This window comes from Pseudomonas fluorescens (assembly GCF_001648775.1).
Classification (GTDB): domain Bacteria; phylum Pseudomonadota; class Gammaproteobacteria; order Pseudomonadales; family Pseudomonadaceae; genus Aquipseudomonas; species Aquipseudomonas fluorescens_M.
This window is the reverse complement of the sequence record NZ_LVEJ01000036.1, coordinates 1-113,366: the sequence shown is the minus strand read 5'-3', so window position 1 is coordinate 113,366 and position 113,366 is coordinate 1. Positions and strand designations below refer to the sequence as shown.

The window sequence follows — 113,366 nt, the reverse complement described above, 5'->3', positions numbered from 1 at the left end:
GCCGGGTCGTCGCCTGACGTTCCTGCAACTGATCATTACCGCGCTCGACGTCGCTGCTGCTGCCACCGTTCTTTACCTATTGCTGCCGGAAGCGCCGCCCTTCGGTGCTTTCCTGTTGGTGTACCTGCTGGCACTGGCGGCTGGCGTGCTCAGCCATGTACCCGGCGGCGTGGGTGTGTTCGAAGCGATCCTGCTGGCCGCTTTCGCCGACAAGCTCGGTGCCGCACCGCTAGCCGCTGCATTGCTGCTATATCGCCTGATCTATGTGGTACTGCCACTGCTGGTCGCTTGCGTATTCCTGCTGATCAACGAAGGTCAACGCCTGTTCCAGACCCAGACCATGCGCGCGGCGTCCGGTCTGGCCGCGCCGATTCTGGCGGTGCTGGTGTTTCTGTCCGGTGTGGTGCTGCTGTTTTCCGGCGCTACCCCCGAGATTGATACGCGCCTTGAACACATCGGTTTTCTGATTCCGCATCGTCTGGTCGACGCCTCGCACTTCGGTGCCAGCCTGATCGGCGTCCTCTGCCTGATGCTCGCTCAAGGCCTGCGCCGGCGCCTGTCCGCCGCGTGGATGCTCACCACCATTCTGTTGCTGGTCGGCGCCCTGCTCTCGCTGCTTAAAGGCTTCGACTGGGAAGAAGCGACACTGATGACACTCACCGCAGCATTGCTCGGTGTGTTCCGCCGCTCGTTCTATCGCCCGAGTCGCCTGACCGAACTGCCCTTCTCGCCGCTGTACCTGGTGGCCAGCCTATGTGTGCTGGGCGCTTCGACGTGGCTGCTGCTGTTCGCCTATCAAGACGTGCCTTATAGCCATCAACTGTGGTGGCAGTTCACCCTCGACGCTGACGCGCCACGTGGCCTGCGCTCGCTGCTCGGCGCCGCAGTCCTGCTGCTGGTGATCGCGCTGACCTGGCTGCTGCGCACCGCACGCCCGGTCATTCACCTGCCGACGCCTGATGAGCTCGATCGCGCGGCGAAGATTCTGATGGCCTCGTCACAACCCGACGGTGGCCTCGCGCTGACCGGTGACAAGGCGTTGCTGTTTCACCAGAACGACGAAGCGTTCCTGATGTACGCGCGCCGTGGCCGCAGCCTGGTGGCGCTGTACGACCCGATCGGCCCTGGCCAGCAACGCGCCGAGATGATCTGGCAGTTCCGCGACCTTTGTGACATCCACCACGCCCGCCCGGTTTTCTATCAGGTGCGCGCGGAAAACCTGCCGTACTACATGGACATCGGCCTGACCGCGATCAAACTGGGCGAAGAAGCCCGGGTCGACCTGCTGCGCTTTGACCTGGAAGCCAAGGGCAAAGAGATGAAGGACCTGCGTTACACCTGGAACCGTGGCACCCGCGACGGCTTGTCGCTGGAGATTCACGAGCCGGGGCAGGCGCCGATGGACGAGCTGAAAGTGATTTCCGATGCGTGGCTGACCGGCAAGAACGTGCGTGAGAAAGGCTTCTCCCTCGGCCGTTTCAGCGACGATTACCTGAAGCATTTCCGCATCGCGGTGATTCGCTTCGAAGGCCGCCCGGTGGCGTTCGCCAATCTGCTCGAGACTTACAGCCATGATCTGGCCAGTCTCGACCTGATGCGCGCGCACCCGGACGCCCCCAAGCTGACCATGGAATTCATGATGGTCGGCCTGATTCAACATTATAAGAGTCACGGATACGCGCGCTTCAGCCTGGGCATGGTGCCGTTGTCGGGGTTGCAACCCCGGCGTGGTGCACCGCTGACCCAGCGTCTGGGCTCGATGGTTTTCCGCCGTGGTGAGCAGCTGTACAACTTCCAAGGCTTGCGCCGCTTCAAAGACAAGTTCCAGCCTGACTGGGAACCCCGTTATATGGCCGTGCCCGCCGGACTCGATCCGCTGGTGGCGCTGGCCGACACTGCTGCCCTGATCGCGGGCGGCTTGACTGGATTGGTGAAACGCTGATGATTCAACGCTCCCTGAAGTACATCCTGGCCGCACTGATCGTGCTGGCCGTGATTGCCGGCGGCGGTTACTGGTACCTCAAACGCCCGGCACCGGAACCGACCGTCGAACAACTGACCCCGGCCGACGGCGCCGCCATGACCCGCGTCATTCCCGGCACCAAGCCCAAGGCGCAGGTGCTGGTCGCGGTCAACGACGACCAGAAGCTTTCTGAAAAACAACTGACCACCCTGAGCCGCAGCGCTTCGGCGCAGATCGTTCAGGTGATTCTGCCCAAGGACTGCCTGCTGCAAAGCCGCGCCCTGCAATCGGGTCTGCGTGAACTGAATGGCCCGGCCACTCTGGTCAGCGGCATCGGTCCAGGCGCTGTGCTGGCCTGGCGCTGGTTGTCGGAACAGAAAGACGACAAGGCCCAGGCCGTCTCCGTCGACCTCGCTCTGGAAAAAGGTGGCTGCACCCACCTGCTGCCGAAATCCGCCGCCCACGGCCACTGGCTGGTGGCGTGGAACGACAACCCGGACGACGCCAGCGCAGGTTTCGTGCGCGATCAACCGAACGCCGAAACCAGCATCAGCGACTACGATATCAACCTGCCGCAAGTGCTCAACAACGAACTGCGCAAGATCCTCGTCGGAGGCGACAAGGCCAACGGCGGTCTGGCGATCCCGGTGGTTGAAGTGCCGGCCGGTCAGGCCAAGGACACCGTGACCCTGTTCCTTTCCGGTGACGGCGGCTGGCGCGACCTCGACCGCGACGTGGCGGGCGAGATGGCCAAGATCGGCTACCCGGTGGTCGGCATCGACACGCTGCGCTACTACTGGCAGCACAAGAGCCCGGAGCAAAGCGCACTGGACCTGACCGAACTGATGCAACACTACCGGCAGAAATGGGGCACCAAGCGCTTCATCCTCACCGGTTACTCGTTCGGTGCTGACGTTCTGCCTGCGATCTACAACCGCCTGCCGGACACCGAGCAGCAACGCGTAGACGCAATCATCCTGCTCGCCTTCGCCCGCACCGGCAGCTTCGAAATCGAAGTCGAAGGCTGGCTGGGTAACGCCGGCAAAGAAGCCGCCACCGGCCCGGAAATGGCCAAGCTGCCAGCGGCGAAGGTTGTGTGCATCTACGGTGAGGAAGAGACCGATGAAAGCGGCTGCACGGACAAGACTGCCGTGGGCGAAGCCGTGAAACTGCCCGGCGGCCACCACTTCGACGAGAACTACCCGGCGCTGGCCAAGCGCTTGGTGGACTTGATCGAGAAGCGCCAGAGCAAGGACTCGGTCGCCGAAGAGTGATCTGAGCCACGCCCATAAAAAGCCCCCGCAACTTCGCAGTTGCGGGGGCTTTTTACATTCCAGCCGCCACTTAAATCCCCTGTGGGAGCGAGCCTGCTCGCGAATGCGGCGGGTCAGTCAACAGATTCGCCGACTGACACTAAGCCTTCGCGAGCAGGCTCGCTCCCACAGGGAAATTGCGCTGGACTCAGGGGGTTTGTGCCGATACTCGTAAATCTCTTGACTCTTCAGGAAGCTAAAAACGCGAAGTGTCCACATTCCATAAAACGTGGACACCTGCTTGATTGGCATTATCGAATCGTCAACTCCACACTCAAATCTTCCGCCGAACCAATACCCGCAAAACCACCAGCAACGTTTAGTTTCGTTTACGTCTGGTCTCGCAATATCAGATGACGCCCACAGACCTTGTAGGCAAACTCCGAAACTCGTGTTTGGACGCTCTGCCGCTCTATTGCGCTGTTTTTTGGCGGGATACTCTCCGGACGTCGCTGACCCATTCAGCGATCGGGTGTGGTAACCCGGTTAGGCAAAGTGCAACAGTGCCTCCATCACGACATCAGGCGTTCTTTTACGCCTGTAATTCGCTGTCATGGCAGCTGTACGTGGGAGACCTTCGGGTCTGCCGGTTTCTTTGCTCTCCCGGTTTACCACCCTGCGTACAGCTGCCACCCATTCGTGTGGTAACGAATGCGGCAGCTCCTCGTTTTAGGGAGCAAAACAATGAGCAAAGAAAGTCCGTCAACGCCATCAGATCTTAAAACCATCGGCTTCACCCCTTTTCTCTACAACTCGGATCAAGCGTTCTTCAATGTCCGCGCCGGCATCCCGATCATCGATGCCTTGTCGCAATCCTCCGACCTGTTGTCCCTCGCCAAATCCTTCGCCGAGGACGCTGCCTTCATCAAAGACACCGACCGCCATGCCTGGGCCGCGCATTACCTGACGGTGATGGGCAAAGCCTTGATTGATGATGTGATCCAAGCGCTGATCCCACGACCTGCGCGGACGAAGACTGAATCTGAAGCTGATCTACCTGAACGCACCTCTTGATTCCATCCAATACCCTGTGGGAGCGAGCTTGCTCGCGAAAGCGGTGGGTCAGTTAAAAGATTCGTCGACTGACACTACGCCTTCGCGAGCAAGCTCGCTCCCACAGGGGATTTGCGGTGGGTTTGAAGTTAATGTGCGGGCACAAAAAAGCCCCCGCCAGCCACAAGGCTGACGGGGGCTTTTCAGTTGAGGCCAAGCTTACATCTCGACCTGCGTACCCAACTCAATCACCCGGTTCAACGGCAGATTGAAGAAGCGCAAATTGCCGTTGGCATTTTTCAACATGAACGCAAACAGCGCCTCACGCCAACGCGCCATCCCCTCAAGTTTCGAGGCAATCACCGTTTCGCGGCTGAGGAAGTAGGTCGTGCGCATCGGGCTGAAATCCAGATCATCCAGATGACACAGCTTCAGCGCTTGCGGCACGTCCGGCTCGTCGGTGAAGCCGAAGTGCAGGATCACCCGGAAGAAGCCCTCGCCGTGCGCTTCCACTTCGAAACGCCGTGATGGCGGTACGCGCGGGATGTCTTCGTAGACCACCGTCAGCAACACCACTTGCTCATGCAGTACCTGGTTGTGCAGCAGGTTGTGCAACAGCGCGTGCGGCACGGCGTCGGAACGCGCGGTGAGGAACACCGCGGTGCCCTGCACCCGATGCGGCGGTTGCACGCGGATGCTGCTGATGAAGATCGGCAGCGGCAGCGCGCCTTCGTCGAGGCGTTCGACCAGCAGTTGCTTGCCGCGCTTCCAGGTGGTCATCAGCACGAACAGCGCGATACCGGCGATCACCGGGAAGGCGCCGCCCTGAACGATCTTCGGCACGTTGGCAGCGAAGTACAGACCGTCCACCAGCAGGAAGCCGATCAACACCGGCACCGCAAGGATCGGTGGCCATTTCCACAGCAGCAACATCACCGCCGACACCAGAATGGTGGTCATCAGCATGGTGCCAGTCACCGCCACGCCGTAGGCCGAGGCCAGTGCGCCGGAGGACTCGAAGCCGAGCACCAACAGGACCACGCCGACCATCAGCGCCCAGTTCACCGCGCCAATGTAGATCTGGCCCTGCTCATCGCTGGAGGTGTGCTGGATGTACATGCGCGGGATGTAACCGAGCTGAATCGCCTGACGGGTCAGGGAGAATGCACCGGAAATCACCGCTTGCGAGGCAATCACCGTGGCCAGCGTCGACAGACCGACCAGTGGAATCAGCGCCCAGCTCGGTGCCAGCAGATAGAACGGGTTACGCGCCGCTTCCGGGTTTTCCAGCAACAAAGCGCCCTGCCCGAAGTAATTGAGCACCAGCGCCGGCAACACCAGGATGAACCACGCACGGGCAATCGGCTTGCGACCGAAGTGGCCCATGTCGGCGTACAGCGCTTCGGCACCGGTCAGCGCCAGCACCACAGCGCCGAGGATCGCCACGCCCATGCCTGGGTGCACCGTGAAGAAACGCACGGCCCATAGCGGGTTCATCGCATGCAGCACTTCTGGCGCGTGGCTGATGCCATACACACCGAGGGCGCCGAGGACGAGGAACCAGGTGACCATGATCGGCCCGAACAGAATGCCGATCCGCGCCGTACCGTGGCTCTGGATCAGGAACAACCCGACCAGCACCACCAGCGACAGCGGCACCACCCAATGGTCGATGCCATCGAATGCCAGCCCCAGACCTTCAATCGCCGACAACACGGAAATCGCCGGGGTGATCATGCTGTCGCCATAAAACAGCGCCGCGCCGATCAGTCCGCACACCACCAGCAACGAGCGCAGTTTCTTGCGATGCCCTGCCGCGCGACGGGCCAGTGCGGTGAGCGCCATGATGCCGCCCTCGCCCTGGTTATCGGCGCGCAGCACGAACATCATGTATTTGATCGACACGACCCAGATCAGCGACCAGAAGATCAACGACAGTATGCCCAGCACGCCATCGTGGTTGACCGGTACGCCGTAACCGCCGGAAAACACTTCTTTGAGGGTGTACAACGGGCTCGTGCCGATGTCGCCGTAAACTACCCCGACCGCCGCGACCAGCATACTCAGCGGCCTGGAGGCCGAACCCTCGGCGCCTGCCGCATGACTACTTGCCTGACCCATCCAACACTCCTACTTCTCAGAACCGGCTTCTTTGAATGAAGCACTATGCTTTGTGGTGCAGCATGCGCTGTTTTACCTGTTGTTACAGACGTTTTGTTGACTGTAAAAAATTGGTAAAGCTCAACGGCGCGAAGCATAGCGCAGCACTCGTCGTATTTCCCTGCATAAAGCTGGTCAAGTGCGTTGCCCGCCGCTAGAATTGCGCACTTTTTGATCAGAGGCGCACCTTAAGCGCCCGTCCGTCGGCTTTCGCATCAAGAAAGCGATGTCACAAAATACCGAGGTTAGACATGTCCACCACTCCTGCGCCGGCCAATCCAAAGGTTGGCTTTGTATCTCTGGGTTGCCCGAAAGCACTGGTCGACTCCGAGCGCATCCTGACCCAGCTGCGCATGGAAGGCTATGACGTGGTGTCCACCTATCAGGACGCCGACGTGGTCGTGGTCAACACCTGCGGTTTCATCGATTCGGCCAAGGCTGAGTCGCTGGAAGTGATCGGCGAGGCGATCAAGGAAAACGGCAAGGTGATCGTCACCGGTTGCATGGGCGTGGAAGAAGGCAACATCCGCAACGTGCACCCGAGCGTGCTGGCCGTGACCGGTCCGCAGCAGTACGAGCAAGTGGTCAACGCCGTGCACGAAGTGGTGCCGCCGCGTAAAGATCACAACCCGCTGATCGACTTGGTGCCGCCGCAAGGCATCAAGCTGACACCGCGCCACTACGCGTACCTGAAGATTTCCGAAGGCTGCAACCACAGCTGCTCGTTCTGCATCATCCCGTCGATGCGCGGCAAACTGGTCAGCCGTCCGGTCGGTGACGTATTGGACGAAGCTCAGCGTCTGGTCAAATCCGGCGTTAAAGAGTTGCTGGTGATTTCGCAAGACACCAGCGCCTATGGCGTTGACGTGAAATACCGCACCGGCTTCTGGAACGGCGCGCCGGTGAAAACCCGCATGACCGAACTGTGTGAAGCGCTGAGCACCCTCGGCGTCTGGGTCCGTCTGCACTACGTTTACCCGTACCCGCACGTTGACGAGCTGATTCCGTTGATGGCCGCCGGCAAGATCCTGCCGTACCTGGACATCCCGTTCCAGCACGCCAGCCCGAAAGTGTTGAAGTCGATGAAACGCCCGGCCTTCGAAGACAAGACCCTGGCGCGGATCAAGAACTGGCGCGAAATCTGCCCGGATCTGATCATCCGTTCGACCTTCATCGTCGGCTTCCCGGGCGAAACCGAAGAAGACTTCCAGTACCTGCTCAACTGGCTGACCGAAGCGCAGCTCGACCGCGTGGGCTGCTTCCAGTACTCGCCAGTTGAAGGCGCTCCGGCCAATGATCTGGATCTGGAGATCGTACCGGACGACGTCAAGCAGGATCGTTGGGATCGCTTTATGGCGCACCAGCAAGCAATCAGCTCGGCACGTCTGCAAATGCGCATTGGCCGTGAGATCGAAGTGCTGGTGGACGAAGTTGATGAGCAAGGGGCGGTCGGCCGCTGCTTCTTCGATGCCCCGGAAATCGATGGCAATGTGTTTATTGATAACGGCAGCAATTTGAAGCCGGGTGACAAGGTCTGGTGCAAGGTGACTGACGCTGACGAATACGACCTGTGGGCTGAGCAGATCTGATCTGAAGGTCAAAAGCCCCTCACCCCAGCCCTCTCCCAGAGGGAGAGGGAGCTGACCGTGTTGTTCTTTCGAGGTACATCGACCTGAGCTATCCGGTTGAACTCAGGTTTGAACAGCATGAAGATCTGCTCCCTCCCCCCTCGCCCCCTTGGGAGAGAGGGACTGATCGAGGTGTTTTCGCCTGCTGCACCGACCTGAACGATTCGAGTCGGGCTCAGGTTTTGAACGGCACGAAGATCTGCTCCCTTCCCCCTCGCCCCCTTGGGGGAGAGGGTTGGGGTGAGGGGGAGCGTTCTTGCTGGCGACAGAAATAGCCAGCCAGACACCGCAAAAAAATACAGAAAAGCCCCGCTCTTTTTACGAGATGCGGGGCTTTTTTACGGCTATCGTTTAGCGGGGGACGGACTCCCTTGAAACGGACAAGAGGCAGACGGGCATGCGTCACCATTCGGTCATCCACACACCGAAACTCAGCGATTATCAGGAACTGACCCGGGTCTGGGAGGCCTCGGTCCGCGCGACCCATGATTTTCTGCCGGAGAGCTACATCGAACTGCTGCGCAATCTGGTGCTCACCCGCTATCTGGATGCGGTGATGTTGATCTGCACCAAGGACGCCGACCAGCGCATCACCGGGTTTGCCGGGGTTGCGGCGGGCAAGATTGAAATGCTGTTCATCGATCCTGACCATCGCGGCCAAGGGTTGGGCAAGAAGCTGCTGAACTACGCGATGCAGCATCTGAATGCTGATGAACTCGACGTCAACGAACAGAACCCGCAGGCGCTAGGGTTTTACTTCAAGCAGGGTTTTGAAGTGATCGGCCGCTCGGAGGTCGATGGCATGGGCCAGCCGTATCCGTTGCTGCACATGCGCCTGCGACAAAATCAGCAACGCTCAGGCAACGGCTGACACACCATGGAACTCCTGTGGGAGCGAGCTTGCTCGCGAATGCGGTGTACCCGTCACTGCACATATAGACTGACAGGACGCCTTCGCGAGCAAGCTCGCTCCCACATTGAATTCAGCGCCTGTAAATGGAACCGGGCTTAACCGGCGCCACACAGGTACAATGCCCACCCCTTTTTTGTTACGGCCCTGTCATGACTGACCCGATTCGCCTCTCCAAACGCCTCATCGAACTGGTCGGTTGCTCCCGCCGGGAGGCCGAGCTGTTCATCGAGGGCGGCTGGGTCACCGTGGACGGCGAAGTGATTGACGAGCCGCAATTCAAGGTCGGCGAGCAGAAGGTCGAGCTCGACAAGGACGCCAAGGCCACTGCGCCGGAGCCGGTGACCATCCTGCTGAACGCGCCTGCCGGTATGGACGTCGAGACCGCCATGCAGTCGCTCAGCGCCGAAACCCTCAGCGAAGAACACCGCTACAGCAAGCGCCCGTTGCGCGGGCACTTCCTGCGCCTGACCGCCAGCGCAGACCTGCAAGCCAAGGCCAGCGGTCTGCTGGTGTTTACCCAGGACTGGAAAATCCTGCGCAAGCTCACCGCCGACGCCGCGAAGATCGAGCAGGAATACGTGGTCGAAGTCGAAGGTGACATGGTCGCCCACGGCCTCAACCGTTTGCAGCACGGCCTGACGCACAAGGGCAAGGAGCTGCCGCCGGTCAAGGCCAGCTGGCAGAACGAAAACCGTCTGCGCTTCGCCATGAAAAACCCGCAGCCGGGGATCATCGCCCAGTTCTGCGAAGCGGTCGGCCTGAAGGTCATCGGCATCCGCCGCATCCGCATCGGCGGCGTCTCGATCGGCAAAGTCCCGGTCGGCCAATGGCGCTACCTGTCCGGCAAAGAGAAGTTCTAAGACTTCCACTGCCGCCACACATTCCGGCAGCACGCCCGCGTGCTGCCCACAACGCTTATCAGGATGACTCACATGATTCATAACGACGTATTGCGCAGCGTGCGCTACATGCTCGACATCAGCGACAAGAAGGTTGTCGAGATCATCAAGCTCGGCGGCATGGAAGTCGCACTCGCCGACGTGTTGACCTGGCTCGACAAGAAAGAAGAAGACGAAGAAGGTTTCGTGCGCTGCCCGGACGAAGTCATCGCGCATTTCCTCGACGGCCTGGTGATCTTCAAGCGCGGCAAGGACGAAAGCCGTCCGCCGCAGCCGATCGAAGTGCCGGTGACCAACAACATCGTCCTGAAAAAACTGCGCGTGGCCTTCGAACTGAAAGAAGACGACATGCACGCGATCCTCAAGGCCGCCGAGTTCCCGGTGTCCAAGCCTGAGCTGAGCGCATTGTTCCGCAAGGTCGGCCACACCAACTATCGCCCGTGCGGCGACCAGTTGCTGCGCAACTTCCTCAAGGGCCTGACCCTGCGCGTTCGCCCGACCTGATCCCCTCTGCGGTGGCGACCGATGGTCGCCACCGTAGCGCATGACCGTTCATTCCCTCCGAAAATAGTGGCTCCGCTTTTCGCGGCTGACGACTAGGGTGTATTGATCCCTAGCACTCAGGACTCGCCATGCACCCGTACTTTTCCCTGCAAGGCCGCACCGCTCTGGTGACCGGCGGCACCCGTGGTATCGGCAAAATGATCGCCAAAGCCTTTGTCGAGGCTGGCGCCCGTGTCTACGTCTGCTCGCGCGACGCCGAAGCGTGTCATCAAACGGCTGAAGAACTCAGCGCTTTGGGCAAATGCCACGGCGTGGCGGCGAATCTGGCGACGGAAGAAGGCGTGCAGGAACTGGCCGCGCGCCTGGGCGAACAGCTCACGCATCTGGATATTCTGGTGAACAACGCCGGTACCACCTGGGGCGCGCCGCTGGAGAGCTACCCGGTGAAGGGCTGGGAAAAGGTCATGCAGCTCAACGTGACCTCGGTGTTCACCTGCATTCAGCAATTTCTGCCGTTGCTACGCAAGGCCGGCTCGGCGGCGAATCCGGCGCGGATAATCAACATTGGCTCGGTGGCGGGGATTTCTTCGTTTGGTGAGCAGGCGTATGCCTATGGGCCGAGTAAGGCCGCCCTGCATCAGTTGTCGCGGATTCTTGCGCGGGAGCTGGTGAGCCAGCACATCAATGTCAACGTAATCGCGCCGGGACGCTTTCCGAGCAAGATGACGCAGCATATTGGTAATGATCAGCAGGCGCTGGCTGAGGATACGGCGTTGATTCCGATGAAGCGTTGGGGGCGAGAGGAAGAGATGGCGGCGCTGGCGATCAGTCTGGCGAGTACGGCTGGGGCGTATATGACCGGGAATATTATTCCGCTGGATGGTGGATTCAGTCTGTAGATCGGCGGCGCGGCCTTCGCGAGCAAGCTCGCTCCCACATTGGATCTATGGCGTGCACAAGATCCCTGTGGGAGCGAGCTTGCTCGCGAATAGGCCAGCCCTGCCACCACCAGACTTGAGGTTGGACGGGTTATCATGCCCACCCCGCCCCCGCTTCGAATGCAAACCATGACTTACAGCGTCTCCCCCATCGGCTTCGTGCGCTCCTGCTTCAAGGAGAAATTCGCCATCCCCCGCCAGCCACAACTGGCCCCCGCCGCCCGTGGCGTGCTGGAACTGGTGGCACCGTTCGATCAGGGTGACGCCGTACAAGGCCTGGAGCAGGTCAGTCATGTCTGGCTGCTGTTCCTGTTTCATCAGGCACTGGAAGAAAAACCGCGCCTGAAGGTCCGTCCACCACGCCTGGGCGGCAACAGGTCCATGGGCGTGTTCGCCACCCGCGCGACTCATCGACCGAACGGTATCGGCCAATCCGTGGTGAAACTGGACAAGGTCGAAGCCAATCAGCTGTTCATCTCCGGTATCGACTTGCTCGACGGCACGCCGGTTCTCGACATCAAACCCTACGTGCCTTACGCCGATATCATTCCCGACGCCGCCAACAGCATCGCCAGCGCGGCGCCGCAGCTGATTGACGTGCAGTGGACGGACTCGGCGTTGAAACAAGCGCACACACACGCTCAGCGCCTTGGCGAACCGTTGGTGGCGTTGATTGAACAGTGTTTGGCCCAGGATCCGCGTCCGGCGTATCAAACCCCGGCGCCCGAGCGCGAATACGGCGCGCAGTTCTGGGATCTGGACGTGCGCTGGCATTACCCGACGCCTGAGCGGATCCGCGTGCTCGAAGTGATTCCTGCCGAAGCGTAAACCCGGAAACGAAAAAGCCCGCGCTGCCTTCTCAGGCAACGCGGGCTTTTTCATGCAATACAAACCAATGTGGGAGCGAGCTTGCTCCGGGCGGCGTTCCGACGAAGGCCTCGTGTCAGCCAACATTAACGTTGATGACAGACCGCTTTCGCGAGCAAGCTCGCTCCCACAGGTATTGCAGTTACTTCTCGACGAACGCACGCTCGATCAGGTAATCACCCGGCTCGCGCATCCGCGCCGAGATCTTCAGGCCGAAGCTGTCGAGCACTTCGCTGGTCTCGTCGAGCATGCTCGGGCTGCCGCAGATCATCGCGCGGTCGTCCTGCGGGTTGATCGGTGGCAGACCGATGTCGCTGAACAGCTTGCCGCTGCGCATCAGGTCGGTCAGACGGCCCTGATTCTCGAAAGGCTCGCGGGTCACGGTCGGGTAGTAGATCAGCTTGTCACGCAGCGCTTCACCGAAGAACTCGTTCTGCGGCAGGTGCTCGGTGATGAATTCGCGGTAGGCGACTTCGTTGACGTAGCGTACGCCGTGCACCAGGATCACTTTTTCAAAGCGCTCGTAGGTTTCCGGGTCCTGGATCACGCTCATGAACGGCGCCAGACCGGTGCCGGTGCTCAGCAGGTACAAGTGCTTGCCCGGGTTCAGGTCATCGAGAACCAATGTGCCGGTAGGCTTCTTCGAGATGATGATCTCGTCGCCTTCCTTCAAATGCTGCAGCTGCGAGGTCAGCGGGCCGTCCTGCACCTTGATGCTGAAGAATTCCAGATGCTCTTCCCAGTTCGGGCTGGCGATCGAGTAAGCGCGCATAAGCGGGCGGCCGTTGGGCTGTTGCAGGCCGATCATCACGAACTGACCGTTCTCGAAGCGCAGGCCCGGATCGCGGGTGCACTTGAAGCTGAACAGAGTGTCGTTCCAGTGATGAACACTGAGGACACGCTCGTGGTTCATGTTGCTCATGTACGTTTGACTCCTGGATATTGGGTCTGCGCTGGCTTTTGAAGCGGGCTGTTGAAGCTGATGGCGCGCAATTGCATCGCATTCTAATAGCGACGACAATATCTGTTAACTGGATTATTAAGATAAGGGTTATCGGTTATATCGATATGCGATTTACTCTCCGTCAACTGCAAGTCTTCGTCGCCGTCGCCCAGCAGGAAAGCGTATCCCGTGCTGCGGGTCTGCTCAACCTCTCGCAATCGGCCGCCAGCACCTCGATCACCGAACTCGAGCGCCAATCCAGCTGCCAGCTGTTCGACCGCGCCGGCAAGCGGCTGAGCCTCAACGCCCTCGGCAAACAGCTGTTGCCGCAAGCGGTGGCGCTGCTCGATCAGGCCAAGGAAATCGAAGATCTGCTCAACGGCAAATCCGGTTTCGGCTCGTTGTCTGTCGGCGCCACGCTGACCATCGGCAACTACCTGGCGACCCTGTTGATCGGCAGCTTCATGCAGCGCCACCCGGAAAGTCAGGTGAAGCTGCATGTGCAGAACACTGCCAATATCGTGCAACAAGTCGCCCACTACGAAATTGATCTGGGTCTAATCGAAGGCGATTGCAGCCACCCCGACATCGAAGTGCAGAGCTGGGTTGAAGATGAACTGGTGGTGTTCTGCGCGCCGCAGCATCCGCTGGCGCAACGCGGTAGCGCGACCATGGAAGAGTTGACCCACGAGGCGTGGATTCTGCGCGAGCAGGGTTCCGGCACGCGACTGACCTTCGATCAGGCCATGCGTCACCATCGTAGCTCGCTGAATATCCGCCTGGAGCTGGAACACACCGAAGCGATCAAACGCGCGGTGGAATCGGGGCTGGGGATTGGCTGCATCTCGCGGCTGGCGCTGCGCGATGCGTTCCGACGCGGCAGTCTGGTGCCGGTGGAAACGCCGGATCTGGATCTGGCGCGGCAGTTCTACTTCATCTGGCACAAGCAGAAGTACCAGACCTCCGCCATGCGCGAGTTTCTCGATCTGTGCCGCGCTTTCACCGCCGGGGTGCAGCGCAGCGACGAGATCGTTTTGCCGACCATCGCTTAAAGCAGAATCACCGCCCACACCAGCGCGATCATGCTCAATGCGACGAATTGCGCGGCGCTGCCCATGTCCTTGGCGTTTTTCGACAGCGGGTGCAGTTCCAGCGAGATGCGGTCGATGGCCGCTTCGACCGCCGAATTCAGCAGCTCGACGATCAGCGCCAGCAGGCACACCGCGATCAGCAGTGCTTGTTCGACCCGGCTGACATTCAAGAAGAACGTCAGCGGAACCAGCACCACATTGAGCAGTACCAGTTGGCGGAAGGCTGCTTCGCCGGTGAAAGCCGCGCGCAGGCCGTCCAGCGAATAACCGGAGGCGTTGAGAATACGTTTCAGGCCGGTCTGGCCCTTGAAAGGTGACATAAAGTAGAAACCAACCAAAAAGGAGTGGGAAAGCTAGAGCAACAAAAGTCAAAAAAGCGTGAAGACGCCAGCCTTTATTGGCTTGGAATTGACTCAAGTTGTTGCAGCAGTAAAGCCGCTTGCGTGCGAGTGCGCACATTCAGCTTGCGAAAGATCGCCGTGACGTGGGCTTTGATCGTCGCTTCCGAGACACTCAGTTCATAGGCAATCTGCTTGTTCAGCAGGCCTTCGCAGACCATGGTCAACACGCGGAACTGCTGCGGCGTCAGGCTGGCGAGGCCGTCGCTGGCAGCTTTGGCTTCGTCCGAAACAGCAACCGCTTCGAACGCCTGCGGTGGCCAGAACACATCGCCGTCGAGCACTTTGCGCACCGCTTCCTGAATCACGCTGAGGTCGCTGGACTTGGGAATGAAGCCACTGGCGCCGAACTCACGGGATTTGACCATCACCGAAGCTTCTTCCTGCGCCGACACCATCACCACCGGAATCTGCGGGTACTGTCCGCGCAGCATGACCAACCCGGAAAACCCGAAAGCGCCGGGCATGTTCAGGTCCAGCAGGACCAGATCCCAATCAGCCTTTTCAGTCAGGCGGGTTTCCAGTTCGGCGATGCTCGCCACTTCTACCAGCCGGACATCCGGGCCAAGGCCCAGCGTCACCGCTTGATGCAGGGCGCTACGAAACAGGGGGTGATCATCGGCAATCAGGATGTCGTATGTGGCCATTTTTCAAATGATCCTGTTTTTGATGGCAGACCCGGTGCATTCCGGTCTGGCCAAAGCAACTCAAGATGCCGCTTTCAAGCGATATCCACAGGGGCACGTTCAACGCCAATCAACAGCAAACACGGCGTTTCAAACCTTGGCCGCACCCTAATCGGCGCCAAGCATGCCCAGCGAAGACGGGGTGGTCAAGCAGCACGGCCGCCGACGTCTACAGTATGGGCCACTATTGGGCCAACTCCGGCTGCGGCTTTCGTATATAGGGCAGCAACTCGGCATGAGCGGGGGTGGCTTCATTCATGTCCACCTGTTGTTTGGCGCCGAGGTAATGCTGGCTGAACACGTCAAAATAGGCGTCCAGCGCCGAGGCGGCATCGCTGTCACCGGCCAGTTCCAGGCACAACGCCGCGACTTCGGCAGTGCACAAGTGTTCGCTGCGGGTCGAGCGGCGCAAGCGATAACGCGAGAGTTTGTCGGGCAGCAGGCTGAGGATCGGCAAACGGTCGAAATACGGGCTCTTGCGGAAAATCTTCCGCGCTTCGGTCCAGGTTGCATCGAGCAAAATGAACAGCGGACGCTTGCTGCTATCGGCAGCAACCGTGTTGGTCACTCGCGACGGCTCGACGTATTCGCCGGGAAACACCAGGTACGGCTGCCATTGCGGGTCGCTGAGCAGTGCGAGCATCTGCGGATCGGGCTCGGTGCGTGACCAGATAAACGCATGGTTATCGCGCACCACGTCGGCAATCAGCCAACCGGTATTGCTCGGTTTGAACACTTCCTTGCCGGTCATGATCAGGCATACGCCCGAACGGGTGTCGACACTCGGACGCCAGGCGCACAGACAATGGCTGATGATCACCCGACAATCGCGGCAGCGCTCGGAGCGAAAGCCACGGGCCTGAATCGGCTTGATGCCTTCATCTTCGCGTTGGTCGCGCAGACGGGCGACGGCATTGGGGGCATGGTTCATCGCGGGCAACGCCGGCAGACAGGGAAACTCGACACGAACAACACTCGGCAGGGCAATAAAGGCCGGCAGTTTACCAGAGCGAGGGGCACAAGCCTGTACCCTCCCGACCGGCTCCCCTATAATTCGCCGCCACTGAACGCACAGTCACGTGGCTGGTCGAACCACCAGTCACTGAACCAGGAGAGTTTCATGCTGCGCCTTATCGTTCCCACCGCTGCCATTCTGCTGGCGTCGTCCTTCACCGCTCAGGCTGCCTCCCTGAGTGAGCAGAATCTGAACCGCGAGCTGCGCAACGTCGCCGCCCAAAGCAGCGTCGGCACGCCACGCGCCATCAATGAAGACATTCTTGATCAGGGCTACACCGTTGAAGGTACTCAGTTGATCAACCACCTGAGCGTACAAAAGAGCCACGCCGACAAAATGCGCGCTGACCCTAAAGCCGTGTATTTCCAGTTGGGCGCCTCGGTGTGTAACAACCCGTCGTATCGCAAGCTGATGGCCAAAGGCGCGATCATGCGTTACGACTTCACGGAAGTGAAAACCAACAAAGCCATTGGTTCCGCCAGCTACCAGGAGTCGGATTGCCCGAAAGCCGGCCCGGCGAAGAAGAAGTAATTATCGCGAATTGGCGCGCCGCTGTTCATCCTCGGCGCGCAGTTCGGCCAGCAAGGCCTGTAGATAGTGCGAACGGCGTTCACCGCCCGCCAACCGCCGGCAGCACTCCTCTTCGAGACTGAGATGATTGGTCTCGGCTGATGCCTTCAACATTCGATACAGCTGCGTATCGATCTCCAGAATCACTCTGGCCATGTGTCCCGCCTCCTTGCCACCCGCAAATCCTTGAATCGCGTGCACCGTGACGCAAAGCTGTCGTACGACGCCTGTACGTTAGTTAATCAGAGGGATTGCCGCTCGGCGCACGTTCGGACGAGCGGTGACGGAACGGGCGGAAAATCAATAAACGGTTGCCAGCCAAAACCTTGCAGCGCAATGATCAAGTCAGCGCGATTGCGCGCAAGGGTCTAGATTCAGAGTATTCCCGATCATTTTTCAGCGGCAGGCAAGGAACTGCTGATCGTGTGTTTTTTGCAGCGCGGCACTGACGCCGCTCGTCAGGGCCATCCGCTCTGTGCAGAAGGAGACGTTGAATGCCTTACCAACCGAATGACCTCTTGAGCCGTCATTTTCAGGAAAGCGGTCCCGACCTCATCAGCCAGGTCGAAGCACAACTCACCCGTGTTTCCCCCAACAGCCCGAACATTCCCATCTACCGCGACATGATCCTCACCGTGCTACGCATGGCGCAGGAAGACCACAACCGCTGGAACGCCAAGATCACCCTGCAAGCCCTGCGCGAACTGGAGCAGGCGTTTCGCGTGCTGGAACAATTCAAGGGGCGACGCAAAGTCACGGTGTTCGGCTCTGCGCGCACGCCGGTCGAGCATCCGTTGTATGCCATGGCCCGCGAACTCGGCGCGGCACTGACACGTTCGGACATGATGGTCATCACCGGTGCCGGAGGCGGCATCATGGCCGCCGCGCACGAAGGTGCCGGGCGTGATCACAGCCTCGGGTTCAACATCACCCTGCCCTTCGAACAACATGCCAACCCCACGGTCGACGGCACCGGCAATCTGCTGCCGTTCCACTTTTTCTTTACCCGCAAGTTGTTCTTCGTCAAAGAGGCCGACGCACTGGTTTTATGCCCCGGCGGGTTCGGCACGCTGGATGAAGCGCTGGAAGTGCTCACGCTGATCCAGACCGGTAAAAGTCCGTTGGTGCCGGTGGTATTACTTGATGCGCCAGGCGGCACATTCTGGCAAGGCGCGATGGATTTCATCCGCCAACAACTGGAGGAAAACCATTACATCCTGCCGACCGACATGAAACTGATGCGACTGGTTTATACCGTTGAGGAGGCGGTGGAACAGATCAACCAGTTCTACAGCAACTTCCACTCCAGTCGCTGGCTCAAGCGCCAGTTCGTGATTCGCATGCATCACAAGCTCAGCGATCAGGCACTGGAACACATGCAGGAAGCCTTCGCGGATCTGTGCCTGAGCGACCAGTTTCATCAACACGCCTACGCCGGCGAGGAGCACGATGAAGCGCAGTTCAGCCATCTGGCGCGCCTGGCCTTCGCGTTCAACGCGCGCACTCACGGGCGTCTGCGGGAGTTGATCGATTACATCAATCTGCCGGAAAACTGGGCTGACTCAAAACCACAAACAACGCAACGCTCGCGCGAACCGTCAAAGGCAATTTGAAGGCAAAAAAAACGGCCCGCTATTTTCATAGCGGGCCGTTTTTATTGAAGCGGTTCAATCGTCCATCCCTCGACCGCTGAACAAGCGGTTGATCATCTCCATCGAGAACCCCCGATACGCCAGAAACCGGCCTTGCTTGGCCCGCTCTCTCGCATCGATCGGTAAATGCCCGGAGAACTTCCGACGCCAGGTGTCCTGAAGTTGTTCCTGCCAACTGATACCGCTTTCGCGCAGTGCCAGTTCGATATCGGCGCGTTGCAAACCTCGCTGGCTCAGCTCTTCGCGAATCCGCAGAGGGCCGTAGCCGGAACGAGCACGGTAGGAAACAAAGCTTTCAAGGTAGCGGGCTTCGGAAAGCAGTCCCTCTTCCGTCAAACGGTCGAGGGCTGTTTCGATCATCTCCGCCTCGGCGCCGCGCTGACGCAGTTTGCGTGTCAGCTCGACTCGACCGTGCTCGCGGCGTGCGAGCAGGTCCATGGCGGTTCGTCGCACCGCGACGAGGGTATCGAGTACGGCGGTGGTCATCGCTGCAATCAGATGTCAGCGTCGGCCAGGTCGTCCTCAGTCTCTTTGACTGCAGAAGCCTTGGAGTCGATCACTGTCGGCGTCAGCAGTTTGTCACGCAGTTGTTTCTCGAGCTTCGCGGCGATTTCCGGGTTGTCCGCCAGGAACTTGGCCGAGTTGGCCTTGCCCTGACCGATCTTGGTGCCTTCGTAGGCATACCAGGCGCCGGATTTTTCAACGAAACCGTGCAGCACGCCCAGGTCGATCATCTCGCCATTGAGGTAGATGCCTTTGCCGTAAAGAATCTGGAACTCGGCCTGACGGAATGGCGAAGCGACCTTGTTCTTCACAACCTTGACGCGGGTTTCGCTGCCGACCACTTCGTCGCCTTCCTTCACCGCACCGGTACGGCGGATGTCGAGACGAACCGAAGCGTAGAACTTCAGCGCGTTACCACCGGTGGTGGTTTCCGGGCTGCCGAACATCACACCGATCTTCATACGGATCTGGTTGATGAAGATCACCAGGCAGTTGGCGTTCTTGATGTTACCGGTGATTTTACGCAGCGCCTGGGACATCAGACGGGCTTGCAGGCCCACGTGCATGTCACCCATTTCGCCTTCGATTTCAGCCTTCGGTACCAGTGCTGCCACGGAGTCGACGATGATCACGTCAACCGCGTTGGAGCGCACCAGCATGTCGGTGATTTCCAGCGCCTGTTCGCCGGTGTCTGGCTGCGACACCAGCAGGTCGTCGACGTTGACGCCCAGTTTGCCGGCGTACTCAGGGTCGAGGGCGTGTTCGGCGTCGACGAATGCGCAGGTCGCGCCGGCTTTTTGCGCCTGAGCGATCACGGACAAGGTCAGTGTGGTTTTACCGGAAGATTCAGGACCGTAGATTTCAACGATACGGCCTTTTGGCAGGCCGCCAATGCCGAGCGCGATGTCCAGACCCAGAGAGCCAGTGGAGATAGCCGGGATCGCCTGACGGTCTTGATCGCCCATACGCATCACGGCACCCTTGCCGAATTGACGTTCGATCTGACCCAGGGCCGCAGCCAAGGCTTTCTTCTTGTTGTCGTCCATTAAAGTCCTCACGTAATCAATAAGGCCTGACGGCCAACACCTGTATAAGTAGCCAGTATTATTCCACAGCGTTCGCGGATCGCCTACCCCTGATTTTCGATTTCTCGTGCCGCTAGTCGCAGGAGCCCCTCTAGCGCGGCCTTCACCGTTTGTCGGCGGACTTCGTCGCGGTTGCCGGGGAAGTGCTGAACCTCGCTGGTCACCGTCTCGCCGACACCCCACGCCAGCCACACAGTGCCAACCGGTTTGTTCGGCGAGCCGCCGTCCGGCCCCGCTACACCACTGACCGCCACGGCAAATCGCGCCAGACTTTTGTCCTGAGCGCCACGCACCATCGCTTCAACCACCTCGCGGCTGACCGCACCCACCGTTTCGAAGAACTCGGTCGGCACATTCAATTGCTGGGTTTTCTGCCGGTTGGAGTACGTCACGTAACCGGCCTCGAACCATGCCGAACTGCCCGGAATACGGGTGATCGCTTCGGCAATCCCGCCACCGGTACAAGATTCAGCAGTGGTGACGTGGGCATTGAGCAGTTGCAGACGTCGGCCCAGTTCGGCGGCCAGTTGAGTGATCTCTTTCACGGCATGCTCCGGATCGTGTGGAATGCCTCCACCGTACACGACCCGGTTGCGCTTTCAATACACAGACTCATTCAAAATGTTCAGGCGCGAGCGCTCTGACATAGGCCTGACACGCCTGCAGGGCGATCAATCCGCGGTCACCGGTGTCGGTGATGGCGATAATTCGTTGAGCATGCGCCGGGTCAAGTCGGGCACGTACGGCTGCATGATCCACGCCGCCGGCGCTGGCGGCGGCTGGCAGGTTGCAGCCTTGGGCAACGTCGCTGGCGTCGAGAAGGACTGACAGGCGCACATCAGCAGTAGCAAGACGATCGCGCAGGCGATCCTGATCACGTTGGGCATCGCTCAGCGCTCGGTAATGGGTTTGTTCACTGGCGGTGAGCCGTTGCTCCAGCGCCAGCCGTTTATCCTGTTCAGCCTGTTGCGCGCTGGCGGCGGTCTGGGTCAGTTGATTGAGGGTTTCGGCGTGTATCCGCGCCTGTTCCGCCAACCGCCCTTGGTAGCGCCAGTCCTGTAACTGCCACGCCGCTGCAAACGCAGCGGCAGCCAGCAACACAACCGCGATCATTCGCCCGGGGATTGGCATAGCACCGCCCTCGCCCGCGCCCAGATATCCAGGCGATCCTGCAAGCCGTTCAACCCGCCGTTTATGCGTCGGGTAATGGTGTTGAACTCGTCGCGGTCGGCCAGTGCGTTCAAACCTTTCTGTTCCCAGAACCATGCGGCAGATTCGGCGGCCCACTGCGGTTGTTCGAGCAATTCAGGCAAGGACAGCAAACGCTCATCGCCAAACAGTCCGAGGCTGCACTGACGGTAATTGTCGCGGCCGGTGATCTGGATCAGCCCGCGACCGCGATACTTTTGCCCGTCGCCATCGGCCTCCGGCGTGTTGCCCAAGCGCAAGGCCAAGGCACCGGTGTCGTATTTGCTCAGGTATTGGTTGTTGCCCAACTCCCGCACGTAGCGCAACTGCCCCGACTCGTGGCCGACCTGCGCAAGAAACGCCGCGATGCGTTTGGGCGTATTGATGAACCTGCGCGCCATCGCGGTGTTGAGCGCAGAAACAAAAACGCCCGCTTGGGTGCGGGCGTTGGGCATGATGTTCAAAAGGTTGTCTTGAGTTATTTGCATAATGCGTAGTCCTCCCTGGATGCTCCGAGTGAACCATGGCTGACGGCGAATGCCTGCCAGCCATTTTTTGCCGGAGTTTTCAGAGTGCTGTCTCGGCAAGGGCTCGATCAGTACTTGATGACATACAACAGAGCGGTGTTCATTGGTCGAGCCTCATTACCACCCGACGCCGCGACCGACATCGTATGGCTATGTTGCCCGGCAGCGTCGACGCCGACGTTGTGCGCATGGTTACCATCAGCAACGATACCGTGGGAGTGCGCCGGTGCGTTGGTCGTAAAATTGCGATTGACCGCTGGCGCCGAGCTGGAGCCCATGATGGAACCCGCTGTACTCCCACCGTTGATGACGCCCTGCCCACCCATGACGGTGTCAATGTTGAAGGCGCCACCGCCGACGACGGCACCACCGTGGGCGTGCACCCCGGCGGCATCCGTGCGTGCCGTGTGGGCATGATTCCCCGCAGCAGCGGCCGACACATCGTGAACGTGCGAGGCGTTCTGCCCCGCCTGCTTGCTGCCCAGTACGCGACCCGGATCGACCCCACGACCATCGTCCAGACCGCGGACAAACTCACCGCGCAGATCCGGCAGATTGAAGGTGTTGGCGCCGTCGCCGACACCAAACCGCGTACCGATGGCAGCAAACAGATTGGCGTATTGCGTCCTCAACACCGGCTGACCATTGCACTTGAGCCAGCCGCTCGGCGCATCGACGGTTGCAACGGTTTTCACATCGCCCACATCGGCACCCAGTTGCCTCGCCACCCCCGTGCTCGCGATCAGAATCCAGGCACCACTGCCCAAGGAGCTGTTCCATTGCACCCAGGCATCCCCGGTCGCGACGATCTCGCCGGAGCGCAGCGGCGTGTGGTCAATGCCGACCAGGGGCTTGGCGACTGAACCGGCGACAGAGAAAGTACTGGCACCGGTGTTGGTATTCAGCGCCTTGAAACGCAAGACCATGCCATCGACCAACGCGCCCGGCGCCGGCGAATAGGTCGCAGCGTAGGCATTGGCGGTGCCGGTATCCAGAGCGAAATCGATGAGGCCGGCCTGATTTATTTTGCGCACGGCGGTCAACAACTGCCCGACGTTGGCTTCATCGGGAACCAGCGCGCCGCCCTTGATCACGCTGAGTATCTCCTCGGTAACGGAGTTGCCCCACACCGCCGGGATCAGCGATCCCGGTGTCCCGGCAATCGGGTTTTCATCGACAAACTTGCCATTGACCAGACCTACGCTGGGTACACTTTTCGGGTAATCCATTGGTTTTATTCCTTAGTCAAAATTGATGTACACCTGGGTATGAGCCGGTGCACTGCGGTGAATGAGGCATTCCAGGGCCGAGCCCGGATTCATGCCGAAGCGCTCGCCCCAATAACTGGCGCCAAAGCGACGTCCGGTGGCCAGACGCCCGCCGGTGTTGAGGATCCACATGAACTGCGCCTTCCAGGTGCCAAAATGGGCACGACCAAACCGCGAGCGGCCCATGCGCGGGACGCGCAGTTCAGTGACGGTGGCGTCCGGATAACCCTGGCTGCGGGCGACTTCAATGAAGTACGCGGCGTTCTGATTGCCGACCGCCAGCAACCGCCGGCGTACGGCCAGACGCCGGTCGTCATACAGCGGCGTCGCGCCCAGACAGGGATCTGGCAGGTTCATCACCTGCTCCCAGTCCGGCACCAGTTCGCTGACGCCCGCCGGGTCCATTTCATTGAGCAGATCAACGGCGCGTGCATCCAGACGCGCCAGTTCCGCGGCGACGCCTTCCAGCACTTGATTGAGTTCGGGCAGGCGCTCCAGCTCCCAGGCCGGACCGCTGGGCAGGAGGCTGCGCAATTGGTTGCGGTACTGCGCGATACCTCTCAAGACAGCCATTCGATACCCCCAAAAGTCAGCAACTGATTCTCGGCAGCCGTGACGTCGGCCGAAGGTGTATCGAGCCGGTGATCCGTCTCGCCGGTGGCACTGCTGATGGCTTCGTCGATATGGCTCAGCAACAGGGTCTCCCCAAGGCCGGCCTCACGGTTGTGCAGATCGCGCAGTTGGCTTTCGATGGCCGCGCGCACTGCACTGGTGTCGGGAGTGATCCGCAGTTTGTAATTGACCAGCACCTGCACCGGCGCCAAAACCCTCACGTCGGCAGTCACCGGGCGCAACGGCTCGATGTAGGCCAGGACATCGGCCAACTGCTGTTCATTGGGAATCGGTTGCAGATCGTCGTCATGCATGACGAAGACACCCACGGTGCCGGGCCCGAGGAAATTGCCCCGGCACCAGGCGCGAGTGATGCCCGGGCATTCCAGCGCCCAGGTTTCATAGTCTTGCGCCGAACCGCCATGAGGTATCAGGCGGTATGAACGAATCACCCGGGCACGCAGCGACTCAAGGCTTTCCTCGGCGACACCGCCGGTGAGCCCGGGTGCCAGGACCACAAAGGTATTGCTGAGGATGCCGGCGACCGGCTGCACCAGGCTGAGCGTCAGACCGGTATCGGCATTGCCCAGGCTGCCGGCCTCCAGCGCAGCGACGGTCGTGGTGTTGATGCCATTGCGCGCCGTGCGGGCAGCCGTGACTTTGTAGGTACGCCCGTCAGTCGATTGCAACAGCGTATCGACATCCAGCACGGCGCCGAGGGTGGCGGTGAATCTGACACTGCCTTTGGCCGCCTGGGCGGGTTTTCGCGGCTGATTAAGCCGCAGTGCGGCGATACGCTCCAGGGTCGATTCGTCGGCTTTGTCGGGCAGGATCTGCTGGGCAATCCAGTCGAGATAGCCATACAGACCGTACACCGCGCCGCCGAGAGTACGGGCCAGCACTTGCGCATCGGACTGGCGCAGCGCATCGCTGGCCAGGTCGCTTTGGGTGCGCTTGATCAGCACCGGCAGCGAAGGGGTTTCAAACGGCATAGATCACCTGCCAACTGTTATCGGGGTTGATGTCCAGACGTTCACCGTCAGCCAGGGTCAAGACCGTGCGCAGGTTCAGGCGCTGTGCGTCGAGGCGATCGCTGATGATGTCGATGCCGCTGCAGTGGCCGTCGTCGATCAGCCATTGCAGGGCTTCGCGGGCATAGAACTCGGCGTCCATCTGGGTCTGCCGGGTCAGCTTGACCCGGCGTAACAGCCATAGCCGCGAGCCGATGCGGTCGTCGGCGACGGTGGGAAAGGTGTCGCCCCACCAGCCATAACGCTCCTCGTCGTCGAGGGCGTCGTCATCGGCAGCGCGGCGCCAGGTGAACAGGCTGATGAGCACCGCGCGGGTCAATGCGGCGTGGAGGTTCTGACTGATGAGCATCATTTGCCTCCTGCCGGTGCACCGGTCTGACCGCTGCCCGGTTGCACGCCGACATGCGCATGGTTTTGCTGGCTGACGGCACCGGCAATTTGATCGCCGGTGGACACGATCTTGCCGGTCTGATTGAGCACCGGCGTGTCAAAGTTCACCGCCGTACTGGCGCGGATGTTCAGCGTGGACGTCTCGATGTCGATGATTCGCCCACGCTTGAAATGGAGCTTGTCGCCCTCGTCGGTGTAGATCGCCACTTCGCCGTTGTTCAGCGATTGCAGGCGATAACGCCGATCGGCGATCACCAGAGCGATGGCGTGGGAACGGTCACCGCCAAGGAAGGTGACGACCCCCTCGGCGCCAGCCAGGGGGCGACTGGTGAAGCCGTAGGGTTCGAAATGCTCGATGTCGTCGTTCAGCTCACCGGCGGTGAGGCGCATTTGCAGCGATTGCAGTTTGGATGCCGAGTTGGCGAGCACGACGGTGCCGCGCGCCAGGAGGCGTGTCAGTAGGCTCATGAATTGTCCTCAAGACTTTGCCAACACAAAACCTGTCAGGTGATGCCCGTCAGGTTCGGTGTCAGGCCGAAGGTTTTTTCGGCGGCGTCGGATTGGCGTCGAAGGTGTGCGGCGGTGCCACTTGCAGCGTGGTCACCGAACCTTGCGCCGAGAGTGAATAGGTCACTTTGGAAATCAGCATGTCGTCATCAAACCCGAGCACCGGATCCTTGACCCGGACCAACGTGTTGTGACGCCACAAATCACCATTGGACTGGCGCCAGCCCTGCACCTGATAGGTGGTGGTCTGTGCCCGCCCGACACGCGTCGAGCTTTCCCACAGCGCGCGTTGCAACGAAAAATCGGGGCTGATCTGCAGCCCTTCGTTGATGACCGTGACGCGGCGGCGCTTGTAACCCAGATCGGTGGCCACCGATTCAATCTCGCTGACGGCCGCCCCGCTCTTTTGATCGTTGCCCTTTTGCTGGCCGATCACCCGGTATTCGGAGAACACCTGGCTGTAATCCATCGGCGCGTTGGCCGAAAGAATATTTTTGCCAAGCTCCAGCACATCACTGGCCCGGCCACTGCTGCCGGGCCTGGCCAGCAACAGCCGGCCTTGAGCGTCATCGGTGGAAAACACTCGAAACAAAGAGAGCAATCGGTCGATGGCTTGAAACACCGTCTCACCCGGCACGATGGTGTAACTGCCCAGTCGCGCCGTCTCGGTAATCTCGCTGACCACCTTTACCTTGTAGGAAGAGGCCAGCGCTTCGACGATGCTCAGCATCGGCTGATCTTTCCATTGGTTCGGGCGATTGATCGCGGCGCAATCCACCAGATCCTGCGTACAGGAACTGCCTTCGATGCTCAGACTGATCTGCCGCCCGTCATAGCGGATCGGTGCCTTGAAAACATACCCGGTCAACACCAGATCCTTGCCGATCCGCACCTCACAGGCATCCCCGGCGGCTATCCGTTGATCGACCGTCTGGCCTGGCCATTGCCAGGTGATATCGAGTTTGAAGGTGCGAAACTGACGCTCCAGATCCGCGCTGATTTCAACACTTTTCCAGCCGCCATATTCCATATCACCCACGGTGAGCGTGACGCGATTATCCATTTCGCTCATGGCTCACTCCCTGGCGACTTTCACGTCATTGGGCGACATGAACCCGGGATGGGCAGCCGCGTTGCGTTGGCTTACTTCGTCGACTCGCGTGGCATCGGTGAACTGTTTGTAGGCCACCACCAGCGCCGGCAGACTTTCCTGGAATGACTTGCTGACCAGTCGCACGCCCGACGAAGCCACGGCCTTGAGGTGCGCATTCAAGGCATCCTTGAGATCGTTGATCGCTTGAAAGTGCACCGGGCCAGCCTTGTCCAGCATCGGATTGACGGCCACCGCCACCGCATCACGCAGCGCCTGCATGTCGTCGGTCACCGGCACTTCCTGGCGAGTGACTGGCTGGTGCACCTGCTGTCCCACCGACGGTGTCGACTGCAGCTTCACCGGGGCTGTTGCCACTGGCATCGATGCGACCCATTGCGCGACTTTGACCAACATTGTGTCCTGCACCAGATCAGCCATCGCCTGCGCCGCCGCACTGGTGTCTTTGCCCGTGGTGAGTTTCGGCGCATCAGCCTTGCGAATCGCTTCGAGTTGCTGCGACACGTCGGCAATCACGCCACGGTAGCCCTCCTTGGCGAATTCTTTCAGTTCCTTGATATCGCCGAGCAAACCCTTGAACTCCGCGGCCACTTCCTTGGGCAATTCCTTGACCGCTTTGACCAGTTCGGTGATCTCTTTGTACTGTTCGATCAGCGGCTTGAGTTGTTCCTTGATCACCTCATAGACGCCGGTGAGGCTGTTGCGCAGATTGGCAATGCCGATCCGCGCGGCCTTGATCAGCGTCATTGCCTGTTCAAACCGTGCGACGGCCGAGCCCAGTAGCGTATCGGCCTTGGCCAGCAACACTTTCTGTGTGCTGACGGTAGCGGTCGGAAACGGCACTGGCTGGTCGGGATAGAACTTCAGCGCAAAGGTCACCAACCCGCCGTCCTGGCGGGTGTGAGTCATGTCGCATTCGCCGACCTTGACTTGCAATCGCCCCAGCCACGGATGCATCAGTTCACCACTGCCCGCCTCCAATGCCTTGAGCAGCTTGTCGCGCTGCTCCAGGCAATCGGCGCCGATGATGAATGCCGTGATGTCGTGAGTCCTGGCCTGTTGGCCAAGGTCTTCGAAAAACGGCAAGTCACGTTGCGGATACTCGTGCAACTGCCCCTTGCGACCGACCGGGGTTTTCGCCTGATCGATCCAGAAACCAACACCACGGAAGGATGCCGGCAATAAACGGTCACGCCAGTTCATTGGAACCTCCCATGGACAGCGAGCGATAGCCGATGCGCGACGACAGTGCCAGGCCCGGTTGATTGGTTTGCGGTTGATCGGTGCGCAGCCCCGCCGGCGCATTTTCGAAGCGCACGGTCAAGCCGCCTTCGAGTTGCGTACGGTTGTTGAGTGCGCTTTGCTGGATCAGGGTGTTAGAGGTTTGCGACAGCGAGCCGGCCTGCAAGACTGGCTTTTCCGGCGAGGTTCCCGGTGTCGGTAACTCGCTGGCTGACGACGCGCTGTTGCTTTTGAAAAACACCGGGGCCAGTTCGCCCTTGCCTTCGGCGTTGGTGCTCAGTTGAGCTTGGGTAAAGACATCCACCCGCGCCTTGGCGTCGGCAATCAGCTCACCGAAACCACCGTTGAAAAAGGCCTTGATCGGCGCGATGGCATCCTGGAATTTCTGCGACCACTTTTCAATCCACGCCGTGACCGGTTCCCAGTTTTCGATGATTTTTTCCAGTGGCGACCACCCCAACTGCTCGCGAATAACGGCATACATGGCCACGAACGGCAGTTTGATGTAATCCCAGATCGTGGTGAATGCCGTGACGACACCGCCCCAGATCGCTTGAATCACTTCAAGCGGCGACCAGTCAAAAAATTGCTGGAGGAAAGCCTTTACGGGCACCGACACCGCTCTGAGTAAATCCCAGATCGATGAGAACAAGCCCACCAATGGCCCCCAGTTATTCACAATCAGCCCTTGCGGCGAATAGTTGAACAAGGTCTTGTAGAACTCGATCACCGGCGCGGTAACAGCCTTGAGGCCCTCCCACAATGCCGAGAAAAATGCCGTGACCGGCCCCCAATTGCTGATCAACAGCCCCAGTGGCGTGTAGCTGAACATCGCCTTGAAGAACTCGGCCATCGGGATCACTACCGGGGCGATTTTCTGCCAGAGTCCAATGAAAAACGTCGAGATCGGTTTCCAGTAAGCCACGATCAGTCCGGCGGCCAAGGCAATGCCGGTGGCAATCAGCATGACCGGATTGGCTTTCATCACCATGCTCATCACATCGAACACCTGGGTCGCACCCGTCACGGCGGTTTGCATCGCCGAGAAGGCAATGGCCCCCGCCGCCAGACCTTGTACCAACTCAGGATTGTCATTGAGCAGGCTGCCAACCCCGGTCATCAACGGCTCAAGTCCGACGACCACGGCACCCACCGCTGGCACCAGCGCGGCGTTCACCGCGTTGGAAACCTTCTCCATCGACGCACTGAACACGTTCATGTTCTGTGCAGCGACTTTCGGTGCGGCGGGCAAGTCGACGGTTTTTGCCGTGTCGCTGACTTCGGTCAATTTGCCCTGAAACGCTGCCGCCGACTTGATCCCGTCCACGAATGGCGTGATCACGCTGCCGCCCTTGAACAGACCGCTGATGTCCAGTTTGCCCAGACCGGTCTGTTCGAGGTTTTTCTTGAAGCTCTCGACCTTCGCTCGCAACGCGCCGAGTTTGGGCGACAGTTCATCGATGCCCGTGATCAGCACCGGTGTTTTCACTTTGCTTTCTTCGTCTGCCATCACTGCACCTGCTGCATCGCATTGATCCGTTGCGCGTGCTCCAGCGATTCGCGGAGCACATCCAGTGGCCTGGCCATCATCTGTTCGGGGTCAACCTTCCAGAACCAGGCCAGGTCATAGGCGACGGCGATCAGGTCGGTGATGGCGCCGACGCCGCACTCATGAAAAAACTCGCAACGGCCCAGCTCAGCGCATTGAGGTCAGCCAGATCGAGCTGGTTGACCGACGACGGCGGAATGCCGGCGCACACGGCGATGTATTTGGCCGCCACGTCCATGTCGAGGCTGACTTCTTCGCTCTTGTCGATCTTGTACGGCAGCGCCTTGATCGCTCGCACTTCCTGCACCGTCGGACGGCGCAGGACGAGTTCGGTCAGGGGCTCGCCGTGAGCTTCGATGGCAACTTGAAGCTTCACGGCGCCGCTCATTGCCAGGTCCCCTTGATGCCTTCGAATTTCAGTTCGATGGTGGCGTCGTCGCCTTTGGAGACTGGCTCCTCAACCAGATAGGCGCCGGCCAGCACGTAGACTTTGCCGTTGCTGAATTCGCAGGTAACGGTGATGTCGGTGCCTTCGATCAGCTTCTTCAGCGGGAAGTCGGCGGTGTGCAACGCGGTCACTTTGAACGACGGCGCGATGTCGGTTTCCTTGTAGAAGCCCGGTACGACGGTCTCACGTTTAACGGCCATCAGCGGGGCTTCGCAGCCGCCATTGATAGTCAGTTGCGCGCCGTCGACTTTGACGTAGCAGGTGCCTGCAATCAGTTGACCCATGGTGTTACTCCCTTGAATAAAAAAGCCCACGCGAGGTGGGCTGAATGCTTGACGTCAAACACGCTGATCAAGCCGCGTCGTCGTACTGCAGACGGAATTGGTTGAGCAGTGCAAACACGCGCAGACCATTGATGTAATCCGGCGGGAACAGCACGTTCACGCGGCTCGGATCCTGCACGTCGCGCTCGACGATCAGGTGCTCGGCGAACAGCTCGGCATTTTCGACGTGACCTTCCAGTTCGAGCTTGGCGTACTGCGCGATCAGCTCACCGCGAATGGTCGCTGGCGTCACGATCGGTTGGCCGGCGCCGAAACGGGTGCCGTCCGACGCCAGTTTGTGCCGGCCGTATTTGCTGGTGATCACGCTTTGCAGACGACGCACGATGAACGCCGACTGGTGCATGGTTTCGCTGTCCAGATAGGAGTTGTCGGCCTGGCCAAAAGCGTTCTTCTGGTAGGTGGTGATCGAGCGCTGAATGCGCACGTAGCCGCCTTCGTAGTAGGCGGTGGCGATGCCGTAGTTGAGCAGCGACTGACGCTCGGTCAGGGTGAAGCGCTCGCTCGCGGGTGCTGGGTCAACGCCCGGCAGACTGCCGCTTTGCGTTGGACGGCTGGCATCGGCGGAGATGAACACCGCGGTGCGTGCAGCCAATGCCGCGGCCTGAACCCAGACCGGCTGCGGAACGCCCGGCTCCAGCGCCTGAATCGTCGTGTGCTGGTCGTTGCGCGCCTGGCCTGCAGCGACCAATGTGCCGACGGTACCGCGCTTGGCGCTGTAGACGTGACCGAACAATTGCTTGGCCCACGACCAGCGACCGGTGCTGTCATCCATGACCGCTTGCCAAGTGTTGAGGGTGGCCAGATCCGACCATGGCAGGCAGATGAATTCGAACGGTTCATCACCCAGTGCAGCGATAGCCGCGACCTGATCCGGAACACCGACACCGCCGGTCATCGGCGTAATGGCGGTGACCAGCCCAGCCGGAGTCTCTTCACCGTTGCTCTTGCCGAGGCGATTGAATTGCAGACTGATGTCGTTAGCGCTTTCGCCGGTCCATTTGGCGCTCAGAGTCACCACGCCTTCGGCAGCGACAGCGCTGACGGGCAAATCGGCAGTCGCATTGATTTTCAGCGCCAGCGCAGTGGCCGCCTGGGCTGCCGTGGCGCCGGTGACGATGGTGGCTTGCACCCGCACACCACCGACATACAGGTTAAGTACGCCGGCCTGAGTGGCGGCACCGGTCAGGGTCAGGACACCTTTGGCGATGCTGCCTTCAGCATTGTGCAGCGGCAGGCACCAGATCTCACCGATCGGGTCGGCTTTGCGGAAGGTCTCGTACATCGAAGCGAGCATCGAGCCCTGTCCGCCGATGCTCTTGGCCAACGCCACACTGGACACCAGCATCAGTTTGCCGGCATCGGCCGGCGCGATGTTGTCGTTGACCTGAGCGACGATCAAACGACGCATGGCCGAGCTCGCGCTATTGGCGGCCGAGTTGTCCATCTCGGCATAAAACAGCGGTACACGAATGTCCGCAGGAATGTTGCTGAATCCGATCGCCATTATTTGGCTCCCTTTTGTTTGGCTGTTGCGGTTTTGAGGGTGATATCGCCGTCGGTCAGACGCCGGCGCCACCAGGCGCTGTCCAGCACTTCACGGCCTTCCAGCGGCAGCAGATCGCCTGCTTCCGGGTCAGGTACGGCACGGCCAACAGCCGGCTGCACGGTGATGCGTTTGCTCATGGGGTTACGTCTCCAGAGAAAGTCATTTCCACCCGCCCATCGGGGCCCGGGCGTTTCAGGTTGGGATCGGCCGGATCGATCGCATCGACCCGTACGGTGGCCCCGGTAAAGGACGACAAACCGTCCAGTTCGCGTTCGTGCCAACTCTCCGCAGGCTGACTCGGCAGATTGCGGCCGAGCTGGAACTCGGCAAAAAAGCGCAGCCGATAGAAGGCGCGGCTGCTGTTGATCGAGACCAGTTCGCCGCCGTCGTAGACGATGGCGCTGTAGGTGGCATCAAGCTTGAATCCCACCAGCGCACGCCACAGTTCGGCGCGCAGGTCGTGCAACAGATCCAGCGCTTTTGTAGCGTCGGCGGCATCAAGCACGAGGACGATTTCGAAGCGCTCGCGAATCGGTTGGCGGATGAGGTTTTGCGCGATGCTGTCGCTGGCCAGATCGGCCAGCGGCAGCACGTGAGCCGAAGGTGTTGGCAGATCGGGGTTGCCTTGCAGCAACGCCAGATCGACACCCACCGAAATGTGATTGGCAAGCCCAGGGCATTGCCCACGCAATTGCGTGAGGATCGGGGTGATCTTCATGGTGGTGTTCCGGAATTAGGGGAGTGACCGCAGGACTCACGCCTACAGGGATATCTGTCGCGGTGAAGTCGCGCAGGATCAGGCTTTGGCGTCCGCCTTGGGGCCGAGGCCGGTTGCTTCGATCAGGCAGCGATAGCTTTCCTCGCGTTTGCCGCTGGCGGTGACCTTTTCGATCGACCAGCGGCCGCGCATGAAATCAGGCCAGGTGTCATCGAGTACCAACAGGCCTTCGGCAGCCAGTAACGGATCGCCCGGGCAGGTGACCTTCAGCTTGTATTTCTCGCGCAGCATCTTGCGCACTTCGGCTTCGCCGATGGCTTTGGCCTCTTCTTCACTGGACTGTTTCTGGCGAATGACCTTGTAGGGCCCGGAACCGGTTATCACCTCGCGCAGTTTGCCGGCTGCGACGTCCCAGAAGCAGGTCTTGCAACCCTGGTTCTGGGTGCGAGCGGTCTCTTCCAGTGTGGCGCTGATGAAGGCGTGATCACCCGGTCGATTGTTGCTGGTCACCGACAGCCTGACGTCCGGTATCACCTGGCCCGAGAGGTTTTTCAGCTGCGCCGGTTTCGCCAGCACGTAGAGGTCGTTGAACGGTTTGGCCACCGCGTCATATTTCTTTGCCAGTCGCGTGATGAAGCTCATGTCGGTTTCGTTCGACTGGTCGACATGAGCAACCCGGATCAGCGCCAGTTCGGGATCGACGCGCGGCGAAAAACCGTGCCGCTCAACCAGTTTCCTAAACAGCCCGCCAAGCGTCGTGGGTCCATGACTGGCCGTACGCCGTTCCTTGAATCCGGTTTCGTCCTTGCCGCTGAAAGGCGCGGCCGTAGCGACCAGCGTCAGGCGCAGCGGGAACAGCGTGGGTGTCAGTCTAGTCACCTTGAACTGACCCTTTTCGACCAGCCCGGACTCCAGATAACCCACCCGCAGGCCGATGGTTACGCCCAGGGTCGGCAAGCCTTCGAGGCCTTCCAGGTCGATCACCAGCGTCAGTTGATCGGACTCCATACCGGCAGCATCAATGTGTTCCCAACTGATCAGACGCTGATTCAGCAGGTCTTTGTTGGCCCCGTAGATTTCGATCGCCGGAGTAAATCCCTGTGTCATGCAGCCTCCTAATCCCAGGCCAGAACCGGTTTGATCGCGGCGGGTTTGCTGTCGAGTTCCGGCAGTGCCACCCAGACACCTGCCGGCAGAATCGGACCCCGTTCGGCCAGGGTCGGGTTGAGTTTCCACAGGGATTCTTCGGCGCTGTCATCGCTGCGACCGGTTTCGCGGTACAGCAACAGATTCACCGAATCGCCAGCCATGCTTCGTACCTTACGCATTGTTGAACTCCGCCAGTTCAAGGGTCCAGTCGACCACCATCGCCGTACCATCATCGATGATGCAGGTCTGGGTTTCCTGAACCATGGTGATTCGCCACAGGCCCCAATTACGGCCGATACCATCAATCAGCGGCAGCGGCACACGAAGGGCTTGCAGCGCCCGCAGCTCATCCAGCCGATCCATGGCCACCGCGTACATTGATTTACCGGTGATGGTCAGGGTTTCGGGTTTCTGGCCAATTTGATGGGACTTGGGTTTGCTGGTGAGAATCTGCAGTTCCGTCCAGCCGCCGTCGGACTTGCGCAGAAAACTGCTGTAGGCAAAGCCGCGTGACAGGCCAAAGATGAAACTGCCCAGGGCCATTTGTTGTTTCATGTGGCGACTCCATCGGTCAGGGCTGCGTCACGTCGTGTGGCGAGGGGATTGGTCGGCATGATCTGGCCCAACTGCCCCATGGTTGTTTGCACCACCAGATTGGCCAGTGCCTGGGCGCTGGTCTGGTCCTGACCATTGATGTTAATGGTTGAGTTGAACGTGACCGGCTGGCTGGCGGCGGTGGTGGCAGGTGCCCCGGGGATCGTAGAGGTGGCCGCGGTCGCGATGAGGTTTTCACTGACCTGTGCAGGTGAGCCGAGACGATCGACTTGTGTCCCTAGCTTGTCGCCCAGGGAATCCCCGATGGCGCCCCCCGCCATGCTTCCGAGCCACCCGCCAATTGCCGTGCCCACACCGGGAAAAATCAACGTGCCAAGCGCTGCACCGACGGCGGCCCCGGCAGAAGACCCGGCCAACGAGGCACCGGACGATACGACGGCACGCTTATCGCCGTTCATGACGCCGGTGACCATTTCATATCCGGCACTGAGCAACCGCAGCGGCGGTGCCCGTTTGGCAAGCAGTCTGCCTGTCCTGGCGTAAGAACCGGACAGTGAAGCGGCCGGTGCAGGACTGACGGCTGATGACCCTGCAAATGCCGTCATGCTTGCCGGCCAGGACGTGCCGGACATGCGCGGCAGAACGGTTTGTGCCGGCGACACCGGCGGCGCACTGATCCGTGGTGGCCGAGGGGTCACCGTACGGGGGCTTTTCCCGCCTCGACCGGTTTGTTCACGTCGGACTCGAGGCTTGATGCTTGACCGGCGAGGCTTGAGTTTGTCGCCCGCCCCACCGCCCAGCGGTTGACAGCAGCAGTCATGGCCCGCGCCGTTTCCGGCAGACGTTTTCTTGGCTTTCGGGTCTTCAATATCGGCAATCAAACCGCCAAGACCGAGCGGCAATTTTGAAGCGACGCCCTTGAGCAGTTTGTCGGTGAAATTGCCGAATGCCTTGGCCATCACCGCCACCACGATGGCCGACAGTCCAGCGCCCGCAAGGGCCAATGCCGTCGAGGTCTTGGGATGGGCTTCAGCCATATCGGCCACGCCATTGGTCATATTCGTCAGCGAGTCCAGCGTGCCGGTCGCATCCGGCGCCAACGCCGTGATCAGACGATTGAGACTGGCATCGAACGCGTTCCAGCTTCGCTGAGGGTCTTTGCCCGCAGGCTCGGCGCTGCGTTCAATCGCGCCGCTGTAAGCCGGTGTCAGTGGATCGTTGGGCTTGAGCAATGAAAGCGGCGTATGCGCCTCCCCGGCTGTGCCCATCCACTGTCGCACGCCCCTCTCACCCTTGAATGGCGATGCGAGGGTGCTCTGGGTCGCTTGCGAGGGCACAAGCGTCGACGTTCCTTCCAGCTTGGCCGGAGAAACCCGCGAAAACGCCTTTTGCAGGTCTTCGGGTTTCGCCAGCAGTTTGCGTACACCGTCGTCGCCACTGAAAAGTGTCTTGATCAGCTCCGTTTGCTGCTCTGCCGGTTGTTGCTTCAATGCCGCCAACGCTTTGACAAGGTTGTCCGGTGCGTTTTCGGTCAACTTGCCGGGATCAAGTCCCAACGCCTTCCACGCCGACTGCTCGGCCGCCGAGCCTTGGCTGCCTTTGCCCAAGGCTGCGCTGATACTTTTCACCGCCGCGCCGGCACCGGCCTTGTCGACATCAGCGTTGAGCAACGCGGCTGACAGCGCCGCCAACTGCTCGGGCAGGATCCCCACTGCAACGGCCGACTCGCCGGATTGCTGCACGACCGAGCCAATGTCGGCAGCCGTCGCACTCAGTCCGCTGTTGCCCAAATGCTGAGTCGCATCGGCCAGCAACTGACCTTGAGTGCGATCCAGTTTCATCGAGACTTGCCAGGCCGACAGCATTTCACCGGCCGACTTCAGGCTGATGCCGAACGCCGACGCATTGACCGCTGCATCCTGGGCAAAGTCCAGCAGCACCTGTTCCTTGTCGGCGCCCTTGAGACCCGCGCCTATCCCGGACCTGCCAGCCGCGACTTCGACCTGCACCAGATCCACGACCGTCGCCCCACTGCCGGAAACCCGTTTGTCGGTGGCCAGTTTGAGGTTGGCTTTCGACAGCGTGTCGAGGTCGCCACTCAGGCCTTGAACCTGCTTGAGCTGGGCCATGGCGGTTTCCAGGGCCATGTCCGATTGCAGGTAGGCAGGAGGCGAGCGTTGTTCAATCTCAGCCTTGAGCTTTGACTTGCTTTCGCCGCCTGCCGCCGGTGCGGCAGTTCCCACTGGCACCTTGAATGATGCCAGGGCCGTGTTCAGCCCCAGGACAACAGCGCCGAGTTTGATCTGTTCACGCACCAGACTGCGGATGTCCAGGCTGGCCGTAAGCAGCGCCTCTTTCAGTTCGGACAGTGGTTTGACCAGGCTGTCTGTGGCCGATCCCCCTGCCGACAAGCCGGAACCCGCGCCTGCGGTTTGCGCGGCGTACATCAGCGAAAACGATGTGTCTGCCATTGCCGCTCTACTCCTGTTTGACGCCAAGGCGAGTGATCGCTATGTCGTAGCGGCGCAACGCCTTTTCGGCGTCCCATTCCAGAATCTCCGCTTCACTTACCGGGTAAATGAGCGGGACGATATCGAGGATTACTTCGATGTCGCGTTCCGAAAGTAGGCCGCCGGCTGGTTTAAAAAATCGTCTATGCGCACCTGCAGCTGGGTCCAGTCCGGAACAGTCATCAGGGCCAGATCGGGGATCATCAGACCGGTGCAATGGGCGGTGATGAACTCGGCGCGTTCCTTGGCCGTTTTCAGTTTCTTCATCACCTTAGTGGCGCGCAGTGCCGGCATTTCCAGGCTCAGCGAGGTCACGGTGCGGCCGGTCACGGCAAGCGGTTGCAACAGCTGGATCTGATCGGGATCGTCGGACTTTTCTGCGTCTTCGACCTGATCGAGAAAATGCGACGCCGGGCGAGTCGACATTTCGTGCACGTACTGCGCGATGCTCACGTAGTCCGGGCGTTTGAGCTGGTCGAGCTCCTTGACCGACAGGCCGGTGGCGAGCAGCGCCAGTTCGAAGAACTGATCGTCTTCGTCATCGCCAGCGCGCTCCAGCGCTTCCTTCTGTGCGGCGTAGAGCAGTGGCTTGAGCTGGATCTGGTTGATCTGCGAACCGTCATCGCCGGTGATCGGCGACAGCAGGTCATGTTGGGGTGGCATCCACGACATGTATGAATTCCTTGGTGATTCGTTTAGATCCAATGTGGGAGCGAGCTTGCTCGCGAAGGCGTCGGGTCAGTCAACATCGATGTTGAACATCAGACCGCTTTCGCGAGCAAGCTCGCTCCCACAGGGTTTTGTGATTGCCTGTAAGCCCTGAGCTACGGCATCAGCACCGCACGCCGGGCATCACCGAGGATGTCGACGCCGTTGAGCACGAACTTCTGGGTGCGCACGTCGATGTCGATCACCGGTACGCCGTTTTCCAGGCGGTTGTAGGTGCGGCAGGACAGCTCCAGTGTGGTGATGGCTTTGCTACCCATTTTCAGGGCATCCTCACCCAGGGATTTCAGCTTGCCGCCGACGGTGTGGTAGGTGAACCAGGTGTTGCCATCCTGATCCTGGCCGGCTTCGCGCACGTTCAGCAGGATGTCGTCGCCCAGCTTCACACCCAGCGCAAGCATGACTTCAGCGCCCATGCCTTGAAGCTTCAGCGTGGCATTCAGCGGCTTGGCGCTCTTGGCCATTTCTTCAACGATGAAGCGCCCGCCCGCCATGCTTTCCATGTCGAAATCAATTTTCGGCGGGGTGAATTCCTCAACGGTCGCCGACAACGGCAGGCCTTGCAGGGTGGCCGCGATGGCCTGTCTTACGCGGTTGGTAAACATTAGAGAACGTCCTCCAGGAACTGCTCGATGATTTCATCGCGGGCGTTGAGTTGATAAACCATGTGTTCGTTCGGCGCGTAGCGGCCGTAGTCGATGACCACGTACCAGGTGCCGTTCTTGTACTTCTCGACGCTGTTCAGTTCCGGGTGCAGATAGACGCTGCCGCCAGGAATGGTTTCGTCGGCGACCAGGGTTTGCAGCCAGTCGTTGATGCGCTTGACCTCTTGATCCATGAAGGATTTGGTAAGGTTTTTCGCCATGGCTTTCTGGCCGGCCTTGACCAGCTTGCGGCTGATCGCATCTTCCAGACCGACGTAGCTGATGAACTTGCCGGTGATCGAGCGGTTACCCAGCAACGAGAAGCCGCCAAGCACGGTACGGGCGTAGTAGCTGACGCCGTAGCGATTGAGCAGATCGCCTTCGGTGGAGGTGTCGAGGATGTTGTATTCGACGACGCGGGACACGTCCTCGGCGTAGGTCACCTGGTTGCCCGGGCTCTCCCACTGCTTGACCTTGGCCAGCGCGGCAATCGCCAGGCTGGAAGGCGACAGGAAGACGTTTTTCTTCGCCGCTTTCGAGTACACGGCGGGCATGTTGTGCACCACCAGGCAACGGTCGAAACCGAGATCCGCACCGCCCAGTTCCTGGCTGTACAGCACTTGATCGGCGACCGAGGCGTCCTTGCCGTCCAGCACCACACGGGCCTTGATGCGCTTGCCGAACGAGGCGAACTCGCTGGCCACCGCTTTGGTGCCGGTGAAGCCCGGCGCGCCGATGATGGTCAGGTCTTCCGGGACACTGCCCAGCGCGGCCAGACCAAGCTTGCGACCGGTCAGCGGATCGACGCCGCCGATCACTGCGTTAACGGTGTCGGCCGGGGTCGCGCCCGCTTCGACGATCACTACGTAGACCGGCACCTTGACCACTTTGAGGATCTGGTAGACGGCATGGTACAGAGTGCCCTCTTCCGAACCGGTCGGATCGAGCAGCGCGTGGGTGGTGAAGCTGTTGATGCGGAACGGCGCGTTACGCGGAATCAGCGGATCGGCTTTCGGCGCAGTGCCGACCAGACCGATGACGTTGTCACCCAGGCCACCCATGGCCTCGGGGGATTCGGTGGCATTGACGGTAATGCCGTTGTGCTCGAAGTTCAAAACCTCAGCCATGTTCAGTCAGCCTTCTTGGCAGCGGCCTTTTTGGCCTGGGTGGTAGGTGTTTTCAGCTCCAGTCGACCGGCGAAGTGCAAGGCACTGGCTTCGACGTCGAGCAGATCAAGGTCTTGACCGATGCTCGACCAATGCCCACCGCCGGTGGGGAATGGGACGAGCACGGTGTAGGTTTGGCGGGTTGCCATTTTTCGTTTCTCCATAAACGGGAAAGCCCCTCGTGGGGAGGGGCTTGGCGGGTGTTGAGTGTTATTGGGTGGACAAGAAAACGCCCCGGGGTTCGGGGCGTTCAACGTACTTGCAGAGCGATCCAATCAGGTTGTTCAGGCCGAGCCTGCTCCTTCGGAAATTGCTCTGACTGTGGCCAATCGCGCAAGTCCTTCAAATAAGCCAGCAACGCCTGATATTGATCGACGGTCAGTGTTGTATCGCTGGACATTTCGAGTTCATCGCGATGACGCTCACGCAACCACTTCACGTTTTCAATCTTGCCGTCACGCCAAATGCGCTCCCGATCAGCCTCGGATTCACGGTCCAGTTCAGGCGTCCTCAGGACAGGCCTTCCATGCTCATCTGCACCGATCACCAGCGATTGCGCTTCTCCCGCTAAAAGCTCAGAGCGCAGCTGTGGGGTGATTTCCACTGCATCGTCAGGCATTGCAACGTGAACGGCATCGTCGTAAAAGCCACCAGTCGAGGCGGCATAAAAAAGTGACATGAATAATTCTCCCTGTTACCAGCCGATCGAAATCCACGGCCCATTCGGTTGACCACTGCTACCGATGGCAGAAACAGTGAACTTCGTAAGACCGCCGTACATGACACATAGGGTGGAAGTGATCGAGGTAGAGCCCGCCGAGGAACTGTTGCCGACCAGCGTCATGATTTCGGCAGTCGGATAGGCTATCGGGTACGTAACGCTCACTTGGGCTCCTGCCGCAATCGCATTGATCGTCCCCCACTGGATGATCACTCCACCCAGCCAGCTCGGCAGCATGAGGTAACCAACGCGCTCCTTGGACATAGAAAAGCCCCAGCGCAACTTCTTCGGCGTGACAATGGTTTTGTCATCCACGCCGGCATCGGTCTGTGCCTGAGAGGCCAGTTTTGCCGTGCCTTGATTGGGTTCAGTCGCTTGTTGCGCGAAAGCGGTCAGCGCACTGATGTCAATGTTTCCCTGATTGATCGGCGCGTTCCAGGCCTTGATGCACCACATGACGGCGAGGTTGCGCGGACGCATGACTCCCAATGCCCCAGCACTGACCGGCGTATTGCCAGCGGTGAATACCGCATTGGAAACGCTGTAATCCGTCGTGTTATGAGGATCAAGCCCATGTGCGTCCTGAAGTCCGGCATCTGATGCCGTGTTATGCCAGAGGCCCGAAACAGCCGGAGAGACATTGGAGGGGTCGAAAGACTGGAGGCTACCTTTCTGCCAACTACCAATCGGGCGTCCGCCATCTACACCGCGCCCATGATCCCAACCGCGCAGGAATTCACCGCGCGACTCGGGTAAGCGGAAGTTGCCTGCGCCCTCGTTGCCTTTGTTGTAACTGGTACCGAGATAAGCGGCCAGATCCGGATAAGTCGCAATGCTCTGCACACTGCCATCCAGCTCCAGAAAACCCGGCGGAACGATACCTGTCGGGAAGGCCAATACTGCACCGACAGGAACGGCAGATCCGAGCCGCGACACTTCCTTGACCAGTGCTGCTACGTCGATGTTTCCCTGATTGACCGGGGCGTTCCAGGCTTTGATGCACCACATGACAGTGATGTTTCGTGGACGAGCCTCATTACCACCGGAGGCTTTAGTGACAACGTCGTCGGTTCCGTTGTACTGCTGCAAATAATTTCGTCTGACGTCCCCCGCCATAAAAATATCAGCGATGACATCGTAGGTTGTCCCGTGAATGTGGGATTTGTTGTCGTCAGCCTGCCAACTGCCAAGACCACGTCCAGCATCCACACCACGCCCATGATCCCAACCGCGCAAAAATTCCCCGCGAGTTTCCGGCAAGCGGAAATTACCAACACCCTCATTCCCCTTATTGAACTTGCCACCCAGATAGGCGCTAAGGTCAGGGTAAAGTGCGCTGCTCTGGACGCTGTTATCCAGTTCAAGAAAACCCGGCGGCGGTGCATCAACCGGGAACGCGACAATCGAGCCCACCGGCAATGCTGACGCCTTGGCAATCAGCGCTTCAACTTCCGCTTTGGTGTACGAATCCTTGATTCCAAACCCTGCGAGCGTCTCGGGATTTGCCCCGGCAGTCGCTCGGCCATATTCATCAACCGTCAGACTCTTGTAAGTCCCGGCAGCAATCCCGGTACGCCCCGCCAGCATCTTGAACGTCAGCGCCGTGGTGCCGAGGGTAATCGGTGCATTGGTGGTCAGGTGCCACAACGAATCTCCATTTGCTGTGCCCTCCTCGACCATGACCGTCAGGCCCGGCGTAACCTTGGCGCTGCTGTTGGCATCGGTCGCCCGCCCCCAGTCGCCATTGGTGACGATCCACAGGCCGTTATCCTTGGCCAGCGTCTGGTTCGCAACAAGCACGCGGTCGCCAGCAATCACTGCAACACCGTCGATTTGCTGCGCACCGTTCAGCACCACATTGGTGGTAGCCGCAACACGCACCGACTGCTTGCCATCAAGCTTGCCGAGTTCTTCGGCGAGGTAACTCATGACCCAGGCACGCGTGGCCTTGACGACGGTGTCATCAATCAACAACGTCACCAGCGATGCATTGCTGGTCTCGAAAATCGAACGAATGTAAAACTCTTTGCCCGAACCGGAAGTGGCCAGAACCGGTTTGAACGACTCCGGATATTTGACGATGGCGTAGAGAACGCCAGTGTCAGTCCACAGCCCGGCCTCTCGTACATACCAGCCGCCAACATCCGGCGGAATGGTCACTTCGGCGAGCAGCCAGCTCGGATTTTTTTCGTCCTGGAACAGCGCATTGAGCGGCCCGCGCCAGACTTCGCGTTTCAGCGCGGTGGCGGTTGCGGCCGGGTTGTAGACCGTGCCGCCGCCATCGCCGACGGAAATCTGCGTCAACTTGATCGGCGTGCCCGCGGCCTTGCACGCCGTTTCGTAGGCAATCCCTGCGTTGGTGAGCAGGGTGTAATAGTCAGCCATTCAGGCCCCCTGAGGATAAATAGTGGATGTTTCGACGGTGTACAACGCAGCGGCCATGAACGCCTCGCCAGAGGTTTCAAGGCCTTCGATGAACACCGGATAAACCGTGGTCAGCTCACCGCAGAACGTTGCGGCGCCGATGACATGATTGCCGAACGCGCTGAGACCCACCGAGACCGTCAGCACATCGCGTTCGCTTTTGGCATCAGCCAGGCGTCGGTCGAGACGTGAATCGATTTCTTCGCTGTAGGGTTGCTCGCTGAAGGCTCGTACCGAAAAGCTGTAAGGCGCGCCGGGCGGTGCCTGTTCGTACCAGGCGCGGATTTCGGGACGCAGTTGCAACCCCTTGGCGGCGTTTTCCAGCGCCTTGCGGGTGCCGGCCTGACGCGCGGTGGGCCAGGCGAGTTCGACGGTCAGGCGCTTTTCCGCCTCCGGCGCAGCGGTGCTCCATTCAGCCACGCCGCGATCCGCAGCCAGATACGGCAGAAAGGCAACCGGTGTTTCTGCGGGATTCATCAGTTCCGGGAACGGCGGCGCGATGCGATCAAGCAGTGCGCCGAAACCCAGATCCAGACCTCGTTCAAGTGCCGAACTGTTGGCCGGCAACAGCGTGGGGCGCTGAGTCTTTTCACTCATAGCGTCAGCACCTCAACTTCGACCGCTGTGCAGTACGGCGCTTGAAACGCTGTGGTCACGATCGGCGTCAGCGGTTCGAGAATCTGCAGTTGCACGGCGCCGGCGCTGTGCAGCGTAAAGTCGATCCAGCTCGGATCGACCCGGCCTTCAAGACGATGACAACTGTCGGCGTAAGCCTGCAGTTGCTGTTGCGCGGCGACTTTGGTCAGGCCTGAATCTGGGCCGGAATTGATCTTGGCGACGACACGAATTTTGTACCGCTGAATGTCGGCAGCCTTGACGGTGACGAGGTCGGTTTCCGGGCACACATCCGGCCGCGCGAAGTGCTGACGAACGCCCTCAAGCAATGCGGCAGAAGGTGTGCCATCGCCCTCGCGGGACAGCACCGTGACCTGCACTTCACCGGGGGCAGTGCGTCGGCCATTGCCATCCTTGACCTGCGCGGCGAGACCATCGGGGTTGAAGGTGTAAGTGACATTCACCACACCGGCATCGGTGGATTCGACCTGCACCGTTGGCCGCTCGCCGAGGGTGAAGACTTCGCGGCGATATTGCATCCGTGAGCCCGCTGCCGGGGCATGCGGCGCCAGGTAATAACGCAGGCGTGCATCGTCATCGCTTTCATAAATCGCCGGCACCGGCGGGAACGCCGCCGGATCGCCCGGATCGAGCAACTGTCGCTCCAGGCCCATGTCGGCCAGCCGCGCATCGAGGTTGCTGCCGGTCGCCCACCACGCCAGCATCTGCTTGATGCGAGCGTTGTATTTGCGTTCGTGCGTTTGCAGCCGGACGCAGAAAGCCTCCAGCGCCATAGTCAGCAGTTCACTTTCGTTGTCGAGGCTGGTCTTGAGTTTCGCGGCGCTGTCCGGCGAACGCGCCCCGACGTACTCGACGACGAACGTCTTGAACTCGGCGAGCAAGTCTTCGAAGGCTTCAACGGTGATCAGTGCGGGTTCGGCCAATTGGTTCTGGCCGGGGATCAACATGCTCATGTCACGACCTCGAAGGTTTGTTGACGGTTTTTCCAGGTGCCGGCGAAACGCAGCAGCAGGCCGGCGCCTCGACGGCTGGCGACGATCACTTGCGGTTGAAAATCGCTGATCCCGTTATGCGCGTTGTAGAACGCTTGCGCGGCGTGGCTCTGCGCCAGGAGCAGCACGTCGTCACCGAGGTTCTGCCCCAACAGCGTGGGGATCAGCGAGCCATAAAGGGGCCTTTTTTGCCGGGTGCCCAGCGGCGTGGTCAGGGCCCGGGTCGCGCGCTGCACAAACTGCAGCCAGTCGTCGACCGTGGCCCCACTGTCTCTATCGATTCCGATCATGGGAAGCTCTTGAATCAGGGGCTGATGACACGGCCCTGGTGATCGACCAAGGGGCCGCTGAAGTGCACGCCCGAGGCGTCGATGCTCAGGCCGACGGCACCCAGTTGCAGGGTGATCAGCTGCGGCGTCATTGCCAGTCGAGCCGGGCCGATGCTCAGTTGCAGCGCCTCACGAGAGCCGGTGAAGGCCGCCGGGCCGTTTTGCCAGTGCAACGTGTGCGAGGCGTCGTCGTACCCGCTTTCGCTGCCGTCCTGATGCACACGACGGGTCAGCGTCGGTACCGTCGAGGCCGGTGGAAAGCGATCACTGTTCAAGCCGAACAGGGCGACACTTTGTGCGCCGCTTTCGCCGCTGCCGTAGTTGAACAGCAGACACTGCTCACCCACGGTCGGAATCCGCGACTCACTCTGCGCACCGGCGCTGGGGTTGAAAAACTTGATGGCCGGCGTGAGCAAGCCGCCGTGGCTGACCTGACAGGTGTTGCTCGCGGCATCGACGGTCTGGCAAGTGCCGATGCGACAGAAGCTTTCGGCGCGGCGGTGCAGGTCGTCGATTTCCGCTTCCATCTCGGCCAGTCGCTCAATGATCGGGCCGAGTTGCATGCGCAAAAGTGCATCGAACATCAGTCAGCCTCCAGCGCGGTGTATTGGTCGGGGTCGTCGATATTGCTGACTTCCCAGGTGCGGGCGAATTTCGGGATGCCAAGCGGGTCGTCAAGCAGGGTCGGGCCAAGGTAGAGGATCTGATCGAACGTCAGGGTCCAGGCCTTGTATTGCTGGCCGAGCAATGATGGCAAGCCATCGATGTTCATCGGCAGATCACACTGATCGCCGGACAGCCCCCAACGGTTGTCGGTGATCAGATTTTTCAACACGGCGATCAGATCGCACGCTGCGAACGCGGTCGCAGCGTGCGCCGGGATAACTTGCAATGACAACGTCATCGCATGTGCGATACGCCCATCGGCACCGCGCAATCCTGATGCGTTGCGGTCAAAGTCGATCAGTACCCAGGCCTGATCGCCAGGCGCAGTGAAATCGTCGAGATTGCCGACAATGATGTTGAACCCGGCGGTGTTGCGCAGCGTCGTCGCAATAGCTGTGAACAGTTGCGACGGCTGCTGGATCGGTGTGGGCATACATGACCTCCTTTTCAATCGTCCACGCGCAGCCCTGCCGCCCAAAGGGCGGCACGAATAACATTTGAGGTTAAGGCTGGTCGCGGGGTGGGACTTCGCAGACGCCAATACGCTTGGCGGCCCAGCGCTCGTACAGACCAATGGCCACGTCGGCCCCGGCCATGGCGGTCAGGCAACCGAAAGCGCCAGCCGCCCAGATCGATAATCCCGCGGCATACAGCAGCATGATCGCCGACACGCCGCAGATCATGCAGGCGCCAGAACGCAAGGCCAGGCGCCGCAGCAGTGACCAGCCGCGGGCGCCCTCCTTGTCCGCGCGCCACATTTCGCCGGACACCCCGCCCACCACGGCGAGCAGGATGACCAGCCAGATCGGCATGTCCGCCAACGCTTGTTGCTCGTTTGTCATGTCACGCCTCCGGGAATGTTGGATGAATGGTGTGTGTTGGGTTCAATCGTTTTCTCTTGAGGCAGGCATTCCAAAAAGCCCGGCACAGGGCCGGGCTTTTCAGTAATGCGCTCTCGATAGAGGTCATGACAGGGATGACCGAATCAGAAGGGAGCCACCGGCCAGTTGACGGTGGACGGATAGCCGGATTGTTGCTTCATGTCGCTGAGACCCACGCAGTACTGTTTGTAGGCGAGCAACAGCGCTTGTTCTTCAGGCGTGGCGACACCAATGTCCACTTTGTAATGCAGAGAATTGAGCATCAACCATTGCCCCGCTGCAGACAAAAGCTCCAGAGCCTCCTGCGCCACATCCTTTTCGAGTTCTTGATAGGTTGGTTCACTGAATTCCCAATCGACGTAATTGGTCGTGGTGCCCTTCCATCCCACCTGGACTGCCGGGTTTGTGCTGATATCCACCCAATAACCATTCGACAACTTCGCTTCCACTGGCATGGCCGTGGGTTTCTCCACAGCGTCCACGATCACCAGAACTTTGTTGAAGGGTTTCGAGTAATTGAATCGAACAAAGGCATAGCGGTTCATTGTTTCTCCTGCTGGCACTCATCGCGACTGTTGGCTTTAGGCGCTGAGTAAATATCGGGCACGCATCGTTGAAGAGGCCCGGTTATCCACCGAGCTTTTCAGCGATGCACTGCGAATGTCGGTATCGGCGCAGCAAACGCTGTTTACGGAACTTCAGGCCAGGTAACAGTCAGCGGGTAGCCCGGCTGTTTGTTGACGTTGCTCAGTGCGATGAAGAACTGCTTGTATTCCAGTAGCGCAGTTTCCTCAGCCGGCGTGGCCAGCCCCAGCTCAACCTTTTGCACCAGGGCCGACGTCGCCAGAGTGGTGTTGGCCTTATCGAGACGATTTGTTCTTGCGTTACGCAACTGGATAGCCAGCAAGGACGGCTGGCCCCACATATCGCTGTCGGTAAATGTCCAGACGCCGTCGGTGTTTACCGCGTTCCAGGAGTAGTCGATCTTGGGCAGCGCGCTGACATCCACCCAGACTTGATCCGCTGGAAACTCATCGGTGATCGGGTTAGCGGTTTCAAAAATGTTGTCGACTTTGCCCGCAACAACACGTGCGTACTTTTTCATGCTCATCATCCTTATTGATTGCCGGTATCCCGGCCTTTCAGTTCCTGCCCAGGTAGGCATTCCAAAAAGCCCGGCAGCAAGCCGGGCTTTTCAGTAATGCGCTCCTTCGCCTTCCTTCAAATCCTGTGTTCAAGAAGGAAGCTGACCTTTCGGCGCTACTGGCGCGGTACGAGTCCATTCAAATTGTTTTTCCGACCGCGGTCCCTGCCCGCCGGATAACTGCTTCTGGTGCTTTACGCTGCACACCCGGGTCAGTTGCCAACCCTCTGAACCGTTGAGGCCGGTTCATCGCTGCCTGTTCTTGTCGAACTAAAGAGCTGTCTTGCCAGCCGCTTTGTCGAGCGGCTTGGTGGCAAGGATATGCATTCATGCATATGCAGTCAATGCGTAAATGCATTTATTTATGCGCGAGAAATGCATGGACGCATAGGAGCCCCGTCAGACAAGGGTTCTACGGTTTCTCAAAGGCAAAAAAAAACCCGCCGATGGGCGGGTTTTGTCTGAGCGGGTGGCTTTATCGGGCGTACATGCCCCACCAGAAGACGTGACCGAGGATGACGATTTGCTCCTCCTGCATATCCTGGAAGCTGTAGTCCTCGTCCGGATGCTCATCACGGTTGAAGCTGCGCAGGCGAATACCGGTGGGCAGACGGTAGAGTTGCTTCACGCGTAATTGCCCGTTGTGATTGATTGCATAGAGGTCGCCATCGACGATGTCGCCGATGCCGCACTTGCCCGCATTAACGCCGACGGTGGCACCGTCGCGCAGTACCGGCAGCATACTGTTACCCCGGACCGTCACGCATTTGGCCTGGTCGAACTGCACACCGTTATGGCGCAGGCTACGCTTTCCAAAGCGCAGGCTAGAGCGCTCGCTCTCTTCGATGACGAATCTTCCTGATCCAGCAGCCAATTCAACCTCGCGAAGGAACGGCACCGATACTTCGTCATCATCGACAGGCGTATCGTCGTCCCACAGCATTATGTCCTTGAGTTCCGCGTGCACGTCGTCACGCACGGCACCGGCCGACGCCGCGACATCCGCACGTCCGCGCAACTGATCAGTGCTCACGTTGAAGTATTCGGCAATCTTCGAAATGTGTTTATCCGAGGGATCGACGATCTTCCCGCTGAGAATCCGCGAGAGAGTGGATTGAGGCACGCCGGTGCGACGGTGGAGCTCCGTGGGGGAGATCCCGTGCTGGTCGAGCAGTGCTCTTAAGACGGAGGCTACGTTGCGTTTTTGCATAACGCGCATAGTGCTTGAAGTTATTCGCGAAGACAAATGCTGATTTGCATAATTAACGCATAAATATGAATTCAGCCTCAAGATGATATTGCCGAGCCATCATTTTGAATTGAATAAAGGCCCGGTTGTAACATGTTGTCAGCCTCTGACGCGTCGCGCGGCAGCATTGGCTTTTTTAAGCCGATCGGTTCTGGCCTTCCTGTCGTAATCGTCTTTGGCGCCCATGATTCCACCAGCAGCATGCACCCAGTCGGTGGCGGTGCAGCCAGAGATCAGCACAGCAGAAGTAAAGACTGAAGCAAAGATAAGGATGTTTTTCATATTCAATTTTCCGGTGTCGCTGATGAGCAGGTTCAATTGCAGAGTTGAAAAAGAACACCTGCTGCGGTTCGTTGGTGGTGGTTGCCCCTTTACTCATCCATGAGCTTTTGCAGTTTTGTCTGAGCCCGTTCGAGCCTGGCTTCCTGTTTTTTGATGACTTTCACATCACCGTACCGACGCGCGGCCTGCAGATAGCTCTGTCTGCGTCGCACTTCGGCTGCGGCCTTTTGGAGGGCGCTTGAACGGTCATCTTGCGCGGAGGGTTCTTGGCAATAACGCTCGACATTGGCAAGTGCCTGCTTCAGACCGGACGTGCGATAAACATTGTCCGCCGCCTCAGCGCGCTCAATCTGCAACACAAGTTCGGCGCGGCGCTGTGCGCAACTTTCCCGCGCGCCAGCCCATGAACTATCGATGATCAAAACGCTACCCGTCAGCAGAGACAGATGCCAAAACAGACTCGGTCTCATTAGACAAATCCCATATAATTTTTTTCTCCAGCGCGTCCACGGAAGTGGCTCACCCGAGACCATGCCTTACGACAACCTAAAGTTTCTCGCACACCCAAAAGTGCCGCCATCATCATGTCGCGACAGCGAGTTCTGCACATCGGAAAGTGTTCGACCATCCACGCCACTGGTACGTAAACATGATCGAAGCAAAGCAAAACCGGAGTGTGATCGGACAACGTAGAAAAACTGACGTCCTTTTCTGTTCCAGCAATAACCGCTGGTACAAACACAACACCTTCCCGATTTATTGCAATCGATCGTTTCCAGGCGGGAAACTTGGCCCCGTGAGAACTGCGCACGCAAAACCAGAGCATTTATAACCTTCCTCTACAGCTTAAACATCATCATGTCATTCAAGGCAACTAAACAGCCGCACTGCGGCTGAATCTCCGGTCGTCGCAGGGGCTGTTGGCTTGACTCGAATCACATTAACAACGCAGGACCGTCGAGGCCTTACTGGCATCTTACTCAGTCTTACTTACTCGCCCAGAGGCCTTGCACCTCAAGGGTTTGCGCTAGCGAGGGACATGACATACGCCATTGATCAGGTTATTGATGTTGTAGTAATACTCGGCATCGGAGAAGTAATTGAACGTCACCATACCGCCTTGAAAACCTCTTTCCATAAAAGGAAGTTCATCGCCTGCAGTGTCCGCATCAAACTTTACAATCGAACGCGTCTTGAACAGAAACCTGGAAGTGTCCAGATACGTCAACGCAATCTCGAACTTTCGATCATAGGTATAAATTTTGCCTTCAGGGGTTTTGACGACGTAGTACACATAGAGAGCGCCCTCCTTTGGATCGATCGTCATATCACCAACGCCATGCCAACGGACTTTGTGATCTTGAGTATGCACAAAATCGATGGATGCAAAACAGGGTGCGCGTGGAATATCGCGATTAATAAAATAGAAATACTTGATAATCAGAGCACCAAAGATGCCTACAGACAGGACGCCAAACAGTGCGATTACTTTTTTCCAACGAGTTGGTAGTTCACGCATATGGCCTCCCCCTTACTTTCCGGCTTGATACACTTGACCAGTAATTGGGAGAGCGGTTTTCGCACATAGTAGTTAATATCGGACAATACAATGGGTGGTTCGAACTCGCTGAGCGCTTTGACAATATCCTCTTTGGACATTCTTTCACTTTCTTCTACATACAACTTCGCTTCGCCTTCTTGCCAGATGAGTTTCCACTCCTCCAGATCAGCAGGTTTTTTAAACACCAGATAAGCGTAAAAGACCGGAAGAGCAATCGCCGGCACCAGGATTGCTGGTAAAAGGAAGCGCCAGTAACGACTGAATGGCTTTTTCACCGAGGGAGCGTCGACGATGAATGGTTCAGCATCGTTTACCACCGCAGGCGACGACTCAGAGGCTTGAGTCTGTGCGCTGACCAACCGGATTTCACACAACAGCACTACGCCACGGCGAGGCAAGGTCTTGAGACTGTCCCGAGGTAACCCGACGTCAGCGAAATGCGTGCGAAGCATGTGCAGGGTCTTGTAATAACTGCTGTCGGAAATCACCAGCCCACGCTCCCCCCAGACCCTGGAGATGAGCTGTTCCTTATCGGTCACGCCGGCTATCAGCGCCAGCAGCAGGTCGCTTTCATTGCTGCCCAGCAAGGCTGACCGCCGCGCCCGGCTGAGGGTCATTTTTCCTGAATCGTAGTAACAATCGCTCGCTGACGCTTGTGAGCCGATGCCCTCTGACTGTTCCAAGCTGCTTCCTCGACTTGCCTTGCACCCACGCGTTCTGATCATTCGATAGCTTTTCGGCACTATAGGACACAATGCCAACCCGAGCGGCCGCGCGTTGCTGCATCCACCTCAAAAAAACTTCATACTCCGTCCCACTGAATCAACCCACGGGCCGCATCGCTGGCAAACACTCGCTATTTCGTAGATGCAAACGACCCCGTTTTTGCCTTGTCACTTTTCCCGGTAAAGCTAAACCCCTGATGAATAAAGCTATTTCAGACCTGTCCTCCCACACCCCGATGATGCAGCAGTACTGGCGCCTGAAGAATCAGCACCCGGACCAGCTGATGTTCTACCGCATGGGCGACTTCTACGAGATCTTCTACGAAGACGCGAAGAAGGCGGCCAAGCTGCTCGACATCACCCTGACCGCCCGTGGGCAGTCGGCAGGACAGGCGATTCCGATGTGTGGGATTCCTTACCACGCGGCGGAAGGCTATCTAGCGAAACTGGTCAAGCTCGGCGAGTCGGTGGTGATTTGCGAACAGGTCGGCGACCCGGCGACCAGCAAAGGCCCGGTCGAACGTCAGGTGGTGCGCATCCTCACGCCGGGGACGGTCAGTGATGAGGCGCTGCTCGATGAGCGTCGCGACAACCTGATTGCAGCGCTGCTGGGTGACGAGCGTCTGTTCGGCCTCGCCGTGCTGGACATCACCAGCGGCAGTTTCAGCGTCTCGGAAATCAAGGGCTGGGAGAACCTGCTGGCGGAACTGGAGCGGATCAACCCGGTTGAGTTGCTGATTCCAGATGACTGGCCACGAGACCTGCCCGCGGAAAAACGCCGTGGCGTCAGTCGTCGTGCACCGTGGGATTTCGAGCGCGACTCGGCGCTGAAAAGTCTCTGCCAACAGTTTTCCACCCAGGACCTGAAAGGCTTCGGCTGCGAAAATCTGACCCTGGCCATCGGCGCCGCCGGTTGCCTGCTGGCCTACGCCAAGGAAACCCAGCGCACCGCCCTGCCGCACCTGCGCAGCCTGCGTCACGAACGTCTCGACGACACTGTGGTGCTCGATGGTGCCAGCCGGCGCAACCTGGAACTTGATACCAACCTGGCCGGCGGCCGCGACAATACTTTGCAGTCGGTGGTCGATCGCTGCCAGACCGCCATGGGCAGCCGTTTGCTAACCCGCTGGCTGAACCGTCCGTTGCGCGACTTGACCGTGTTGCTGGCGCGCCAGACCTCGATCACCTGCCTCCTCGACGGTTACCGTTTCGAAAAGCTGCAACCGCAGCTCAAGGAAATCGGCGACATCGAGCGGATTCTCGCGCGGATCGGCCTGCGTAATGCCCGTCCTCGTGACCTCGCACGCCTGCGCGACGCCCTTGGCGCCCTGCCTGAACTGCAAGTGGCAATGACCGATCTGGAAGCGCCACACCTGCAGAGTCTGGCGACTATCACCAGCACCTATCCGGAACTGGCGGCACTGCTGGAAAAAGCCATCATCGACAACCCACCCGCGGTGATTCGCGACGGCGGCGTGTTGAAAACCGGGTACGACAGCGAACTCGATGAACTGCAATCGCTGAGTGAAAACGCCGGCCAATTCCTCATCGACCTGGAGGCACGGGAAAAGGCGCGCACCGGCCTGAGCCACCTGAAAGTCGGCTACAACCGCATTCACGGCTACTTCATCGAATTGCCGAGCAAGCAGGCCGAATCTGCCCCAGCGGATTACATCCGGCGCCAGACGTTGAAAGGCGCCGAGCGTTTCATCACACCAGAACTGAAAGAATTCGAAGACAAGGCGTTGTCGGCCAAGAGCCGTGCCCTCGCCCGCGAGAAGATGCTTTACGAAGCGCTGCTGGAAGACTTGATCAGCCAGCTGCCACCGTTGCAGGACACCGCTGGCGCGCTGGCCGAACTCGACGTGCTGAGCAACCTCGCCGAACGTGCGCTGAACCTCGACCTGAACTGCCCGCGTTTCGTCAGCGAGCCGTGCATGCGCATTACTCAGGGTCGTCACCCGGTGGTCGAGCAAGTACTGACCACGCCGTTCGTGGCCAACGACCTGAACCTGGATGACAACACCCGCATGCTGGTGATTACCGGTCCGAACATGGGCGGTAAATCCACCTACATGCGCCAAACCGCGCTGATTGTGCTGCTGGCGCACATTGGCAGCTTTGTGCCGGCGGCGAGCTGCGAACTGTCACTGGTTGACCGGATCTTCACCCGAATCGGTTCCAGCGATGACCTCGCCGGCGGCCGTTCGACCTTCATGGTCGAAATGAGCGAAACCGCCAACATCTTGCACAACGCCACCGAGCGCAGCCTGGTGTTGATGGACGAAGTCGGTCGCGGCACCAGCACGTTCGACGGTCTCTCGTTGGCGTGGGCCGCGGCCGAGCGTCTGGCGCATCTGCGCGCCTATACTCTGTTTGCGACTCACTACTTTGAACTGACGGTGTTGCCCGAAGCCGAGCCTCTAGTGGCCAACGTGCACCTCAACGCCACCGAGCACAACGAACGCATCGTGTTCCTGCACCACGTGCTGCCCGGCCCGGCCAGCCAGAGTTATGGTTTGGCAGTGGCGCAACTGGCGGGCGTGCCCAGCGAAGTGATCGTGCGGGCCCGCGAGCACTTGAGCCGACTGGAAGACACCGCATTGCCGCATGAAGTACCGAAACCGGCCGCCAAAGGCAAACCGGCAGCGCCACAGCAGAGCGACATGTTCGCCAGCCTGCCGCATCCGGTGCTGGATGAACTGGCCAAGCTGGACATCGACGACCTGACGCCACGCCGCGCGCTCGAAATGCTCTATGCACTGAAGAACCGGATATAAGCACTGAAGAAGCGGATATAACGCAAACGGCTTCAAGCTGTTAGAATCTCGCGCGGTTTGGGATGCTGCTGGCTAATAGCCTGGCCAGCAGGTATCGCTCCCGAACCTGGCGACCCCAACCGTGAAGGGGCAACGCTGCCGCCGCCTGAGGAGAAAATTAGAAATGACCTTCGTCGTCACCGACAACTGCATCAAGTGCAAGTACACCGACTGCGTAGAAGTCTGTCCGGTGGACTGCTTTTACGAAGGCCCGAACTTCCTGGTGATTCACCCGGATGAGTGCATCGACTGCGCCCTGTGCGAACCAGAATGCCCGGCCGTGGCGATTTTCTCCGAGGACGAAGTTCCAGAGGAAATGCAGGAATTCATCCAGCTGAACGTCGAGCTGGCGGAAATCTGGCCGAACATCACCGAGAAGAAAGAATCGCTGCCGGATGCCGAAGAGTGGGATGGCGTCAAAGGCAAGATCAAAGACCTCGAACGCTGATCTGCCCCGCGCTCGAATAAAAGGCCCTTTCGGGCCTTTTTGCTTTTCTGCGTTTTACTTTTCTGCGGGCAAAAAAAGGGGCGGTATGACCCGCCCACATTTTTTCCCTATTCCCTGTATTCCTTTTCATCGTCCTGATGAATCGCGTCCTGCGATGTCCATTCCCCTCTTCCGTGAAGGGCGTGTCTGTCCGTCGACACAACCCAGATACTAGAGAGTTCGCCGACAAGAGCAATTGGCGCTGAGGGCAAAAAATCGTTGTCATAAGCACTTCACATTAAAAAATAAATATACAAATCAATAAGTTAAATACGGCTACCAGTCAGAACAGACGTCTACCACGATGTAAAAATTGCGAACACTTACGAAACAGTAAGCAAAGGCTTACACCGCAAGACTACATCAAGCCCACTCATACTCGTGGCGAGGGAACTTGCTCCCTCGCCACAGGATCCGTCAGCCAATATCCCGGCAACAAAAAGCCCCGAACCAGTCGGGGCTTTTTGCTAGCGGTCGTGTGGGGCGCTTACTGAAACAGCGACTCGCTCGACAGGCCATTCTTCTCGAGGATCTCACGAAGGCGCTTGAGGCCTTCCACCTGGATCTGCCGCACCCGTTCCCGGGTCAGGCCGATCTCCAGGCCTACATCTTCCAGCGTGCTGCTTTCATGACCGCGCAGGCCAAAGCGACGTACCACCACTTCGCGCTGCTTGTCGGTCAGCTCCGACAGCCATTGATCGATGCTCTGCGACAGGTCGTCATCCTGCAGCAGTTCGCATGGATCGGTCGGACGATCATCAGTGAGGGTGTCCAGCAGGGTTTTATCCGAATCCGGACCCAGCGAGACGTCGACCGAAGAAACCCGTTCGTTCAGGCCAAGCATGCGCTTGACCTCACCCACTGGTTTTTCCAGCAGGTTGGCGATTTCTTCGGGTGAAGGTTCGTGGTCGAGCTTTTGCGTCAGCTCCCGTGCAGCCCGCAGGTACACGTTGAGCTCCTTGACCACATGGATCGGCAACCGGATGGTCCGGGTCTGATTCATGATCGCGCGCTCGATGGTCTGACGAATCCACCAGGTTGCGTAGGTCGAGAAGCGGAAGCCGCGCTCGGGATCGAACTTTTCCACCGCCCGGATCAGTCCGAGGTTGCCCTCTTCGATCAGATCCAGCAGCGACAGCCCCCGATTGACGTAACGCCGGGCGATTTTGACCACCAGCCGCAGGTTACTTTCAATCATGCGCTTGCGCCCCGCCGGATCGCCACTTTGCGACAAGCGCGCAAAATGAACTTCTTCCTCGGGGGAGAGCAATGGGGAAAAGCCGATTTCGTTGAGATACAACTGCGTGGCATCAAGTGCCCGCGTGTAATCGATGTACTTATGTTGTTTAAGTGAAGCGGAGTGTTTGGATTTGGAACGAACGGAAGGTGGAGCAGCCCCTTCATCATTCGACATCGAAGATTCCGAATCGATGCCGGTCTCCATAAGGAGAACCTCATCGTCGATGTCAAACTCCGGCACTTCTTTACTGAGAGCCATTGTTATAGTCCTTTGGTGAGTTCGACCCCAAGCTCAAGCGACGCCTTTATCCTTGGCAGCGCTGGAGCCTGTCCCCTCTACGTGACGGAACAGGCTGGCTTACAAATCAACGTCTTGGCAGGAACTGCAACGGATCCACAGGTTTACCTTGGCGGCGAATCTCAAAATGCAGTTTCACCCGGTCTGTACCCGTTGACCCCATTTCGGCAATTGTCTGTCCGACCTTGACCTGCTGTCCCTCCCGAACCAACAGCCTGCGGTTGTGGCCGTAGGCACTGACGTAGGTTTCGCTGTGTTTGATGATGACTAATTCGCCGTAGCCCCTTAAGCCACTCCCGGCGTAAACCACCGTCCCATCAGACGCAGCTAAAACAGGCTGTCCCAAATCTCCGGCGATATCAATTCCTTTATTCAAACTACCGTTTGAAGAGAATTTTCCAATCAGAATGCCATTAGATGGCCATCCCCAGCCGGTCGGGGCCGGGCCTGCAGGAGGCAGTGGAGCGGGGGCTTGCTTGTTGGCGACGGACGGTGCAACGCCCGCAGAACTGCCACCAGAACCGGTGGTTGTGGTGGTCGTCGTGCCATTTGCCTGACGCCGGATTACCGTGGTTTTACTCGACGACGAGGGCGAGGAACCGCTGTTGCTGACCACCGCTGTGGGAGTTGAACCGGTGCGGCCGTCGAAGCGAATTGTCTGACCCGGATGGATCGTGTATGGCGTAGGAATATTGTTCCGGGCCGCGAGGGCTTTGTAATCCCAGCCGTAGCGAAATGCGATCGAAAACATCGTATCGCCCGGACGGACTACATACTGCCCGGTCGTCACAGCAGGACGTTGGGCCACCGCGTTGTTGCGATCGACCACGCGCACGTTGTTCGATTTGGTGCTGGAACAACCGACCAGCAAGGTGCTCAAGACAAGGCCAGTCACCAGGCGCTGAAAGCTCGTGTTACCCATACGCTGCGCAATGACTGTGAGACTCACCCGCCGCTCCCTTTGTGGTGGCTGAAAAATTCGCAATGCCGGATTTCGGCATGAAGTGTCGCAAGTATAACGGGCCGAATCGGCTTTACCCTTAATGAAGCGAAATCGCTTCGCGCACACGTTTGCAAGTGCACACTCTGCTGCGTTTAAACCCTCGCTGCCGGTGTAAGACCGAGGCGAACGAAAGGAATTCAGTGCTGGTAAATAATTGCTCAGGCCAGCGGCCCGTTGAGCAGAGGCACGAAACGCACAGCGCCCAATACGTGTCGGGAGAAGCCGTTTTCTTCACGCACGATCAGCATCAGTTGCTGCACTTCCCCCGAGCCGACCGGAATGACCATGCGCCCGCCAGGTGCCAGTTGATCAAGCAGAGCTTGCGGCACATCGGTGGCCACGGCAGTGACAATAATGCCGTTATAAGGTGCCAGCGCAGGCCAGCCTTCCCAGCCATCGCCCCAACGGAATACCACGTTGCGTAGGTTCAGCTCGACCAGGCGTTCCTTGGCGCGATCCTGCAGAACCTTGATGCGCTCAACCGAGAACACGCGCTCGACCAGTTGCGATAACACCGCTGTCTGGTAACCGGAACCGGTACCGATCTCCAGCACTTTATCCAGTGGCCCGGCCTCCAGCAGCAGCTCGCTCATGCGCGCCACCATATAAGGCTGGGAAATGGTCTGGTTGTTGCCGATCGGCAGCGCCGTGTCCTCGTAAGCGCGGTGTGCCAGCGCCTCGTCGACGAACAGATGACGCGGTGTGCGCCGGATCACTTCGAGGACCTTGGCGTTGGACACGCCTTCTTCATACAGGCGCTGAATCAGACGCTCACGGGTACGCTGGGAAGTCATGCCGATGCCGCTACGCAGTCGGTCTTCGTGTTCACGGGCCATCAGCGCAGCCCCTCCAGCCAACCATCGAGGCTTCTAAAGGCATCGTTGAACGTCCGATCGAGCTGCAACGGGGTGATGGAAACGTAGCCCTGCATTACCGCGTGGAAGTCCGTGCCCGGGCCGCCGTCTTCGGCGTCGCCGGCAGCGGCAATCCAGTAACCGGCCTTGCCGCGCGGATCGACCACTTTCATCGGCGCCGCCGCCCGGGCACGGTGGCCGAGACGGGTCAACTGGATACCGCGAATGTGGTCGATCGGCAGATTCGGAATATTCACGTTGAGCACCGTGCGCGGCGGCAGATCGAGCCCGGCATGGGCCTCGACCAGTTTGCGCGCAAAGTAAGCCGCCGTCGGCAGATTATCCACCTGGCGCGACACCAGCGAAAAAGCGAATGACGGACGCTCGAGGAAACGTCCCTCAAGGGCAGCCGCCACCGTCCCGGAATACAGCACGTCATCGCCAAGGTTGGCGCCGAGATTGATACCGGACACCACCATGTCCGCCTCGCGCTCCAGCAAGCCGTTCAGGCCCAGGTGCACGCAATCGGTCGGAGTGCCATTGAGGCTGATAAAGCCATTGGCCAGGTATTGCGGGTGCAGCGGACGGTCGAGCGTCAGCGAACTGCTGGCGCCGCTTTTGTCCTGCTCCGGGGCGATAACCACGCATTCGGTGTAATCCGCCAGCGCAGCATAAAGCGCGGCGAGACCGGGTGCGGTTACCCCATCGTCGTTAGAAATCAGAATACGCATGGGCTGTCCGTCTGCCCCACCGGCACCAGATCAACGAGCTCGCGCACCAATACGGTGGCGAAGCATCCGGCCGGGAGGACGAATTCCAGTTGCAGAATGTCAGGCTGGGGATAATGCCACGTCAACCCGGCAATGGGCAGTCGCAGGATGCGACGTTCGTGGCTCATGCCGGCGTGAATCAACCAATCGCGCAGCTGCGCTTCATCGGCGGCGATCCCCTGCTCCAGATCATGGACAGCGCCTGTGGTCGGCGAGTCACCTTCGCCCCACTGCGGACCAGTCGGATGCAGATCAAGAATGGCCAGACGCGGGTCACTGCACTCGGCTTCACCGGCTGGGAAAAAGCTGCGGCTGTCGGTGAACGCGAGCAGATCGCCGACTTGTGCTTTTTGCCAGGTGCCATCGGCAACACGCGCCGCCAGCACCTTATTGAAGAGGAAACTGCGCGCCGTCGAGAGCAGGCGCGAACGCACATTGCGTTGTTCCGGCAAAGCCTTGCGCGCCGCCCACGAACGCGCATCAACGACGTTGCCGCCGTCGTGGCCAAAACGCTGGGCGCCGAAATAATTGGGGATGCCTTGTTGGGCGATCAGTTGCAGACGTTGTTCGATCGCTATTTTGTCGCCATCGAACTGCGTCAAACGCAAGGTGAAACCGTTGGCCGAGTGCGCGCCACGTTGCAGTTTGCGTTTGTGGCGAGTGGTCTTGAGGACTTTCAGCGTGTCGTTTTCAGCCGCCGACAGATCCGGATCGGCCTTGCCCGGCAGTTGCACGCTGAACCACTGGCGGGTCAACGCCTGACGATCCTTGAGACCGGCATAGCTGACAGTGCGCAACGGCACGCCGGCAGCCTTGGCGATACGCCGTGCGGCTTCCTCAGTGTTCAGGCCACGTTTTTCGACCCAGATCCACAGGTGTTCGCCGTCGCCGCTGAACGGGATGTCGAGCACTTCATCGACCTGGAAATCTTCAGCGATGGCTTTCAGTACTGCGCTGCCAAGGGGTTCGCCATAGGCACGCGGGCCGAGCAATTGCAGTTCGTTCATGCGCGCAGCAACAAGGCAACGGAGTGCACGGCGATGCCTTCTTCGCGACCGACAAAGCCGAGCTTTTCGGTGGTGGTAGCTTTCACGTTCACTTGATCCAACTCAACTTGAAGATCCGCCGCGATCAGCGCGCGCATCGATTCGATATGCGGCGCCATTTTTGGCGCCTGGGCAACGATGGTGTTGTCGACGTTGCCGACTTTCCAGCCTTTGGCGTGAATCAGCGCGACGACATGACGCAGCAGCGCGCGGCTGTCGGCGCCCTTGAATTGCGGGTCGGTGTCCGGGAAGTGTTTGCCGATATCACCCAGCGCCGCAGCGCCGAGCAAGGCATCGCTCAAGGCGTGCAGCAGGACGTCACCGTCGGAATGAGCGAGCAGCCCGAAGCTGTGTGCGATACGCACGCCGCCCAGAGTAATGAAATCGCCTTCAGCGAAACGGTGCACATCATAGCCGTGGCCAATACGCATAAAAAAAACGCCCCGATTTTTGTCAGGGCGTGATTCTACCTGCATTAGGCCTTGAGGGCGCGTGCGTGATGCTGCAAGTGGTCGTCTATGAAGCTTGAGATGAAGAAATAGCTGTGGTCGTAGCCCGGTTGCAGGCGCAACGTCAGCGGATGGCCCGCTTGTTTTGCCGCTTGTTGCAGGGCTTCGGGTTTGAGTTGGGTGGCGAGGAAGTCGTCGCGGTCACCTTGATCAACCAGCAGCGGCAGTTTTTCGTCCGCCTCGGCAATCAGTGCACAGGCATCCCACTCCTTCCATTTCGAACGGTCTTCGCCGAGGAAACGGGAAAACGCTTTTTGGCCCCATGGGCAATCCATCGGGTTGTTGATTGGCGAAAACGCCGACACCGATTGATAGCGCCCCGGGTTTCGCAACGCACAAATCAACGCACCATGGCCGCCCATGGAGTGGCCACTGATGCTGCGTTTGTCCGATGCCGGGAAATGCGCTTCAACCAGTGAAGGCAATTCCTGCACGACATAGTCATGCATCCGATAGTGGCGCGACCACGGTTCCTGCGTGGCATTCAGATAGAAGCCGGCACCGAGACCGAAATCCCACGCGCCATCCGGATCGCCCGGCACATCCGGGCCACGTGGGCTGGTATCCGGCGCAACGATGATCAACCCAAGCTCGGCAGCCATGCGCATCGCGCCGGCCTTCTGCATGAAGTTCTCGTCGGTGCAGGTCAGGCCGGACAACCAATACAGCACCGGCAGCTTGCCGCCCTGCTCTGCCTGTGGTGGCAGGTACACGGCGAACACCATGTCGCAACCGAGCACGTCGGAGCGATGGCGATAGCGCTTGTGCCAACCGCCGAAACTCTTCTGACAGGAGATGTTTTCCAGATTCATGGGATTCTCCCAGCTGCAAGTGGCAAGCTTCGAGCGTCAAGAAAAGGCAAAAGCGCCCTGACCTGGAGCTTGAAGCTTGCCGCTTGGGCTGCGTTTAGAAATGAATGACGGTACGGATGCTTTTGCCTTCGTGCATCAGGTCGAACGCTTTGTTGATGTCTTCCAGGCCCATGGTGTGGGTGATGAACGTATCCAGCGGGATCTCGCCGCTTTGCGCCATGTCGACATAGCTTGGCAACTCGGTACGACCGCGTACGCCGCCGAATGCCGAACCGCGCCAGACGCGACCGGTGACCAACTGGAATGGACGGGTGGCGATTTCCTGACCAGCACCGGCGACGCCGATGATTACCGACTCGCCCCAACCTTTGTGGCAGCACTCAAGTGCGGCGCGCATCAGTTGCACGTTGCCGATGCATTCGAAGGAGAAGTCGACGCCGCCATCGGTCATGTCGACGATCACTTCCTGGATCGGACGATCGAAGTCTTTCGGGTTCACGCAGTCGGTGGCGCCGAGTTGTTTGGCGATCTCGAACTTGGCCGGGTTGATGTCGATGGCGATGATGCGCGCAGCCTTGGCCTTAACAGCGCCGATCACCGCCGACAGACCGATGCCGCCCAGACCGAAGATGGCAACGGTGTCACCCGGCTTGACTTTGGCGGTGTTGAGCACGGCACCGATGCCGGTGGTGACGCCGCAACCGAGCAGGCAGACCTTTTCCAGTGGCGCATCCTTGGAGATCTTGGCCACGGAAATTTCCGGCAGCACGGTGTATTCCGAGAACGTCGACGTGCCCATGTAGTGGAAAATCGTTTCGCCCTTGTAGGAAAAACGCGAAGTGCCGTCCGGCATCAAACCTTTACCCTGAGTGGCGCGAATCGCCTGACACAGGTTGGTCTTGCCCGACTTGCAGAATTTGCACTGGCCGCATTCCGGGGTGTACAGCGGAATCACGTGATCGCCAACGGCAACCGAAGTCACGCCCTCGCCGATCGCTTCAACGATGGCGCCGCCTTCATGGCCGAGGATCGACGGAAAGATGCCTTCCGGATCAGCGCCGGACAGGGTGTAGGCGTCCGTGTGGCAAACCCCGGAAGCCACCACGCGCAGCAATACTTCACCGGCCTTGGGCATGGCGACATCGACTTCTACGATTTCCAGCGGCTTCTTGGCCTCGAAGGCAACGGCGGCGCGCGACTTGATCATGCTGACTCTCCAGTGAATCCATTGAATAAAAAAACCAGACGGCCAGTGTAGTTCAACGCCAACTGATGAATAATCCGGACAAAAGCAAAACATTATTGCCGTACAGGGATAATCCTGATGTCCGAAAATCGCTGGGAAGGCATCGACGAGTTCGTCGCCGTCGCCGAGTGCAGTCAATTTACCGCTGCGGCCGAACGCCTTGGCGTCTCTTCCTCCCACGTCAGTCGACAAATCGTACGACTGGAAGAGCGTTTGCAGACGCGCCTGCTCTATCGCAGTACTCGCCGAGTGACGCTGACCGAGGCTGGTCAGACTTTCCTCCAGCATTGCCAACGTTTGCAGGATGGTCGCGAGGAAGCGCTGCGTGCAGTTGGCGATCTGACCAGCGAACCCAAAGGCATGCTGCGCATGACCTGCGCTGTGGCATATGGCGAACGTTTTATCGTGCCGCTGGTGACGCGATTCATGGGGCTGTATCCACAATTGCGCATTGATATCGAGCTGAGCAATCGCCAACTCGATCTGGTGCATGAAGGGTTGGATCTGGCGATTCGACTGGGCCGCTTGCAGGATTCGCGACTGGTCGCAACCCGCTTGGCGCCGCGACGAATGTTTCTCTGCGCGTCACCTTCCTACCTTGAGCGGTATGGTCGCCCACACAGTTTGTCGGAACTGAGCCGACACAATTGCCTGATCGGCAGCTCGGACATCTGGCAGCTTGAGCAAAACGGGCGGGAGTTTTCCCAGCGAGTGCAGGGAAACTGGCGCTGCAACAGTGGGCAAGCGGTACTGGACGCGGCTTTGCAAGGGGTCGGGTTGTGTCAGTTGCCGGATTATTACGTGCTCGAGCATTTGCACAGTGGCGCGCTGATTTCGCTGTTGGAGGCGCATCAGCCGCCGAATACGGCGGTGTGGGCGTTGTATCCGCAGCAGCGGCATTTGTCGCCGAAGGTGCGCAAGTTGGTGGATTTTTTGAAGGAAGGGTTGGCTGAGCGGCCGGAGTATCGCGGGTAACTCACGCGGTGTCTGAGTAGCCGCTTTCGCGAGCAAGCTCGCTCCCACAGGGGCCCGCAGTGAATGCACATTGGGTGTCAGGCGCAAATCAAATGTGGGAGCGAGCTTGCTCGCGAAGGCGGCGGAATAGGCAACACAGCACTCAGCGGCGATTAGCCCAACGCTGACGCAACCATTCCAAATCTTCCGGTCGCGTGACCTTGAGATTATCCGCTCGCCCTTCAATCAGGCGCGGCGCCAACCCGGCCCACTCCATCGCCGAAGCTTCATCAGTAATCAGCGCCTCAGCGACCAGACTGTCCGCCAACGCCCGGTGCAACGCACCGAGGCGGAACATCTGCGGCGTGTACGCCTGCCAGATCACACTGCGATCCACGGTTTCAACCACACGCCCGTGCTTGTCGACCCGCTTCAACGTGTCGCGCGCCGGCACTGCGAGCAAACCACCGACCGGATCATCCGCCAGTTCATCCAGTAACCTGTCGAGATCATCGCGACTCAGATTCGGCCGTGCCGCATCGTGCACCAGCACCCAGTCGTCATCATCGGCACCCTGTGCATGCAAGTGCAGCAAGGCATTGAGCACCGAGCCAGAACGCTCGGTCCCGCCTTCAACCCGCTGAATGCGCGAGTCGCCCGCGCAGGCCAGGTTCGGCCAGTAAGGATCATCAACCGCAAGACTGACCACCAAACCCTTGAGGCTTGGGTGATCGAGGAAACAGCCGAGGCTGTGTTCGAGAATTGTGCGCCCGCCCAGTTGCAAGTATTGCTTGGGACGGTCCGCGGCCATTCGGGCACCGACGCCCGCGGCAGGAATCACGGCCCAGAAGGCCGGCAGGGAATTGATCATTGGGCCAACTGGTAAAGGGTTTCGCCGTCCTTGACCATGCCCAGTTCGTGACGAGCCCGCTCTTCAACGGTCTCCATACCCTTCTTCAACTCACTGACTTCAGCGTCCATCACCCGGTTGCGCTCCAGCAAACCTTCGTTCTCGGCGTGTTGATCAGCAATCTGCTGATTCAGCTCGGCGACCTGCGCCAGACTGCCATTGCCCACCCACAGGCGGTACTGCAGACCGGCCAGCAGCAAGAGCAAAACGAGAAACAACCAGTAAGGACTGCGCATCGAATATCAGGTATCCAGTGAAAAAAGACAGCCACGCCAAAACTTTGAAGCATCTGATAGCACGAAGCCTGGAAGACCCAGGCTTGTGCTGTTAAGGCATCAGATTAGTGGCAAATCCATCGCTGTCACGACTTTTTCGACACAATCCGGTGTCCTTCCATCAGTTTGTACTTAGCCGCGGAACTCGCTGCGACCGTTGTACTTGGCCTTGCCATTCAACTGCTCTTCGATACGCAGCAGTTGGTTGTACTTGGAAACGCGGTCGGAACGGCACAGCGAACCGGTCTTGATCTGGCCAGCCGAAGTACCCACCGCCAGGTCGGCAATGGTCGAATCTTCGGTTTCGCCCGAACGGTGCGAGATCACTGCAGTGTAACCGGCAGCCTTGGCCATCTGGATGGCTTCCAGGGTTTCGGTCAGGGTGCCGATCTGGTTGAACTTGATCAGGATCGAGTTGGCGATATTTTTATCGATGCCCTCTTTCAGGATCTTGGTGTTGGTCACGAACAGGTCGTCGCCGACCAGTTGAACCTTCTCGCCGATCTTGTCGGTGAGGATCTTCCAGCCAGCCCAGTCGGACTCGTCCAGACCGTCTTCGATCGAGATGATCGGATAACGTTCTGTCAGGCCTTTCAGGTAGTCAGCAAAACCTTCAGCAGTGAACACCTGGCCTTCGCCGGACAGGTTGTACTTGCCGTCTTCGTAGAATTCGCTGGCCGCGCAGTCCAGCGCCAGGGTCACGTCGGTGCCCAGCTTGTAACCGGCATTGGCCACAGCTTCGGAGATCACTTTCAGTGCGTCTTCGTTGGACGCCAGGTTCGGTGCGAAACCGCCTTCGTCGCCAACGGCAGTGCTCAGGCCACGGGCCTTCAGCACAGCTTTCAAGTGATGGAAAATCTCGGTGCCCATGCGCAGACCTTCCGAGAACGACTTGGCGCCAACCGGCTGCACCATGAATTCCTGGATGTCGACGTTGTTATCGGCATGCTCGCCACCGTTGATGATGTTCATCATCGGCACCGGCATCGAGTAAACACCCGGCGTGCCGTTGAGGTTGGCGATGTGTGCGTACAGCGGCAGGTCCTGGTCCTGTGCAGCAGCCTTGGCCGCAGCCAGGGACACAGCGAGGATGGCGTTGGCGCCCAGGGTCGCTTTGTTTTCAGTACCGTCGAGCTTGATCATCGCGTGATCCAGGGCTTTCTGGTCGCTTGGGTCGGAGCCCAGCAGCAGATCGCGGATCGGACCGTTGATGTTGGCTACCGCTTTGAGCACGCCCTTGCCCAGGTAACGGCTCTTGTCGCCATCACGCAGCTCGAGCGCTTCACGCGAGCCAGTGGATGCACCGGACGGCGCGCACGCGCTGCCGATGATGCCGTTGTCGAGAAGCACGTCCGCTTCCACGGTGGGATTGCCACGGGAGTCGAGAACTTCACGACCTTTGATGTCGACGATTTTTGCCATTGTTGTAAACACTCCAAAGTTGACGAAAACGACGCAGCTAGAGGAAATCTTTTTACCGTCGGCAAGGGGTGTGCAGCGGGCAGACTTGCAGACGATAACGCTCATGCCCGAGGGCATGAGCGACAAATCGTGCGGTACTTTACCGGAGAATTGAGGTTTACGCGGTTTCTACCGTCGGAAAACTCTTAACCAGTTCGTCCAACGCTTTGAGCTGGGCCAGGAAAGGCTCCAGTTTGTCCAGACGCAAGGCGCAAGGGCCGTCGCATTTAGCGTTGTCCGGATCCGGGTGCGCTTCGAGGAACAGACCCGCCAGCGCCTGGCTCATGCCGGCCTTGGCCAGATCCAGAACCTGGGCACGGCGACCGCCAGCGGAGTCGGCGCGCCCCCCCGGCATTTGCAGCGCGTGGGTCACGTCGAAGAATACCGGGTACTCGAACTGCTTCATGATGCCGAAGCCGAGCATGTCGACCACGAGGTTGTTGTAGCCGAAGCTCGAACCACGCTCACAGAGGATCAGTTGATCGTTACCCGCTTCCACGCACTTGTTCAGGATGTGTTTCATTTCCTGAGGCGCGAGGAACTGGGCTTTCTTGATATTGATCACTGCGTTGGTCTTGGCCATCGCGACGACCAGATCGGTCTGGCGCGACAGGAAGGCCGGCAGTTGAATGATGTCGCAGACCTCAGCGACGACCGCGGCCTGATCAGGCTCGTGGACGTCGGTGATGATCGGTACGCCGAAGGCTTGTTTGATGTCCTGGAAGATGCGCATGCCCTCTTCCAGGCCAGGACCGCGATAAGAGGTCACAGAAGAACGGTTGGCCTTGTCGAAACTGGCCTTGAACACGTAAGGGATACCGAGTTTTTCGGTGACCTTCACGTACTCTTCGCAAACCTGCATGGCCATGTCACGGCTTTCCAGCACGTTCATGCCGCCGAACAGCACCATGGGTTTGTCGTTGGCAATCTCGATGTCGCCGACGCGGATGATCTTCTGTGCCATCGGGGTTACGCCTTCTTCTGGTGTTGAGCCAATGCTGCTTTGACAAAACCGCTGAACAGCGGATGGCCATCACGTGGTGTCGAGGTGAACTCTGGGTGGAACTGGCAAGCGACGAACCATGGATGATCCGCGGCTTCAACCACTTCAACCAGCGCTGCGTCAGCGGAGCGACCGGAGATTTTCAGGCCGGCTTCGATGATTTGCGGCAGCAGGTTGTTGTTCACTTCGTAACGGTGACGGTGACGCTCGACGATCACGTCCTTGCCGTAGCAGTCGTGCACCTTGGAGCCAGCTTCAAGCAGGCATTCCTGAGCGCCGAGGCGCATGGTGCCGCCCAGATCGGACGATTCGGTACGCACTTCAACGGCACCGGTCGCGTCTTCCCACTCGGTGATCAGACCCACAACCGGATGGCCGCTGGCGCGATCGAATTCGGTGGAGTTGGCGTCTTTCCAGCCCATCACGTTACGGGCGAACTCGATGACCGCCACTTGCATACCGAGGCAGATACCCAGGTAAGGCACCTTGTTTTCGCGAGCGTATTGAACGGCAGTGATCTTGCCTTCCACGCCGCGCAGACCGAAGCCGCCCGGTACGAGGATCGCGTCGACACCTTCGAGCAGCGCAGTGCCCTGGTTCTCGATGTCTTCGGAATCGATATAGCGCAGGTTGACCTTGGTGCGGTTGCTGATGCCGGCATGGCTCATCGCTTCGATCAGCGACTTGTAGGCGTCCAGCAGCTCCATGTACTTGCCGACCATGGCGATGGTCACTTCGTGCTCCGGGTTCAGCTTGGCGTCAACCACCGCTTCCCACTCGGACAGATCAGCGCTACCGCATTGCAGACCGAAACGCTCAACGACGAAATCGTCCAGACCCTGCGAGTGCAGGATGCCCGGGATCTTGTAGATGGTGTCGGCGTCTTCCAGCGCAATCACTGCACGCTCTTCAACGTTGGTGAACTGGGCGATCTTGCGACGCGACGAGATGTCGATCGGGTGATCGGAACGGCACACCAGCACGTCTGGCTGCAAGCCGATCGAACGCAGTTCCTTGACGGAGTGCTGAGTCGGTTTGGTTTTGGTTTCGCCGGCAGTGGCGATGTACGGCACCAGCGTCAGGTGCATCAGCATCGCGCGCTTGGCGCCGACTTCGAAACGCAGTTGACGGATGGCTTCGAGGAACGGTTGCGACTCGATGTCACCGACGGTGCCACCGATCTCGACCATTGCCACGTCAGCGTCACCGGCACCCTTGATGATGCGGCGCTTGATTTCGTCGGTGATGTGCGGGATCACCTGGATGGTTGCACCCAGGTAGTCACCACGGCGCTCTTTGCGCAGCACGTGCTCGTAGACACGGCCGGTGGTGAAGTTGTTGTTCTGGGTCATGGTCGTGCGGATGAACCGCTCGTAGTGGCCCAGGTCCAGGTCGGTTTCGGCGCCGTCGTGGGTGACGAACACTTCACCGTGCTGGAACGGGCTCATCGTGCCCGGGTCGACGTTGATGTACGGGTCCAGCTTCAGCATGGTGACCTTAAGTCCCCGCGCCTCCAGGATGGCCGCCAATGAAGCCGATGCAATGCCTTTCCCCAATGAAGAAACAACACCGCCCGTGACGAATATGTAGCGCGTCATGAAAAACCCTAGAAGTCTGCGTTAAAGCGGTACGAGCCGCCGGGGAAAGCGAAGGAAGGCCGAAGCCCCCGATCACCTGCATTAATCACAGTGCACCTTTCAAAAAAACCGCCGCGTTGGGACAGACCGGCAGATGAAACACCGGTACGTTGCTCGCTACACATTTTTTGGAATCGCCCAGCAAAGACTGCTTGGTAATCGGCAACTCCTGCAATTCAGGCGAATCCACAGAAGTTGTATCAAGAAGGGAGCGTAGTCTACCGGAATGCTCCTTTCAGCTCAAACCTTGATCTTCGTCTGTTGGCAGCCAATGCAATTTCCAGCCATCGTGCACATCGCCATCCAGACCCGGCAGGTTGGCCACCGCGAGCAATTCGTCGCCGCGAAACAGCAGCGGCAATCTGCCACGCACGAAACCCGGCACCGCGCGCTCATTGAGCAGGCGCTTGAGGTCGCGGTGACCGCGATCGGCCAGATGCATGACCTCGCCGCCCCGACGATAGGCAATGCGCAGCGGTCCGCAAGGCGTCTGCCCGCTAAACCTGACGCATCCATTATTGGCCAAGCGTAGCGCTGACGACGGGCTCTGCCACTCGCCGCCGATCATCGGCGCGCGCAACCAGTCGCCACTGAGCCACCAAAGCCGACCGGCGCTGCGGTGCAACTCGCCATTGGCCAGACGCCAGATTGGCGAGGCATCTTGGCCGGCGTCGCATAGATCCTTCCAACCCGACCAATGGTCGCTATCGGGTAGTTGAGTGAAGGGTTCCAGCCAATGACTGATCGCATTGCGTTGGCGCGCGGCAGACAGGGCGGCGATTGGCGCCAGTTCCAGCGACGGTAAACCCAGCCATTTGAAATCGTGAGAGGTGTTCGCCTGTGCGAGATCGATCTGCGCCAACTCATCGAGCAGCCCCTGCGCCTCACGCAGATGCGCGGCACTGCGAGCCATGCTCGCCTGCGCTTGCGGCCAGCGCCCGGTCAGCAGCGGCATGACTTGATGGCGCAGATAATTGCGCGAGAATTGTCGATCTTGGTTGGACGGGTCTTCGATCCAGTTCAATTGATGAGCCTGCGCATACGCCTCCAGTTCGGCGCGGGAGATGTCCAGCATCGGACGAATCAGCATGCCCTGCCCCACTGATCGCTGCGCCGGCATCCCGGACAATCCGCGCACACCGGCGCCACGCAACAAGCGAAACAACAGCGTTTCCGCCTGATCATCGCGATGCTGCCCCGTCAGCAACACATCATTGGTTTGCGTCAGCGCACTAAACACCACGTACCGCGCCTCCCGCGCCGCCCGTTCCAGACTTGCACCTTGCTGCACCGTCACCCGCTCGATCAGCAGCGGCACGCCCAGTGCATCGCAAACTGATTGGCAATGCTGCGGCCACGCATCAGCCGCAGCCTGGAGGCCGTGATGGATATGGATGGCGGTTAACGGCGGGAGGGATTCAGATTTCGCCAGAGAGGCAAGCAAGTGCAGGAGGACAGTGGAGTCGAGACCACCAGAGAATGCGATGCGCCAATGAGCGGCGTTGCGCCAAGGCTCAAGTTTTAGCAACAGCTGCGAAGGCAAATCAATCGAGAACTGACTCATTTTTTCACCTTCACCGAAAACCAATGTGAGAGCGAGCTTGCTCGCGAAAGCGGTTCAACATTCAACATTTTCGTTGTCTGTTATAACGCCTTCGCGAGCAAGCTCGCTCCCACAGTGTTTTGCATTGTCAGCCGAATCGGCGTTCGATCAAAGACCGTAGCTCATCAGTCGATCATAACGGCGCTTCAACAGCGCTTCGTTATCGAACTTCTTCAGCATCGCCAGTTGCGAGCTCAGCTCGGCACGGATCGACGCAGCAGCGGCGGCCGGATCACGGTGGGCGCCGCCCAGAGGCTCGCCAATCACCTTGTCGACAATGCCCAGGCCTTTCAGACGCTCAGCGGTGATGCCCATCGCTTCAGCAGCATCCGGCGCTTTTTCAGCGGTTTTCCACAGAATCGAAGCGCAACCTTCCGGCGAGATCACCGCGTAGGTCGAATATTGCAGCATGTTCAACTGATCGCAGACGCCGATCGCCAGTGCACCACCGGAACCACCCTCACCGATAACGGTGGCGATGATCGGGGTTTTCAGGCGCGACATCACGCGCAGGTTCCAGGCGATCGCTTCGCTCTGGTTGCGCTCTTCAGCGTCGATGCCAGGGTAGGCGCCCGGGGTGTCGATGAAGGTCAGGATCGGCATTTTGAAACGCTCGGCCATTTCCATCAGGCGGCAAGCCTTGCGGTAGCCTTCCGGACGCGGCATGCCGAAGTTGCGGCGCACCTTCTCGCGCACTTCACGGCCCTTCTGGTGACCGATGATCATCACCGGCTGGTCTTCCAGGCGGGCGATACCGCCAACGATCGCGGCGTCGTCGGAGAAGTGACGGTCGCCGTGCAGTTCGTCGAACTCGGTGAAAATGTGCTCGATGTAGTCGAGGGTGTACGGGCGTTTCGGGTGACGCGCCAGGCGTGCGATCTGCCAGCTGGTCAGCTTGCCGAAGATGTCTTCGGTCAGCGTTTTGCTCTTGTCCTGCAGGCGGGAGATCTCATCGCCGATATTCAGCGAATTGTCATTACCGACCAAGCGCAACTCTTCGATCTTGGCTTGCAGGTCGGCGATCGGCTGTTCGAAATCTAGAAAATTCGGGTTCATAGGCGTCCGTCTTGGGTCGTGTCCCAAATGAGCTTGGGCCGGCCGGTTGTCTATTCGCGCCCTACCTTAAGGGAGAGGCGCGCTGAGGTCGAGATTAAAAATTCAGGTTGCGGGCAAGCGCCATGATGGCACTCACCGGTCAACGGTATTGGAGGAAGACGTTGTCTCGCCCGAACTGGTCACGCAGAGCCTGAATCAAGGCATCTGCCGGGTCGATCCGCCACGTCTCGCCGAACTGCAGCAAGGTCTTCGCATCCGGGCTGGTGTACTCCATGGTGATCGGGCACGCGCCGCGATGACGCTTGAGCAAATCACCCAACCAGCGTAGCTGATCGCCTTTCAGGTCCCGGGTTTGCAGCTTCAGGCGCAGGCTCTCGGCCAGGTTGGTGCGCGCATCCTCCATGCTCATCACCCGCTTGACCCGCAGGCGCAGGCCACCGGAGAAGTCGTCGTTGCTGACTTCGCCTTCGACCACCACCATCGCGTCGGTCTGCAGCAGCGATTGCGCAGAGTGGAATGCATCGGCAAACAACGACGCCTCGATCCGCCCCGAGCGGTCGTCGAGGGTGATGAAGCCCATCTTGTCGCCCTTCTTGTTCTTCATCACGCGCAGGGCAATGATCATCCCCGCCACGGTTTGCGTATCGCGCGCCGGTTTCAGGTCGATGATGCGCTGGCGGGCGAAACGGCGGATTTCACCTTCGTATTCATCGATCGGGTGACCGGTCAGGTACAGGCCCAGGGTGTCTTTCTCACCTTTGAGGCGTTCCTTGAGGGTCAGCTCTTTGGCCTTGCGATGGGACGCGTAAACATCGGCGTCTTCCTCGACAAACAGCCCGCCGAACAGGTCGGCGTGACCGCTGTCGTGGGTGCGCGCGGTTTGTTCGGCCGCCTTGATCGCCTCTTCCATCGCCGCCAGCAACACGGCGCGGTTGCGGTCGATGTTGGCTTGATAAGCCTTTTGCTCGTCATGGAAGTACGGGCCCAGACGATCCAGCGCACCGCTGCGGATCAGGCCGTCCAGCGTACGTTTGTTGATGCGCTTGAGGTCGACACGGGCGCAGAAGTCGAACAGATCCTTGAACGGACCGGCCTGACGCGCTTCGGTGATGGCCTCAACCGGGCCTTCGCCAACGCCTTTGATCGCGCCGAGGCCGTAAACAATGCGACCGTCGTCGTTCACCGTGAACTTGAATTCCGAAGTATTCACATCCGGCGCGTCGAGACGCAGCTTCATCGTGCGAATTTCTTCGATCAAGGTCACGACCTTGTCGGTGTTGTGCATGTCCGCCGACAGTACCGCGGCCATGAACGGCGCCGGGTAGTGGGTTTTCAGCCAGGCGGTCTGGTACGACACCAGGCCGTAAGCGGCGGAGTGAGACTTGTTGAAGCCGTAACCGGCGAATTTTTCCACCAGGTCGAAAATGTTACCGGCGAGATCGGCGTCGATATTGTTGGTCTTGCAACCTTCAATGAAACCGCCGCGCTGCTTGGCCATCTCTTCGGGCTTTTTCTTACCCATCGCCCGACGCAGCATGTCCGCACCACCGAGGGTGTAACCGGCCATGACCTGGGCAATCTGCATCACCTGTTCCTGATACAGGATGATGCCGTACGTCGGCGCCAATACCGGCTTGAGGCCTTCGTACTGGTAGTCGGAATGCGGATACGCCAGCTCGGCACGACCGTGCTTACGGTTGATAAAGTCATCAACCATGCCCGATTGCAGCGGGCCCGGACGGAACAGGGCCACCAGTGCGATCAAGTCTTCCAGGCAGTCGGGCTTGAGCTTTTTGATCAGCTCTTTCATGCCGCGTGATTCAAGCTGGAACACCGCGGTGGTTTCAGCTTTTTGCAGCAGCGTGTACGTCGGCTTGTCGTCGAGCGGGATGAACGCGATGTCCAGCGGCGGCTCGTCGACCTTGGCGCGGTCGCGGTTGATCGTCTTCAGCGCCCAGTCGATCACCGTCAGGGTGCGCAGACCGAGGAAGTCGAACTTCACCAGACCGGCCGCTTCAACGTCGTCCTTGTCGAACTGGGTTACCAGACCGTCACCGGCCTCGTCGCAATAGATCGGCGAAAAGTCGGTCAGCTTGGTCGGGGCGATAACCACACCACCGGCGTGTTTACCGACGTTACGCACGACGCCTTCGAGCTTGCGCGCCATCTCCCAGATTTCCGCCGCTTCTTCATCGACCTTGATGAAGTCACGCAGGATTTCTTCCTGCTCGTAGGCTTTTTCCAGGGTCATGCCGACTTCGAACGGAATCATCTTCGACAGACGATCCGCCAAGCCGTAGGATTTGCCCTGTACCCGCGCCACGTCGCGCACCACAGCCTTGGCGGCCATGGAACCGAAGGTGATGATCTGGCTTACCGCGTTGCGCCCGTATTTCTCGGCCACGTAGTCGATCACGCGGTCACGACCGTCCATGCAGAAGTCGACGTCGAAGTCGGGCATCGAGACCCGTTCCGGGTTAAGGAAACGTTCGAACAGCAGGTCGTATTCCAGCGGGTCGAGGTCGGTGATCTTCTGCACGTAGGCCACCAGCGACCCGGCACCCGAACCACGGCCCGGACCTACCGGTACGCCGTTGCTCTTGGCCCATTGGATAAAGTCCATAACGATCAGGAAGTAACCGGGGAAACCCATCTGGATGATGATATCCAGCTCGAAATTCAAGCGGTCGACGTAGACCTGACGCTTGGTTTCGTAGTCTTCGGTGGTGTCTTTGGGCAGCAGCACCGCCAGGCGCTCTTCGAGACCGTCGAAAGACACCTTGCGGAAATACTCGTCGATGGTCATGCCATCGGGGATCGGGAAGTTGGGCAGGAAGTGCGTGCCCAGTTTCACTTCGATGTTGCAGCGCTTGGCGATCTCGACGGTGTTTTCAATCGCGTCGGGAATATCGCTGAACAGCTCGATCATTTCCTCGGCGCTTTTCAGGTATTGCTGATCGCTGTAATTCTTCGAACGCCGCGGATCGTCGAGGGCGCGGCCCTCACCGATGCAGACACGGGTTTCGTGCGCAGCAAAATCTTCCTGCTTGATGAAGCGCACATCGTTGCTCGCCACCAGTGGCGCACCGAGCTTGTCGGCCAGGGCGACGGCGCCGTGCAGTTGCTCTTCGTCGTTGGGGCGATTGGTGCGCTGAATCTCCAGATAGAAACGATCCGGGAACACCGCCATCCACTCGCGCGCCAAGGCTTCGGCTTCGCCCGGGTTGCCGCTGATCATGGCCATGCCGATCTCGCCTTCTTTGGCGGCGGACAGCATGATCAGGCCTTCATTGGCTTCGGCCACCCATTCGCGCTCGACAATGATCATGCCGTTGCGCTGGCCTTCGATGAAGCCGCGCGAGATCAATTCAGTGAGGTTGCGATAGCCCTTGGCGTTCATCACCAACAGGCTGAGCCGGCTCAGCGGTGCGTCCGGGTCTTTGTTCGACAGCCACAGGTCGGCGCCGCAAATCGGCTTGATGCCGGCGCCCATGGTGTTTTTATAGAATTTGACCAGAGAACACATGTTGTTCTGGTCAGTGACCGCGACCGCCGGCATGTTCATGGCCGTCAGCGCCTTGACCAGCGGCTTGATCCGCACCAGCCCGTCGACCAGGGAGTATTCAGTGTGCAGGCGTAGATGAACGAATGAAGCCGGCATAGTGATCCTGTCCAGTTACATAGAGACAACAAGGCCCGGATTGTACCGGGCCTCGAACAAAACATCAGCCTTGCGACTAAACCTGTGTCAGGCCTTCGAGCGCTTCATAAGCCTGACGCACCGGGGCGAAAGAGCGCCGGTGAATCGGCGTCGGGCCAAGACGGACCAACGCTTCCAGATGAACGGGCGTCGGGTAGCCTTTATGACCGCCAATGCCGTAACCCGGGTAAATCAATTCGAACGCGGCCATTTCGCGATCGCGGCTGACCTTGGCCAGAATCGACGCGGCGGCAATGGCCGGCACCTTGCCGTCACCCTGCACGACCGCTTCGGCGCGCATCGGCAGTTGCGGGCAGCGGTTGCCGTCGATCATCGCCAGTTTCGGCTGGATGTGCAGGCCGGCTACCGCGCGCTGCATGGCCAGCATGGTCGCGTGGAGAATGTTCAACTCGTCGATTTCTTCGACTTCGGCGCGGGCGATGCACCAGCTCAGGGACTTCTCGATGATTTCGTCGTAAAGCTTTTCGCGCTTGGCTTCGGTGAGTTTCTTCGAGTCGTTGAGGCCGAGGATCGGCCGGTTCGGATCGAGGATCACCGCCGCCGTCACCACCGCGCCGCACAACGGGCCACGACCGACTTCATCGACACCGGCGACCAGTTCTTCAACTTCGGCGACCAGGGTGAAATCCAGGCCCATCTGCATGCTTGTCTTGCTCATCGTGTCTGACCGATCAGGTTGAGGACGGCGTCCGCCGCCTGATTAGAGGCATCCAGGCGCAGCGTGCGGTGGATCTCGTCGAAGCCGCGCGTCTGCTCTTCACCACCGTCGATCAGTGGCGACAAGGTCTGGGCCAGCGCTTCGACCGTCGCATCATCCTGCAACAGTTCCGGTACCAGAAGACGCTGAGCCAGCAGGTTGGGCAACGACACGTACGGGCTCTTGACCATGCGCTTGAGAATCCAGAACGTCAGCGGTGCCAAACGGTACGCCACCACCATCGGCCGCTTGTACAGCAGCGCTTCGAGGGTGGCGGTGCCAGAGGCGATCAGCACGGCGTTGCACGCAGCCAGTGCCAGATGGGATTTGCCGTCGAGCAAGGTTACCGGCAGATCACGGCCGGCGAGCAACTCTTCAAGCTGCGCGCGGCGCTCAGCGTTGGCGCACGGGATGACGAAACGCAGCCCCGGACGCATGGCGCGCAAGCGCTCGGCGGTGTCGAGAAACAGCGCCCCCAGACGACCGACTTCGCCGCCACGGCTGCCCGGCATCAACGCCACCAGCGGACCGTCGGGCAGCCCCAACTCGGCACGCGCCGCAGCACGATCAGCTTCCAGTGGAATGGTATCGGCCAGCGTGTGACCGACGAACCGCACCGGCACGCCTTTTTCTTCGTAGAATTTTGCTTCGAACGGCAGCAGCGTCAACATCAGATCGCAGCCTTCGCGGATCTTCAGCACGCGCTTCTGGCGCCATGCCCACACCGAAGGGCTGACGTAGTGCACGGTTTTGATCCCGGCCTGACGCAGCTTGAGTTCGATATTGAGGTTGAAGTCCGGGGCGTCGATGCCGATGAACACGTCTGGCTTCTCGGCGATCAGCGTGGCGATCAGCTCTTTGCGGCGCTTGAGCAGCTCACGCAAACGGCCGAGGACTTCCACCAGGCCCATGACCGACAAGCGCTCCATGGGAAAGTAGGAAGTCAGGCCTTCAGCCTGCATCAACGGCCCACCGACGCCGATGAACTCGACCGCCGGATGCTGCGCCTTGAGCGCGCGCATCAGACCGGCGCCGAGAATGTCACCGGAAGCTTCACCCGCCACCAGCGCAATACGCAGATTGGCCATGATCAGCGAGTGATGCCGCGAGTCGACGACTGGATGGAGTCACGGAATATCGCGACTTCCGGGAACTGCGCAGCGGGTTCGGCCAACTCAGCCAGAGCCTGCTCGACCGTCAGCCCTTGGCGGTACACGGTTTTGTAGGCGCGACGCAGGGTGTGGATCGCGTCTTCGCTGAAACCGCGGCGGCGCATGCCTTCGAAGTTCATGCTGCGTGCTTCGGCCGGGTTGCCGAACACGGTGACGAACGCCGGAACGTCCTTGCCGATCGCGGTACCCATGCCGGAAAAGCTGTGGGCGCCAATGTGGCAATACTGGTGCACCAGGGTGAACCCGGAGAGGATCGCCCAGTCATCAACGTGCACGTGGCCAGCCAACGCCGTGTTGTTGACCAGAATGCAGTTGTTGCCAATGACGCTGTCGTGGCCGATGTGCGCGTAGGCCATGATCAGATTGTGATCACCCAGGGTGGTTTCCGAGCGGTCCTGCACGGTGCCACGGTGAATCGTCACGCCTTCACGGATGACGTTATGGTCACCGATCACCAGACGGGTTTCTTCACCCTTGTATTTCAGATCGGGCGTGTCTTCGCCTACCGAGGAAAACTGGTAGATGCGATTGTGCTTGCCGATGCGGGTCGGGCCTTTGAGGATCACATGCGGCCCGATCACGGTACCCTCGCCGATTTCCACACCTGCGCCGATGATCGACCACGGGCCGACCTCGACGCCATCAGCCAGAACGGCCGACGGATCGATGATTGCGCGAGGGTCAATCAAACTCATAGCTTGCGTTCCGCACAGATGATTTCAGCGGAACAGACCGGCTTGCCATCGACCGAAGCCTGGCATTCGAACTTCCAGATCTGACGCTTGCAGCTGATGAACTTGGCTTCCAGGATCAACTGGTCGCCCGGCAACACCGGCTGACGGAAACGCAGCTTGTCGGAGCCGACGAAGTAGTAAAGCGTGCCATCGGCTGGCTTCACGTCGAGCATTTTGAAACCGAGGATCCCGGCAGCCTGAGCCATCGCTTCGATGATCAGCACGCCCGGCATGATTGGATGCGCAGGGAAGTGACCATTGAAGAACGGTTCATTGATGCTGACATTCTTGTAGGCGCGAATGCGCTTGCCTTCAGTGTCCAGTTCCACCACCCGGTCCACCAGCAGGAACGGGTAACGGTGAGGCAGGTATTCGCGAATCTCGTTGATGTCCATCATTTCGGGGGGAAGCCTATGTAAAGATTGGGAGCGCGACTGACGCGCACTCCTCTAGCAAATCAAGGAGGCAGTCTAGAGGCTGTGCACACTTGATATGGAAATGGTATCAGCCATCTGATGAAGCATTGCCGTCAGGGGTCACTTCCCCTACGCGCTTTTCCAGCTGTTTCAAACGTCGCGCGATGTCATCGAGCTGACGAATGCGGGCCGCGCTTTTGCGCCATTCGGCCGCCGGTTGCATGGCTGTGCCGGAAGAATAGGCGCCCGGCTCGGTAATCGAGTGAGTCACCATGGTCATCCCGGTCAGGAAAACGTTGTCGCAAATATCAATGTGGCCAACCAGACCGACACCGCCAGCGAGCATGCAATGCTTGCCGATTTTGGTGCTGCCGGAAATGCCGACACAGGCGGCCATGGCGGTGTGATCACCGACCTGAACGTTGTGGGCGATCTGGATCTGGTTGTCGAGCTTCACGCCATTGCCGATCACGGTATCGGCCAACGCACCGCGGTCGATGGCGGTATTCACGCCAATCTCGACATCGTCGCCGATGGTCACGCCACCGATCTGGGCGATTTTCTGCCAGATGCCTTTTTCGTTGGCGAAGCCGAAGCCCTCGCCACCGAGCACGGCGCCGGACTGAATCACCACGCGCTTACCGATGCGCACATCGTGGTACAGCGTCACGCGCGGAGCAAGCCAGCCGCCTTCGCCGATTTCGCTGCGGGCACCAATGACGCAATGCGCGCCCAATGTCACTTGCGCACCAATTCGCGCGCCGGCCTCGATCACCACAAAAGGACCAACGCAGGCAGTCGGGTCAACCACCGCATCCGCCGCAATCACCGCTGAAGGATGGATACCCGCAGTGGCTTTTGGCTTGGGATCGAATAAATGCGAGATGCGCGCGTAAGCCAGATAAGGATCCGGCACCACCAATGCATGACCGGCAAAACCTTCGGCATCAGCTTCCTTGAGCAACAGTGCTGCTGCCTGCGAGCCTGCCAGGTATTTGCGATATTGAGGGTTTGCCAGAAAGCTCAACTGAGCTGGGCCAGCCTCTTGCAAAGTGGCTAGCCCAGTAATTTGCGTCTCAGGGTCGCCACGCAGGGTGGCGCCGAGGAACTCGGCCAACTGGCCGAGCTTTATAGTCACGGTCATGGGTTACTTCAGCTGATTCATGCGCTCGATAACCTGGCGCGTGATGTCGTACTGAGGCTTGACATCGATGACTGCGCCACGCTCGAACACCAGGTCAAAACCACCTTTCTTGATGACTTCTTCCACTGCGCTATCCAGTTTCGGCTTCAGTTGCTTGAGCATTTCGCGGTCGGCAACAGCTTTGGCTTCGTTCAGCTCTTTGGACTGGAACTGGAAGTCACGGGCCTTTTGCTTGAATTCCAGCTCCAGACGCTCACGCTCGCCTTGCTGCATCTTGTCGCCACCGGCCATCAGACGATCCTGAATACCTTTGGCGCTGCTTTCCAGCGTCTTCAGTTTGGTCAGCTGTGGACCGAACTTCTTCTCGGCATCCACGGCGTATTTCTTCGCCGCGTCGGATTCCAGCAGGGCCATCTGATAGTTCAGAACGGCAATTTTCATGTCGGCAAATGCCGGGCCTGCCACCATCAAGGAGGCCAGGAGAACCAATTGAGTCAACTTACGCACGATGCACTCCTACAAAATCCATTGTCGTTATCTTGGGTCAGACGCTTAGAACGTCTGGCCGAGGGAGAATTGGAACACTTGAGTTTCAGCGTCATCCGGTTTCTTGATCGGCATGGCCAACGCGAAGCTCAGAGGACCCAGTGCGGTGACCCAGGTCACACCCACACCGACGGAACTGGCCATGTTGCTCAGGCTGATATCGTTGCACTGTGTGTTGGACTTCGAACCATCAGAGTTCGTGGTGTTTTTGCACTGCGAATCAAACACGTTACCCACATCCCAGAATACCGAAGTACGCAGGGAGCGTTGATCTTTGACGAACGGCAGCGGGAACAACACTTCAACACCGCCTTGGATCAGAACGTTACCACCGAACGGCAGTGGGTCCTGATCCGGATCGCGCAGAGTACCGTTTTTACCCGTACTTGGTGTGCTGCGAGGACCCAGGGTGCTGTCCTTGAAGCCACGAACCGAGTTGAAACCACCAGCATAGTAGTTTTCATAGAACGGCAAGCCGTCGGTCGAACCGTAACCGTCGCCATAACCCAGCTCGGTGTGCAGACGCAGGGTGTAGTTTTCGCTGATCGGCTGGAACAGCTGACCGCGGTAATCAAGTTTGTAGAACGACAGATCGCTGCCTGGAATGGTGGTTTCCAGGGTCAGGCTCTGGGAACGACCGCGAGTCGGCAATACGCCCTTGTTCAGGGTCGACTCAGACCAGCCGGCCGAAGCCTTGAAGTTCAGGTACTGATCGCCTTCCTTGTTAACGAAGTCAAAAATCTCGTCAACGGTGTAAGTACCGGTCTTGATCTTGTCCTGCTGGGCAGACAGACCGAAGGTCAGACGCGAAGTCTCGCTGATTGGATAACCAACGTTTACGCCGGCACCCAGGCTGTCTACCGCATAGCTTGCTACGTCGACGTCGAGGTCTTTGTAGTCAGTGGTGCGATAGAACGCGTTGTAACCCAGGCTCACGCCATCGGCGGTCCAGTACGGGTCAACGTAGCCGAAGTTATAGCGGCTCTGGTATTCGCTTCGGGTCAGGCCGATGCTGACGCGGTTACCGGTACCGAGGAAGTTGTTCTGGGTAATCGAACCACCGAGGATCAGACCGGCGCTCTGAGCGAAACCGACGCTGGCGGTGATGGAGCCGGAAGCCTGTTCTTCAACGCTGTAGTTCACGTCCACCTGGTCGTCGACACCTGGCACAGCCGGGGTTTCAACGTTGACTTCTTTAAAGAAGCCCAGACGCTCCAGACGGGTCTTGGATTGGTCGATCAGGTAGGTCGAAGCCCAGCCACCTTCCATCTGACGCATTTCACGACGCAGCACTTCGTCTTCCGACTTGGTGTTGCCACGGAAGTTGATGCGGTTGACGTAGGCACGCTTGCCCGGATCGACAGCAAACAGGATGTCGACGGTGTGGTCATCATCGTGCGGCTGAGGAATGCCGTTGACGTTGGCGAAGGTGTAACCCTCGTTACCCAGACGACGAGTGATCAGTTCCGAGGTGGTGGTCATCAGCTTGCGCGAGAACACTTGGCCTTTCTGCACCAGCAGCAGGGACTTGACCTGGTCTTCAGGGACTTTCAGGTCACCGCTGAGCTTGACGTCACGAACGGTGTACTTCTCGCCTTCGGTCACGTTGACGGTGATGTAGACGTGTTTCTTGTCCGGGGTGATCGACACCTGGGTCGAGGCAATATCCATGTTGATATAGCCACGGTCCAAGTAGTAGGAACGCAGACGCTCCAGGTCACCGGACAGCTTTTCACGGGCGTACTTGTCATCGTTCTTGAAGAACGACAGCCAGTTGGTGGTTTTCAGCTCGAACAGGTCAGTCAGGTCTTCCTCAGGGAACACCGTGTTGCCGACCACGTTGATGTGCTGAATGGCGGCAACGGTGCCTTCGTTGATCTTGACTTTCAGACCCACGCGGTTACGCGGCTGCGAAACCACTTCGGTATCGACCGTTGCCGAGTAGCGACCTTGCGCGACGTACTGGCGTTGCAGTTCGTTACGTACACCTTCGAGGGTGGCACGCTGGAAGATCTCGCCTTCGGACAGACCGGATTGCTTGAGGCCCTTCATCAGGTCTTCAGTGGAGATCGCCTTGTTACCTTCGATCTCGATACTGGCGACGGATGGACGCTCGACAACCGTGATTACCAGAACGTTGCCTTCGCGGCCCAGCTGGATATCTTGAAAGAAACCGGTTTTGAACAACGCACGAGTGGATTCCACCAGGCGACGATCATCCGCCTGCTCGCCGACGTTCAACGGCAAGGCACCAAAGACACTACCCGCGGAGACCCGCTGGAGGCCATTGACGCGAATATCAGAGATAGTGAAGGACTCGGCGTGAACTTCGGCGATCATCAATACGGTGAGAACCGCAGTTAGCAGCAGACGTTTCATGAAGTCCTTTCTTATTCCAACTGGCAATAAACAAACTGCCGCAAAATGCGGCAGATTCGCAATTCAGCGAAGCGTTACAGTCGACCCAGATCGTTGACCAGAGCAAGCAACATCACCCCGACCACCAAACTGATACCGATCTGTATCCCCCAACCTTGCACCCGATCCGACAAGGGACGACCACGCGCCCACTCGATCAGATAAAACAACAAATGCCCCCCATCCAGTACAGGAATGGGCAGCAAATTCAGAACGCCCAGGCTAATACTCAGATAAGCAAGGAAATTCAGGAAATCAGCGACGCCCGACTGGGCAGAAGCGCCCGCCACTTTAGCAATGGTTATCGGTCCACTCAAGTTTTTTACCGAGAGCTCGCCGAAGAGCATTTTCTTCAGCGAATCGAGCGTCAGAATGCTCATGGTCCAAGTGCGACGGGCACCCTCGCCAATTGCGGCCAACGGCCCGTAACTGACCTCGCGAATCATCTCCGGCGGCCAGTCGACAGCTTTTACACCCGCGCCCAGATAACCACTCGGCGCCTTGCTTTCTCCGCGCGCCGCCAAGGTCACCGGGACGTCGATTTGAGCATTGTCACGCTCGATGCGCAGCATGATTTTGGTATCAGGACGCGTACGAACGGTATCAACGACTTGTTGCCAGTCATTCAGCGCCTGCCCATCGAGGGCCAACAGACGATCGCCGGTTTTCAGGCCAGCGGCCTGGGCCGGACCTTTAGGATCGAGTTCGGCAAGCACCGGCGGCAGGGCCGGGCGCCATGGTCGAATACCCAGGGAGCGAATCGGATCCGGCTCATCGGCGCCTTTGAGCCAGTGATCCAGTGCCAGCTCACGCGGTGAATCCGCCGTAGAGCCTTGTTCACGGACCATCAACTGCAAGGCACCGCTCTCACCGAGTCGACGCACCAACTGCAAATTGACCGCCGCCCACCCAGTGGTCGGCTCACCATCAATGGCGACGATTTCCTGACCGGCATTCAAACCGGCCTTGGCCGCAATACTGCCGGACTCTACAGCGCCGATGACCGGACGCACCTGCTCGCTGCCGAGCATGGCCAGCACCCAGAAAAACACCAGCGCCAAGAGAAAATTGGCGATCGGGCCGGCGGCGACGATGGCGATGCGCTGACGAACGGACTTGCGATTGAAAGATTGATCAAGCTGATCGACCGGAACTTCGCCCTCACGCTCGTCGAGCATTTTGACGTAGCCGCCCAGCGGAATCGCGGCCACCACAAACTCGGTGCCCTGCTTGTCGTGCCAGCGCAACAACGGCATGCCAAAGCCCACGGAAAAACGCAGAACCTTGACGCCACAGCGCCGCGCGACCCAGAAGTGGCCGAATTCGTGAAAGGTGACCAGCACACCCAAGGCGATCAGGGTGCCGGCAATCATATAGAGCGCGCTCATCTACTTTCTCCGCAATCCTGTTCAGTGCCGCGTGAAGCCATTGTGTTGCAAAACTTATCGGCCGTGACGACTCAACCATTGTTCAGCCAAAACTCGCGCCTTGGCGTCGGCGGTGAACACCGCATCGAGATCAACCAACGCGACAACCGGCTCGAGATTCAGAACTTCCTCGATGATACTCGCGATTTCCAGGTAGCGAACCCGCCCGTCGAGAAACGCGGCTACCGCGACTTCGTTGGCCGCATTGAGCATGGCCGGAGCGCTATCGCCCGCCTCTGCCGCCTGGCGCGCCAGACGCAGGCACGGAAAACGCTGTTCATCAGGCGCTTCGAAATCCAGACGCGCGATCGCAAACAGATCCAGTGGTGCCACGCCAGAGTCGATACGTTCCGGCCAGGCCAGCGCATTGGCGATCGGCGTGCGCATATCAGGATTGCCCAATTGCGCCAGTACCGAACCATCCACATAGTCGACCAGCGAATGGATCACACTCTGTGGATGGATCACCACCTCGACTTGCGACGGCTTGGCGTCGAACAACCAGCAGGCTTCGATCAACTCGAGGCCCTTGTTCATCATGCTCGCCGAGTCCACGGAGATCTTGCGCCCCATCGACCAGTTCGGATGCGCGCAAGCCTGATCGGGTGAAACATGCGCCAGTTCAGCCATCGACGTCTGCCGGAAGGGGCCGCCAGAGGCTGTCAGCAAAATCCGACGCACACCTACCGAACTCAATCCGCGAGCAAAGTCCTGCGGCATGCACTGGAAGATCGCATTGTGTTCGCTATCGATCGGCAACAGCACCGAACCGCTCTTGCGCACCGCCTGCATGAACAGGGCGCCGGACATGACCAGCGCCTCTTTATTGGCCAAGAGGATTTTCTTGCCCGCCTCGACGGCTGCCAAGGTCGGACGCAGCCCTGCTGCACCCACGATCGCCGCCATTACCGCGTCGACTTCCGGAGCGGAGGCAACCTGACACAGGCCCTCCTCCCCCACCAGTACGCGGGTCGACAAACCGGCGGCACGCAAATCGTCCTGCAGACCACGCGCCGCCGCGACTTCCGGCACCACCGCAAATTGCGGCACATGGCGCACGCACAGGGCGAACAGCTCACTCAGGCGAGTAAAGCCACTCAAGGCGAAAACCTGATAACGCTCGGGGTGGCGAGCGATGACATCGAGGGTACTCAGACCGATCGAACCGGTCGCCCCCAGAACCGTAATCTGCTGTGGGCGACTCACGGTGCAGCCATCCACAACAACACTGCAAACACCGGGATCGCCGCGGTGAGGCTGTCGATACGATCAAGCACGCCGCCGTGACCGGGCAGCAGATTGCTGCTGTCCTTGATGCCGGACTGGCGCTTGAACATGCTTTCAGTGAGGTCGCCGACCACCGAAATGAACACGATCAGCGCAGCACCGATCAAGCCTTTGAGCAATTCGGCAACCGTCCAGTCACGCACCAGCCCGACGATTGCAGTAATCACCAGACTCAACGCGAGACCGCCGTAAACACCTTCCCAGCTCTTGCCCGGACTGACCTGCGGCGCGAGTTTGCGCTTGCCGAAAGCACGGCCAGAGAAGTAGGCACCGATATCGGCCCCCCACACCAGCACCATGACCGCCATGATCAACCAGTTACCCAACGGATACTGTTTGATCTGCACCAGACCTTGCCAGGCCGGCAACAGGATCAGCAGACCGATGACCAGCTTGGTTGCGGCACTCGACCAGTGTTCACTGGAGCGCGGATAGGTCAGCACCAGATATGTTGCCACCGCCCACCACAGCACCGCAGCACCCAGCACCCACGGTGCAAGGCCGGGCAGGATGTACATGACGAACAGCATCAGAGCGACGACGACGGCATAACCGACACGGAACGCCTGGCCGGTGAAGCCGGCAAGCCGCGCCCATTCCCACGCGCCCAGACTGACAACCAGCCCGATGAACAGCGCAAAACCGGAACCTTCGAGCAGGAAAAAACCGCACAAGGCGATCGGCAGCAGGATCAGCGCAGTGATGATTCGTTGTTTAAGCATTAAACCCGGGCTCCAGCTTCGATCTGCTCGCTCGTTTTACCGAAGCGACGCTGACGCGAAGCGAAATCGGCCAGCGCATTGCGCATGGCATCGTGTTTGAAGTCCGGCCAGAACAGGTCGGAGAAGTACAACTCGGCATAGGCGAGCTGCCACAGCAGGAAGTTGCTGATGCGATGCTCCCCGCCGGTGCGAATGCACAGATCAGGCAACGGTAGATCGCCAGTGGCCAGACAGGTCTGCAGCAGATCCGGCGTGATGTCCTCCGGGCGCAGGTGCCCGGCCTGAACTTCACGCGCCAGACGCTGCGCAGCCTGAGCAATATCCCACTGACCGCCGTAATTGGCGGCGATCTGCAGAATGAAACGATTGGCGCCCGCCGTCATCGCCTCGGCTTCACGCATGGCGGCCTGAAGCTCGGGATGGAAGCGCGAGCGATCGCCAATGATGCGCAGGCTGATGTTGTTGTCGTTGAGACGCTTGGCCTCACGACGCAATGCCTTGAAGAACAGATCCATCAAGGCGCTGACTTCATCGGCCGGACGCTGCCAGTTTTCACTGGAAAACGCGAACAGGGTGAGCACTTCGACCTTGGCCTCAGCGCACACCTCGATCACCGCCCGCACAGCGTCCACGCCCGCTTTATGCCCGGCGACACCTGGCATAAAGCGTTTCTTCGCCCAGCGATTGTTGCCATCCATGATGATCGCGACATGGCGCGGCACCGCGGACGGCGCAGTCTGCTTGGTCTTGTCCATTAAAAGCTCGAACCTTATACGGCCATCAGATCCGCTTCTTTTTGCTTGGTAGCCGTGTCGATATCAGCCTCGGCCTTGTCGGTGAGCTTCTGAATATCGGCAGCGGCACGACGCTCTTCGTCTTCGCTGATTTCTTTGTCCTTGACCAGTTTCTTCAGCTCGCCCAAGGCGTCACGACGGATGTTGCGCACGGCAACACGCGCGTCTTCGGCAGCGCTGCGCGCCTGCTTGGTGAAGCCCTTGCGGGTTTCTTCAGTCAGGGCAGGCATGGAGATCAGCAGCAACTCGCCCAGGTTGGTCGGGTTGAGGTTCAGACCAGCGCTCTGGATTGCCTTGTCGACTGCCGCGAGCATGTTGCGCTCGAATGCCACGACTTGCAGGGTGCGCGAGTCTTTTACAGTGATGTTGGCCACTTGGGTGATGGAAGTGTCTGCGCCGTAGTACGGCACCATGACGCTGCCCAGGATGCTTGGGTGAGCCTTGCCGGTACGAATCTGGCCAAAGGCATGGGCCAGAGAGTCCAGGGATTTTTGCATGCGCTCTTGAGCGTCTTTTTTGATTTCGTTGATCATTGTTGACCTTCCTCGATCAGGGTGCCTTCAGCGCCGCCATGGACGATGTTCAGCAGGGCACCAGGCTTGTTCATGTTGAATACGCGCAGCGGCATCTTGTGGTCGCGGCACAGACAGATAGCTGTCAGATCCATTACACCCAGTTTGCGATCCAGTACTTCATCATAAGTCAGATGATCGAACTTCTCGGCATGCGGGTCTTTGAACGGGTCTGCGGTGTAAACGCCATCGACCTTGGTCGCTTTCAACACGACGTCGGCATCGATTTCGATTGCACGCAGGCAGGCTGCCGAATCCGTGGTGAAGAACGGGTTGCCGGTACCGGCTGCGAAAATCACGACGTCTTTGGAGTTCAGGTGGCGCATGGCTTTGCGGCGATCGTAGTGATCAGTCACGCCAACCATGGAAATGGCCGACATCACGATGGCCGAGATATTGGCACGTTCCAGCGCATCGCGCATGGCCAGGGCGTTCATCACAGTGGCCAGCATGCCCATGTGGTCGCCTGTTACCCGATCCATGCCGGCTTTGCTCAATGCTTCACCGCGGAACAGGTTGCCACCGCCGATCACCAGACCGACCTGAACGCCGATGCCGACCAGTTGGCCGACTTCCAGCGCCATGCGATCCAGTACTTTCGGATCGATCCCGAACTCTTCCGAGCCCATCAGGGCCTCGCCGCTAAGCTTGAGTAGAATGCGTTTATAGCGAGCCTGATAACCACTGCCCTGCTGAGCCATTGCGAATCTCTCCTGCGGCGTATTTAAAAATTCTTTGCGAGCTGTTTACAGCTGGCGTTCACTCTAGCTTGGCGCTGCTTCAGCGCCATCGGAACATGGCTTTGTAAGTCAGTTCCAAGTGGAAACCAATTAAAAATTGATAACCCCATCTGAAAAGAGGCTGCGCGCGTAAGCGGGCAGCCTCTTTCGGGCGACAGTTGAAAAACTGTCTTATTGCTTGGCGGCAGCCAGCTGGGCAGCAACTTCTTCAGCGAAGTTGTCGACCGGCTTCTCGATGCCTTCGCCTACTTTGAAGTAAGTGAAGGAAACGATTTCAGCACCGGCTTTCTTGGCCAGTTCGCCAACCTTGACTTCAGGGTTCTTGACGAACGCCTGCTCAACCAGGCTTGCTTCGGCCAGGAACTTGCTGATACGGCCTTTGACCATATTTTCAACAATGTTTTCTGGCTTGCCTTTGATTTTTTCTTCGTTCAGCTGCAGGAACACAGCTTTTTCGCGTTCGATAGCTTCAGCCGAAACTTCCGATGGCAGCAGGAACTCAGGGTTGCTGGCCGCTACGTGCATAGCGATGTCTTTGGCCAGTTCAACATTGCCGCCTTTCAGAACAACTGCAACACCGATCTTGTTGCCGTGCAGGTAGCCACCAACAACGTCGCCTTCTACGCGAACCAGACGACGGATGTTGACGTTTTCGCCAACCTTGCCGACCAGTACCAGGCGAGCAGCTTCTTGAGCTTCGATCAGCGGAGCAACATCAGTCAGCTTGTCAGCGAAAGCTTTTTCAATGCTTTCAGCAACGAATGCCTTGAAGTCGTCCTGCAGAGCCAGGAAGTCGGTCTGCGAGTTCACTTCCAGCAGAACAGCGGATTTGCCGTCTTCTTTCAGAGCGATGGCGCCTTCAGCGGCAACGTTACCAGCTTTTTTGGCAGCCTTGATTGCGCCCGAAGCACGCATGTCATCAATGGCTTTTTCGATGTCGCCGTCAGCCTTTTCCAGGGCTTTCTTGCAATCCATCATGCCTTCGCCGGTACGCTCGCGCAGTTCTTTAACCAACGCTGCAGTAATTGCTGCCATTTTCAAATTCCTCTTGGATAGGTTTTCAACCATTCCACCCGATTGAACGGGCGTTCAATTCTTCCCGAACCCCACTATGTAGCTGCTGCACGTTACAGAAGCTGTAGCTGCGCCGCCGACAAATGGTTTTCGAGGTGGCAAAAAGGGGGCCAAGCCCCCTTTTTGCTTACTGAGTCAACGCCAGGGCGTCAATTACTCAGCTGCAGCCTGAGTTTCTTCAGCTGCGAATTCTACAGTGCCGCCAGCAACATTGTTGCGACCACGGATGACTGCGTCAGCCATCGAACCCATGTACAGCTGGATAGCGCGGATTGCGTCATCGTTGCCTGGGATGATGTAGTCAACGCCTTCCGGGCTGCTGTTGGTGTCGACAACGCCGATTACCGGGATGCCCAGCTTGTTGGCTTCGGTGATCGCGATGCGCTCGTGGTCAACGTCGATCACGAACAGTGCGTCTGGCAGACCGCCCATGTCCTTGATGCCGCCCAGCGAACGATCCAGCTTCTCAAGATCACGGGAGCGCATCAGCGCTTCTTTCTTGGTCAGCTTGGCGAAAGTACCGTCTTCGGCTTGAACTTCAAGGTCACGCAGACGCTTGATGGAAGCACGAATGGTTTTGAAGTTGGTCAGCATGCCGCCCAACCAGCGGTGATCGACGTACGGCGAACCGCAACGTGCTGCTTCTTCAGCAACGATCTTGCCAGCGGAACGCTTGGTGCCGACGAACAGAATCTTGTTTTTGCCCTGGGCCAGACGCTCTACGAAAGTCAGAGCTTCGTTGAACATTGGCAGGGTTTTTTCAAGGTTGATGATGTGAATCTTGTTACGCGCGCCGAAAATGTACTTACCCATTTTCGGATTCCAGTAACGGGTTTGGTGACCGAAGTGCACACCGGCCTTCAGCATATCGCGCATATTGACTTGGGACATGATAGTTCCTTAATAAGTCGGGTTTGGCCTCCACGTATCCCAATGACCAACCAGTGGCATAAAGCCAAAAGCACCCAGGTCATCGTGTCGACACGTGTGTGGATTTAAGCTTTTCGGGGTATCCCCGGAAAGCGGCGCATTTTATACCACAGGGTGCGCAGAAACGGAACCCGGAATCTGTAATCGCACCAGTGACATGGGCGCAGCCCCCTTGGAATCGGCCCCGAGCGCACTATTGTATAGAGAGAAGCGATGCACGCGGGCGCTGAATTGCGCCGTGCGTCTGTTAGAATCGCGTTTTTCAGGGTCGCAAAACGCACACCCGCCACCCTATTCGTATCAGCAAGCGCCGCCGAGCGCAGAGAGAGCCTGTATGACCGTCAACCTCAAAACCCCCGAGGACATCGCTGGCATGCGTGTCGCCGGCAAACTGGCCGCCGATGTGCTGGAAATGATTGCCGAACATGTCAAACCAGGCGTCACCACCGACGAACTGAACCAGATCTGCCACGACTATATTGTCAATGTGCAGCAGGCCATCCCGGCCCCGCTCAACTACAAGGGCTACCCGAAGTCGATCTGCACCTCGATCAACCACGTGGTCTGCCACGGCATCCCGAACGACAAACCGCTGAAAAACGGCGACACCCTGAACATCGATGTGACCGTGATCAAGGACGGCTACCACGGCGATACCAGCCGCATGTTCCACGTCGGCGAAGTCCCGGTGTGGGCCGAGCGTCTGTCGCAAATCACCCAGGAATGCATGTACAAGGCGATCGAGATCGTCAAACCCGGCTGCCGCCTCGGCGACATCGGCGAAGTGATCCAGAAGCACGCGGAAAAGAACGGTTTCTCGGTGGTCCGCGAGTTCTGCGGTCACGGCATTGGCAAGGTTTTCCACGAAGAGCCGCAGATCCTGCACTACGGTCGTGCCGGCACCGGCATGGAACTGAAGGCCGGCATGACCTTCACCATCGAACCGATGATCAACCAGGGCAAGGCCGACACCAAAGTATTGGGCGACGGTTGGACCGCGATCACCAAAGACCGCAAGCTGTCGGCTCAGTGGGAACACACCCTGTTGGTCACCGACACCGGCTACGAGATCTTCACCCTGCGCGCCGACGACACCATCGCGCGCATCTCGGCCTGATCCACTAAACGCTCCCAGCCTTTATAGAAGGAAAGCCAATCGATGCCGCAGGTGGATCCCGAACTCTTTGACCGCGGCCAGTTCCAGGCTGAACTGGCGCTGAAAGCGAGTCCTATCGCCGCGTTCAAGAAGGCGATCCGCCAGGCTCGCGAAGTGCTCGACGCGCGCTTTCGCAGCGGCCGGGATATCCGCCGCCTGATTGAAGACCGCGCCTGGTTCGTCGACAACATCCTGCAAAAGGCCTGGGAGCAGTTCAACTGGAGCGAAGACGCCGACATTGCCCTGGTTGCGGTCGGTGGCTACGGCCGGGGTGAGTTGCACCCGTATTCCGACATCGACTTGCTGATCCTGCTGGACAGCGCCGATCACGAAGTTTTCCGTGATTCCATCGAACGTTTTCTGACGCTGCTGTGGGACATCGGCCTGGAAGTCGGCCAGAGCGTGCGCTCGGTCGACGAATGCGCCGAAGAGGCCCGCGCCGACCTCACCGTCGTCACCAACCTGATGGAAAGCCGCACCATCTGCGGCCCCGAGCGTTTGCGCCAACGCATGCTCGATGTCACCAGCACCGCACACATGTGGCCGGCCAAGGAGTTTTTCCTGGCCAAACGCGCCGAACAGAAGGCCCGTCACCACAAGTACAACGACACCGAATACAACCTGGAACCCAACGTCAAAGGCTCGCCCGGCGGCCTGCGCGATATCCAGACGATTCTCTGGGTGGCCCGTCGTCAGTACGGCACCCTGAACCTGCGCGCCCTTGCCGGCGAAGGCTTTCTGGTTGAAAGCGAAAACGCCCTGCTCGCCTCCTCCCAGGAATTCCTCTGGAAAGTGCGCTATGCCCTGCACATGCTCGCCGGCCGCTCGGAAGACCGCTTGCTGTTCGATCATCAACGCACCATCGCCGGTTTGCTCGGCTTTGAAGGTGACGACGCCAAGCAGGCCGTCGAAAACTTCATGCAGCAATATTTCCGCGTGGTGATGAGCATCGCCCAGCTCAGCGACCTGATCATCCAGCACTTCGAGGAAGTCATCCTCGCCCCGGAAGACGAAGCACCGCCGCAGCCGATCAACTCGCGCTTTCAACTGCATGACGGCTATATCGAGGCGCGCAACGACAACGTGTTCCGCCGCACGCCGTTCGCCATGCTCGAGATCTTCGTGCTGATGGCCCAGCAGCCGGAAATCAAGGGTGTGCGCGCCGACACCATCCGCCTGCTGCGGGAAAACCGTCATCTGATCGATGACAATTTCCGCAACGATATTCGCAACACCAGCCTGTTCATCGAACTGTTCAAGTGCAAGATCGGCATCCACCGCAACCTGCGGCGGATGAACCGATACGGCATTCTCGGGCGTTATCTGCCGGAGTTCGGTTTTATCGTCGGGCAGATGCAGCACGACCTGTTCCACATCTACACGGTCGATGCGCACACGCTGAACCTGATCAAGCACCTGCGCAAATTGCAGTACACCCAGGTCTCGGAGAAATTTCCGCTGGCGGCCAAACTCATGGCCAAACTGCCCAAGCCCGAACTGATTTACATGGCCGGTCTGTACCACGACATCGGCAAGGGTCGGCATGGCGATCATTCGGAAATCGGCGCGGTCGATGCCGAGGCGTTCTGCCAGCGCCATCAGTTGCCGGTGTGGGACAGCCGCCTGATCGTCTGGCTGGTGCAAAACCACCTGGTGATGTCGACCACCGCGCAACGCAAGGACTTGTCCGACCCGCAGGTGATTCACGATTTCGCCCAGGCGGTCGGCGATGAAACCCGCCTCGACTATCTGTACGTGCTGACGGTCGCCGACATCAATGCGACCAATCCGACGCTGTGGAACTCGTGGCGCGCCAGCCTGTTGCGCCAGCTCTATACCGAGACCAAGCGCGCCTTGCGTCGCGGTCTGGAAAACCCGGTGGATCGCGAAGAGCAGATCCGTCAGACGCAGAGCGCAGCGCTGGATATTCTCGTACGCGGCGGTACCGACCCGGACGATGTCGAGCAGTTGTGGGCGCAATTGGGCGATGACTACTTTCTGCGGCACACCGCCGGTGACGTCGCCTGGCATAGTGACGCGATCCTGCAGCAGCCGGCCGATGGTGGCCCGCTGGTGCTGATCAAGGAAACCACGCAACGCGAGTTCGAGGGCGGTACGCAGATCTTCATCTACGCACCGGACCAGCACGACTTCTTCGCCGTGACCGTGGCGGCGATGGACCAGCTCAACCTGAACATTCACGACGCCCGGGTTATCACCTCGAGCAGCCAGTTCACCCTCGACACCTACATCGTGCTCGACACCGATGGCGACTCGATTGGCGACAATCCGACGCGAGTCAAACAGATTCGCGACGGCCTCACTGAAGCGCTGCGCAACCCGGACGATTACCCGACAATCATCCAGCGCCGCGTGCCGCGCCAGCTCAAGCATTTCGCCTTTGCGCCGCAGGTGACGATCCACAACGACGCGCAACGGCCAGTGACCGTACTGGAGCTGACCGCGCCTGACCGGCCGGGACTGCTGGCGCGGATTGGCGGGATTTTCCTCGAGTTCGACCTGTCGCTGCAGAACGCCAAGATCGCGACCCTGGGCGAACGGGTGGAAGACGTGTTCTTCATCACCGACGCGCACAATCAGCCGCTGTCCGATCCGCTGCTGTGCAGCCGTTTGCAGGATGCAATTGTTGAGCAGTTGAGCGTCAATCAGGAACCGGATATCAAACTTTCACGCATCAGTATTTGATGGCGCCCTCCAATTCAAACGCTTTGCACGAGACCCTGCACCAATGAACAACGCTCTGAACCAGCTCCAGCCGTACCCGTTCGAAAAGCTCCGCGCTTTGCTCGGTACCGTCACGCCAAACCCGGACAAGCGCCCGATCGCCCTGTCGATCGGCGAGCCGAAACACCGCTCGCCGAGCTTTGTCGCCGAAGCGCTGGCCAACAGTCTGGATCAGATGGCGGTGTACCCGACAACGCTGGGGATCCCGGCCCTGCGTGAAGCCATCGCCGGCTGGTGCGAGCGTCGCTTTGGCGTGCCAAGCGGCTGGATCGATCCGGCACACAACGTACTGCCGGTCAACGGCACCCGCGAAGCGCTGTTCGCTTTCACCCAGACCGTGGTCAACCGTGGCGATGACGCACTCGTGGTCAGCCCGAACCCGTTCTACCAGATCTACGAAGGCGCAGCGTTCCTCGCCGGCGCCAAGCCGCACTACCTGCCTTGCCTGGACGAGAACGGCTTCAACCCGGATTTCGATGCTGTTTCGCCAGATATCTGGAAGCGCTGCCAGATTCTGTTTTTGTGCTCGCCAGGCAACCCGACCGGTGCATTGATCCCGGTCGAGACCCTGAAAAAACTGATCGCCCTGGCGGACGAGTACGACTTCGTGATCGCTGCCGACGAGTGCTACAGCGAACTGTACTTCGACGAACAGACTCCGCCGCCGGGCCTGCTGACTGCCTGCGTTGAATTGGGCCGCAAGGATTTCAAACGCTGCGTGGTGTTCCACAGCCTGTCCAAGCGCTCCAACCTGCCGGGCCTGCGCTCCGGTTTCGTGGCCGGCGATGCCGACATCCTCAAGGGCTTCCTGCTGTATCGCACCTACCACGGCTGCGCGATGCCGGTGCAGACCCAACTGGCCAGCGTTGCCGCGTGGAACGACGAAGTTCACGTTCGCGCCAACCGCGCGTTGTACCGGGAAAAATTCGATGCGGTGCTGGAAATCCTCAGCCCGGTGATGGATGTGCAACGTCCGGATGGCAGCTTCTATCTGTGGCCGAATGTACAAGGTGATGACGCGGCGTTTTGCCGTGACTTGTTCGAACAGGAACACGTGACTGTAGTACCCGGTTCTTACCTGTCCCGCGACGTCGATGGCGTCAATCCAGGTGCGGGTCGCGTGCGAATGGCATTGGTCGCCCCCTTGGCCGAATGCGTAGAAGCCGCAGAACGAATTCGCGCATTCGTTACTCGCCAACAGTAACTGTCAAATATCCGCACCAGGCAATCTGGTGCGGACTTTCACCATACAGAAATCACAACTTACAACGCATCGCTTTACTCATCTACCCGCAAACAAATAACTTACCCCGCACAACAACGACAATGTATCAAGCAATACAAGTTCACGACCTATTGAACTTGTAGATACCCACTAAACAGACTTATAAATATCACTAAACCTCAAAAGGAATTGATCATGTATAAAACCAAGCCGTGCCTGAAACTTGAGATAGATGACCCCATTGCCAGCTTTCGAGCAGCCATCAATGAAAACCCTAAAAACATTTCGTACACCTCCGGTTCGTCCTCACGAACAATGGCAATCAACGCAAAGTGCTGGCACCCAAACCGTCACCTGACCATTTCGTTCCTGGACAACCCCCCCGCCTCGCTGAAAGAGGCGATAAAAAAACATATATGGGAATGGGCTGATTATGTCAGTCTCACCTTTAGCTTCATCGACAGTAAAGACGGCATCATCCGAATAAAAACCAATACAACTGAAAATGCATCTCAAATTGGAACTGACGCACTGACAGTCGCTGCGAGAGAGCCAACCATGTTCATATCCGCGCGACCGGAAGATTCAGACTTCCGCACAGTGGTATTGCACGAATTCGGTCATGTCCTCGGATTACATCACGAGCACTTGCACCCGGATGCGAACATTCCCTGGAACAAACCAAAGGTCTATAAGGAATACGCAGAAAAATGGGGAATGGATAAGGAGAAGGTGGACCTGAACATCTTCACACCGATAACCGAGCAGACCACCATCACCGGATACGATCCAACATCCATCATGCATTACCCTGTCGAAAAGGAACTGACCGATGGAGAATTCGAAGTACCGATGAACACCGAGATCAGTTGGGAAGACAAACGCATAGCCGCACATTTCTACCCGATCGAAATCCCTGACGACGGCTCCTGCGAGCGACCATGAAGCGCCATCAGGGACAGTCTTTCACTACGACTTGACCTGCCCCAGATTGGCTTCACTCAAATCCAGATCGGCCAACACTTCTCTAAGGACGTCATCACCGATCTGGTGATGACGACTGAGGCTATAGAGTTCCAGACGCTGGGCCCTCAGCGCCTTCAAACGCAGACGCCGCTCCAGCAGATCCATCTGGAACGCCAAGGCCTGGGCTTCGGCGGAATCGTTGAAGACATCCAGTTGATGGCGATACTCGGACATGATCCGCGCCTTCAGTTCTGCTGAAAGAGCGGCTTGAGCCGCGTCCTGCGGGGTGGTTTCCTCGGTTTCGAGCGCATGAATCGCCGCCTCCGCCGTTTTGCGCCAGGCATCGCGCACCTCCTGGCGGCGCTTGTCGTCCGGACTCTTTTCGATGCCACGCAACAACAGCGGCAGAGCGATACACGCCGAAACCAGCGACAGCAGAATCACCCCGGCTGCAATGAAAATCAGCAGATCACGTTCGGGAAACGCATCCGCGCCCATCAGCATCGGCACCGACATCACACCCGCCAGCGTCACCGCGCCACGCACGCCGCCGACGGTCAGCAGCCAGCAGGAACGCGCCGTCGGTACTTGCGTCAGCTCGCCTTTGCCGCGCAAACGCCGCAACAGCACCGACAACCGCCAGATGCTCTGCACCCAGACGAAGCGCAACAACACCAGCGCGAGGAAAATCGCCACGACATCGAGGCAGCGATAGAACAGCGTCGGCCACAGCGTTGGCTCATGGCTGACGACCGCTTTGATGATGTCTGGCAATTGCAGACCCAACAGCAAAAAGATCAAACCGTTGAAGGCAAACTCCAGCAGCGACCAGACACTGCGATTGAGCAAGCGGGTGCTGGTCTGCCGAGGCAGCAGGTCGAGCCAGCTCTGCATCATCCCCGCCGCCACGGCCGAGAGAATGCCCGAAACGCCAAGACGCTCGGCCAGCACGTAAGCGGCGAACGGCAACAGCAGCATGAACACAACGTGCGTCGCCGGATCGTCCCAACCGCGAGCGATCATCCAGGAACGCAGGCGGCCTACCAACCAGCTCAACGCCACGCCGACCGCCAACCCACCAAGGGCCACCACGACGAAGGTGAGGCTGGCGTTGGTCAGCGAGAACACGCCCGTGATGGCCGCCGCCAGGGCGAACTTGAACGTCACGAGGCCAGAGGCATCGTTCATCAGCGCCTCGCCCTGCAATATATGCATCAGCGGGGTTGGCAAACGGTTCTGCGAAATGGCTGACACCGCCACGGCGTCCGTCGGCGACAACACGGCCGCCAGGGCGAAGGCCACCGGTAAAGGAATTGACGGCAACAACCAGTGAATGAAGTAACCGGCGCCGACCACGGTGAACAACACCAGCCCCACCGCCAGCGTCAGGATCGGCCCGCGCAGGTGCCAGAACTCACGCTTGGGCATGCGCCAGCCATCGGAGAACAGCAGCGGCGGCAGGAACAGAAACAGGAACAGTTCGGGATCGAGGGCCACGTGCAGACCAAGGGTCGGCCAGGCGAGCAAGGCGCCAGCAGCGATTTGTACCAGCGGCAGCGGCAACGGGATGACCCGCCCGACCAGACGCGACACGCTGACCAGCATCAGCAGGATCAGGACGGTGTAAGCAGTTTGCATAAAGCGGAAATCTCAGACAATCGACAGCGTTGAACTGCCATATTAGCCGCTTAGCATGCGCCTGACCGTTGCACCTATGTCGCACGCGTATACGCCGTACCAATGTGGGAGCGAGCTTGCTCGCGAATACGGTGTGTCATTAACAGAGATTTTGACTGACACGGCCTCTTCGCGAGCAAGCTCGCTCCCACAGGGTTTTGCATTGCCAAATGAAGCCGGGCGCCGCGAAACCGTTTGGTCATGGCATAATCCGACACCATTTTTCTCCAGCACCTGTAAAGGGGGCAATTCCTTGACCGTTTCAAGTAAAACGTTGCACCTTTTCGGCATCAAAGCCTGCGACACCATGAAAAAGGCGCGCACCTGGCTTGATGAGCACGCTGTCAGCTATGACTTTCACGATTACAAAAGCGCCGGCATCGACCGTGAACACCTGACCCAATGGTGTGACGAGCACGGCTGGCAAACGGTGTTGAACCGCGCAGGCACGACCTTTCGCAAACTCGACGACGAACGCAAAGCCGATCTCGACCAGTCGAAAGCCATCGAACTGATGCTCGCTCAACCCTCGATGATCAAGCGCCCGGTGCTCGATCTCGGTGACCGAACCCTGATTGGCTTCAAGCCAGATATCTACGCGGCCGCTCTGAAGTAAGCAGCCCGTCACTCTTTGTAGAGGTGTATTTACATGTCCAATTCCCTGTTCAGCATCGCCTTTGGTGTCGGCACTCAGAACCGTCAAGGCGCATGGCTGGAAGTGTTCTACGCACAGCCACTGCTCAATCCTTCGGCCGAACTGGTCGCCGCGGTTGCGCCGATCCTCGGTTACACCGAAGGCAATCAGGCCATCACTTTCACCACCGCTCAGGCCGCACAACTGGCTGAAGCCGTGAAAGGCATCGACGCCGTGCAAGGCAAGCTGCTGACCCGCCTGGCTGAAAGCCACAAGCCGCTGGTCGCCACCCTGCTGGCCGAAGACGCACAGCTGACCTCGACGCCTGAGGCCTATCTGAAGCTGCACCTGCTGTCGCACCGTCTGGTCAAGCCGCACGGCGTGAGCCTGGCCGGGATTTTCCCGCTGCTGCCAAACGTTGCATGGACCAGCCAAGGCGCCATCGACCTGAGCGAACTGACCGAACTGCAACTGGAAGCCCGTCTGCGTGGCGAGCTGCTGGAAGTGTTCTCGGTGGACAAGTTCCCGAAAATGACCGACTACGTGGTTCCGGCCGGCGTGCGTATCGCTGACGCCGCGCGTCTGCGTCTGGGCGCTTACGTCGGTGAAGGCACCACCGTGATGCACGAAGGTTTCATCAACTTCAACGCCGGCACCGAAGGCCCGGGCATGATTGAAGGCCGCGTTTCCGCTGGCGTATTCGTCGGCAAGGGTTCCGATCTGGGCGGCGGTTGCTCGACCATGGGCACCCTGTCGGGCGGCGGCAATATCGTGATCAAGGTCGGCGAAGGCTGCCTGATCGGCGCCAACGCCGGTATCGGTATTCCGTTGGGCGACCGCAACACCGTTGAGTCGGGCCTGTACGTGACCGCCGGCACCAAGGTTGCGCTGCTCGACGAAAACAACAACCTGGTTAAAGTTGTGAAAGCCCGTGAGCTGGCCGGTCAGACCGACCTGCTGTTCCGTCGCAATTCAGAAACCGGTGCGGTGGAATGCAAGACCCACAAATCGGCAATCGAACTGAACGAAGCGCTGCACGCTCACAACTAAGCTGCCATACGATCCCCCCTGTGGGAGCGAGCTTGCTCGCTCCCACAAGGTTCGGTGTATACCCGCCCAAGTTCACAGGGCTGAACAGATGATGATTCCCTCCCCCTGGCGTGCCGATTTCCCGGCCATCGCCGCGCTGCAACGGCAAGACCAGACCTATCTGGACAACGCCGCCACCACGCAAAAACCCCAGGCCTTGCTCGACGCGCTGACGCATTACTACGCCAACGGCGCGGCCAATGTGCATCGCGCGCAACACCTGCCCGGCGCCCACGCCACGCAGGCGTTCGAGGACAGTCGGCTCAAGGTTGCCCAGTGGCTGAATGCCGGTGACAGCGGGCAGATCATCTTCACCCACGGCGCCACCAGTGCGCTGAACCTCCTGGCTTATGGCCTGGAACATCTTTTCCAGCCGGGCGATGAAATTGTCATCAGCGCCCTGGAGCATCACGCCAACCTGCTGCCGTGGCAGCAATTGGCGCAACGTCGCAACCTGAAGCTGGTGATCCTGCCGCTGGACGCCGACGGTCTGATCGACCTCGCGGCTGCCGTGCATTTGATTGGCCCGCGCACACGCTTGCTGGCGATCAGTCAGTTGTCCAACGTGCTCGGTGCATGGCAGCCATTGCCGGCCTTGCTGGGCATGGCCAAGGCGCAGAACGCGTTGACCGTGGTCGATGGCGCGCAAGGCGTGGTCCACGGTCGGCATGACGTGCAGGCGCTGGGTTGCGACTTCTATGTGTTTTCCAGCCACAAGCTGTATGGCCCCGATGGCCTCGGCGTGCTGTTCGGGCGCAACGCTGCACTTGAACAACTGAAGCCGTGGCAGTTCGGCGGTGAAATGGTGCTGGAAGCCAATTATCACGACGCACGTTTCCGCCCTGCTCCGCTGGGTTTTGAAGCGGGCACGCCGCCGATTGCCAGTGTGATCGGCCTCGGCGCGACGCTCGATTATCTGGCCGGACTGGATCAGGACGCGGTGTCCGCCCATGAAGCGGCGCTGCATGACTATCTGCTGCGCGGCCTCGCGGCTCGTAACGGCATTCGTCTGCTCGGCACGCCGCAACTGGCGTTGGCCAGTTTTGTCGTCGAGGGTGTGCACAACGCTGATCTGGCGCACCTGCTCACCGAACAAGGCATCGCTGTGCGGGCCGGGCATCATTGCGCGATGCCACTGCTGAAAAGCTTTGAACTGGCCGGGGCGATTCGTGTGTCGCTGGCGTTGTACAACGACTCGGAGGATCTGGAACGCTTCTTTGAAGCGCTGGATCAGGCGCTGGAGATGTTGCGATGAGCTTGCCGATCGAGGCCGCCGAGGCGTTGCAGACTTTTCAGAATGCAGCGGGCTGGGAACAGCGGGCGCGGTTGTTGATGCAGTTTGGTGATCGTCTGCCGCCGCTAAGTGACGCCGACAAGTGCGACGCCAACCGGGTGCATGGCTGTGAGAGTCAGGTGTGGCTGGTTGGATCGTTGCGCGACAGTCACTGGCAATTCAGCGCCAGCAGCGATGCGCGGATGATTCGCGGGTTGGTGGCGTTGTTGCTGTTGCGGGTTAACGGGTTGTCGGCTGAAAAGCTGAAGCAGGTTGATTTGCCGGACTGGTTTCATAAGTTGGGTCTTTCGCGTCAGCTATCGCCGTCGCGCAGCAATGGCCTCAACGCCGTGCTCCAGCGGATGAATGAGTTGGCCGGTTAATCGCTTTCGCGAGCAGGCTCGCTCCCACAGGGGAATGCATTTCAATGTGGGAGCGAGCCTGCTCGCGAAGAGGCCATCAGCCTCACCGATCAAACCTCTGGCTTAATGCGATCCGCCGGGCGCCGAACGCCGGCGACAATCTTGTCCACAGCCTTGGTCGCCGCGACCATGCCGAACGTCGCCGTAACCATCATCACCGCGCCAAACCCACCGGCGCAGTCGAGCTTCACGCCATCGCCGACAAAGCTCTTCTGCAAACAAATGCTGCCATCCGGCTTCGGGTAGCGCAGTTGTTCCGTGGAAAACACACACGGCACGCTGTAATGGCGGGTCACTGTGCGCGAAAAACCATAATCGCGACGCAACGTCGAACGCACTTTCGACGCCAACGGGTCGTTGAACGTGCGATTGAGGTCGCAGACCTGGATCAACGTCGGATCAATCTGACCGCCCGCGCCGCCAGTGGTGATGATCTGAATCTTGCGGCGCTTGCACCAGGCAATCAGCGCAGCCTTGGCGTTGACCGCGTCGATGCAGTCGATCACGCAATCAATGTTCGGCGTGATGTATTCGGCCATGGTCTCGCGGGTGACGAAATCCGCCACGGCGTGCACGGTGCAATCGGGGTTGATTCCGCGCAGGCGCTCGGCCATGACCTCGACCTTGGGTTTGCCGACGGTGCTGTCCAGCGCGTGCAATTGGCGGTTGGCGTTGCTGACGCAGACGTCATCGAGGTCGAACAGCGAAATCTCGCCGACGCCACAGCGAGCCATGGCTTCCGCCGCCCAGGAACCGACGCCACCGACGCCGACAATTGCCACATGGGCCGCGCGCAGGCGCTCCAGGCCTTCAATGCCATACAAACGGGCGATGCCTGCAAACCGCGGATCTTCTGTACTCATGACCATTACCCCAAAAACCGGCGCGCATTATAGGGCTACGCGGCGACAAGTTCTAAACATCAGCTACAAGTGTAAGAACTTAAGTCAAAGTCGGCTGCCCAATGCCGGGCATTTCCCTGTCTGATGTACGACTGGCGAACTGCCGGTGTAGGATGCGCGCCCCTCGGGCGTCTAGCCGACCGATCCTTCGTTCCACAGCCTTTGGAACCCGAAATAGCTATGTCATCGCGTAAATTTGGACTCAACCTGGTGGTGGTTCTGGCAATCGCTGCCCTGTTCACCGGCTTCTGGGCGCTGATCAATCGCCCGGTTTCCGCGCCGAACTGGCCGGAGCAGATCTCCGGTTTCTCCTATTCGCCGTTCCAGCAGGGGCAATATCCGCAAAAGGATCAGTACCCGACTGACGACGAGATGCGCCGCGACCTGGAGATCATGAGCAAGCTGACGGACAACATCCGCATCTACTCGGTCGACGGTTCGCTGCAAGACATCCCGAAACTGGCTGAAGAATTCGGCCTGCGCGTGACCTTGGGGATCTGGATCAGCCCGGATCAGGAACGCAACGAACGGGAAATCACCCGCGCCATCGAACTGGCGAACACTTCGCGCAGCGTGGTTCGCGTGGTGGTCGGTAACGAAGCGATCTTCCGTAAGGAAATCACCGCCCAAGAGCTGAGCGTGCTGCTCGATCGTGTGCGTGCGGCGGTGAAAGTGCCGGTAACCACCTCCGAGCAATGGCACGTTTGGGAAGAACACCCGGAGCTGGCCAAGCACGTTGACCTGATCGCTGCGCACGTTCTGCCGTACTGGGAGTTCATTCCGGTCGACAAGGCTGGCCAGTTCGTTTTTGATCGCGCTCGCGATCTGAAAAAAATGTTCCCGAAAAAACCGCTGCTGCTCTCCGAGGTCGGCTGGCCGAGCAACGGTCGCATGCGCGGTGGCGCCGATGCGTCGCCGGCGGATCAGGCGATCTACCTGCGTAACCTGGTCAACAAGCTCAACCGCCAGGGCTTCAACTACTTCGTCATCGAAGCGTTCGACCAGCCGTGGAAGGCCAGCGACGAAGGCTCGGTCGGCGCGTACTGGGGCGTGTTCAACGCCGCGCGTCAGCAGAAATTCAACTTTGAAGGCCCGGTGGTCGCCATCCCGCAATGGCGCGTGCTGGCGATCGGTTCGGTGGTGCTGGCGCTGTTGTCGCTGACCTTGCTGATGATCGACGGCTCGGCCCTGCGTCAACGTGGACGGATCTTCCTGACCTTTATCGCCTTCCTTTGCGGTTCGGTACTGGTGTGGATCGGCTACGACTACAGCCTGCAATACAGCACGTGGTTCAGTCTGACGGTCGGCTTCCTCTTGGCGCTCGGTGCGCTCGGGGTGTTTATCGTCTTGCTGACGGAGGCGCATGAGCTGGCCGAAGCGGTGTGGATTCACAAACGTCGGCGCGAGTTCCTGCCGGTCGAGGGCGACTCCAGCTATCGCCCGAAAGTCTCGATCCACGTGCCGTGCTACAACGAGCCGCCGGAGATGGTCAAACAGACCCTCGATGCACTAGCAGCGCTCGATTATCCGGACTACGAAGTCCTGATCATCGACAACAACACCAAGGACCCGGCAGTGTGGGAACCGGTGCGCGACTACTGCGCAACCCTCGGCCCGCGCTTCAAGTTCTTCCATGTCTCGCCCCTGGCCGGTTTCAAGGGCGGCGCGCTGAACTACCTGATTCCGCACACCGCCAAGGACGCCGAAGTGATCGCGGTGATCGACTCCGATTACTGCGTGCACCCGAACTGGCTCAAGCACATGGTGCCGCACTTCGCCGATCCGAAAATCGCCGTGGTGCAGTCGCCGCAGGATTACCGCGACCAGAACGAAAGCACCTTCAAGAAGCTCTGCTACGCCGAATATAAAGGCTTTTTCCACATCGGCATGGTCACCCGTAACGACCGTGATGCGATCATTCAGCACGGCACCATGACCATGACCCGCCGTTCGGTGCTGGAAGAATTGGGTTGGGCCGACTGGTGCATCTGTGAAGACGCCGAACTCGGTCTGCGTGTGTTCGAGAAAGGTCTGTCGGCGGCGTATTACCACGACAGCTACGGCAAGGGTCTGATGCCGGACACCTTCATCGACTTCAAGAAGCAGCGTTTCCGCTGGGCCTACGGCGCGATCCAGATCATCAAGCGCCACACCCGCGCCCTGCTGCGCGGCAAGGACACCGAGCTGACGCGCGGCCAGCGTTACCACTTCCTCGCGGGCTGGTTGCCGTGGGTGGCGGACGGCATGAACATCTTCTTCACCGTCGGCGCACTGTTGTGGTCGGCGGCGATGATCATCGTGCCGCAGCGGGTCGATCCGCCGCTGCTGATCTTCGCAATTCCGCCATTGGCACTGTTCGTGTTCAAGGTCGGCAAGATCATCTTCCTCTACCGTCGCGCCGTCGGCGTGAACCTGAAAGATGCCTTCTGCGCGGCACTGGCCGGGCTGGCGTTGTCGCACACCATCGCCAAAGCGGTGCTGTACGGCTTCTTCACCACCAGCATTCCGTTCTTCCGCACGCCGAAAAACGCCGACAACCATGGTTTCTGGGTGGCGATTTCCGAAGCACGCGAAGAGTTGTTCATCATGCTGCTGTTGTGGGGCGCGGCGCTGGGGATCTATCTGGTCAACGGCATCCCGAGCAACGACATGCGTTTCTGGGTGGTGATGTTGCTGGTGCAGTCGCTGCCGTATCTGGCGGCGCTGATCATGGCGTTCCTGTCGTCGCTGCCAAAACCTGTGGCTGCGCCTGAACCGGCGCCAGTCGTCTAAATCCTCATCGATGCACTAAACGGCGGCCAATGGTCGCCGTTTTGCTTTAAGATAACCGCCATTTTGCGGGGCTCTTCCTAATCCCCGTGGGAGCGAGCCTGCTCGCGAAGGCTTTGTCACATTCACCGATTATGTTGACTGATACACCGCATTCGCGAGCAGGCTCGCTCCCACAGTTAGTCCGTGCCCACATTCATGATCTTCGGAGTTTTCCATGACGGCCCACGCCGACCTTTCGCCGACCCTCCAACTCGCCATCGACCTGATCCGCCGTCCATCCGTGACGCCGGTCGACGCCGATTGCCAGAAGCAGATGATGCAGCGCCTGGGCGATGCCGGTTTCACTCTCGAGCCGATGCGCATCGAAGATGTGGATAACTTCTGGGCGACCCACGGCAACAACGACGGCCCGGTGCTGTGTTTCGCCGGCCACACCGACGTGGTGCCGACCGGCCCGGTTACCGCGTGGCAGATCGACCCGTTCAACGCGCTGATCGATGAACACGGCATGCTTTGCGGGCGTGGCGCGGCGGACATGAAAGGCAGCCTGGCGTCGATGACCGTTGCCGCTGAGCGCTTCGTTGCCGATTACCCGAACCACAAGGGCAAGGTCGCGTTCCTGATCACCAGCGACGAAGAAGGCCCGGCGCACCACGGCACCAAGGCTGTGGTCGAGCGTTTGGCCGCGCGCAACGAGCGTCTGGACTGGTGCATCGTCGGCGAACCGTCGAGCACCACACTGGTCGGCGACGTAGTGAAAAACGGCCGTCGTGGCTCGCTGGGCGCCACGCTCACCGTCAAAGGCATTCAGGGTCATGTCGCCTACCCGCATCTGGCGAAGAACCCGATCCACCTCGCCGCGCCGGCGCTGGCCGAACTGGCCGCCGAGCATTGGGATCACGGCAACGATTTCTTCCCGCCGACCAGTTTCCAGATTTCCAACGTCAATTCCGGCACCGGCGCGACCAACGTGATTCCGGGCGATCTGGTGGCGGTGTTCAACTTCCGTTTCTCCACCGAATCGACCGTTGAAGGCCTGCAGAAACGCGTGGCTGACATTCTCGACAAGCACGATCTGGACTGGCACATCGACTGGGCGCTGTCCGGTCTGCCGTTCCTCACCGAACCGGGCGCGCTGCTCGACGCGGTGTCGGCGAGCATCAAGGCCATCACTGGTCGCGAAACCAAGGCGTCGACCAGCGGCGGCACCTCCGATGGCCGCTTCATCGCGACCATGGGCACGCAAGTGGTTGAACTGGGCCCGGTCAACGCGACCATTCACCAGGTCAACGAACGCGTGCTGGCGGCGGATCTCGACGTACTGACCGAGATCTACTACCAGACAATGATCAAGTTGCTCGCCTGATGCTTGCTTGCCCCATTTGCAATGAACCGCTGAATGCGGTGGACAACGGCGTGGTCTGCCCCGCCGGCCACCGCTTCGACCGTGCGCGCCAGGGTTATCTGAACCTGCTGCCGGTGCAGCACAAGAACAGCCGCGACCCTGGCGATAACCAGGCCATGGTCGAAGCGCGCCGTGACTTCTTGAACGCCGGGCATTACGCGCCGGTGGCCAAGCGTCTGGCCGAACTGGCGGCGAGTTACGCGCCGGATCGTTGGGTCGATATCGGTTGTGGCGAGGGTTACTACACCGCGCAAATTGCCGAGGCCTTGCCGAACGCTGATGGCTACGCGCTGGACATCTCCCGCGAAGCGGTCAAACGCGCCTGCAAACGCAATCCGGCGATTAGCTGGTTGATCGCCAGCATGGCTCGCGTGCCGTTGGCGTCGGGCAGTTGTCAGTTTCTCGCCAGCGTTTTCAGCCCGCTGGATTGGGAAGAAGCCAAGCGTCTACTCAGCGTTGGCGGCGGCCTGATGAAAGTCGGCCCGACCAGCGGCCACCTGATGGAACTGCGCGAGCGCCTGTACGACGAAGTGCGCGAATACACCGACGACAAGCATTTGGCCCTGGTGCCGCAAGGCATGGCGCTGGCGCACAGTGAAACCCTGGAATTCAAACTGACGCTGGACAAGCCCGAGGATCGCGCCAACCTGTTGGCGATGACGCCCCACGGCTGGCGCGCCAGTGCCGAGCGTCGCGCGGCGGTAATCGAACAGGCCGAGCCGTTCGAGACCACCGTGTCGATGCGCTACGATTATTTCGTTCTTCAATAACTTTTGGTTCCGGGCAAACGCCCGGGGCCGGCTAAATCCGCGAATGGATTTTTCAGACCCGCAGTGAGGACATCCATGCGCCAACCGGACATCGAGATTTACCTGAAAGACGCCGACGTCGACCACAAGGCCATTTCAGCCTGGCTGGGCGAAGCACTGGGCCCGTGCAGCGACTGGGTACAGAAAGGCCAGACCTACAAGTGCAAGGCCGGCAACGTGCCGGTGACCTGGCTGCCGAAAGCCGTCGGCAAATGGAACAGCCTGTACCTGGAAAGCGACCAGACGCCGTGGGATGACGACATTGCTTGCGCCCGCGCAGCCTTTGCCGCGCTGAACGTGGAAGTGCGTTGCGCGCCGGGGACGTGGGTTGAAGAAGAAGGTGAGGAGACGGCAGATCGCTGGATGCGCATCAGCGCTGACGGTGAAGAAGAAATCACCTGGAAAACCGCGTAACAACAAGCAACGCGGATACAAATGTGGGAGCGAGCCTGCTCGCGAATGCGGTGTATCAGTCACCATTCATATCGACTGACACTATGCATTCGCGAGCAGGCTCGCTCCCACAGTGGTTTTCAGCGACTTACAGGCCTACAACATCCTCAGCCTGCAAACCCTTCTCGCCCGTAATCACTGCGTATTCAACCTGCTGGCCTTCGGTCAGCGACCGATGCCCTTCGCCGCGGATCGCGCGGTAGTGCACGAACACGTCCACCCCGTCTTCGCGCTGGATAAAGCCGTAGCCCTTGGCGTCGTTGAACCACTTCACGTTGCCGGTTTCACGTGTTGCCATCTGTTCATACTCCTTTTTTATTATTGAACAGGCTTTTCGCAGGAAAGCCTTTGCGGAACGTCAGCCTGCGTCCGACGTCCATAAAAGGGCCCCGGCGACAGACCGCCGAGTATATGACAGGCGCGAAAACTCTCAACAGGAGATTACTTCGCCGCTTTTTTGCCGATTTTCGTCCAATACGGCACACTATCGACCGCCCGAGCATCTGCTCGGTTTTATTCACTCACGCAGAAGCCGTATGACCCGTTCCCCGTTCCGCCGTCTTGTGTTTGGCACCTTGCGCCGACTGTTGTATCTCTGGGTTCGCTCGGAGACGATCAACCAGTCGTCGTTCACCCTCAACCTCGACCGCAGTCGTCCGGTGTTCTACGTCCTGCAAAACCCTTCGCTGACCGATCTGGCCGTGCTCGATACCGAGTGCACCAAGGCCGGCCTGCCGCGTCCGGTGCTACCAGTGTCGGTGGGATCGCTGATCGAACCGGCGGCGTTTTTCTACCTGACGCCGGATCCGGACTGGCTCGGTCGCCAAGACAAACGCGGCGCACCACCGACCCTGACCCGACTGGTCAGCGCCCTCACGCAGAACGCTGCTGAAGACGCGCAGATCATCCCGGTCAGCGTGTTCTGGGGCCAATCGCCGGACAGCGAAAACAGTCCGTGGAAGCTGTTGTTTGCCGACAGCTGGGCCGTTACCGGACGTCTGCGCCGACTGCTGAGCATCATCGTCCTCGGCCGTAAAACCCGCGTGCAGTTCTCCGCGCCGATCCATCTGCGCGAATTGATCGAACACAACAAGGGCCACGAACGCACCGTGCGCATGGCCCAGCGCATCCTGCGCGTGCACTTCCGCAACCTCAAAGCAGCAGTGATCGGCCCGGACATTTCCCACCGTCGTAACCTGGTCAAAGGCTTGCTCAACCAGCCACTGGTCAAACAAGCGATCCTCGACGAAGCCGAGCGCGAAAACATCTCCCCGGAAAAAGCCAAGGCCCAGGCCCTGCGCTACGGCAACGAGATCGCCTCGGACTACACCTACACCGCGATCCGCTTCCTTGAAGTGGTGTTGAGCTGGTTCTGGAACAAGATCTACGACGGCATCAAGGTCAACCACATCGAAGGCGTGCAGAAGGTCGCCCAGGGTCACGAAGTGATCTACGTGCCGTGCCACCGCAGCCACATCGACTACCTGCTGCTCTCGTACCTGCTGTTCCGCAACGGCCTGACCCCACCGCACATCGCCGCCGGGATCAACCTCAACATGCCGGTGATCGGCAGCCTGCTGCGCCGTGGCGGCGCGTTCTTCATGCGTCGCACGTTCAAGGGCAATCCGCTGTACACCTCAGTGTTCAACGAATACCTGCACACCCTGTTCACCAAAGGTTTCCCGGTCGAGTACTTCGTCGAGGGCGGCCGCTCGCGCACCGGGCGCATGCTGCAACCGAAAACCGGCATGCTCGCGATCACGATGCGCAGTTTCCTGCGTTCGTCGCGCATGCCGATCGTCTTCGTGCCGGTGTACATCGGTTACGAACGCGTGCTGGAGGGGCGCACCTACCTCGGCGAACTGCGCGGCGCGAGCAAGAAAAAAGAGTCGATCTTCGACATCTTCAAAGTCATCGGTGCGCTCAAGCAACGTTTCGGTCAGGTCGCCGTCAACTTCGGCGAGCCGATCAAACTGGCGGAATTCCTCGACGCCGAGCAGCCGGACTGGCGCCAGCAAGAACTCGGACCGCAATACAAACCGACGTGGCTTAACGAAACCACCAACCGCCTCGGCGAAAAAGTCGCGCAGCACCTGAACGAAGCCGCCGCGATCAACCCGGTCAACCTGGTGGCGCTGGCGTTGCTGTCGACCACGCGTCTGGCGCTGGACGATCGTGCGATGGCCCGCGTGCTGGATCTGTATCTGGCACTGCTGCGCAAAGTCCCGTACTCGCCGCACACCACGCTGCCGGAAGGCGATGGCCGCGCGCTGATCGAGCACGTGAAAGACATGGACCTGCTCGCCGAGCAGAACGATGCGCTGGGCAAGATTCTTTATCTGGACGAGCAGAACGCCGTCCTCATGACCTACTACCGCAACAACGTCTTGCACATCTTCGCCCTGCCAGCGCTGCTGGCGAGCTTCTTCCAGAGCGCCTCGCGCATGAGCCGCGAACAGATCCTGCGCTACACCCGCGCGCTGTATCCGTACCTGCAGTCGGAGTTGTTCATTCGCTGGACGCTGGACGAACTCGACGGCGTAGTCGATCAGTGGCTGGAAGCGTTTGTCGAGCAAGGCCTGCTGCGTTTTGAGAAAGACGTCTACCTGCGTCCGGCGCCGAGTTCGCGGCATTTCGTGCTGCTGACCTTGCTGTCGAAGAGCATCGCGCAGACTCTGCAGCGCTTCTACATGACCGTATCCTTGCTACTCAACAGCGGCCAGAACACCGTCAGCGCCGAAGAACTGGAAGACCTCTGCACGGTCATGGCCCAGCGCCTGTCGATCCTCCACGGCCTCAACGCCCCGGAGTTCTTCGACAAGAGCCTGTTCCGCCACTTCATCCAGACCATGCTCGACCTCGACGTGCTGCGTCGCGACGAGGCCGGCAAGCTGAGCTATCACGAACTGCTCGGCGACCTCGCCGAAGGTGCGGCCAAACGCGTGTTGCCGGCGGAGATTCGCTTGTCGATCCGTCAGGTCGCGCTGCATCGCAGTGAAGATGCTGCGGATCAGGTCGTCACCCAACCCGAGACCTGATGCAAACCCTGTGGGAGCGAGCCTGCTCGCGAAGGCGTTGCTTCAGTCACTGTTAAAGTCGACTGACACACCGCCTTCGCGAGCAAGCTCGCTCCCACATTGAAAAGGAGAACTTCCGATGAAAAAACTGACTCTGCTCGCCGCCGCCACGCTGCTCAGCGCCTGCCAATCGACCACACCTGCCGGCAAGGTCGGCCTCGACGGTGAAGTGTTCTACTTGCAACGCATCGCTTTGCCACCGAGCGCGACCTTGAGCGTGAGCCTGCAAGACGTTTCCCTCGCCGATGCGCCAGCCGTCGTACTGGACGAGCAAAAAGGCCCGGTCAAAGGCCAGGTGCCGCTGCCCTTCCACTTGAGTTACGATCCGGCCCAGGTCAAACCAGGCCATCGTTACTCGGTCAGTGCGCGCATTGAAATCAACGGCGAACTGATGTTCATCACCACCGAAAACCACGCCGTGCAACTCGACGGCAACGACCCGCAGCCGCTGAAAATCCGTGTCGACGCCGTTCGTTAATTCATTGTCCGCAACCCTTTACCGCAACAAGGAAGCCGCCATGCTCCGCCCTACCCTTCGCTTCGCCGGTCTGTGTGCAGGCCTGATGATCTCCGCCAGCGCACTGGCCCTGTCGCTCAGTGATCTGTCGCAAAAAGACGCCACCGGCGGCCTCAAGGACGCGCTGACCCAAGGCGCACAAATCGCCGTCAAGCAACTGGGCACCCCCGGCGGCTTCAGCAACAACCCTGAGGTGAAGATCGAACTGCCGGGCAAACTCGGCAAAGCCGCGAGCAAGATGAAAGCCTTCGGCATGGGCGCTCAGGTTGAAGAACTCGAAACCGCGATGAACAAAGCGGCAGAAAGCGCAGTGACTCAGGCCCAGCCAATCCTCGTCGACGCCGTGAAAAAAATGAGCGTCGCCGACGCCAAAGGCATCCTCAGCGGCGGCCAGGATTCCGCCACGCAATACCTCGACAAATCCAGCCGCGAACAGATCCGCGCCAAGTTCCTGCCAATCGTCAAGCAAGCGACCGACAAAGTTGGCGTCGCGCAGAAATACAACGCCTTCGCCGGCCAGGCCGCGACGTTTGGCGTTGTTGATGCGAAGAGCGCCAATGTCGAAAACTACGTCACCGAACAAGCGCTCAATGGCCTGTTCGAAATGATCGGCAAACAGGAAGAAACCATCCGCCAGAACCCGGCCGCTGCGGCGACCAGTCTGGCGAAGAAGGTGTTCGGCACGTTGTAATGTCCTGAACGACAAAAAGCCCGCTGACCTTCACCGGTTCAGCGGGCTTTTTTGTGGGCGTCAGTTTTGCGGATCGACTTGATCGAGAACGCGATTCACCGACAACTCAGCGAGGGAAATCATCTGCTGAATACCCAGCAACTGGTTACACGTGGGGCCTTTCAGGGTGAACGCCAGTTCGATGGCCATGATGTTGGCTGAAGCCAGGGTTTCGCAGGCGTGGGCCAGTAATGTTTCGCTATCGACTTCGGGAAGGACGGTGAAAATTGTGCTGGGGTGGCTGACGGGTCTGGGGGGATTTGGGGTGGGTTTGAACATGGTGGATCTCCTAACTATGGGTGGAGCTACCAGCATCACTTGCAGATGATGGGTGGCAGCTGTGTACGGGTCTGCAAGACCGAGTTGTTAGGCCCTCGGCATACCCGAAGGTATCCCGCACACAGCCACCATAAAACAATGGCCGCTAAAAAGCGCCACGATTATAGGGGCGCTGTTCAGCACCTAACAAACTATCAACGGGCTTGCAGTCCCGATCGCTGAATTTGCAGCGACAGACCTAGCCTAGAGATCGCGCTTCCGACAGACAACCTGAAAACCTTGTGGGAAGGTTCTGAGTTTTCGCAACACAGTTAAACAACTTTGCCTGCCAGATCGTCATCGCCAGCAGGCTGTTTTTTCGTCAGCCGATTGAAAAATTCCGAACTCATCAGCCAGCGCTCAAAATCTTCGGCATACGCTGCGCTTTTGCGATAGACATCGATAAACCCGCCTACCGCCCGCGAGATCACCGAACACTGGAATTCGATGAAGTACGTCAGATCCAACTCATCGGCTTCGCTATGCAAATACGAACGTCCGTACTTCACCGGTGCATTACGCAGTAACAGACTGATCGCGATGTAGCGAAACGCCGAAAACTCGTTCTTGAACATAAACCAGTAAAACAACGCCCTGGCGACTCGGCCGTTACCGTCACGAAAAGGATGTTCATAGCCCAACGCAAAATGCAGCGTGATCGCCTTGATCAGAGGGTGCAGGTCATTGCCCTGTTGAATCCGCCCATCGGCACGATTGATCCAGTCCGACAGCCGCTCGAGGCGCGCGGGCAATCCCTCGACGGGAGGTGGTTTGTGCACCGTGTTCCCCGCTCCGTCCTGAACGACCACTTCATCATTGGTTCTGAACAAACCGGGGGAGTACTGCTCATCATCAATTCCCGTTACGCCCACCCGATGGATCGCAGCGATCAACTCCACGCTCAAAGGCTCATCGCGTTTCTCCCAGGCGAAATTCATCATCCGGTAATTACCCACGACCATCCGCTCGTCCGGCGTACGCGGCTGACGCTGATGCTTGAGCATGTCCTTGGCCACGCGCGTGGTCGTCGCAGCGCCTTCCAGCTGACTGCTGGCAATGGCTTCATCTTCGATCAAGTCATTGAGCAGATAACTGAAATGTGCGCGCTCACCGATCTGGCTGGTCATGTAATCCAGCGCGGCCGAGGTCGTCTGCCGATCCACGAGTGAAATGGTCTGCTGCGCCAACGGCGTCAGCACGTACTTGCCCCACTGCACCGGATCACCCAGCGGCAGCAGATTGACCCGCTGAACAGCCCGTGCCTTCTTCACCAAAGCCCAACACAACTTGGCGTCCAGCCCCACCGGCCAGCGATAACGCAAAGCCTCGAATGGCAGATAACGCCCTTGATCATCGAACGGCTTGAGCAGCGCGAGATAATCCGCCAGCCGTTGCTTGTGCGGCGGGCGCACCAACAAGTCGAACACCGGGTCGGCTCTGCCTTTCAATGCTGGCGGCTTTTTCATCAAGACAAACTCGGGAACGCTGGAAAGCAGAGGCTGGAGTACAGCATCCGAGACACCGAGGCTCAATATCGGAGGTTTCTGAAAAAGATGTAGGAAGTGGCGGAGGCAGAGCGGGCTATGGATAGTCAGCGCGAACAGGTCGGCTCTCAGGCCGCATTCACAGCTGGATTGAGTACATCTGCAAAAACAGGTCGGCTCTCAGGCCGCCTTCGCGAGCAAGCTCGCTCCCACAGTTGGATTGAGTACATCTGTAAAAAACAGGTCGGCTGTCAGGCCGCCTTCGCGAGCAAGCTCGCTCCCACAATTGGATTGAGTACATCAGGCAGAAGATTGGTCGGCTGTCAGGCCGCCTTCGCGAGCAAGCTCGCTCCCACAATTGGATTGAGTACAT

General features: G+C 59.2%; 114 protein-coding genes and 1 pseudogene (1 of these 115 running past the window's edge). 32 read left to right on the top strand and 83 right to left on the bottom strand.

The features are described 5' to 3' along the window. The 3 genes from mprF to A8O26_RS27775 form a co-directional block, all read left to right on the top strand. Positions 1-1,942: the 3' portion of a bifunctional lysylphosphatidylglycerol flippase/synthetase MprF gene (gene mprF, locus A8O26_RS27785; RefSeq protein ID WP_064120803.1), read on the top strand. Its footprint begins 698 nt before the window's first position; the window shows 1,942 of its 2,640 coding nt (coding positions 699-2,640); its start codon lies beyond the left edge, outside the window; it ends in the stop codon at positions 1,940-1,942. After that, on the top strand, positions 1,942-3,237 hold the full coding sequence (locus tag A8O26_RS27780) for a virulence factor family protein (protein ID WP_064120802.1): 1,296 nt from the start codon (positions 1,942-1,944) through the stop codon (positions 3,235-3,237). The genes mprF and A8O26_RS27780 overlap by 1 nt, the downstream gene beginning before the upstream one ends. Positions 3,238-3,960: 723 nt before the next feature. After that, entirely contained in the window at positions 3,961-4,290 is a 330-nt protein-coding gene (locus A8O26_RS27775; protein ID WP_064120801.1) for a DUF3077 domain-containing protein, read from the top strand. A 198-nt stretch (positions 4,291-4,488) separates the two neighbouring features. Here the strand turns inward: A8O26_RS27775 and A8O26_RS27770 are convergent, their stop codons facing one another. Then, positions 4,489-6,330, bottom strand: coding sequence for a potassium transporter Kup (locus tag A8O26_RS27770; protein WP_437339893.1), 1,842 nt, complete (start codon positions 6,328-6,330; stop codon positions 4,489-4,491). 350 nt (positions 6,331-6,680) lie between these two features. On the opposite strand from A8O26_RS27770, the gene rimO reads away from it, so the two are divergent. The 6 genes from rimO to tsaA all read left to right on the top strand — a co-directional run bounded on the left by rimO (position 6,681) and on the right by tsaA (position 12,139). After that, positions 6,681-8,018 carry a 30S ribosomal protein S12 methylthiotransferase RimO gene (rimO, locus tag A8O26_RS27765; protein WP_034154944.1) on the top strand — a complete coding sequence of 446 codons (1,338 nt, stop codon included), beginning with the start codon at positions 6,681-6,683 and terminating at the stop codon, positions 8,016-8,018. A 436-nt stretch (positions 8,019-8,454) separates the two neighbouring features. Beyond that, a complete protein-coding gene (locus tag A8O26_RS27760) occupies positions 8,455-8,928 on the top strand; it encodes a GNAT family N-acetyltransferase (RefSeq protein WP_064120799.1) in 474 nt (157 codons plus the stop codon). 191 nt (positions 8,929-9,119) lie between these two features. Next, complete coding sequence (locus A8O26_RS27755) at positions 9,120-9,830, top strand: rRNA pseudouridine synthase (protein WP_064120798.1); 711 nt, start codon at positions 9,120-9,122, stop codon at positions 9,828-9,830. A gap of 72 nt (positions 9,831-9,902) precedes the next feature. Beyond that, entirely contained in the window at positions 9,903-10,373 is a 471-nt protein-coding gene (locus tag A8O26_RS27750) for a DUF1456 family protein (RefSeq protein WP_064120797.1), read from the top strand. A gap of 128 nt (positions 10,374-10,501) precedes the next feature. Then, positions 10,502-11,272, top strand: coding sequence for an SDR family oxidoreductase (locus A8O26_RS27745; protein ID WP_064120796.1), 771 nt, complete (start codon positions 10,502-10,504; stop codon positions 11,270-11,272). 159 nt (positions 11,273-11,431) lie between these two features. Next, the gene (gene tsaA / locus A8O26_RS27740; RefSeq protein ID WP_064120795.1) at positions 11,432-12,139 is read left to right on the top strand and encodes a tRNA (N6-threonylcarbamoyladenosine(37)-N6)-methyltransferase TrmO; all 708 of its coding nucleotides are present in this window, start codon (positions 11,432-11,434) and stop codon (positions 12,137-12,139) included. Between the two features lie 181 nt (positions 12,140-12,320). Here the strand turns inward: tsaA and fpr are convergent, their stop codons facing one another. After that, positions 12,321-13,100: a ferredoxin-NADP reductase gene (fpr, locus tag A8O26_RS27735; RefSeq protein WP_007908723.1), complete on the bottom strand. Its 780-nt coding sequence runs from the start codon at positions 13,098-13,100 to the stop codon at positions 12,321-12,323. Positions 13,101-13,246: 146 nt separating this feature from the next. On the opposite strand from fpr, the gene A8O26_RS27730 reads away from it, so the two are divergent. Then, on the top strand, positions 13,247-14,173 hold the full coding sequence (locus tag A8O26_RS27730) for a LysR family transcriptional regulator (protein ID WP_026000650.1): 927 nt from the start codon (positions 13,247-13,249) through the stop codon (positions 14,171-14,173). Here A8O26_RS27730 and A8O26_RS27725 read toward each other — a convergent pair. Both A8O26_RS27725 and erdR read right to left on the bottom strand, forming a co-directional pair. Then, complete coding sequence (locus tag A8O26_RS27725; RefSeq protein WP_042557932.1) at positions 14,170-14,532, bottom strand: diacylglycerol kinase; 363 nt, start codon at positions 14,530-14,532, stop codon at positions 14,170-14,172. The two genes, A8O26_RS27730 and A8O26_RS27725, sit on opposite strands and share 4 nt — an antisense overlap. 74 nt (positions 14,533-14,606) lie before the next feature. Beyond that, the gene (gene erdR / locus A8O26_RS27720) at positions 14,607-15,257 is read right to left on the bottom strand and encodes a response regulator transcription factor ErdR (RefSeq protein ID WP_008077176.1); all 651 of its coding nucleotides are present in this window, start codon (positions 15,255-15,257) and stop codon (positions 14,607-14,609) included. Between erdR and A8O26_RS29885 the strand changes: the two genes are divergently transcribed. After that, positions 15,250-15,408 carry a hypothetical protein gene (locus A8O26_RS29885; RefSeq protein WP_155740694.1) on the top strand — a complete coding sequence of 53 codons (159 nt, stop codon included), beginning with the start codon at positions 15,250-15,252 and terminating at the stop codon, positions 15,406-15,408. The two genes, erdR and A8O26_RS29885, sit on opposite strands and share 8 nt — an antisense overlap. A 72-nt stretch (positions 15,409-15,480) precedes the next feature. Here the strand turns inward: A8O26_RS29885 and A8O26_RS27715 are convergent, their stop codons facing one another. Next, positions 15,481-16,227 (bottom strand): tRNA-uridine aminocarboxypropyltransferase, encoded by a 747-nt coding sequence (locus A8O26_RS27715; protein ID WP_064120794.1) that lies wholly within the window; start codon positions 16,225-16,227, stop codon positions 15,481-15,483. A 189-nt stretch (positions 16,228-16,416) separates the two neighbouring features. On the opposite strand from A8O26_RS27715, the gene A8O26_RS27710 reads away from it, so the two are divergent. Further along, positions 16,417-16,842, top strand: a complete 426-nt coding sequence (locus A8O26_RS27710; RefSeq protein WP_064120793.1) for a PA3611 family quorum-sensing-regulated virulence factor — start codon at positions 16,417-16,419, stop codon at positions 16,840-16,842. On the opposite strand, the gene A8O26_RS27705 is transcribed toward A8O26_RS27710, so the two are convergent. Continuing rightward, positions 16,843-17,037, bottom strand: coding sequence for a hypothetical protein (locus A8O26_RS27705; RefSeq protein WP_034154934.1), 195 nt, complete (start codon positions 17,035-17,037; stop codon positions 16,843-16,845). 338 nt (positions 17,038-17,375) lie between these two features. On the opposite strand from A8O26_RS27705, the gene A8O26_RS27700 reads away from it, so the two are divergent. Continuing rightward, positions 17,376-18,494, top strand: a complete 1,119-nt coding sequence (locus A8O26_RS27700; protein ID WP_064120792.1) for a TIGR00730 family Rossman fold protein — start codon at positions 17,376-17,378, stop codon at positions 18,492-18,494. Between the two features lie 54 nt (positions 18,495-18,548). On the opposite strand, the gene recX is transcribed toward A8O26_RS27700, so the two are convergent. The 41 genes from recX to A8O26_RS27495 form a co-directional block, all read right to left on the bottom strand. Next, complete coding sequence (recX, locus tag A8O26_RS27695; protein WP_064120791.1) at positions 18,549-19,019, bottom strand: recombination regulator RecX; 471 nt, start codon at positions 19,017-19,019, stop codon at positions 18,549-18,551. An 8-nt stretch (positions 19,020-19,027) separates the two neighbouring features. Further along, entirely contained in the window at positions 19,028-20,083 is a 1,056-nt protein-coding gene (gene recA, locus A8O26_RS27690) for a recombinase RecA (RefSeq protein WP_008077164.1), read from the bottom strand. 83 nt (positions 20,084-20,166) lie between these two features. Then, positions 20,167-20,667, bottom strand: a complete 501-nt coding sequence (locus A8O26_RS27685) for a CinA family protein (protein ID WP_064120790.1) — start codon at positions 20,665-20,667, stop codon at positions 20,167-20,169. 67 nt (positions 20,668-20,734) lie between these two features. Then, positions 20,735-21,253, bottom strand: coding sequence for a lysis system i-spanin subunit Rz (locus A8O26_RS27680; RefSeq protein ID WP_064120789.1), 519 nt, complete (start codon positions 21,251-21,253; stop codon positions 20,735-20,737). Continuing rightward, the gene (locus A8O26_RS27675; RefSeq protein WP_064120788.1) at positions 21,232-21,798 is read right to left on the bottom strand and encodes a glycoside hydrolase family 19 protein; all 567 of its coding nucleotides are present in this window, start codon (positions 21,796-21,798) and stop codon (positions 21,232-21,234) included. The genes A8O26_RS27680 and A8O26_RS27675 overlap by 22 nt, the downstream gene beginning before the upstream one ends. A 107-nt stretch (positions 21,799-21,905) precedes the next feature. Continuing rightward, complete coding sequence (locus A8O26_RS27670; protein ID WP_064120787.1) at positions 21,906-23,066, bottom strand: phage tail protein; 1,161 nt, start codon at positions 23,064-23,066, stop codon at positions 21,906-21,908. 12 nt (positions 23,067-23,078) lie between these two features. Next, entirely contained in the window at positions 23,079-23,678 is a 600-nt protein-coding gene (locus A8O26_RS27665) for a YmfQ family protein (protein ID WP_064120786.1), read from the bottom strand. Next, positions 23,666-24,709, bottom strand: a complete 1,044-nt coding sequence (locus A8O26_RS27660) for a baseplate J/gp47 family protein (RefSeq protein ID WP_064120785.1) — start codon at positions 24,707-24,709, stop codon at positions 23,666-23,668. Before A8O26_RS27660 ends, A8O26_RS27665 begins: the two co-directional genes overlap by 13 nt. Further along, positions 24,699-25,097, bottom strand: a complete 399-nt coding sequence (locus A8O26_RS27655) for a phage GP46 family protein (protein WP_064120784.1) — start codon at positions 25,095-25,097, stop codon at positions 24,699-24,701. The genes A8O26_RS27660 and A8O26_RS27655 overlap by 11 nt, the downstream gene beginning before the upstream one ends. Further along, positions 25,097-25,606, bottom strand: coding sequence for a phage baseplate assembly protein V (locus A8O26_RS27650; protein ID WP_064120783.1), 510 nt, complete (start codon positions 25,604-25,606; stop codon positions 25,097-25,099). Before A8O26_RS27650 ends, A8O26_RS27655 begins: the two co-directional genes overlap by 1 nt. A gap of 61 nt (positions 25,607-25,667) precedes the next feature. Beyond that, positions 25,668-26,717, bottom strand: a complete 1,050-nt coding sequence (locus A8O26_RS27645; RefSeq protein ID WP_064120782.1) for a phage baseplate assembly protein — start codon at positions 26,715-26,717, stop codon at positions 25,668-25,670. 3 nt (positions 26,718-26,720) lie between these two features. After that, complete coding sequence (locus tag A8O26_RS27640) at positions 26,721-27,959, bottom strand: DNA circularization protein (RefSeq protein WP_064120781.1); 1,239 nt, start codon at positions 27,957-27,959, stop codon at positions 26,721-26,723. Beyond that, the gene (locus A8O26_RS27635) at positions 27,946-29,508 is read right to left on the bottom strand and encodes a hypothetical protein (protein WP_064120780.1); all 1,563 of its coding nucleotides are present in this window, start codon (positions 29,506-29,508) and stop codon (positions 27,946-27,948) included. The genes A8O26_RS27640 and A8O26_RS27635 overlap by 14 nt, the downstream gene beginning before the upstream one ends. Before the next feature lie 130 nt (positions 29,509-29,638). Then, positions 29,639-29,935 (bottom strand): phage tail assembly protein, encoded by a 297-nt coding sequence (locus A8O26_RS27630; RefSeq protein ID WP_007908778.1) that lies wholly within the window; start codon positions 29,933-29,935, stop codon positions 29,639-29,641. Further along, entirely contained in the window at positions 29,932-30,279 is a 348-nt protein-coding gene (locus A8O26_RS27625; RefSeq protein WP_007908779.1) for a phage tail tube protein, read from the bottom strand. Before A8O26_RS27625 ends, A8O26_RS27630 begins: the two co-directional genes overlap by 4 nt. A 67-nt stretch (positions 30,280-30,346) precedes the next feature. After that, complete coding sequence (locus A8O26_RS27620; protein WP_064120779.1) at positions 30,347-31,843, bottom strand: phage tail sheath subtilisin-like domain-containing protein; 1,497 nt, start codon at positions 31,841-31,843, stop codon at positions 30,347-30,349. After that, the gene (locus A8O26_RS27615) at positions 31,843-32,022 is read right to left on the bottom strand and encodes a DUF2635 domain-containing protein (protein ID WP_064120778.1); all 180 of its coding nucleotides are present in this window, start codon (positions 32,020-32,022) and stop codon (positions 31,843-31,845) included. Before A8O26_RS27615 ends, A8O26_RS27620 begins: the two co-directional genes overlap by 1 nt. Then, entirely contained in the window at positions 32,019-32,603 is a 585-nt protein-coding gene (locus tag A8O26_RS27610) for a phage tail terminator protein (RefSeq protein WP_064120777.1), read from the bottom strand. Before A8O26_RS27610 ends, A8O26_RS27615 begins: the two co-directional genes overlap by 4 nt. A gap of 78 nt (positions 32,604-32,681) precedes the next feature. Continuing rightward, positions 32,682-33,710 carry a hypothetical protein gene (locus A8O26_RS27605; protein WP_064120776.1) on the bottom strand — a complete coding sequence of 343 codons (1,029 nt, stop codon included), beginning with the start codon at positions 33,708-33,710 and terminating at the stop codon, positions 32,682-32,684. A gap of 8 nt (positions 33,711-33,718) precedes the next feature. Continuing rightward, entirely contained in the window at positions 33,719-33,931 is a 213-nt protein-coding gene (locus tag A8O26_RS27600; RefSeq protein ID WP_064120775.1) for a tail protein X, read from the bottom strand. Beyond that, positions 33,924-34,307, bottom strand: a complete 384-nt coding sequence (locus A8O26_RS27595; protein WP_007964328.1) for a phage tail protein — start codon at positions 34,305-34,307, stop codon at positions 33,924-33,926. Before A8O26_RS27595 ends, A8O26_RS27600 begins: the two co-directional genes overlap by 8 nt. After that, on the bottom strand, positions 34,304-36,778 hold the full coding sequence (locus A8O26_RS27590) for a phage tail tape measure protein (RefSeq protein ID WP_064120774.1): 2,475 nt from the start codon (positions 36,776-36,778) through the stop codon (positions 34,304-34,306). Before A8O26_RS27590 ends, A8O26_RS27595 begins: the two co-directional genes overlap by 4 nt. Positions 36,779-36,907: 129 nt before the next feature. Next, complete coding sequence (locus A8O26_RS27585) at positions 36,908-37,489, bottom strand: phage tail assembly protein (RefSeq protein WP_064120773.1); 582 nt, start codon at positions 37,487-37,489, stop codon at positions 36,908-36,910. A gap of 152 nt (positions 37,490-37,641) precedes the next feature. Next, the gene (locus A8O26_RS27580) at positions 37,642-38,148 is read right to left on the bottom strand and encodes a phage major tail tube protein (RefSeq protein WP_064120772.1); all 507 of its coding nucleotides are present in this window, start codon (positions 38,146-38,148) and stop codon (positions 37,642-37,644) included. Then, positions 38,148-39,314 carry a hypothetical protein gene (locus A8O26_RS27575; RefSeq protein ID WP_064120771.1) on the bottom strand — a complete coding sequence of 389 codons (1,167 nt, stop codon included), beginning with the start codon at positions 39,312-39,314 and terminating at the stop codon, positions 38,148-38,150. The genes A8O26_RS27580 and A8O26_RS27575 overlap by 1 nt, the downstream gene beginning before the upstream one ends. A 2-nt stretch (positions 39,315-39,316) precedes the next feature. Continuing rightward, positions 39,317-39,502, bottom strand: a complete 186-nt coding sequence (locus tag A8O26_RS27570) for a hypothetical protein (RefSeq protein WP_007908808.1) — start codon at positions 39,500-39,502, stop codon at positions 39,317-39,319. A 101-nt stretch (positions 39,503-39,603) separates the two neighbouring features. Further along, complete coding sequence (locus A8O26_RS27565; protein ID WP_064120770.1) at positions 39,604-40,032, bottom strand: phage tail assembly chaperone; 429 nt, start codon at positions 40,030-40,032, stop codon at positions 39,604-39,606. Positions 40,033-40,047: 15 nt separating this feature from the next. Next, positions 40,048-42,459 carry a phage tail-collar fiber domain-containing protein gene (locus tag A8O26_RS27560; protein WP_064120769.1) on the bottom strand — a complete coding sequence of 804 codons (2,412 nt, stop codon included), beginning with the start codon at positions 42,457-42,459 and terminating at the stop codon, positions 40,048-40,050. Beyond that, entirely contained in the window at positions 42,460-43,095 is a 636-nt protein-coding gene (locus A8O26_RS27555) for a phage tail protein I (RefSeq protein ID WP_064120768.1), read from the bottom strand. Further along, entirely contained in the window at positions 43,092-44,087 is a 996-nt protein-coding gene (locus A8O26_RS27550; protein ID WP_064120767.1) for a baseplate J/gp47 family protein, read from the bottom strand. Before A8O26_RS27550 ends, A8O26_RS27555 begins: the two co-directional genes overlap by 4 nt. Further along, positions 44,084-44,416: a hypothetical protein gene (locus tag A8O26_RS27545; protein ID WP_064120766.1), complete on the bottom strand. Its 333-nt coding sequence runs from the start codon at positions 44,414-44,416 to the stop codon at positions 44,084-44,086. Before A8O26_RS27545 ends, A8O26_RS27550 begins: the two co-directional genes overlap by 4 nt. A gap of 14 nt (positions 44,417-44,430) precedes the next feature. Continuing rightward, positions 44,431-45,039, bottom strand: coding sequence for a phage baseplate assembly protein V (locus tag A8O26_RS27540; protein WP_064120765.1), 609 nt, complete (start codon positions 45,037-45,039; stop codon positions 44,431-44,433). Then, complete coding sequence (locus tag A8O26_RS27535; RefSeq protein ID WP_064120764.1) at positions 45,039-45,554, bottom strand: hypothetical protein; 516 nt, start codon at positions 45,552-45,554, stop codon at positions 45,039-45,041. Before A8O26_RS27535 ends, A8O26_RS27540 begins: the two co-directional genes overlap by 1 nt. 70 nt (positions 45,555-45,624) lie before the next feature. Further along, the gene (locus tag A8O26_RS27530; RefSeq protein WP_011332709.1) at positions 45,625-45,963 is read right to left on the bottom strand and encodes a phage holin family protein; all 339 of its coding nucleotides are present in this window, start codon (positions 45,961-45,963) and stop codon (positions 45,625-45,627) included. A 143-nt stretch (positions 45,964-46,106) separates the two neighbouring features. Further along, complete coding sequence (locus tag A8O26_RS27525) at positions 46,107-46,547, bottom strand: tail fiber assembly protein (protein WP_064120763.1); 441 nt, start codon at positions 46,545-46,547, stop codon at positions 46,107-46,109. A gap of 143 nt (positions 46,548-46,690) precedes the next feature. Beyond that, positions 46,691-47,107 (bottom strand): tail fiber assembly protein, encoded by a 417-nt coding sequence (locus A8O26_RS27520; RefSeq protein ID WP_064120762.1) that lies wholly within the window; start codon positions 47,105-47,107, stop codon positions 46,691-46,693. Between the two features lie 514 nt (positions 47,108-47,621). Beyond that, positions 47,622-48,356, bottom strand: coding sequence for an XRE family transcriptional regulator (locus tag A8O26_RS27515; RefSeq protein ID WP_064120761.1), 735 nt, complete (start codon positions 48,354-48,356; stop codon positions 47,622-47,624). Between the two features lie 138 nt (positions 48,357-48,494). Further along, a complete protein-coding gene (locus tag A8O26_RS27510) occupies positions 48,495-48,677 on the bottom strand; it encodes a hypothetical protein (protein ID WP_064120760.1) in 183 nt (60 codons plus the stop codon). Between the two features lie 89 nt (positions 48,678-48,766). Next, on the bottom strand, positions 48,767-49,147 hold the full coding sequence (locus tag A8O26_RS27505) for a DUF1090 domain-containing protein (RefSeq protein ID WP_064120759.1): 381 nt from the start codon (positions 49,145-49,147) through the stop codon (positions 48,767-48,769). A gap of 557 nt (positions 49,148-49,704) precedes the next feature. Next, positions 49,705-50,196 carry a hypothetical protein gene (locus A8O26_RS27500; RefSeq protein WP_064120837.1) on the bottom strand — a complete coding sequence of 164 codons (492 nt, stop codon included), beginning with the start codon at positions 50,194-50,196 and terminating at the stop codon, positions 49,705-49,707. After that, positions 50,163-50,921, bottom strand: coding sequence for a winged helix-turn-helix domain-containing protein (locus A8O26_RS27495; protein ID WP_064120758.1), 759 nt, complete (start codon positions 50,919-50,921; stop codon positions 50,163-50,165). The genes A8O26_RS27500 and A8O26_RS27495 overlap by 34 nt, the downstream gene beginning before the upstream one ends. Before the next feature lie 251 nt (positions 50,922-51,172). Here A8O26_RS27495 and mutS point away from each other — a divergent pair, with 251 nt between their 5' ends. Further along, on the top strand, positions 51,173-53,743 hold the full coding sequence (gene mutS / locus A8O26_RS27490) for a DNA mismatch repair protein MutS (RefSeq protein WP_172828220.1): 2,571 nt from the start codon (positions 51,173-51,175) through the stop codon (positions 53,741-53,743). 163 nt (positions 53,744-53,906) lie between these two features. Beyond that, positions 53,907-54,230 (top strand): ferredoxin FdxA, encoded by a 324-nt coding sequence (gene fdxA / locus A8O26_RS27485; protein WP_007908827.1) that lies wholly within the window; start codon positions 53,907-53,909, stop codon positions 54,228-54,230. A 526-nt stretch (positions 54,231-54,756) separates the two neighbouring features. Here the strand turns inward: fdxA and rpoS are convergent. From rpoS to A8O26_RS27445, 8 genes are all read right to left on the bottom strand, one after another. After that, positions 54,757-55,767, bottom strand: coding sequence for an RNA polymerase sigma factor RpoS (rpoS, locus tag A8O26_RS27480; protein ID WP_038357938.1), 1,011 nt, complete (start codon positions 55,765-55,767; stop codon positions 54,757-54,759). Between the two features lie 106 nt (positions 55,768-55,873). Then, complete coding sequence (locus A8O26_RS27475; protein ID WP_064120756.1) at positions 55,874-56,755, bottom strand: peptidoglycan DD-metalloendopeptidase family protein; 882 nt, start codon at positions 56,753-56,755, stop codon at positions 55,874-55,876. Between the two features lie 212 nt (positions 56,756-56,967). Beyond that, positions 56,968-57,603, bottom strand: coding sequence for a protein-L-isoaspartate(D-aspartate) O-methyltransferase (locus tag A8O26_RS27470; RefSeq protein ID WP_172828219.1), 636 nt, complete (start codon positions 57,601-57,603; stop codon positions 56,968-56,970). A gap of 41 nt (positions 57,604-57,644) precedes the next feature. Beyond that, positions 57,645-58,394: a 5'/3'-nucleotidase SurE gene (gene surE, locus A8O26_RS27465; RefSeq protein WP_007908831.1), complete on the bottom strand. Its 750-nt coding sequence runs from the start codon at positions 58,392-58,394 to the stop codon at positions 57,645-57,647. Then, positions 58,382-59,440: a tRNA pseudouridine(13) synthase TruD gene (gene truD, locus A8O26_RS27460; RefSeq protein WP_064120755.1), complete on the bottom strand. Its 1,059-nt coding sequence runs from the start codon at positions 59,438-59,440 to the stop codon at positions 58,382-58,384. The genes surE and truD overlap by 13 nt, the downstream gene beginning before the upstream one ends. Next, complete coding sequence (ispF, locus tag A8O26_RS27455; protein WP_034149878.1) at positions 59,437-59,910, bottom strand: 2-C-methyl-D-erythritol 2,4-cyclodiphosphate synthase; 474 nt, start codon at positions 59,908-59,910, stop codon at positions 59,437-59,439. Before ispF ends, truD begins: the two co-directional genes overlap by 4 nt. 44 nt (positions 59,911-59,954) lie before the next feature. Then, a complete protein-coding gene (fghA, locus tag A8O26_RS27450) occupies positions 59,955-60,800 on the bottom strand; it encodes an S-formylglutathione hydrolase (RefSeq protein WP_064120754.1) in 846 nt (281 codons plus the stop codon). Positions 60,801-60,894: 94 nt separating this feature from the next. Then, positions 60,895-62,007 carry an S-(hydroxymethyl)glutathione dehydrogenase/class III alcohol dehydrogenase gene (locus A8O26_RS27445; RefSeq protein WP_007908835.1) on the bottom strand — a complete coding sequence of 371 codons (1,113 nt, stop codon included), beginning with the start codon at positions 62,005-62,007 and terminating at the stop codon, positions 60,895-60,897. Between the two features lie 117 nt (positions 62,008-62,124). Between A8O26_RS27445 and A8O26_RS27440 the strand changes: the two genes are divergently transcribed. After that, entirely contained in the window at positions 62,125-63,021 is an 897-nt protein-coding gene (locus A8O26_RS27440) for a LysR substrate-binding domain-containing protein (RefSeq protein WP_064120753.1), read from the top strand. A 142-nt stretch (positions 63,022-63,163) separates the two neighbouring features. On the opposite strand, the gene ispD is transcribed toward A8O26_RS27440, so the two are convergent. The 23 genes from ispD to rpsB all read right to left on the bottom strand — a co-directional run bounded on the left by ispD (position 63,164) and on the right by rpsB (position 89,300). After that, positions 63,164-63,871 carry a 2-C-methyl-D-erythritol 4-phosphate cytidylyltransferase gene (gene ispD, locus A8O26_RS27435; RefSeq protein ID WP_064120752.1) on the bottom strand — a complete coding sequence of 236 codons (708 nt, stop codon included), beginning with the start codon at positions 63,869-63,871 and terminating at the stop codon, positions 63,164-63,166. Then, complete coding sequence (gene ftsB / locus A8O26_RS27430) at positions 63,868-64,146, bottom strand: cell division protein FtsB (protein WP_007908838.1); 279 nt, start codon at positions 64,144-64,146, stop codon at positions 63,868-63,870. Before ftsB ends, ispD begins: the two co-directional genes overlap by 4 nt. Before the next feature lie 171 nt (positions 64,147-64,317). Continuing rightward, a complete protein-coding gene (gene eno, locus A8O26_RS27425; RefSeq protein ID WP_064120751.1) occupies positions 64,318-65,607 on the bottom strand; it encodes a phosphopyruvate hydratase in 1,290 nt (429 codons plus the stop codon). A 157-nt stretch (positions 65,608-65,764) separates the two neighbouring features. After that, positions 65,765-66,610, bottom strand: a complete 846-nt coding sequence (gene kdsA, locus A8O26_RS27420; RefSeq protein ID WP_007964290.1) for a 3-deoxy-8-phosphooctulonate synthase — start codon at positions 66,608-66,610, stop codon at positions 65,765-65,767. Positions 66,611-66,615: 5 nt separating this feature from the next. Beyond that, positions 66,616-68,247 (bottom strand): CTP synthase, encoded by a 1,632-nt coding sequence (locus A8O26_RS27415; protein WP_064120750.1) that lies wholly within the window; start codon positions 68,245-68,247, stop codon positions 66,616-66,618. 274 nt (positions 68,248-68,521) lie between these two features. Further along, on the bottom strand, positions 68,522-69,850 hold the full coding sequence (gene tilS, locus A8O26_RS27410) for a tRNA lysidine(34) synthetase TilS (protein ID WP_064120749.1): 1,329 nt from the start codon (positions 69,848-69,850) through the stop codon (positions 68,522-68,524). 147 nt (positions 69,851-69,997) lie between these two features. Then, a complete protein-coding gene (locus tag A8O26_RS27405) occupies positions 69,998-70,945 on the bottom strand; it encodes an acetyl-CoA carboxylase carboxyltransferase subunit alpha (RefSeq protein ID WP_038357918.1) in 948 nt (315 codons plus the stop codon). Positions 70,946-71,084: 139 nt separating this feature from the next. Beyond that, positions 71,085-74,606, bottom strand: coding sequence for a DNA polymerase III subunit alpha (dnaE, locus tag A8O26_RS27400; protein WP_064120748.1), 3,522 nt, complete (start codon positions 74,604-74,606; stop codon positions 71,085-71,087). 76 nt (positions 74,607-74,682) lie between these two features. Further along, positions 74,683-75,309, bottom strand: a complete 627-nt coding sequence (rnhB, locus tag A8O26_RS27395) for a ribonuclease HII (RefSeq protein WP_007908845.1) — start codon at positions 75,307-75,309, stop codon at positions 74,683-74,685. Between the two features lie 11 nt (positions 75,310-75,320). Next, positions 75,321-76,451, bottom strand: a complete 1,131-nt coding sequence (lpxB, locus tag A8O26_RS27390; RefSeq protein WP_064120747.1) for a lipid-A-disaccharide synthase — start codon at positions 76,449-76,451, stop codon at positions 75,321-75,323. Between the two features lie 2 nt (positions 76,452-76,453). Further along, the gene (gene lpxA, locus A8O26_RS27385; RefSeq protein WP_034156326.1) at positions 76,454-77,230 is read right to left on the bottom strand and encodes an acyl-ACP--UDP-N-acetylglucosamine O-acyltransferase; all 777 of its coding nucleotides are present in this window, start codon (positions 77,228-77,230) and stop codon (positions 76,454-76,456) included. Further along, positions 77,227-77,667: a 3-hydroxyacyl-ACP dehydratase FabZ gene (gene fabZ, locus A8O26_RS27380; RefSeq protein WP_003222142.1), complete on the bottom strand. Its 441-nt coding sequence runs from the start codon at positions 77,665-77,667 to the stop codon at positions 77,227-77,229. Before fabZ ends, lpxA begins: the two co-directional genes overlap by 4 nt. A 106-nt stretch (positions 77,668-77,773) precedes the next feature. Beyond that, positions 77,774-78,829, bottom strand: a complete 1,056-nt coding sequence (gene lpxD, locus A8O26_RS27375) for a UDP-3-O-(3-hydroxymyristoyl)glucosamine N-acyltransferase (RefSeq protein ID WP_064120746.1) — start codon at positions 78,827-78,829, stop codon at positions 77,774-77,776. A 3-nt stretch (positions 78,830-78,832) separates the two neighbouring features. Beyond that, entirely contained in the window at positions 78,833-79,336 is a 504-nt protein-coding gene (locus A8O26_RS27370) for an OmpH family outer membrane protein (protein WP_007908849.1), read from the bottom strand. A 45-nt stretch (positions 79,337-79,381) separates the two neighbouring features. Further along, on the bottom strand, positions 79,382-81,754 hold the full coding sequence (bamA, locus tag A8O26_RS27365) for an outer membrane protein assembly factor BamA (RefSeq protein WP_064120745.1): 2,373 nt from the start codon (positions 81,752-81,754) through the stop codon (positions 79,382-79,384). A gap of 74 nt (positions 81,755-81,828) precedes the next feature. Further along, entirely contained in the window at positions 81,829-83,181 is a 1,353-nt protein-coding gene (gene rseP / locus A8O26_RS27360) for a sigma E protease regulator RseP (RefSeq protein WP_064120744.1), read from the bottom strand. Positions 83,182-83,235: 54 nt separating this feature from the next. Next, positions 83,236-84,426 (bottom strand): 1-deoxy-D-xylulose-5-phosphate reductoisomerase, encoded by a 1,191-nt coding sequence (gene ispC, locus A8O26_RS27355; protein WP_064120743.1) that lies wholly within the window; start codon positions 84,424-84,426, stop codon positions 83,236-83,238. Further along, entirely contained in the window at positions 84,423-85,229 is an 807-nt protein-coding gene (locus tag A8O26_RS27350) for a phosphatidate cytidylyltransferase (RefSeq protein WP_064120742.1), read from the bottom strand. Before A8O26_RS27350 ends, ispC begins: the two co-directional genes overlap by 4 nt. Next, entirely contained in the window at positions 85,229-85,984 is a 756-nt protein-coding gene (gene uppS / locus A8O26_RS27345) for a polyprenyl diphosphate synthase (RefSeq protein WP_064120741.1), read from the bottom strand. Before uppS ends, A8O26_RS27350 begins: the two co-directional genes overlap by 1 nt. Before the next feature lie 14 nt (positions 85,985-85,998). Beyond that, positions 85,999-86,556 carry a ribosome recycling factor gene (frr, locus tag A8O26_RS27340; RefSeq protein ID WP_007908855.1) on the bottom strand — a complete coding sequence of 186 codons (558 nt, stop codon included), beginning with the start codon at positions 86,554-86,556 and terminating at the stop codon, positions 85,999-86,001. After that, positions 86,553-87,296, bottom strand: coding sequence for a UMP kinase (pyrH, locus tag A8O26_RS27335; RefSeq protein WP_003222124.1), 744 nt, complete (start codon positions 87,294-87,296; stop codon positions 86,553-86,555). The genes frr and pyrH overlap by 4 nt, the downstream gene beginning before the upstream one ends. A gap of 210 nt (positions 87,297-87,506) precedes the next feature. Beyond that, positions 87,507-88,370, bottom strand: coding sequence for a translation elongation factor Ts (gene tsf / locus A8O26_RS27330; RefSeq protein ID WP_064120740.1), 864 nt, complete (start codon positions 88,368-88,370; stop codon positions 87,507-87,509). Between the two features lie 192 nt (positions 88,371-88,562). Beyond that, the gene (rpsB, locus tag A8O26_RS27325; protein ID WP_003222119.1) at positions 88,563-89,300 is read right to left on the bottom strand and encodes a 30S ribosomal protein S2; all 738 of its coding nucleotides are present in this window, start codon (positions 89,298-89,300) and stop codon (positions 88,563-88,565) included. Between the two features lie 373 nt (positions 89,301-89,673). On the opposite strand from rpsB, the gene map reads away from it, so the two are divergent. The 4 genes from map (at position 89,674) to A8O26_RS27305 (ending at position 95,410) form a co-directional block, all read left to right on the top strand. After that, entirely contained in the window at positions 89,674-90,456 is a 783-nt protein-coding gene (gene map / locus A8O26_RS27320; RefSeq protein ID WP_008081693.1) for a type I methionyl aminopeptidase, read from the top strand. 42 nt (positions 90,457-90,498) lie between these two features. Beyond that, positions 90,499-93,201, top strand: a complete 2,703-nt coding sequence (locus A8O26_RS27315; RefSeq protein ID WP_064120739.1) for a [protein-PII] uridylyltransferase — start codon at positions 90,499-90,501, stop codon at positions 93,199-93,201. A gap of 43 nt (positions 93,202-93,244) precedes the next feature. Continuing rightward, complete coding sequence (dapC, locus tag A8O26_RS27310) at positions 93,245-94,444, top strand: succinyldiaminopimelate transaminase (RefSeq protein ID WP_064120738.1); 1,200 nt, start codon at positions 93,245-93,247, stop codon at positions 94,442-94,444. 216 nt (positions 94,445-94,660) lie between these two features. Then, on the top strand, positions 94,661-95,410 hold the full coding sequence (locus tag A8O26_RS27305; RefSeq protein WP_081265268.1) for a M12 family metallopeptidase: 750 nt from the start codon (positions 94,661-94,663) through the stop codon (positions 95,408-95,410). A gap of 24 nt (positions 95,411-95,434) precedes the next feature. On the opposite strand, the gene A8O26_RS27300 is transcribed toward A8O26_RS27305, so the two are convergent. After that, positions 95,435-97,069 carry a Na+/H+ antiporter gene (locus A8O26_RS27300; protein WP_064120737.1) on the bottom strand — a complete coding sequence of 545 codons (1,635 nt, stop codon included), beginning with the start codon at positions 97,067-97,069 and terminating at the stop codon, positions 95,435-95,437. Positions 97,070-97,361: 292 nt separating this feature from the next. On the opposite strand from A8O26_RS27300, the gene A8O26_RS27295 reads away from it, so the two are divergent. The 4 genes from A8O26_RS27295 (at position 97,362) to A8O26_RS27280 (ending at position 100,487) form a co-directional block, all read left to right on the top strand. Next, positions 97,362-97,724 (top strand): ArsC family reductase, encoded by a 363-nt coding sequence (locus A8O26_RS27295; RefSeq protein WP_016985102.1) that lies wholly within the window; start codon positions 97,362-97,364, stop codon positions 97,722-97,724. Between the two features lie 33 nt (positions 97,725-97,757). Continuing rightward, on the top strand, positions 97,758-98,792 hold the full coding sequence (gene dapD, locus A8O26_RS27290; protein WP_064120736.1) for a 2,3,4,5-tetrahydropyridine-2,6-dicarboxylate N-succinyltransferase: 1,035 nt from the start codon (positions 97,758-97,760) through the stop codon (positions 98,790-98,792). Positions 98,793-98,880: 88 nt separating this feature from the next. Continuing rightward, the gene (locus A8O26_RS27285; RefSeq protein WP_064120735.1) at positions 98,881-100,086 is read left to right on the top strand and encodes an aminotransferase class V-fold PLP-dependent enzyme; all 1,206 of its coding nucleotides are present in this window, start codon (positions 98,881-98,883) and stop codon (positions 100,084-100,086) included. Beyond that, positions 100,083-100,487 (top strand): SufE family protein, encoded by a 405-nt coding sequence (locus A8O26_RS27280; RefSeq protein WP_064120734.1) that lies wholly within the window; start codon positions 100,083-100,085, stop codon positions 100,485-100,487. The genes A8O26_RS27285 and A8O26_RS27280 overlap by 4 nt, the downstream gene beginning before the upstream one ends. 89 nt (positions 100,488-100,576) lie before the next feature. On the opposite strand, the gene tcdA is transcribed toward A8O26_RS27280, so the two are convergent. Beyond that, a complete protein-coding gene (tcdA, locus tag A8O26_RS27275) occupies positions 100,577-101,389 on the bottom strand; it encodes a tRNA cyclic N6-threonylcarbamoyladenosine(37) synthase TcdA (RefSeq protein ID WP_427118894.1) in 813 nt (270 codons plus the stop codon). Positions 101,390-101,608: 219 nt separating this feature from the next. On the opposite strand from tcdA, the gene A8O26_RS27270 reads away from it, so the two are divergent. The 4 genes from A8O26_RS27270 (at position 101,609) to A8O26_RS27255 (ending at position 106,828) form a co-directional block, all read left to right on the top strand. Continuing rightward, positions 101,609-104,200, top strand: coding sequence for a glycosyltransferase (locus A8O26_RS27270; protein WP_064120732.1), 2,592 nt, complete (start codon positions 101,609-101,611; stop codon positions 104,198-104,200). 214 nt (positions 104,201-104,414) lie between these two features. Continuing rightward, entirely contained in the window at positions 104,415-105,566 is a 1,152-nt protein-coding gene (dapE, locus tag A8O26_RS27265) for a succinyl-diaminopimelate desuccinylase (RefSeq protein WP_064120731.1), read from the top strand. Continuing rightward, a complete protein-coding gene (locus tag A8O26_RS27260; RefSeq protein WP_064120730.1) occupies positions 105,566-106,375 on the top strand; it encodes a putative RNA methyltransferase in 810 nt (269 codons plus the stop codon). The genes dapE and A8O26_RS27260 overlap by 1 nt, the downstream gene beginning before the upstream one ends. 75 nt (positions 106,376-106,450) lie before the next feature. Further along, entirely contained in the window at positions 106,451-106,828 is a 378-nt protein-coding gene (locus A8O26_RS27255; RefSeq protein WP_064120729.1) for a hypothetical protein, read from the top strand. Between the two features lie 127 nt (positions 106,829-106,955). Here A8O26_RS27255 and A8O26_RS27250 read toward each other — a convergent pair whose 3' ends face one another. Next, the gene (locus A8O26_RS27250) at positions 106,956-107,165 is read right to left on the bottom strand and encodes a cold-shock protein (protein ID WP_007908870.1); all 210 of its coding nucleotides are present in this window, start codon (positions 107,163-107,165) and stop codon (positions 106,956-106,958) included. Between the two features lie 238 nt (positions 107,166-107,403). On the opposite strand from A8O26_RS27250, the gene plsB reads away from it, so the two are divergent. The 3 genes from plsB (at position 107,404) to A8O26_RS27235 (ending at position 111,152) form a co-directional block, all read left to right on the top strand. Beyond that, the gene (gene plsB / locus A8O26_RS27245; RefSeq protein WP_064120728.1) at positions 107,404-109,905 is read left to right on the top strand and encodes a glycerol-3-phosphate 1-O-acyltransferase PlsB; all 2,502 of its coding nucleotides are present in this window, start codon (positions 107,404-107,406) and stop codon (positions 109,903-109,905) included. Positions 109,906-110,023: 118 nt separating this feature from the next. Beyond that, the gene (locus tag A8O26_RS27240; protein WP_064120727.1) at positions 110,024-110,422 is read left to right on the top strand and encodes a YbaY family lipoprotein; all 399 of its coding nucleotides are present in this window, start codon (positions 110,024-110,026) and stop codon (positions 110,420-110,422) included. Between the two features lie 40 nt (positions 110,423-110,462). Then, positions 110,463-111,152, top strand: a complete 690-nt coding sequence (locus tag A8O26_RS27235) for a DUF4197 domain-containing protein (RefSeq protein ID WP_064120726.1) — start codon at positions 110,463-110,465, stop codon at positions 111,150-111,152. A gap of 60 nt (positions 111,153-111,212) precedes the next feature. On the opposite strand, the gene A8O26_RS27230 is transcribed toward A8O26_RS27235, so the two are convergent. Beyond that, positions 111,213-111,470, bottom strand: coding sequence for a DUF6124 family protein (locus tag A8O26_RS27230; RefSeq protein WP_064120725.1), 258 nt, complete (start codon positions 111,468-111,470; stop codon positions 111,213-111,215). A 311-nt stretch (positions 111,471-111,781) separates the two neighbouring features. Continuing rightward, positions 111,782-112,975, bottom strand: a complete 1,194-nt coding sequence (locus A8O26_RS27225) for a Fic family protein (RefSeq protein WP_081265267.1) — start codon at positions 112,973-112,975, stop codon at positions 111,782-111,784. Between the two features lie 117 nt (positions 112,976-113,092). Here A8O26_RS27225 and A8O26_RS30085 point away from each other — a divergent pair. Continuing rightward, positions 113,093-113,366 (top strand): annotated as a pseudogene (locus A8O26_RS30085) (hypothetical protein); the annotation flags it as partial.

Coding starts and splice junctions, on each gene's coding strand:
- A8O26_RS27610 (WP_064120777.1), bottom strand. CDS start 32,603: ATGAAGATCACCCCGATCCTCACGCAATTGCGTGGGCAATGCCCTGGG.
- A8O26_RS27770 (WP_437339893.1), bottom strand. CDS start 6,330: ATGCTGGTCGCGGCGGTCGGGGTAGTTTACGGCGACATCGGCACGAGC.
- A8O26_RS27565 (WP_064120770.1), bottom strand. CDS start 40,032: ATGTCACTTTTTTATGCCGCCTCGACTGGTGGCTTTTACGACGATGCC.
- recX (WP_064120791.1), bottom strand. CDS start 19,019: ATGACCACCGCCGTACTCGATACCCTCGTCGCGGTGCGACGAACCGCC.
- A8O26_RS27240 (WP_064120727.1), top strand. CDS start 110,024: ATGAAAAAACTGACTCTGCTCGCCGCCGCCACGCTGCTCAGCGCCTGC.
- frr (WP_007908855.1), bottom strand. CDS start 86,556: ATGATCAACGAAATCAAAAAAGACGCTCAAGAGCGCATGCAAAAATCC.
- lpxD (WP_064120746.1), bottom strand. CDS start 78,829: ATGACCGTGACTATAAAGCTCGGCCAGTTGGCCGAGTTCCTCGGCGCC.
- truD (WP_064120755.1), bottom strand. CDS start 59,440: ATGAACGAACTGCAATTGCTCGGCCCGCGTGCCTATGGCGAACCCCTT.
- A8O26_RS27600 (WP_064120775.1), bottom strand. CDS start 33,931: ATGCGTAAGGTACGAAGCATGGCTGGCGATTCGGTGAATCTGTTGCTG.
- A8O26_RS27655 (WP_064120784.1), bottom strand. CDS start 25,097: ATGCTCATCAGTCAGAACCTCCACGCCGCATTGACCCGCGCGGTGCTC.
- A8O26_RS27725 (WP_042557932.1), bottom strand. CDS start 14,532: ATGTCACCTTTCAAGGGCCAGACCGGCCTGAAACGTATTCTCAACGCC.
- rpoS (WP_038357938.1), bottom strand. CDS start 55,767: ATGGCTCTCAGTAAAGAAGTGCCGGAGTTTGACATCGACGATGAGGTT.
- A8O26_RS27615 (WP_064120778.1), bottom strand. CDS start 32,022: ATGAGCAAACGCATCACCGTGCAGCCGGCTGTTGGCCGTGCCGTACCT.
- A8O26_RS27780 (WP_064120802.1), top strand. CDS start 1,942: ATGATTCAACGCTCCCTGAAGTACATCCTGGCCGCACTGATCGTGCTG.
- A8O26_RS27510 (WP_064120760.1), bottom strand. CDS start 48,677: ATGAAAAACATCCTTATCTTTGCTTCAGTCTTTACTTCTGCTGTGCTG.
- fdxA (WP_007908827.1), top strand. CDS start 53,907: ATGACCTTCGTCGTCACCGACAACTGCATCAAGTGCAAGTACACCGAC.
- A8O26_RS27545 (WP_064120766.1), bottom strand. CDS start 44,416: ATGATCGGAATCGATAGAGACAGTGGGGCCACGGTCGACGACTGGCTG.
- A8O26_RS27260 (WP_064120730.1), top strand. CDS start 105,566: ATGCTTGCTTGCCCCATTTGCAATGAACCGCTGAATGCGGTGGACAAC.
- A8O26_RS27715 (WP_064120794.1), bottom strand. CDS start 16,227: ATGAACCATGCCCCCAATGCCGTCGCCCGTCTGCGCGACCAACGCGAA.
- rseP (WP_064120744.1), bottom strand. CDS start 83,181: ATGAGCGCGCTCTATATGATTGCCGGCACCCTGATCGCCTTGGGTGTG.
- A8O26_RS27575 (WP_064120771.1), bottom strand. CDS start 39,314: ATGGCTGAGGTTTTGAACTTCGAGCACAACGGCATTACCGTCAATGCC.
- kdsA (WP_007964290.1), bottom strand. CDS start 66,610: ATGGCACAGAAGATCATCCGCGTCGGCGACATCGAGATTGCCAACGAC.
- A8O26_RS27560 (WP_064120769.1), bottom strand. CDS start 42,459: ATGGCTGACTATTACACCCTGCTCACCAACGCAGGGATTGCCTACGAA.
- A8O26_RS27255 (WP_064120729.1), top strand. CDS start 106,451: ATGCGCCAACCGGACATCGAGATTTACCTGAAAGACGCCGACGTCGAC.
- A8O26_RS27585 (WP_064120773.1), bottom strand. CDS start 37,489: ATGTCGTGGATGCCACCCCAACATGACCTGCTGTCGCCGATCACCGGC.
- dnaE (WP_064120748.1), bottom strand. CDS start 74,606: ATGCCGGCTTCATTCGTTCATCTACGCCTGCACACTGAATACTCCCTG.
- rnhB (WP_007908845.1), bottom strand. CDS start 75,309: ATGCAGATGGGCCTGGATTTCACCCTGGTCGCCGAAGTTGAAGAACTG.
- ispF (WP_034149878.1), bottom strand. CDS start 59,910: ATGCGTATTGGCCACGGCTATGATGTGCACCGTTTCGCTGAAGGCGAT.
- tcdA (WP_427118894.1), bottom strand. CDS start 101,389: ATGAGTACAGAAGATCCGCGGTTTGCAGGCATCGCCCGTTTGTATGGC.
- bamA (WP_064120745.1), bottom strand. CDS start 81,754: ATGAAACGTCTGCTGCTAACTGCGGTTCTCACCGTATTGATGATCGCC.
- erdR (WP_008077176.1), bottom strand. CDS start 15,257: ATGGCCACATACGACATCCTGATTGCCGATGATCACCCCCTGTTTCGT.
- lpxA (WP_034156326.1), bottom strand. CDS start 77,230: ATGAGTTTGATTGACCCTCGCGCAATCATCGATCCGTCGGCCGTTCTG.
- A8O26_RS27710 (WP_064120793.1), top strand. CDS start 16,417: ATGCTGCGCCTTATCGTTCCCACCGCTGCCATTCTGCTGGCGTCGTCC.
- A8O26_RS27755 (WP_064120798.1), top strand. CDS start 9,120: ATGACTGACCCGATTCGCCTCTCCAAACGCCTCATCGAACTGGTCGGT.
- dapC (WP_064120738.1), top strand. CDS start 93,245: ATGAACAACGCTCTGAACCAGCTCCAGCCGTACCCGTTCGAAAAGCTC.
- A8O26_RS27675 (WP_064120788.1), bottom strand. CDS start 21,798: ATGCAAATAACTCAAGACAACCTTTTGAACATCATGCCCAACGCCCGC.
- A8O26_RS27470 (WP_172828219.1), bottom strand. CDS start 57,603: ATGACTTCCCAGCGTACCCGTGAGCGTCTGATTCAGCGCCTGTATGAA.
- A8O26_RS27315 (WP_064120739.1), top strand. CDS start 90,499: ATGCCGCAGGTGGATCCCGAACTCTTTGACCGCGGCCAGTTCCAGGCT.
- A8O26_RS27300 (WP_064120737.1), bottom strand. CDS start 97,069: ATGCAAACTGCTTACACCGTCCTGATCCTGCTGATGCTGGTCAGCGTG.
- A8O26_RS27500 (WP_064120837.1), bottom strand. CDS start 50,196: ATGCGTGAACTACCAACTCGTTGGAAAAAAGTAATCGCACTGTTTGGC.
- A8O26_RS27730 (WP_026000650.1), top strand. CDS start 13,247: ATGCGATTTACTCTCCGTCAACTGCAAGTCTTCGTCGCCGTCGCCCAG.
- A8O26_RS27670 (WP_064120787.1), bottom strand. CDS start 23,066: ATGGATTACCCGAAAAGTGTACCCAGCGTAGGTCTGGTCAATGGCAAG.
- A8O26_RS27625 (WP_007908779.1), bottom strand. CDS start 30,279: ATGGGTCAACTGATTGCAGGCACCTGCTACGTCAAAGTCGACGGCGCG.
- tilS (WP_064120749.1), bottom strand. CDS start 69,850: ATGAGTCAGTTCTCGATTGATTTGCCTTCGCAGCTGTTGCTAAAACTT.
- A8O26_RS27525 (WP_064120763.1), bottom strand. CDS start 46,547: ATGAACCGCTATGCCTTTGTTCGATTCAATTACTCGAAACCCTTCAAC.
- A8O26_RS27590 (WP_064120774.1), bottom strand. CDS start 36,778: ATGGCAGACACATCGTTTTCGCTGATGTACGCCGCGCAAACCGCAGGC.
- fabZ (WP_003222142.1), bottom strand. CDS start 77,667: ATGATGGACATCAACGAGATTCGCGAATACCTGCCTCACCGTTACCCG.
- A8O26_RS27230 (WP_064120725.1), bottom strand. CDS start 111,470: ATGTTCAAACCCACCCCAAATCCCCCCAGACCCGTCAGCCACCCCAGC.
- A8O26_RS27630 (WP_007908778.1), bottom strand. CDS start 29,935: ATGAGCGGCGCCGTGAAGCTTCAAGTTGCCATCGAAGCTCACGGCGAG.
- A8O26_RS27680 (WP_064120789.1), bottom strand. CDS start 21,253: ATGCCAATCCCCGGGCGAATGATCGCGGTTGTGTTGCTGGCTGCCGCT.
- A8O26_RS27270 (WP_064120732.1), top strand. CDS start 101,609: ATGTCATCGCGTAAATTTGGACTCAACCTGGTGGTGGTTCTGGCAATC.
- A8O26_RS27515 (WP_064120761.1), bottom strand. CDS start 48,356: ATGCAAAAACGCAACGTAGCCTCCGTCTTAAGAGCACTGCTCGACCAG.
- A8O26_RS27280 (WP_064120734.1), top strand. CDS start 100,083: ATGAGCTTGCCGATCGAGGCCGCCGAGGCGTTGCAGACTTTTCAGAAT.
- uppS (WP_064120741.1), bottom strand. CDS start 85,984: ATGGACAAGACCAAGCAGACTGCGCCGTCCGCGGTGCCGCGCCATGTC.
- A8O26_RS27750 (WP_064120797.1), top strand. CDS start 9,903: ATGATTCATAACGACGTATTGCGCAGCGTGCGCTACATGCTCGACATC.
- A8O26_RS27620 (WP_064120779.1), bottom strand. CDS start 31,843: ATGGCGATCGGATTCAGCAACATTCCTGCGGACATTCGTGTACCGCTG.
- surE (WP_007908831.1), bottom strand. CDS start 58,394: ATGCGTATTCTGATTTCTAACGACGATGGGGTAACCGCACCCGGTCTC.
- tsaA (WP_064120795.1), top strand. CDS start 11,432: ATGCAAACCATGACTTACAGCGTCTCCCCCATCGGCTTCGTGCGCTCC.
- eno (WP_064120751.1), bottom strand. CDS start 65,607: ATGGCAAAAATCGTCGACATCAAAGGTCGTGAAGTTCTCGACTCCCGT.
- A8O26_RS27650 (WP_064120783.1), bottom strand. CDS start 25,606: ATGAGCCTACTGACACGCCTCCTGGCGCGCGGCACCGTCGTGCTCGCC.
- A8O26_RS27705 (WP_034154934.1), bottom strand. CDS start 17,037: ATGGCCAGAGTGATTCTGGAGATCGATACGCAGCTGTATCGAATGTTG.
- A8O26_RS27250 (WP_007908870.1), bottom strand. CDS start 107,165: ATGGCAACACGTGAAACCGGCAACGTGAAGTGGTTCAACGACGCCAAG.
- A8O26_RS27605 (WP_064120776.1), bottom strand. CDS start 33,710: ATGACACAGGGATTTACTCCGGCGATCGAAATCTACGGGGCCAACAAA.
- A8O26_RS27580 (WP_064120772.1), bottom strand. CDS start 38,148: ATGTTTACCAACCGCGTAAGACAGGCCATCGCGGCCACCCTGCAAGGC.
- A8O26_RS27440 (WP_064120753.1), top strand. CDS start 62,125: ATGTCCGAAAATCGCTGGGAAGGCATCGACGAGTTCGTCGCCGTCGCC.
- A8O26_RS27530 (WP_011332709.1), bottom strand. CDS start 45,963: ATGACAAACGAGCAACAAGCGTTGGCGGACATGCCGATCTGGCTGGTC.
- A8O26_RS27595 (WP_007964328.1), bottom strand. CDS start 34,307: ATGAAACAACAAATGGCCCTGGGCAGTTTCATCTTTGGCCTGTCACGC.
- A8O26_RS27305 (WP_081265268.1), top strand. CDS start 94,661: ATGTATAAAACCAAGCCGTGCCTGAAACTTGAGATAGATGACCCCATT.
- A8O26_RS27350 (WP_064120742.1), bottom strand. CDS start 85,229: ATGCTTAAACAACGAATCATCACTGCGCTGATCCTGCTGCCGATCGCC.
- A8O26_RS27550 (WP_064120767.1), bottom strand. CDS start 44,087: ATGAGCATGTTGATCCCCGGCCAGAACCAATTGGCCGAACCCGCACTG.
- A8O26_RS27535 (WP_064120764.1), bottom strand. CDS start 45,554: ATGCCCACACCGATCCAGCAGCCGTCGCAACTGTTCACAGCTATTGCG.
- tsf (WP_064120740.1), bottom strand. CDS start 88,370: ATGGCAGCAATTACTGCAGCGTTGGTTAAAGAACTGCGCGAGCGTACC.
- A8O26_RS27635 (WP_064120780.1), bottom strand. CDS start 29,508: ATGGCAGACGAAGAAAGCAAAGTGAAAACACCGGTGCTGATCACGGGC.
- A8O26_RS27235 (WP_064120726.1), top strand. CDS start 110,463: ATGCTCCGCCCTACCCTTCGCTTCGCCGGTCTGTGTGCAGGCCTGATG.
- A8O26_RS27660 (WP_064120785.1), bottom strand. CDS start 24,709: ATGCCGTTTGAAACCCCTTCGCTGCCGGTGCTGATCAAGCGCACCCAA.
- A8O26_RS27285 (WP_064120735.1), top strand. CDS start 98,881: ATGATGATTCCCTCCCCCTGGCGTGCCGATTTCCCGGCCATCGCCGCG.
- A8O26_RS27505 (WP_064120759.1), bottom strand. CDS start 49,147: ATGAGACCGAGTCTGTTTTGGCATCTGTCTCTGCTGACGGGTAGCGTT.
- A8O26_RS27445 (WP_007908835.1), bottom strand. CDS start 62,007: ATGATCAAGTCGCGCGCCGCCGTTGCCTTCGAGGCCAAGAAGCCGCTG.
- fpr (WP_007908723.1), bottom strand. CDS start 13,100: ATGAGCAACATGAACCACGAGCGTGTCCTCAGTGTTCATCACTGGAAC.
- A8O26_RS27640 (WP_064120781.1), bottom strand. CDS start 27,959: ATGAACTGGCGTGACCGTTTATTGCCGGCATCCTTCCGTGGTGTTGGT.
- plsB (WP_064120728.1), top strand. CDS start 107,404: ATGACCCGTTCCCCGTTCCGCCGTCTTGTGTTTGGCACCTTGCGCCGA.
- ispD (WP_064120752.1), bottom strand. CDS start 63,871: ATGATCAATTCCCTGCCGGCCTTCTGGGCCGTGATTCCTGCCGCGGGC.
- A8O26_RS27405 (WP_038357918.1), bottom strand. CDS start 70,945: ATGAACCCGAATTTTCTAGATTTCGAACAGCCGATCGCCGACCTGCAA.
- A8O26_RS27225 (WP_081265267.1), bottom strand. CDS start 112,975: ATGAAAAAGCCGCCAGCATTGAAAGGCAGAGCCGACCCGGTGTTCGAC.
- rimO (WP_034154944.1), top strand. CDS start 6,681: ATGTCCACCACTCCTGCGCCGGCCAATCCAAAGGTTGGCTTTGTATCT.
- A8O26_RS27665 (WP_064120786.1), bottom strand. CDS start 23,678: ATGGCTGTCTTGAGAGGTATCGCGCAGTACCGCAACCAATTGCGCAGC.
- A8O26_RS27775 (WP_064120801.1), top strand. CDS start 3,961: ATGAGCAAAGAAAGTCCGTCAACGCCATCAGATCTTAAAACCATCGGC.
- A8O26_RS27760 (WP_064120799.1), top strand. CDS start 8,455: ATGCGTCACCATTCGGTCATCCACACACCGAAACTCAGCGATTATCAG.
- lpxB (WP_064120747.1), bottom strand. CDS start 76,451: ATGGCCAATCTGCGTATTGCGCTGGTGGCGGGTGAAGCTTCCGGTGAC.
- A8O26_RS27540 (WP_064120765.1), bottom strand. CDS start 45,039: ATGTTCGATGCACTTTTGCGCATGCAACTCGGCCCGATCATTGAGCGA.
- A8O26_RS27700 (WP_064120792.1), top strand. CDS start 17,376: ATGCCTTACCAACCGAATGACCTCTTGAGCCGTCATTTTCAGGAAAGC.
- A8O26_RS27570 (WP_007908808.1), bottom strand. CDS start 39,502: ATGGCAACCCGCCAAACCTACACCGTGCTCGTCCCATTCCCCACCGGC.
- A8O26_RS27745 (WP_064120796.1), top strand. CDS start 10,502: ATGCACCCGTACTTTTCCCTGCAAGGCCGCACCGCTCTGGTGACCGGC.
- A8O26_RS27415 (WP_064120750.1), bottom strand. CDS start 68,247: ATGACGCGCTACATATTCGTCACGGGCGGTGTTGTTTCTTCATTGGGG.
- pyrH (WP_003222124.1), bottom strand. CDS start 87,296: ATGGCTCAGCAGGGCAGTGGTTATCAGGCTCGCTATAAACGCATTCTA.
- ftsB (WP_007908838.1), bottom strand. CDS start 64,146: ATGCGCAGTCCTTACTGGTTGTTTCTCGTTTTGCTCTTGCTGCTGGCC.
- A8O26_RS27555 (WP_064120768.1), bottom strand. CDS start 43,095: ATGAGTGAAAAGACTCAGCGCCCCACGCTGTTGCCGGCCAACAGTTCG.
- rpsB (WP_003222119.1), bottom strand. CDS start 89,300: ATGTCCCAAGTCAATATGCGCGATATGCTGAAGGCCGGTGTGCACTTC.
- A8O26_RS27520 (WP_064120762.1), bottom strand. CDS start 47,107: ATGAAAAAGTACGCACGTGTTGTTGCGGGCAAAGTCGACAACATTTTT.
- dapE (WP_064120731.1), top strand. CDS start 104,415: ATGACGGCCCACGCCGACCTTTCGCCGACCCTCCAACTCGCCATCGAC.
- map (WP_008081693.1), top strand. CDS start 89,674: ATGACCGTCAACCTCAAAACCCCCGAGGACATCGCTGGCATGCGTGTC.
- recA (WP_008077164.1), bottom strand. CDS start 20,083: ATGGACGACAACAAGAAGAAAGCCTTGGCTGCGGCCCTGGGTCAGATC.
- dapD (WP_064120736.1), top strand. CDS start 97,758: ATGTCCAATTCCCTGTTCAGCATCGCCTTTGGTGTCGGCACTCAGAAC.
- fghA (WP_064120754.1), bottom strand. CDS start 60,800: ATGAATCTGGAAAACATCTCCTGTCAGAAGAGTTTCGGCGGTTGGCAC.
- A8O26_RS27645 (WP_064120782.1), bottom strand. CDS start 26,717: ATGAGCGAAATGGATAATCGCGTCACGCTCACCGTGGGTGATATGGAA.